This window comes from Campylobacter canis (genome assembly GCF_045504005.1).
Taxonomy (GTDB): domain Bacteria; phylum Campylobacterota; class Campylobacteria; order Campylobacterales; family Campylobacteraceae; genus Campylobacter_A; species Campylobacter_A canis.
This window is the reverse complement of the sequence record NZ_JBJJXH010000003.1, coordinates 57,672-173,014: the sequence shown is the minus strand read 5'-3', so window position 1 is coordinate 173,014 and position 115,343 is coordinate 57,672. Positions and strand designations below refer to the sequence as shown.

General features: G+C 38.6%; 112 protein-coding genes (2 of these 112 cut by a window edge). 36 read left to right on the top strand and 76 right to left on the bottom strand.

All coding sequences use genetic code 11. From position 1 onward, the window contains the following. The 13 genes from ACHJH3_RS04335 to rpmH form a co-directional block, all read right to left on the bottom strand. Positions 1–295, bottom strand: the 5' portion of a protein-coding gene (locus ACHJH3_RS04335; RefSeq protein WP_169973839.1) for a GNAT family N-acetyltransferase. It extends 215 nt beyond the left edge of the window; the window shows 295 of its 510 coding nt (coding positions 1–295); it begins with the start codon at positions 293–295; the stop codon falls past the left edge of the window. Next, positions 282–1,046 (bottom strand): DnaJ domain-containing protein, encoded by a 765-nt coding sequence (locus ACHJH3_RS04330; protein WP_407063733.1) that lies wholly within the window; start codon positions 1,044–1,046, stop codon positions 282–284. The genes ACHJH3_RS04335 and ACHJH3_RS04330 overlap by 14 nt, the downstream gene beginning before the upstream one ends. Positions 1,047–1,054: 8 nt before the next feature. Then, a complete protein-coding gene (locus ACHJH3_RS04325) occupies positions 1,055–2,113 on the bottom strand; it encodes an SDH family Clp fold serine proteinase (RefSeq protein ID WP_407063732.1) in 1,059 nt (352 codons plus the stop codon). Then, positions 2,079–4,274, bottom strand: coding sequence for a phosphoribosylformylglycinamidine synthase subunit PurL (gene purL, locus ACHJH3_RS04320; RefSeq protein ID WP_407063731.1), 2,196 nt, complete (start codon positions 4,272–4,274; stop codon positions 2,079–2,081). Before purL ends, ACHJH3_RS04325 begins: the two co-directional genes overlap by 35 nt. A 406-nt stretch (positions 4,275–4,680) precedes the next feature. Further along, positions 4,681–5,517, bottom strand: coding sequence for a CPBP family intramembrane glutamic endopeptidase (locus tag ACHJH3_RS04315; protein ID WP_407063730.1), 837 nt, complete (start codon positions 5,515–5,517; stop codon positions 4,681–4,683). 9 nt (positions 5,518–5,526) lie between these two features. Next, the gene (locus tag ACHJH3_RS04310) at positions 5,527–6,249 is read right to left on the bottom strand and encodes a hypothetical protein (RefSeq protein ID WP_407063729.1); all 723 of its coding nucleotides are present in this window, start codon (positions 6,247–6,249) and stop codon (positions 5,527–5,529) included. Between the two features lie 20 nt (positions 6,250–6,269). Beyond that, on the bottom strand, positions 6,270–7,019 hold the full coding sequence (locus tag ACHJH3_RS04305; protein ID WP_407063728.1) for a hypothetical protein: 750 nt from the start codon (positions 7,017–7,019) through the stop codon (positions 6,270–6,272). 19 nt (positions 7,020–7,038) lie between these two features. After that, positions 7,039–8,364 (bottom strand): tRNA uridine-5-carboxymethylaminomethyl(34) synthesis GTPase MnmE, encoded by a 1,326-nt coding sequence (gene mnmE / locus ACHJH3_RS04300; protein ID WP_407063727.1) that lies wholly within the window; start codon positions 8,362–8,364, stop codon positions 7,039–7,041. Next, a complete protein-coding gene (locus ACHJH3_RS04295; RefSeq protein WP_407063726.1) occupies positions 8,357–9,529 on the bottom strand; it encodes a Jag N-terminal domain-containing protein in 1,173 nt (390 codons plus the stop codon). The genes mnmE and ACHJH3_RS04295 overlap by 8 nt, the downstream gene beginning before the upstream one ends. Next, positions 9,529–11,094, bottom strand: a complete 1,566-nt coding sequence (yidC, locus tag ACHJH3_RS04290) for a membrane protein insertase YidC (RefSeq protein WP_407063725.1) — start codon at positions 11,092–11,094, stop codon at positions 9,529–9,531. Before yidC ends, ACHJH3_RS04295 begins: the two co-directional genes overlap by 1 nt. Next, a complete protein-coding gene (yidD, locus tag ACHJH3_RS04285; RefSeq protein WP_407063724.1) occupies positions 11,094–11,435 on the bottom strand; it encodes a membrane protein insertion efficiency factor YidD in 342 nt (113 codons plus the stop codon). Before yidD ends, yidC begins: the two co-directional genes overlap by 1 nt. Beyond that, positions 11,432–11,767 (bottom strand): ribonuclease P protein component, encoded by a 336-nt coding sequence (gene rnpA / locus ACHJH3_RS04280; protein WP_407063812.1) that lies wholly within the window; start codon positions 11,765–11,767, stop codon positions 11,432–11,434. The genes yidD and rnpA overlap by 4 nt, the downstream gene beginning before the upstream one ends. After that, entirely contained in the window at positions 11,755–11,889 is a 135-nt protein-coding gene (rpmH, locus tag ACHJH3_RS04275) for a 50S ribosomal protein L34 (RefSeq protein WP_002940373.1), read from the bottom strand. Before rpmH ends, rnpA begins: the two co-directional genes overlap by 13 nt. Positions 11,890–12,030: 141 nt before the next feature. On the opposite strand from rpmH, the gene ACHJH3_RS04270 reads away from it, so the two are divergent. Genes ACHJH3_RS04270 through ACHJH3_RS04260 form a run of 3 tightly spaced genes read left to right on the top strand, consistent with a single transcriptional unit; the run spans position 12,031 to position 14,426 of the window. Next, the gene (locus ACHJH3_RS04270; protein WP_407063723.1) at positions 12,031–12,519 is read left to right on the top strand and encodes a GNAT family N-acetyltransferase; all 489 of its coding nucleotides are present in this window, start codon (positions 12,031–12,033) and stop codon (positions 12,517–12,519) included. A gap of 39 nt (positions 12,520–12,558) precedes the next feature. Continuing rightward, a complete protein-coding gene (locus ACHJH3_RS04265) occupies positions 12,559–13,221 on the top strand; it encodes a uracil-DNA glycosylase (RefSeq protein WP_407063722.1) in 663 nt (220 codons plus the stop codon). Then, positions 13,218–14,426 (top strand): hypothetical protein, encoded by a 1,209-nt coding sequence (locus ACHJH3_RS04260; RefSeq protein WP_407063721.1) that lies wholly within the window; start codon positions 13,218–13,220, stop codon positions 14,424–14,426. Before ACHJH3_RS04265 ends, ACHJH3_RS04260 begins: the two co-directional genes overlap by 4 nt. Here the strand turns inward: ACHJH3_RS04260 and ACHJH3_RS04255 are convergent. The 8 genes from ACHJH3_RS04255 to ACHJH3_RS04220 are packed head-to-tail and all read right to left on the bottom strand — an operon-like array spanning position 14,401 to position 22,051. Further along, a complete protein-coding gene (locus ACHJH3_RS04255) occupies positions 14,401–14,802 on the bottom strand; it encodes a YbgC/FadM family acyl-CoA thioesterase (RefSeq protein ID WP_407063720.1) in 402 nt (133 codons plus the stop codon). The genes ACHJH3_RS04260 and ACHJH3_RS04255 overlap by 26 nt on opposite strands. Continuing rightward, entirely contained in the window at positions 14,799–15,341 is a 543-nt protein-coding gene (locus ACHJH3_RS04250; protein ID WP_407063719.1) for a threonine/serine exporter family protein, read from the bottom strand. Before ACHJH3_RS04250 ends, ACHJH3_RS04255 begins: the two co-directional genes overlap by 4 nt. Further along, positions 15,334–16,116: a threonine/serine exporter family protein gene (locus ACHJH3_RS04245; protein ID WP_407063718.1), complete on the bottom strand. Its 783-nt coding sequence runs from the start codon at positions 16,114–16,116 to the stop codon at positions 15,334–15,336. The genes ACHJH3_RS04250 and ACHJH3_RS04245 overlap by 8 nt, the downstream gene beginning before the upstream one ends. A 9-nt stretch (positions 16,117–16,125) precedes the next feature. Then, positions 16,126–16,596 (bottom strand): DUF4149 domain-containing protein, encoded by a 471-nt coding sequence (locus tag ACHJH3_RS04240; RefSeq protein WP_407063717.1) that lies wholly within the window; start codon positions 16,594–16,596, stop codon positions 16,126–16,128. A gap of 9 nt (positions 16,597–16,605) precedes the next feature. Continuing rightward, positions 16,606–17,427 (bottom strand): peptide chain release factor N(5)-glutamine methyltransferase, encoded by an 822-nt coding sequence (gene prmC / locus ACHJH3_RS04235; protein ID WP_407063716.1) that lies wholly within the window; start codon positions 17,425–17,427, stop codon positions 16,606–16,608. After that, positions 17,414–18,619 carry a M48 family metallopeptidase gene (locus ACHJH3_RS04230; protein WP_407063715.1) on the bottom strand — a complete coding sequence of 402 codons (1,206 nt, stop codon included), beginning with the start codon at positions 18,617–18,619 and terminating at the stop codon, positions 17,414–17,416. The genes prmC and ACHJH3_RS04230 overlap by 14 nt, the downstream gene beginning before the upstream one ends. Before the next feature lie 55 nt (positions 18,620–18,674). Continuing rightward, positions 18,675–20,048, bottom strand: a complete 1,374-nt coding sequence (locus tag ACHJH3_RS04225; RefSeq protein ID WP_407063714.1) for a sodium-dependent transporter — start codon at positions 20,046–20,048, stop codon at positions 18,675–18,677. A gap of 53 nt (positions 20,049–20,101) precedes the next feature. Continuing rightward, complete coding sequence (locus ACHJH3_RS04220; RefSeq protein ID WP_407063713.1) at positions 20,102–22,051, bottom strand: BCCT family transporter; 1,950 nt, start codon at positions 22,049–22,051, stop codon at positions 20,102–20,104. Between the two features lie 383 nt (positions 22,052–22,434). Here ACHJH3_RS04220 and ACHJH3_RS04215 point away from each other — a divergent pair, with 383 nt between their 5' ends. The 5 genes from ACHJH3_RS04215 (at position 22,435) to ACHJH3_RS04195 (ending at position 27,468) form a co-directional block, all read left to right on the top strand. Then, entirely contained in the window at positions 22,435–23,865 is a 1,431-nt protein-coding gene (locus ACHJH3_RS04215; protein WP_407063712.1) for a catalase, read from the top strand. 3 nt (positions 23,866–23,868) lie between these two features. Next, on the top strand, positions 23,869–24,360 hold the full coding sequence (locus ACHJH3_RS04210; protein WP_169973802.1) for an ankyrin repeat domain-containing protein: 492 nt from the start codon (positions 23,869–23,871) through the stop codon (positions 24,358–24,360). A gap of 233 nt (positions 24,361–24,593) precedes the next feature. Further along, complete coding sequence (locus ACHJH3_RS04205) at positions 24,594–26,255, top strand: carbon starvation CstA family protein (protein ID WP_407063711.1); 1,662 nt, start codon at positions 24,594–24,596, stop codon at positions 26,253–26,255. Next, positions 26,252–26,509, top strand: a complete 258-nt coding sequence (locus ACHJH3_RS04200) for a cory-CC-star protein (RefSeq protein WP_172199079.1) — start codon at positions 26,252–26,254, stop codon at positions 26,507–26,509. The genes ACHJH3_RS04205 and ACHJH3_RS04200 overlap by 4 nt, the downstream gene beginning before the upstream one ends. Continuing rightward, entirely contained in the window at positions 26,509–27,468 is a 960-nt protein-coding gene (locus tag ACHJH3_RS04195) for an ArsA family ATPase (RefSeq protein WP_407063710.1), read from the top strand. The genes ACHJH3_RS04200 and ACHJH3_RS04195 overlap by 1 nt, the downstream gene beginning before the upstream one ends. Positions 27,469–27,532: 64 nt before the next feature. On the opposite strand, the gene ACHJH3_RS04190 is transcribed toward ACHJH3_RS04195, so the two are convergent. Both ACHJH3_RS04190 and ACHJH3_RS04185 read right to left on the bottom strand, forming a co-directional pair. Next, positions 27,533–28,747, bottom strand: a complete 1,215-nt coding sequence (locus ACHJH3_RS04190) for a rhodanese-like domain-containing protein (protein WP_407063709.1) — start codon at positions 28,745–28,747, stop codon at positions 27,533–27,535. 50 nt (positions 28,748–28,797) lie between these two features. Continuing rightward, positions 28,798–30,267 (bottom strand): NAD(P)/FAD-dependent oxidoreductase, encoded by a 1,470-nt coding sequence (locus ACHJH3_RS04185; RefSeq protein WP_407063708.1) that lies wholly within the window; start codon positions 30,265–30,267, stop codon positions 28,798–28,800. Positions 30,268–30,446: 179 nt separating this feature from the next. Between ACHJH3_RS04185 and ACHJH3_RS04180 the strand changes: the two genes are divergently transcribed. The 3 genes from ACHJH3_RS04180 (at position 30,447) to ACHJH3_RS04170 (ending at position 32,008) form a co-directional block, all read left to right on the top strand. Beyond that, entirely contained in the window at positions 30,447–30,785 is a 339-nt protein-coding gene (locus ACHJH3_RS04180) for a hypothetical protein (RefSeq protein WP_407063707.1), read from the top strand. Positions 30,786–31,184: 399 nt separating this feature from the next. Further along, positions 31,185–31,529 (top strand): hypothetical protein, encoded by a 345-nt coding sequence (locus tag ACHJH3_RS04175; protein ID WP_407063706.1) that lies wholly within the window; start codon positions 31,185–31,187, stop codon positions 31,527–31,529. After that, positions 31,526–32,008: a hypothetical protein gene (locus ACHJH3_RS04170; RefSeq protein ID WP_407063705.1), complete on the top strand. Its 483-nt coding sequence runs from the start codon at positions 31,526–31,528 to the stop codon at positions 32,006–32,008. The genes ACHJH3_RS04175 and ACHJH3_RS04170 overlap by 4 nt, the downstream gene beginning before the upstream one ends. A gap of 12 nt (positions 32,009–32,020) precedes the next feature. Here ACHJH3_RS04170 and abc-f read toward each other — a convergent pair whose 3' ends face one another. Beyond that, the gene (gene abc-f / locus ACHJH3_RS04165; RefSeq protein ID WP_407063704.1) at positions 32,021–33,958 is read right to left on the bottom strand and encodes a ribosomal protection-like ABC-F family protein; all 1,938 of its coding nucleotides are present in this window, start codon (positions 33,956–33,958) and stop codon (positions 32,021–32,023) included. 8 nt (positions 33,959–33,966) lie between these two features. Next, positions 33,967–35,280 (bottom strand): sodium-dependent transporter, encoded by a 1,314-nt coding sequence (locus ACHJH3_RS04160; protein ID WP_407063703.1) that lies wholly within the window; start codon positions 35,278–35,280, stop codon positions 33,967–33,969. A gap of 318 nt (positions 35,281–35,598) precedes the next feature. On the opposite strand from ACHJH3_RS04160, the gene ACHJH3_RS04155 reads away from it, so the two are divergent. The 4 genes from ACHJH3_RS04155 to ACHJH3_RS04140 all read left to right on the top strand — a co-directional run bounded on the left by ACHJH3_RS04155 (position 35,599) and on the right by ACHJH3_RS04140 (position 39,602). Then, a complete protein-coding gene (locus ACHJH3_RS04155; RefSeq protein ID WP_407063702.1) occupies positions 35,599–36,918 on the top strand; it encodes an MATE family efflux transporter in 1,320 nt (439 codons plus the stop codon). Positions 36,919–37,034: 116 nt separating this feature from the next. Continuing rightward, entirely contained in the window at positions 37,035–38,372 is a 1,338-nt protein-coding gene (gene pgtP / locus ACHJH3_RS04150) for a phosphoglycerate transporter protein PgtP (RefSeq protein ID WP_407063701.1), read from the top strand. Between the two features lie 18 nt (positions 38,373–38,390). After that, positions 38,391–39,038: a M48 family metallopeptidase gene (locus ACHJH3_RS04145; RefSeq protein ID WP_407063700.1), complete on the top strand. Its 648-nt coding sequence runs from the start codon at positions 38,391–38,393 to the stop codon at positions 39,036–39,038. A gap of 63 nt (positions 39,039–39,101) precedes the next feature. Then, entirely contained in the window at positions 39,102–39,602 is a 501-nt protein-coding gene (locus ACHJH3_RS04140) for a tetratricopeptide repeat protein (RefSeq protein WP_407063699.1), read from the top strand. A 45-nt stretch (positions 39,603–39,647) separates the two neighbouring features. Here the strand turns inward: ACHJH3_RS04140 and murI are convergent, their stop codons facing one another. From murI to ACHJH3_RS04095, 9 genes are all read right to left on the bottom strand, one after another. Continuing rightward, complete coding sequence (gene murI / locus ACHJH3_RS04135; RefSeq protein ID WP_407063698.1) at positions 39,648–40,430, bottom strand: glutamate racemase; 783 nt, start codon at positions 40,428–40,430, stop codon at positions 39,648–39,650. Further along, on the bottom strand, positions 40,427–41,332 hold the full coding sequence (locus tag ACHJH3_RS04130; RefSeq protein ID WP_407063697.1) for a DMT family transporter: 906 nt from the start codon (positions 41,330–41,332) through the stop codon (positions 40,427–40,429). The genes murI and ACHJH3_RS04130 overlap by 4 nt, the downstream gene beginning before the upstream one ends. Before the next feature lie 3 nt (positions 41,333–41,335). Continuing rightward, positions 41,336–43,411, bottom strand: coding sequence for a TRAP transporter permease (locus ACHJH3_RS04125; protein ID WP_407063696.1), 2,076 nt, complete (start codon positions 43,409–43,411; stop codon positions 41,336–41,338). Positions 43,412–43,437: 26 nt separating this feature from the next. Further along, positions 43,438–44,376 carry a TAXI family TRAP transporter solute-binding subunit gene (locus ACHJH3_RS04120; RefSeq protein WP_173030915.1) on the bottom strand — a complete coding sequence of 313 codons (939 nt, stop codon included), beginning with the start codon at positions 44,374–44,376 and terminating at the stop codon, positions 43,438–43,440. A 245-nt stretch (positions 44,377–44,621) separates the two neighbouring features. Next, positions 44,622–45,407 (bottom strand): EFR1 family ferrodoxin, encoded by a 786-nt coding sequence (locus ACHJH3_RS04115; protein ID WP_407063695.1) that lies wholly within the window; start codon positions 45,405–45,407, stop codon positions 44,622–44,624. Positions 45,408–45,499: 92 nt separating this feature from the next. Beyond that, a complete protein-coding gene (locus ACHJH3_RS04110; RefSeq protein ID WP_407063694.1) occupies positions 45,500–46,372 on the bottom strand; it encodes a carbon-nitrogen hydrolase in 873 nt (290 codons plus the stop codon). A gap of 73 nt (positions 46,373–46,445) precedes the next feature. After that, positions 46,446–47,306 carry a cation diffusion facilitator family transporter gene (locus ACHJH3_RS04105; protein WP_407063693.1) on the bottom strand — a complete coding sequence of 287 codons (861 nt, stop codon included), beginning with the start codon at positions 47,304–47,306 and terminating at the stop codon, positions 46,446–46,448. A gap of 94 nt (positions 47,307–47,400) precedes the next feature. Beyond that, complete coding sequence (locus ACHJH3_RS04100; protein WP_407063692.1) at positions 47,401–48,387, bottom strand: agmatine deiminase family protein; 987 nt, start codon at positions 48,385–48,387, stop codon at positions 47,401–47,403. Then, a complete protein-coding gene (locus ACHJH3_RS04095) occupies positions 48,384–48,638 on the bottom strand; it encodes a CBU_0592 family membrane protein (RefSeq protein ID WP_407063691.1) in 255 nt (84 codons plus the stop codon). The genes ACHJH3_RS04100 and ACHJH3_RS04095 overlap by 4 nt, the downstream gene beginning before the upstream one ends. 151 nt (positions 48,639–48,789) lie before the next feature. On the opposite strand from ACHJH3_RS04095, the gene ACHJH3_RS04090 reads away from it, so the two are divergent. The 5 genes from ACHJH3_RS04090 (at position 48,790) to ACHJH3_RS04070 (ending at position 52,811) form a co-directional block, all read left to right on the top strand. Then, complete coding sequence (locus tag ACHJH3_RS04090) at positions 48,790–49,779, top strand: c-type cytochrome (protein WP_407063690.1); 990 nt, start codon at positions 48,790–48,792, stop codon at positions 49,777–49,779. A 96-nt stretch (positions 49,780–49,875) separates the two neighbouring features. Next, positions 49,876–50,529 (top strand): amino acid ABC transporter permease, encoded by a 654-nt coding sequence (locus ACHJH3_RS04085; RefSeq protein WP_407063689.1) that lies wholly within the window; start codon positions 49,876–49,878, stop codon positions 50,527–50,529. 25 nt (positions 50,530–50,554) lie between these two features. After that, the gene (locus ACHJH3_RS04080) at positions 50,555–51,184 is read left to right on the top strand and encodes an amino acid ABC transporter permease (protein WP_211436675.1); all 630 of its coding nucleotides are present in this window, start codon (positions 50,555–50,557) and stop codon (positions 51,182–51,184) included. An 8-nt stretch (positions 51,185–51,192) separates the two neighbouring features. Then, positions 51,193–51,930 carry an amino acid ABC transporter ATP-binding protein gene (locus ACHJH3_RS04075; RefSeq protein WP_407063688.1) on the top strand — a complete coding sequence of 246 codons (738 nt, stop codon included), beginning with the start codon at positions 51,193–51,195 and terminating at the stop codon, positions 51,928–51,930. A 47-nt stretch (positions 51,931–51,977) separates the two neighbouring features. Further along, a complete protein-coding gene (locus tag ACHJH3_RS04070; RefSeq protein WP_407063687.1) occupies positions 51,978–52,811 on the top strand; it encodes a cysteine ABC transporter substrate-binding protein in 834 nt (277 codons plus the stop codon). A 266-nt stretch (positions 52,812–53,077) separates the two neighbouring features. On the opposite strand, the gene groL is transcribed toward ACHJH3_RS04070, so the two are convergent. Continuing rightward, positions 53,078–54,715 (bottom strand): chaperonin GroEL, encoded by a 1,638-nt coding sequence (gene groL / locus ACHJH3_RS04065; protein ID WP_407063686.1) that lies wholly within the window; start codon positions 54,713–54,715, stop codon positions 53,078–53,080. 37 nt (positions 54,716–54,752) lie between these two features. Continuing rightward, on the bottom strand, positions 54,753–55,013 hold the full coding sequence (groES, locus tag ACHJH3_RS04060; RefSeq protein WP_407063685.1) for a co-chaperone GroES: 261 nt from the start codon (positions 55,011–55,013) through the stop codon (positions 54,753–54,755). A gap of 168 nt (positions 55,014–55,181) precedes the next feature. On the opposite strand from groES, the gene ACHJH3_RS04055 reads away from it, so the two are divergent. Continuing rightward, positions 55,182–57,806, top strand: a complete 2,625-nt coding sequence (locus tag ACHJH3_RS04055) for a hypothetical protein (protein WP_407063684.1) — start codon at positions 55,182–55,184, stop codon at positions 57,804–57,806. Between the two features lie 473 nt (positions 57,807–58,279). Here the strand turns inward: ACHJH3_RS04055 and ACHJH3_RS04050 are convergent, their stop codons facing one another. From ACHJH3_RS04050 to ACHJH3_RS04020, 7 genes are all read right to left on the bottom strand, one after another. Beyond that, the gene (locus ACHJH3_RS04050) at positions 58,280–58,798 is read right to left on the bottom strand and encodes a tetratricopeptide repeat protein (RefSeq protein WP_407063683.1); all 519 of its coding nucleotides are present in this window, start codon (positions 58,796–58,798) and stop codon (positions 58,280–58,282) included. Positions 58,799–58,923: 125 nt separating this feature from the next. Next, positions 58,924–59,571 carry a tetratricopeptide repeat protein gene (locus tag ACHJH3_RS04045; protein ID WP_407063682.1) on the bottom strand — a complete coding sequence of 216 codons (648 nt, stop codon included), beginning with the start codon at positions 59,569–59,571 and terminating at the stop codon, positions 58,924–58,926. A 14-nt stretch (positions 59,572–59,585) separates the two neighbouring features. Further along, a complete protein-coding gene (locus ACHJH3_RS04040) occupies positions 59,586–60,206 on the bottom strand; it encodes a tetratricopeptide repeat protein (RefSeq protein WP_407063681.1) in 621 nt (206 codons plus the stop codon). Next, positions 60,203–60,844, bottom strand: a complete 642-nt coding sequence (locus tag ACHJH3_RS04035; RefSeq protein ID WP_407063680.1) for a tetratricopeptide repeat protein — start codon at positions 60,842–60,844, stop codon at positions 60,203–60,205. Before ACHJH3_RS04035 ends, ACHJH3_RS04040 begins: the two co-directional genes overlap by 4 nt. A 141-nt stretch (positions 60,845–60,985) precedes the next feature. Then, complete coding sequence (locus ACHJH3_RS04030) at positions 60,986–61,573, bottom strand: NUDIX domain-containing protein (RefSeq protein WP_407063679.1); 588 nt, start codon at positions 61,571–61,573, stop codon at positions 60,986–60,988. Then, the gene (mgtE, locus tag ACHJH3_RS04025; RefSeq protein ID WP_169943138.1) at positions 61,558–62,931 is read right to left on the bottom strand and encodes a magnesium transporter; all 1,374 of its coding nucleotides are present in this window, start codon (positions 62,929–62,931) and stop codon (positions 61,558–61,560) included. Before mgtE ends, ACHJH3_RS04030 begins: the two co-directional genes overlap by 16 nt. Next, entirely contained in the window at positions 62,918–64,114 is a 1,197-nt protein-coding gene (locus tag ACHJH3_RS04020) for a peptidoglycan DD-metalloendopeptidase family protein (RefSeq protein ID WP_407063678.1), read from the bottom strand. Before ACHJH3_RS04020 ends, mgtE begins: the two co-directional genes overlap by 14 nt. Before the next feature lie 114 nt (positions 64,115–64,228). Between ACHJH3_RS04020 and ACHJH3_RS04015 the strand changes: the two genes are divergently transcribed. Further along, the gene (locus tag ACHJH3_RS04015) at positions 64,229–64,948 is read left to right on the top strand and encodes a plasminogen-binding N-terminal domain-containing protein (protein ID WP_407063677.1); all 720 of its coding nucleotides are present in this window, start codon (positions 64,229–64,231) and stop codon (positions 64,946–64,948) included. After that, positions 64,948–66,330, top strand: coding sequence for an FAD-linked oxidase C-terminal domain-containing protein (locus ACHJH3_RS04010; protein ID WP_407063676.1), 1,383 nt, complete (start codon positions 64,948–64,950; stop codon positions 66,328–66,330). The genes ACHJH3_RS04015 and ACHJH3_RS04010 overlap by 1 nt, the downstream gene beginning before the upstream one ends. Positions 66,331–66,346: 16 nt before the next feature. On the opposite strand, the gene ACHJH3_RS04005 is transcribed toward ACHJH3_RS04010, so the two are convergent. Genes ACHJH3_RS04005 through ACHJH3_RS03995 form a run of 3 tightly spaced genes read right to left on the bottom strand, consistent with a single transcriptional unit; the run spans position 66,347 to position 67,668 of the window. Continuing rightward, positions 66,347–66,727 (bottom strand): hypothetical protein, encoded by a 381-nt coding sequence (locus ACHJH3_RS04005; protein ID WP_407063675.1) that lies wholly within the window; start codon positions 66,725–66,727, stop codon positions 66,347–66,349. Further along, complete coding sequence (locus tag ACHJH3_RS04000; protein WP_407063674.1) at positions 66,724–67,263, bottom strand: hypothetical protein; 540 nt, start codon at positions 67,261–67,263, stop codon at positions 66,724–66,726. Before ACHJH3_RS04000 ends, ACHJH3_RS04005 begins: the two co-directional genes overlap by 4 nt. 15 nt (positions 67,264–67,278) lie before the next feature. Continuing rightward, positions 67,279–67,668: a hypothetical protein gene (locus ACHJH3_RS03995; protein ID WP_407063673.1), complete on the bottom strand. Its 390-nt coding sequence runs from the start codon at positions 67,666–67,668 to the stop codon at positions 67,279–67,281. Between the two features lie 119 nt (positions 67,669–67,787). Between ACHJH3_RS03995 and ACHJH3_RS03990 the strand changes: the two genes are divergently transcribed. Both ACHJH3_RS03990 and ACHJH3_RS03985 read left to right on the top strand, forming a co-directional pair. Further along, a complete protein-coding gene (locus ACHJH3_RS03990; protein WP_407063672.1) occupies positions 67,788–67,988 on the top strand; it encodes a hypothetical protein in 201 nt (66 codons plus the stop codon). Positions 67,989–68,047: 59 nt separating this feature from the next. Beyond that, complete coding sequence (locus ACHJH3_RS03985) at positions 68,048–68,875, top strand: YihY family inner membrane protein (protein WP_407063671.1); 828 nt, start codon at positions 68,048–68,050, stop codon at positions 68,873–68,875. Positions 68,876–68,890: 15 nt separating this feature from the next. On the opposite strand, the gene ACHJH3_RS03980 is transcribed toward ACHJH3_RS03985, so the two are convergent. From ACHJH3_RS03980 to ACHJH3_RS03940, 9 genes are all read right to left on the bottom strand, one after another. Continuing rightward, positions 68,891–70,171, bottom strand: a complete 1,281-nt coding sequence (locus tag ACHJH3_RS03980; protein WP_407063670.1) for a ComEC/Rec2 family competence protein — start codon at positions 70,169–70,171, stop codon at positions 68,891–68,893. Positions 70,172–70,256: 85 nt separating this feature from the next. Next, complete coding sequence (locus ACHJH3_RS03975; RefSeq protein WP_407063811.1) at positions 70,257–71,636, bottom strand: replicative DNA helicase; 1,380 nt, start codon at positions 71,634–71,636, stop codon at positions 70,257–70,259. A 168-nt stretch (positions 71,637–71,804) separates the two neighbouring features. Further along, entirely contained in the window at positions 71,805–72,863 is a 1,059-nt protein-coding gene (gene ispG, locus ACHJH3_RS03970) for a flavodoxin-dependent (E)-4-hydroxy-3-methylbut-2-enyl-diphosphate synthase (protein ID WP_169943132.1), read from the bottom strand. Positions 72,864–72,977: 114 nt separating this feature from the next. Next, on the bottom strand, positions 72,978–74,831 hold the full coding sequence (locus ACHJH3_RS03965; protein WP_407063669.1) for a primosomal protein N': 1,854 nt from the start codon (positions 74,829–74,831) through the stop codon (positions 72,978–72,980). A gap of 1 nt (position 74,832) precedes the next feature. Then, positions 74,833–75,243, bottom strand: coding sequence for a prepilin-type N-terminal cleavage/methylation domain-containing protein (locus ACHJH3_RS03960; protein WP_407063668.1), 411 nt, complete (start codon positions 75,241–75,243; stop codon positions 74,833–74,835). A gap of 57 nt (positions 75,244–75,300) precedes the next feature. Next, the gene (locus ACHJH3_RS03955; RefSeq protein ID WP_407063667.1) at positions 75,301–75,804 is read right to left on the bottom strand and encodes a type IV pilin protein; all 504 of its coding nucleotides are present in this window, start codon (positions 75,802–75,804) and stop codon (positions 75,301–75,303) included. A gap of 194 nt (positions 75,805–75,998) precedes the next feature. Then, complete coding sequence (locus ACHJH3_RS03950; RefSeq protein ID WP_407063666.1) at positions 75,999–76,526, bottom strand: type II secretion system protein; 528 nt, start codon at positions 76,524–76,526, stop codon at positions 75,999–76,001. 122 nt (positions 76,527–76,648) lie between these two features. Next, positions 76,649–76,891, bottom strand: coding sequence for a hypothetical protein (locus ACHJH3_RS03945; protein ID WP_407063665.1), 243 nt, complete (start codon positions 76,889–76,891; stop codon positions 76,649–76,651). Next, entirely contained in the window at positions 76,891–77,124 is a 234-nt protein-coding gene (locus tag ACHJH3_RS03940; protein WP_407063664.1) for a hypothetical protein, read from the bottom strand. Before ACHJH3_RS03940 ends, ACHJH3_RS03945 begins: the two co-directional genes overlap by 1 nt. 67 nt (positions 77,125–77,191) lie before the next feature. Between ACHJH3_RS03940 and uvrB the strand changes: the two genes are divergently transcribed. Continuing rightward, on the top strand, positions 77,192–79,168 hold the full coding sequence (gene uvrB, locus ACHJH3_RS03935; protein WP_407063663.1) for an excinuclease ABC subunit UvrB: 1,977 nt from the start codon (positions 77,192–77,194) through the stop codon (positions 79,166–79,168). Positions 79,169–79,301: 133 nt separating this feature from the next. Here the strand turns inward: uvrB and ACHJH3_RS03930 are convergent, their stop codons facing one another. The 5 genes from ACHJH3_RS03930 to rpmB all read right to left on the bottom strand — a co-directional run bounded on the left by ACHJH3_RS03930 (position 79,302) and on the right by rpmB (position 84,452). Then, positions 79,302–81,398: an RNA degradosome polyphosphate kinase gene (locus tag ACHJH3_RS03930; RefSeq protein ID WP_407063662.1), complete on the bottom strand. Its 2,097-nt coding sequence runs from the start codon at positions 81,396–81,398 to the stop codon at positions 79,302–79,304. Positions 81,399–81,647: 249 nt separating this feature from the next. Then, positions 81,648–81,875 (bottom strand): YdcH family protein, encoded by a 228-nt coding sequence (locus tag ACHJH3_RS03925; RefSeq protein WP_169942080.1) that lies wholly within the window; start codon positions 81,873–81,875, stop codon positions 81,648–81,650. Positions 81,876–81,931: 56 nt separating this feature from the next. After that, on the bottom strand, positions 81,932–83,113 hold the full coding sequence (gene argJ, locus ACHJH3_RS03920; protein ID WP_407063661.1) for a bifunctional glutamate N-acetyltransferase/amino-acid acetyltransferase ArgJ: 1,182 nt from the start codon (positions 83,111–83,113) through the stop codon (positions 81,932–81,934). Then, positions 83,106–84,236, bottom strand: coding sequence for a potassium channel family protein (locus tag ACHJH3_RS03915; protein ID WP_407063810.1), 1,131 nt, complete (start codon positions 84,234–84,236; stop codon positions 83,106–83,108). The genes argJ and ACHJH3_RS03915 overlap by 8 nt, the downstream gene beginning before the upstream one ends. 21 nt (positions 84,237–84,257) lie before the next feature. After that, positions 84,258–84,452, bottom strand: coding sequence for a 50S ribosomal protein L28 (rpmB, locus tag ACHJH3_RS03910; RefSeq protein WP_169942076.1), 195 nt, complete (start codon positions 84,450–84,452; stop codon positions 84,258–84,260). Between the two features lie 186 nt (positions 84,453–84,638). Between rpmB and ACHJH3_RS03905 the strand changes: the two genes are divergently transcribed. The 4 genes from ACHJH3_RS03905 to ACHJH3_RS03890 are packed head-to-tail and all read left to right on the top strand — an operon-like array spanning position 84,639 to position 88,238. Beyond that, positions 84,639–85,424: an HDOD domain-containing protein gene (locus ACHJH3_RS03905; RefSeq protein WP_169942073.1), complete on the top strand. Its 786-nt coding sequence runs from the start codon at positions 84,639–84,641 to the stop codon at positions 85,422–85,424. Beyond that, a complete protein-coding gene (locus ACHJH3_RS03900) occupies positions 85,414–86,778 on the top strand; it encodes an STAS domain-containing protein (RefSeq protein ID WP_407063660.1) in 1,365 nt (454 codons plus the stop codon). The genes ACHJH3_RS03905 and ACHJH3_RS03900 overlap by 11 nt, the downstream gene beginning before the upstream one ends. 12 nt (positions 86,779–86,790) lie before the next feature. After that, complete coding sequence (gene rpe, locus ACHJH3_RS03895) at positions 86,791–87,438, top strand: ribulose-phosphate 3-epimerase (RefSeq protein ID WP_169942069.1); 648 nt, start codon at positions 86,791–86,793, stop codon at positions 87,436–87,438. Beyond that, positions 87,435–88,238, top strand: a complete 804-nt coding sequence (locus ACHJH3_RS03890) for a 3'-5' exonuclease (RefSeq protein WP_407063659.1) — start codon at positions 87,435–87,437, stop codon at positions 88,236–88,238. The genes rpe and ACHJH3_RS03890 overlap by 4 nt, the downstream gene beginning before the upstream one ends. A gap of 70 nt (positions 88,239–88,308) precedes the next feature. On the opposite strand, the gene epsC is transcribed toward ACHJH3_RS03890, so the two are convergent. The 14 genes from epsC to yajC are packed head-to-tail and all read right to left on the bottom strand — an operon-like array spanning position 88,309 to position 103,870. Further along, complete coding sequence (epsC, locus tag ACHJH3_RS03885; protein ID WP_407063809.1) at positions 88,309–88,848, bottom strand: serine O-acetyltransferase EpsC; 540 nt, start codon at positions 88,846–88,848, stop codon at positions 88,309–88,311. 9 nt (positions 88,849–88,857) lie between these two features. Continuing rightward, positions 88,858–89,769, bottom strand: coding sequence for a cysteine synthase A (gene cysK / locus ACHJH3_RS03880; protein ID WP_407063658.1), 912 nt, complete (start codon positions 89,767–89,769; stop codon positions 88,858–88,860). 24 nt (positions 89,770–89,793) lie between these two features. Next, positions 89,794–90,462 carry a 3-methyladenine DNA glycosylase gene (locus ACHJH3_RS03875; RefSeq protein WP_407063657.1) on the bottom strand — a complete coding sequence of 223 codons (669 nt, stop codon included), beginning with the start codon at positions 90,460–90,462 and terminating at the stop codon, positions 89,794–89,796. An 8-nt stretch (positions 90,463–90,470) separates the two neighbouring features. After that, on the bottom strand, positions 90,471–91,277 hold the full coding sequence (locus ACHJH3_RS03870; protein ID WP_407063656.1) for a TIGR00282 family metallophosphoesterase: 807 nt from the start codon (positions 91,275–91,277) through the stop codon (positions 90,471–90,473). After that, positions 91,274–92,038 carry an ATP-binding protein gene (locus ACHJH3_RS03865; protein WP_407063655.1) on the bottom strand — a complete coding sequence of 255 codons (765 nt, stop codon included), beginning with the start codon at positions 92,036–92,038 and terminating at the stop codon, positions 91,274–91,276. The genes ACHJH3_RS03870 and ACHJH3_RS03865 overlap by 4 nt, the downstream gene beginning before the upstream one ends. Next, positions 92,035–94,983, bottom strand: coding sequence for a transcription-repair coupling factor (gene mfd, locus ACHJH3_RS03860; RefSeq protein WP_407063654.1), 2,949 nt, complete (start codon positions 94,981–94,983; stop codon positions 92,035–92,037). The genes ACHJH3_RS03865 and mfd overlap by 4 nt, the downstream gene beginning before the upstream one ends. Continuing rightward, positions 94,973–96,151 (bottom strand): bifunctional folylpolyglutamate synthase/dihydrofolate synthase, encoded by a 1,179-nt coding sequence (locus ACHJH3_RS03855; RefSeq protein ID WP_407063653.1) that lies wholly within the window; start codon positions 96,149–96,151, stop codon positions 94,973–94,975. Before ACHJH3_RS03855 ends, mfd begins: the two co-directional genes overlap by 11 nt. Continuing rightward, a complete protein-coding gene (locus ACHJH3_RS03850) occupies positions 96,141–97,697 on the bottom strand; it encodes a diguanylate cyclase (RefSeq protein ID WP_407063652.1) in 1,557 nt (518 codons plus the stop codon). Before ACHJH3_RS03850 ends, ACHJH3_RS03855 begins: the two co-directional genes overlap by 11 nt. After that, entirely contained in the window at positions 97,681–98,217 is a 537-nt protein-coding gene (locus tag ACHJH3_RS03845; RefSeq protein WP_407063651.1) for a penicillin-binding protein, read from the bottom strand. The genes ACHJH3_RS03850 and ACHJH3_RS03845 overlap by 17 nt, the downstream gene beginning before the upstream one ends. Positions 98,218–98,219: 2 nt before the next feature. Beyond that, positions 98,220–100,685: a leucine--tRNA ligase gene (leuS, locus tag ACHJH3_RS03840; RefSeq protein WP_407063650.1), complete on the bottom strand. Its 2,466-nt coding sequence runs from the start codon at positions 100,683–100,685 to the stop codon at positions 98,220–98,222. A gap of 8 nt (positions 100,686–100,693) precedes the next feature. Beyond that, positions 100,694–101,032, bottom strand: a complete 339-nt coding sequence (locus tag ACHJH3_RS03835; protein ID WP_173030845.1) for a DUF6394 family protein — start codon at positions 101,030–101,032, stop codon at positions 100,694–100,696. Between the two features lie 9 nt (positions 101,033–101,041). Next, positions 101,042–102,013, bottom strand: coding sequence for a protein translocase subunit SecF (secF, locus tag ACHJH3_RS03830; protein WP_407063649.1), 972 nt, complete (start codon positions 102,011–102,013; stop codon positions 101,042–101,044). Between the two features lie 2 nt (positions 102,014–102,015). Further along, positions 102,016–103,596 (bottom strand): protein translocase subunit SecD, encoded by a 1,581-nt coding sequence (gene secD, locus ACHJH3_RS03825; protein WP_407063648.1) that lies wholly within the window; start codon positions 103,594–103,596, stop codon positions 102,016–102,018. After that, on the bottom strand, positions 103,589–103,870 hold the full coding sequence (yajC, locus tag ACHJH3_RS03820) for a preprotein translocase subunit YajC (protein ID WP_169942038.1): 282 nt from the start codon (positions 103,868–103,870) through the stop codon (positions 103,589–103,591). Before yajC ends, secD begins: the two co-directional genes overlap by 8 nt. Between yajC and ACHJH3_RS03815 the strand changes: the two genes are divergently transcribed. Further along, on the top strand, positions 103,843–105,153 hold the full coding sequence (locus tag ACHJH3_RS03815) for an apolipoprotein N-acyltransferase (RefSeq protein WP_407063647.1): 1,311 nt from the start codon (positions 103,843–103,845) through the stop codon (positions 105,151–105,153). The two genes, yajC and ACHJH3_RS03815, sit on opposite strands and share 28 nt — an antisense overlap. A 127-nt stretch (positions 105,154–105,280) precedes the next feature. On the opposite strand, the gene metK is transcribed toward ACHJH3_RS03815, so the two are convergent. Next, positions 105,281–106,489 (bottom strand): methionine adenosyltransferase, encoded by a 1,209-nt coding sequence (gene metK, locus ACHJH3_RS03810; RefSeq protein WP_407063646.1) that lies wholly within the window; start codon positions 106,487–106,489, stop codon positions 105,281–105,283. A gap of 144 nt (positions 106,490–106,633) precedes the next feature. On the opposite strand from metK, the gene sstT reads away from it, so the two are divergent. The 4 genes from sstT (at position 106,634) to ACHJH3_RS03790 (ending at position 113,376) form a co-directional block, all read left to right on the top strand. Next, positions 106,634–107,890 carry a serine/threonine transporter SstT gene (sstT, locus tag ACHJH3_RS03805; RefSeq protein ID WP_407063645.1) on the top strand — a complete coding sequence of 419 codons (1,257 nt, stop codon included), beginning with the start codon at positions 106,634–106,636 and terminating at the stop codon, positions 107,888–107,890. Positions 107,891–108,003: 113 nt separating this feature from the next. Beyond that, the gene (locus ACHJH3_RS03800) at positions 108,004–109,722 is read left to right on the top strand and encodes a M3 family oligoendopeptidase (protein ID WP_407063644.1); all 1,719 of its coding nucleotides are present in this window, start codon (positions 108,004–108,006) and stop codon (positions 109,720–109,722) included. After that, the gene (locus ACHJH3_RS03795; RefSeq protein WP_407063643.1) at positions 109,716–110,159 is read left to right on the top strand and encodes a hypothetical protein; all 444 of its coding nucleotides are present in this window, start codon (positions 109,716–109,718) and stop codon (positions 110,157–110,159) included. Before ACHJH3_RS03800 ends, ACHJH3_RS03795 begins: the two co-directional genes overlap by 7 nt. Positions 110,160–110,325: 166 nt before the next feature. After that, positions 110,326–113,376 carry a TonB-dependent hemoglobin/transferrin/lactoferrin family receptor gene (locus ACHJH3_RS03790; protein ID WP_407063642.1) on the top strand — a complete coding sequence of 1,017 codons (3,051 nt, stop codon included), beginning with the start codon at positions 110,326–110,328 and terminating at the stop codon, positions 113,374–113,376. Between the two features lie 48 nt (positions 113,377–113,424). Here the strand turns inward: ACHJH3_RS03790 and ACHJH3_RS03785 are convergent, their stop codons facing one another. Then, the gene (locus ACHJH3_RS03785; RefSeq protein WP_407063641.1) at positions 113,425–114,297 is read right to left on the bottom strand and encodes a LysR family transcriptional regulator; all 873 of its coding nucleotides are present in this window, start codon (positions 114,295–114,297) and stop codon (positions 113,425–113,427) included. Between the two features lie 182 nt (positions 114,298–114,479). Between ACHJH3_RS03785 and ACHJH3_RS03780 the strand changes: the two genes are divergently transcribed. Next, on the top strand, positions 114,480–115,343 hold the start of the coding sequence (locus ACHJH3_RS03780) for an ATP-dependent helicase (protein WP_407063640.1). 1,215 nt of this gene lie beyond the right edge of the window; 864 of the gene's 2,079 nt are visible here — the first part of the coding sequence; its start codon is at positions 114,480–114,482; its stop codon lies beyond the right edge, outside the window.

The window sequence follows — 115,343 nt, the reverse complement described above, 5'->3', positions numbered from 1 at the left end:
TTAAAAGCTCTCTTCCAATGCCTTGGTTTTGAAATTTTTCATCAACTATAAGCCACCTAAGCAGAGCTGCGTTTTCACTCTCATCAACGGCTATACAACCGACCAAAGCGCCATCTTTTACGCAAGTAAATAGCTCTCGTTTTCCGCTTTTAAGACTAGCTACAAATTCGGCTATATCTTTAGCTATCTTCGTTTCAAAAGCCTTGCCAAGATCAAATCTTTTTGCGTAATATTTCGCATTAAGCGAGATTATATCGCCCACACAGCCGCTTGTGTAGCCTTTAGTTATTTGCACTGCTAGCCTTTATCTCCTCGTAAGCTTCATTAATCTCTTGAAGCTTTCTGGTTGAGCGCTCGATGATCTCCTCGCTCTCGCCCCTGCCCATCAAGATATCCGGATGATACTTTTTCACAAGCTCGCGGTAGCGCTTTTTAACCTCGCTAAACGGTGCATTTTGTGGCAAATTTAATACCGCATATGGATTTTTCTTCTCACTTTGAGAATTTGTGCCGTAACTTCTTTGCTCGGATTTTCTCTGACTGTAAAATCCGTCAAATTTGGCAAACAAAGCCTCCAAAACAGATCTATGAACTCTAAATCCTATAGCGATTTGCTCTATTATCTCTCGCTCCGAAGGAGAAAGCTCGCCGTCTATACAAGCCAAATTCAGTAAAAACGAAATCTTAGCTATCGCGGCGTCACTGCTTAGGTTAAATTTAAGATAATACTCGCGAGCTATCTTATATGTGTTGTTTAAATTCTCTTTTTCGGCATTATAAATTTGCTTAAGCTCTTGCCTTTTTCTTACGTCTCCGCCTAGTTTTAAAGCGATATCATCAAGTATCTCGCTTACCAGCTGAGCTTCCAGCTCATTTACTCTGCCGTCGCTTTTGGCAACCTTGGCAAGCAGGCTAACAAGATACTTCGCCTCTTCAAAAACTAACTGCTTTTTAAAGCCCGATAAAATTTGCGGACTCTGCATAAAACCCGAAGATAGGTAGTATATCAAGAGTATTACGGCGATGATTATCAGCAAATTTCCCATCTAAATTCTTACCAAAGGTGATAGATAGTATTTTTTAACTTGCCGTTAACAAGCTCGTTCTTGCGCCATGAGCTCTCATCGTTCATGACGTTCCAGCGGCGCTCATCAGGACGATAAAACCAGTCTTTATCTATCTGATAATATATCTGCTTGCCGTTTGCTTCGATGATGTTTGCGATGTTGTTATCATGATAGCTGTTTTCATCAAAGTCCGTAAACGCCCTTTGCCCCATCTCCGAATAAAGCAAAGTAAGCTCTTGAAGCATCTCATTTAGCTCATCATCCATCTTTTTTACATGAAGCCCGATCTCTTCGGCCTCGCGAAAGAGTATCGGATACTCATGCGCAGGATAATCGCTATTTAGTCGCTCTGAAATTTTTTGAATTTTTTCATCGTCATTGATATGATAACGCAAAATTTCACGACAAATTTTAAGCGAAAGCGAGCTGGCGCGATCCACCGCACCAAATACAAGCGGATGAATGTACTCATACAGCGATTTATACGGGTTTTCGTCTTTATCTTTTTCGTTCGTTTTCCATAGTTTTATCACGCGGCTTAGCTCGTCCATCGACACGCTTACAAGCTCGTTATTTTTATTTGTAGGGCTTAGTTCGTGCTTAAGCGAAGTATCAACGGGAGTTAGATACGCAAGCGGACCCATAACGATCTCATTTGCACCAAGCGCCATCATCGTAGCAGCCGAAGCGCAATTTGCAGGCACAAGAGCGGTTATGTTTTTGCAGTAGTTTCTAAGCGTACTTATGATACGAAGCGAAGCGATACCGCTACCGCCGTCGCTTTTGATAAACAAAAAGGCGTTTTGTATCTTTTTACCTTTTAAAATTTCATACATTGCGCTTGCGTCGTTTCCGCATACGCTACCTGCGTTTGAGTTGTAGTAGGTGATGAGCGAACCGCCGAGCTTCGCCTCGATCGCCTTGATAAGTTGCTGTGTTTCGTTAAATAAAATAGGCGGCTTGGCTACATTTCTTTGATTCATCTTCTGCTCTCTTATCTCCTCTTTTTCCTCAGTCTTCTTGTTTAATAACTCTAGCAAACTCATTAAAGTAAACCTCGCTTATATCTTTTAAATTTTCGCTCACGCCATCTATTTCAAATTTGCTTCCGCCCGTTATGCCTATTTTGCTTACTTTAAGCCCGAATTTGCTTGCTAGTTCGCTAAATTTTGCCTCATTCTTTACTCCCACAACCGCTCGCGAAAAGCTCTCGTCAAATATCCATCTGCTATCGCCAAATTTACACTCACATCTTGCGCCTATCTCGCTCATACAAGCCATTTTAGCTAGCGTCATAGCTACTCCGCCCGTGCCAACTGAGTTTGCAAATTCCAAAATTCCTTCTTTATTTGCCTCTATCACAAGATCCCAAAGCGCTCTTTCTTTTTTATAATCAATCTCTTTTAGCTCGCCGCTAACAGAGTTGTATAAATTTTTCATATAAAGGCTTGCGGCAAATTCGCCTGTCGTTTCGCCTACCAAATATATCGGTGTGCCCTCTTTTACAAAGACGCTCGGTAAATTTTTATGAGCGCACTCATTTACGCCTACGCTTACGATAGCAGGTGTCGGATACACACTTACGCCGTCCGTGTCGTTATAAAGACTCACATTTCCGCTTACAACTGGAGTCATTAGCTCGCGACAAGCCTCTTTTATACCCTCGCAACCCTGCGCGAACTGCCACATAACTTCGGGATTTTCAGGATTTCCGTAGTTTAAGCAGTCGGTTATAGCAAGCGGCATAGCACCACTCATAGCGACCTTTCGTCCGCTTGATGTAACCGCCATAGCAGCACCTATCTTTGGATCTACGTAGTTGTGGCGAGGAGAGCACTCTATGCCCATAGCTATAGCTTTGCCGCTCTGCCTTACTCGAATCACGCTTGCGCCTAAATTTCCTGGCTGCTTGATCGTATTTGTCTGGATATTTGCATCGTATTGATCATAAATCAAAGATTTATTTAAGATATGCGGATCGCGAAGAAGCTTACCAAAAGCAGTTTTGTTATCAACTTTTTCAAATTTATCCAAATTTATATCTTTTATCTCGTCAAGATAAGCAGGCTTTTTCGTAGGGCGATCAAGCACCGGAGCAGCCTGAGCAACAGGATCTATCGGAATTTCGCCTGCAAGTTCGCCATGCCAGTAAAGCTGCATCTTACCGGTATCGGTTACCTCTCCTATGATCTCAGCGTCCAAGTCCCACTTCTTAAATATCTCTACAACCTTTTGCTCGTAGCCTTTTTTGGCACATATTAGCATTCTTTCTTGGCTTTCGCTAAGCATAAGCTCATAAGGCGTCATACCGCTTTCTCTCATCGGAACGCGGTCAAGATACATCTTCATACCGCTTCCGCTTCGCCCGGCCATCTCAAAGCTACTTGAAGTAAGACCTGCCGCGCCCATATCCTGAATGCCTATGATATAATCTTTCTTAAACAGTTCCAGACAAGCCTCAAGAAGAAGCTTTTCTGCAAACGGATCGCCCACCTGAACGGTCGGACGAAGTGATTTATTTTCATCGTTAAAGCTATCGCTTGCCATAACTGCTCCGCCAAGTCCGTCTCTGCCTGTTTTACTGCCTACGTATATGACCGGATTTCCTATGCCTTCAGCCTTGCCGTAGAAAATTTCATCACTCTTGCAAAGCCCCAAAGCAAAGGCATTTACAAGGATGTTTCCGTTAAAGCTCTCATCAAAGGTTACTTCACCACCCACAGTCGGAATGCCCATGCAGTTGCCATAGTGAGAAATTCCCGCTACCGTGCCTTTGACAAGATATCTTTGGTGGCGTGCTATGCTTGAGCTTCCGTTAATCTGACCAAATCTAAGCGAGTTCATGTTCGCCACGACTCTTGCACCCATGGTAAATACATCGCGCAAAATTCCGCCCACGCCAGTGGCTGCACCCTGATAAGGCTCGATAAAGCTTGGATGGTTATGACTCTCCATCTTAAATACGGCAGCAATTCCATCACCCACATCTATAACGCCTGCGTTTTCGCCGGGACCTTGCAAGACCCAAGGAGCTTTGGTCGGAAAACCGCTTAGGTATTTTTTGCTTGACTTGTAGCTGCAATGCTCGCTCCACATAGCAGAAAATATTCCCAACTCAAGTAAATTCGGCTCACGCCCTAAAATTTTAAGAATATTTTCATACTCGCCGTCACTAATTTTATGCGCTTTTATCGTAGCCTTATCCATTTTTTCTCCTATTTATTTTCTGATAACAAACTTAATAAAATGCCGATTTGTTTTCTTAAATCAGCATAAACCGTATCGTAAAATCTCGCCGAACACTAATGCTTCTCATCTTTCATAAACAGCTTTTTGCAAATTTGCTTCATGTAGCGAAATGAATTCGCCCTAAATAAATTCTTAAAAACATCTGTTTATTAAAATCAGATAAAACAAAGCTCAAATTCCGATCAAACACTTTTTAAAATATGTAATTTTATTTTGATATTGTATTAAATTTTAATTTTATTATTCATTATAAACGGCTATAAAATATAAAATTTCAAAATTTACGCCATAAATTTAACTATTTTACTTTAGCAAGCATAAAAACATAATAAACCAAAATGTAACTTTGATGCCGGCATAAATTTTACACTTTATACGCTCTTAAATTTGAGCCGAAAAACATCTCTTTTTCTTTAATCAAGACAAATATCGCTACTATCAGCAATATAGCTGTTTGTAGCACCTTACTATCGGGATGTGTCGCAAAAATCTCATTTGTAAGATTTGCAAAAAGATGAAAGATAACGGCAATGGTTATGTTTCTGCCCGTTTTAATATAAAGCCAATTCATCAAAATCACAAAAACAAACACGCTAGCTATAAAATTTAACCCGTATAAAAGACCGCTATTTGATACGTTGCTATGATAATAGCCTTTTATAAAGGCTAACGGCAAATGCCAAATCGCCCAGTAAAATGCAAATATAATAGATGATACAAACAGATTAAATTTAGAGGTTAAAGCATCTGTTGCGTAACTATGCCACGCCAACTCTTCTATGATTGCGGCAAAGACAAGTATGAACCAAGCGTTAAAAAAGGCGGAATCAAAACTTGGATGAGCCACTATATGAAACTGCTCTAAACTATATCCGAACAAAACAGATATAAGCTGAGCGAGTAAAAGAGCTGCGCAGGTCATAAAAATAGCTAAGATAAGGTAAATTTTACAAACGCTCTTAAGGCTAAATCTATGCTTTAAATCCTTAAATTTAACTCCTTCACGCCAAAAGAGATAAAGCGCTATCAAACAAGGAGATACAAGTCCCAATAGACTTAAAACGCCTTGCAGGAAAGTTAAATTTAAAGAATTTGGCATATTGCTCAAATAAGCTGCACTAAAGAAAAATATCCAAGGCAAAACAAGCGAAGCCGTGAAGAAAAATAGAGGTCTATGGTATCTTGCTTCTTTGGCTTGCATAAATTTAACTTACTCCAAAAACATAGAGTAGCAAAGCACGTTTAATAAAAATCGCCCTTGCTTTAGCATATCTTGATCGATTCCTTCTTTTTTAAATTTGTCCGAGTGAGCATGCTCTTTTATCTTTGTAAGCTCTTTTTTATTTACATGAAATTTAAAATCTAAATTTTTAATCTCAAAGCCCTTATTTCCAACGATCTGAGCATTAATGATAGTGGCAAAGAATTCGCCTTTATCAACGTTTGTATAATAATTCGTAACGCTTTTTGTATTTATAGGTTCCAAACTATATCTAAAAGCTTCGCAAACTGATTTTTCGTTAGTAGAGTAAATCACATTTTCTATCATGCCGCCACCAAACTCATAAAATTTGATATTTTTTGAATTTTGCAAGCTTTTTATCTCATTATCGCTTGATATATTGACATTTTTACCTTTGTCAAGATCTATCACTATGACACTTTTAAGATCACTCACAAAGTAAATATCGCCTAAATTTTTGCTTGAATAAGTATCGCCAAACTGAGTCTTTACAACAGCATTTCCTTGCACTTCACCAAATTTAAGCGCACTAACTACTCTTTTATAAAAACTAATCTCTTGCAAACTCTCATCACTCTCTAAATATCGCATCCATGCTCTATCGTCTGCTGAATCGCTACCTAAAGAGCTTGCACAACCACTCAAAACTATAGCGCTTACAAAAGCCGCTACAAAAGTTTTAAATTTCATAAAGCATTCCTTTGATTGAACTATTTAGCAAATTCTGCGCAAATTATATTTCTTAGTATGCGCTCTTGCTTCATTAAATCCTTATCTATAACGTTTAACTTAAATTTCTCAGACTCTACCGATTTTTTAAATTGAGCAAGATCGGTCTCCGGAACGAAATATTTAAAGCTTAAGCCGTTTGCTATCGGGGTCTTATTTTTTAATATCTTAGAATTCATAACAGTTACAAAGAAATTGCTGTTATCTGGAGTATTGGCATTATAGTAATTAGTAACGCTTTTTGCATTTACGCTCTTACCGCTTATAAAAGCCTCACACACAAGGTTGCCATTTGCGCTATAAACTACGGTTTCTAAAATTCCGCCACCAAACTCATAAAATTTTATATTTTTTGAATTCTTTAAAGATAAAACCTCATTTTTATCGTGCATATTGATATAATAAGCACCCCTATCAAGATCCACTATCGAAAAAGACTTACCGCCGCTTGCATACATGTCGCCTATCTTTACGTTTTGAAGCTTACCCTTATACTGCTTTTTGGTAAGAGCAAAACCGATTTTAGAACCGTCTTTTAACTCTTTTGTGGAGGTTAAATTTTCAGAGTAAAACGCTATCTTTTGCATACTCTCGTCATTTTCAAGATAATTAGTCCATTTAGGTTCGCTATCTTCTTGAAGCTTTGCCATTGATAAGCTAGCATTGCTTTGCGCACAACCAGCCAAAAACAATACCGCCACAGAACTTGCAACAATTTTTAAAATACTCATTTTTATCCTTTAAATAAATTTATTTCCCAAGACAAAAGTTGCTAAACATCTCATCAAGTATCTCGCCTCTTTCAAACGGCTTAGTTATAGAAGAAATTGCAGCTATTGCCGAATTTATCTCATAAGAAAAAAGCTCAAGTTCGCTTTCATTGAGCAAATTTAAAGCCCTTTTTATAGCTTCGCTTGCATTTTTGCAGCACTGAATTTGACGTGTCGAATTGAGCAGTACCTCATTTACATCCTGAGCGTCAAGATATACTTCAAGCTCTTTTACTATCTTTTCGGCGCTATTTTTAGCCGAAATTTCAAGCGGATCAGTTAAATTTGATGCGTCAAATTTAAGCTTTAAGTCGCATTTATTAAGTATATAAAAAATCTTTTTTTGAGAGTCTTTAAGCAAATTTATAATCTCAAAATCCTGTTCGTCAGCCTCGTTTGAAGCATCAAAAACGGCAAGTATAATATCTGCTTCCTCAATCGCTTTTAAAGAGTGGGTTATGCCTATCTGCTCGATCTTGCCTGCGTTTTTACGAATCCCTGCGGTATCTATAATGCGAATTAAATGAGTACCTATACTAAGGCTTTCCTCTATGCGGTCGCGAGTGGTGCCAGCCTCATCGCTTATAATTGCTCGCTCATAATTTAGAAGTGAGTTTAAAATAGAGCTTTTACCCACATTTGGCTTGCCGACGATTGCAACCTTAAAGCCTTCGATAAGCCCTTTACGTGAATCGCTTATAGCTACTATTTTGCTTAATTTTTCGTGATTTAGCATTAGCATATGCTTAATTTCGCTCATTAAATTTTCAGGAAGATCATCGTCCGCATAATCAATGCTAGTTTCAACAAAAGCAAGTGTTTTAACAAGCTCTTTTCTAATCTCGTCTGCAAATTTACCAAGATCGCCCCTCATAGCCCTAGCTATTATTTTAGTGGCACTTTCACTTCTTGCATTAATTAAATTTTGTATGCTTTCAGCTTTGCTTAGATCCATCTTGCCGTTAAGAAAAGCGCGTTTGCTAAATTCTCCCGGCTGTGCAAGTCTGGCTCCTAGTTTTATGAGACGTGAAAGGATTAAATTAGCTACAGCAAATCCGCCGTGAATCTGAAATTCCACAACATCCTCGCCCGTAAAGCTAGCAGGTGCTTTAAAATACAAAAGTATACCTTCGTCTATAAATTCATCATCCGAATAAATTTTAGCTAAAGTTGCAAATCTTGGTTTTAAAGTTTGAATATTTGTGAGTTTAAGGGCTAGACTAAGCGCATTTTCGCCACTTAGTCTAACTATACATATGGAACCTACGCCATGAGCCGTAGCGATGGCTACGATTGTATCATTCATGCTTTTTGGCAAAATCGTTTATAACAATAAATTGTTTTCCGTGATCGCTCTTTACGGCTACATATTTGTTTGGAAATTTCTCGCGCAATTTCTCGAGCGCAATTTTAACTAAAATTCCGTCAAGCGGCTTAGTTTTAGCCTTGCCTGTACTTTGAACTTTCTCAATTACACTTACTAAATACTGCTCGATAGCATCTTCTTGATTTTTTAAAAATTCAGCTATCTCAAGACGAACAAGTAGATTATATTTTGAATTTATCCAGTTATATATCAGATACGAAATAGCTTTATACCTATAACCTTCTTTGCCTATAAGAAGTGCGGCATCCTCTCCGTCAAGCTTAATCAAAACAGTCTCATCGTCAAATTTATCCACTTCAATCTTACTTATATCAAAGCAACTTGCCGCAAATAGCCTATCTAATCCATCTTTTATCTCCGGCAAAACTTTTTGAATATCAGCTCTTGGCTTTTGCTCTTTTTGCTTGCTTTCAATTTTTTGCTCATCATCTTTTATATCTTTATTAAAAGTATCGATTATCGAGGTGTCAAGTATGCTTTTAGACTCCTCTTTTTTTACTTTAGGCTCTTTTATCTCGGTAATTTCATCCGATTGAATTTCCAAATTCAAAGGCTCACTCTCAACTGCCTCGTCGCTTTTAAATGCGTTATGAGATATATCAAAATTTTGATTTAAAGCACTAGCCGTATCACTCTTTTGATCTTTCTCGGTTTTATTTGCACTGCCATTTTCGCCGTTTAAGCTTAGATTTTCTCCGTTTCTTTTTTCTTTTCTTTTTTTATTTCTATCTCGTCTTTTTTTATCGCTTGAGCCGTTTTGTTTATCACTATGATTTTCGGCTTTTTGCGCACTTTTTTCATCCTTATGCTTTTCACTTCCGTTAGAGTTGTTTGAGCCGTTAGAATTTTTACTTTTATGCTCTTCGTGTGCGCTTCGCTCTTTTTTGTCTCTATGTTTTTTAGAGCCATTTTTAGGCTTATCGTTCTCTCTTTCGGCTTCAATTATAGCCGTCTTTTTAAAAAACCCTAAAAATCCCATGCTTGGATTTTGAATAACTTTTATATCAAGTTCGGTTACGGAGCAGTTTAGCTCCTCTGCTGCCTTTCTAAAAGCCTCTTGCAGTGTTTTTGCTTCGATACGCATTATGCTTTTACCTCCGCTTTTTTATGCTTTTCAAATAGTTTATTTACAAAAATTTGCTGAATAACTGAACATACGTTATTTATAAACCAATACAGCGTAAGTCCCGCAGGGAACGTTACAAAGAAAAATGTAAATATTAAAGGCAGGAATTTCATAATTTTTTCCTGCATAGGATCGGTAAAATTCGTAGGCGTAAGCTTTTGCTGTAAAAACATCGTTATACCCATTAGTATCGGCAGAACGAAGTATGGATCCATCACCGCAAGATCCTTTACCCAAAGTATCCAAGGTGCGGCTTTTAGCTCGATTGCGTTTAAAAGCACGCGATAAATGGCGAAAAATATCGGAATTTGCATAAGTATCGGCAGGCATCCGCCCATCGGGTTTGCATTATGCTTGCGATAAAGATCCATCATATGGGCATTTAGTTTTTGCGGATCGCCCTTATATTTAGCTTGCAACTCCTTAACTTTTGGCGCAAGCTCTTTTAGCTTGTTCATAGACAGCATTCCCTTGTATGTTAACGGGAATAAAACTAGCCTTATAACAAGAGTAAGTACTACTATCGCCCAACCCCAGTTGCCGATATAATCGTGTAGCAAACTTAAAAATGCAAACATAGGTTTAGCGATAAAAGTAAACCAGCCATACTCTACAACATCGGTAAGTCTATTATCGATTGATTTTAAAATTTTATGATCTTTTGGTCCTATATATCCGCCGGCTCTAAATTCACCGCTATTTTTTATAAATATTATCGCATTTTCGGCAGTATCTGTTGAAACAAGTACATTTAACGGCTTATCAAAAGAGTAAAGCAAGCTTGTATAGTAGCGATCGCTTGCAGCGGCAATATTTGCGTCGCTAAACACTTCCGTGCCGTCCACATCGCCGTCTTCAAGTATCTTTAGCTTATCATCTGCATATCTTATAAGAGCGCCGTGAACTGTATAGCTATCAACCGCTACGCTTGGTCTAAAGCCCGGTGTTACGAAATACTCACCTCCGGTTACCGCAAGGTCTAAATCATAATTTCCGGACGGATAAAAAGTAAGTTTTTTGGTTACGGTTGCGCCGTTTAAATTTTGCGTTAGAACAAGAGTTTGCTTATCGCTTGTGACATCTATCACGCTTGCGCTACTTATGTAGTCGGTCTTAAAGGCCTGCTCATTTAAATTTGTATCGGTAAATCTAATTTCAAGAGGCAAAAGCGTCTCTGAAGTAAGCTCAATCCTGCTTCCGTCTTCATTTTTATATTTTTCGTCATTTAAATAAAATTTTGAAATTCTACCAAGGCTATCGACATGAGCTTCATAGTGAGCTCCTTTAACCACGGCGATATTTTTTAGCTCATTTGCCACAGGGGCTGGAGCGCCTGCTGAATTTGAACTAGAGGACAGTGTAGCGGCTGAAGCATTTTGCGAAGCACTTTGAGTGGCTACCGTTTTGTTTTGATCTAGCGGCAAATTTTTTGGTATAAAAAAATAATCATAAGCAATAAAAAAGGCAAAAGAGAGAAGAGTCGCCAGTAAAACTCGCTTTTGCACTGAAAGTTTGTCTAACACTATATTTCCTTTAATGAGTCTAAAACTTTTACAACATAAAATTTATTCTCTTTGTATGGTATAAACCAAAAATTTATATTAAAATCCGAATTTTGGCTAAAAATAGAAAAAGAGTTAAATTTCTTACGTATCACAGGGTAATCAATACCACCTTTAAATAGCTGATTGCAACGAAGAATTCGAAGAGTAACTGCAACAAATGCGGAAAAAAAATTATTGTTTTTAAAGTGCCAAGCAGCAAATTCCGAGCATGTTGGATAGTAACGACACGTCTTAGGCGTCATTTTAGAAATATAACGTTGATAAAATTTGATTAAAGACAGCGCCATTTCTCTTATCATTTCACACATCCAAGCTTTTTTAGAGCCCAACTGATGTTTTTTTGGATCTTTTGATATGAAGTATTTTCCAGACCCGCCTTTACAACCACTACATAAACACCGCTTGCAAGCTCATCTTTCATCTGAATAAAAACCGCCCGCAAAAGCCTTTTACAGCGATTACGAACAACTGCCTTGCCCACTTTTTTGCTAGCTACAACGGCTAGCTTCATTTCGGTCGAGGGCTTATAAAAAAGCGTAGCATTTTCACAATACCACCTGCTCGCCTCTTTATAAACTGCCGAAAATTCCTTAGAGTCGCTTAAGGAACTAAATTTGACTAAGCCGCCAATCTTTTTCTACCTTTTGCGCGTCTTGCATTGATAACTTTGCGTCCGTTTTTAGTCTTCATTCTTAAGCGAAAACCATGAGTGCGCTTTTTAGGTGTTTTATGAGGTTGATAAGTCCTTTTCATACCTTTTTCCTTTTTAAAATTTAATGATAAAGTCGTGATTTTAACAACAAATTACTTAAAATCCATTGAATAAAATTTGCAAGCCTTTTAAAAATAATTCAAATTCGGTGCTATAATTTTAAAAATTTTAAAGGTTCATTAATGTCAAATTTTACTATCACAAAAGCAACCAGAGCGGATATAAAGCTAATTTGCACCTTGGTAAAAGAGCTTGCGGAGTATGAGAAACTATCTCATATCGTTAGTTTTAAAGAAGATGAGTTTGCTTCTTGCATTTTTGATAAAAATTACGCTCAAATTTTAGTATGCAAAAGCGAAAATAATATTGTCGGATACGCAATTTATTTTTACACTTTCTCGACATTTTTAGGACGAGGCGGGATATATTTAGAGGATTTATACGTAAAGCAAGACTATCGAGCAAAAGGTATAGGCAGGGCATTTTTAGCTCGTCTTGCTCAAATTTGCAAAGAGGAAAATTTAAGCAGACTTGAGTGGGCTTGTCTGAACTGGAACGAGCCTAGTATTAAATTTTATGAAAATTTAGGCGCGATAAATCTATCCAAAGAGTGGCGCACATACAGGCTAGATGGCGAAAGTTTGGCGAATTTAGCAGATGATAAAAGATAGTTTATTGAGTTTTAACTCATACTTTGATAATATCTTGCAATGATTTACGCCGATAAAAACGAAATTTTAAGACAGCTTTGCTATCTAAGAGCTTTTGGGTATAGATACATAAACCCGTCCTTTGGTTCGCAAATTTATAGCGATGTTTCAACCGATATAACCGAGCTTGAAAACCAGATAAAAAATTGCAACCTCTGCGAGCTTTGCAAGAGCAGAAATCACGCTTTAACGGGTAGTGGCGATCTTAGCTCAAAAGTTATGTTCATAACAGATACTCCAAGCGTAAGCGAAGATATGAGTGGGAGATATCTTGAAGGAAGCGCGGGAGATAAATTTTGCACGCTTGTTAAGCAAAATTTAGGGCTTAGCAAAGATGAGTTTTATGTAACCAGCATGATAAAGTGCAAAACGCCTTCAAATTTAGCTCCTAGCCTAATAAACTACGAGTTGTGTAAGCCATATCTGCTGTCGCAAATAGACATAATATCGCCAAAAGTCATCGTCGCACTTGGCGAAAACGTATTTTTAAATTTAATTAACGAAAGCGAACAAAAACAGAGCTTTGAATCAATCAGAGGCAATCTTTTGAAATTCAAAAGCTCAAATTTGCTTGCCACCTACTCGCCTGCATGGGTGCTTAAAAATCCGAGCAAAGAGCAGGCTTTGATACAAGACTTAAAAAACATTAAAGGGTTATTATGAAAAAATTATTACTGATCTTGCTTGTGCCTACGTTATTTTTTGCAAAGAGTCAAAAGCTCTCGGACATCCCGCCCGCTCATGAAATTTATATAAATTTAGAGCCTTTTAAATGCAATGACACCTGCTTGCTCGAACTTGTAAAAAACGGTCTGCTTCACAGCTTTTTAGCAAGGTATAAAAGAAGCCAGAACATCGAAGTTATCGAAGCTTTTAACTCGATAACAGGAGGAGCTGGCTTTAACGAGCCGATGTTTATCCCAAGCGCTGATGCCGAATTTAAAATAGCAATCATAGTGCCTGAAAACAGTATAAAAAGCTATGCCGGTATCGTTGCAAACTCCGTAATTGCCTATACAATAAGACAAAACGCAAATATAGACGTCAAATTTTACAACATCGGCAACGAATCTCCCGGAGCCATTGACTCAGCCATAGCAAAAGCAAAAAGCGAAAATATAAGCTATCTGATAGCTCCTTTTACCGCCGTGGGAGCTAATTATCTAAATAGCGTTTTAGACTCCTCAATGCTTGCTTACGTGCCTACTTTACATATTTCAAGCGTGGAAAATTTAAGGGCGAATTTGATCTTTGGAGGCATTGATTATAAAGACCAGATAGCAAAACTCCTTGAGTTTTCAAACGGCAAAGTTGCTGCATTTTCTGACGGAAGCGCGCTTGGAAATAGTCTAAATAGATATAGTGACGAGCTTGGCGGAGGGCTTGCTTACGAAAAAGAGTTACAAGGAAACAATATAGATATAAAAGAAATAATGGGTGATGTAAAAAATTTAAACGATACTACGATAATAATAAATGCACCGATAATCAAAGCTTCTATGTTAAGCTCTCAAATAAGATTGCATGATATAAACACGACAAATACTTTAAGCACTCAGATAAACTACTCATCAAGTATATTTAAACTAACACAGCCTGAAGACAGAGCAAATATGTATATCGCAAATTCACTCTCGGATGTCGATATGGCGCTTGATTCTAACAATGAAATTTTAAGCCAAGATATCAACTTTAACTGGGTCGGCTACTCCACAAGCGTAGGCATGGACTACATCTACACCGCCTACTTAAATCAAAACGCACAAAAGCTATTTAGCGAGCGAATAGAAAATTCTCAAGTGATTTACAATACAAAAATTTTAAAAGCAGGCGAATCAAGCTTTATTCAAGCAGACGCGACGAGATAAACTCAAGCATCTGCTTGCTCATCTTCGCCATGCCCTTTTCGTTCATAAAAGCTACCGTCACATCGGCTTCAAAGAGCAGTTCAGGCTCGCACTCGCTCTTTAAATTTCCGACTTTATAAATTTGCTGATTAATAACAATAGAGACTTTTTTAACCTGCACGGCTTTGCTTCTAACCTCAATCATATCACCAAGTGTCGCGGGCTTTTTAAATTTAGCGTGAATTTCACTTACTACGAAGTAGCCATCCTTACTAAAAGGCTCTAAATCGGAGTTAAAAAACGCCTCACTCCTTGCTCTTTCGCAAAATTTGATATAGTTAGCGTGATAGACTATGCCCGCAGCGTCCGTATCTTCGTAGTAAATTCTAAATTTCATATACATTCCTTAAAATTATTTTTCTCTTGCTTTGTGTTTAGATCGCACCTTGCGCCGCGCGTTACCATTAAAGATTGCTCATAAAAGATCAAAAGCGTCACAGAAACGCCCACTCCAAGCGCAAGAGAAACCGCAACGGTGGTTAACGCATTATCAAAAAAGAGCATTAGATAAGTGATCTTTTGAGAAATTTCACTGCTATTAGTAAAAGAAAATAGAGCCAAAATACTCTTGTAAGCGTAAATTCCCGGCACCATCGGCAAAAGCGCTGGAAAAGCTATGATCTCGGCAGGCACTTTTAGTTTGTGAGCAAAAAATATCCCCAAAATTCCAACTAAAAAAGATGCAAAAAGAGTAGCGATCGAGATAGAAAAAATTTCACTCTTTAGCATCATAAACCTACTTGCATGAGCAAGTGCGGCAAGTGCCGCGGAGTAGATCAAAGTGCGTTTCGGAGGAGAGCTTGCATAAGCAAAGCCAAGCCCCGCAATCGCCGCAAAAAACGCATCTGTAAGAGTTAAAAAAATGAGATCAAACATTTAAAAGCTCTATATTTGAAATGGCAATCGTCATATAAACGCCTATTGCGATACAGATGATAAGAAGCCCTGTATTTAGCCCTCTGCTAATGCCAACGAGCGTGTTTTCATTGAGTATGTCAAAGACCGAATTTATAAGCAAAACGCCCGGCATCAAAAACAAAATGCTCGATCCAATCGCCACGTCAGGCGTATTTGAAACTCCAAGATAAACTCCAAGATAAGCGATAAAAGACGAGATAAAAGAGACTATTATGTATTGAATTTTTAAATTTATGCCAAATTTACTAAACAGATGTCTTAGATAAAATCCGATAAAAGTAGCCACAAAAACACTTGCCATCGAGCCTATATCTCCGCCAAAGAGCTTGCAAAAAGCCGAATTTGCAAAACTCATCAAGATAAGCGATATGCCGAAATTTCGCTTAGTGTGGCTTATGATCTCATTAAAAAAGCTTCTTGCTCTTTTAAGCGAAATTTGCTCGTCATAAATTTGCCAGCTAAGAGCGCTCAGCTCGGATATAAGGTTAAAGCTGATAGGCATTGTAGCGCTTGATTTTACGTATGTTCGGCGGATCGAATTATCATTTGGATCCATCACGCTTATAGTAAAGTGCTTTACAAATATAGTAAGGCTCACGTCGTATCCGTAAGCGCGCGCTATCCTGCTTACGCAGCGGTCTATGCGAGCAGTGTAAGTGCCTATGCTTAGCATCTTTGCCGCGTAGTCAATCAAAAAATCAGTCACCTCTTGGATATCGGGCTTTTCTTGCATAAATTTGCCTTAAGCCTCTTTTGCGCGTGGAAATTTGATAAAAAAGAGCAAAAGCTGAGCAACCATCATTACTTTCATCACAAGCTCGCTTGCCTTATGCATCTGAAAAAACTCAGGTGTCGTGGTTCCAGCTTCACCCAAAGCCTGCGCGTTTAGCACGTAAGGAGTAAAATAAAAGACAAAAGATGTAGCCAGAGCAAAATTTATAAGTGCGAGCATAAAAGAGCTGAATTTTAGAGCAAACTTAACATCGCTTCTAAGCGCAAAAAGCTCGTAAACAAGTGCCAAAATCGCAACCACGATTAAAACGTAGTTAAATTTTACAAATATATTTGTCATCAAAAGTCCGCTTTGAAAATGTGTCAAAACGCCCTCTCCTATGATACTCTGCGGATAAAAAAGCGTAGGCGCGATAAAAGCTCCTATTGAAATTTCTATGCCGATTAGAGCCGCTAAAAGCAAAAGATATAAACCTTTCATATTTTTCCTTTAAATTTGATATTTGAATTTGGCGACAAATCCCCTGTCAAAACCCGCCAAATCCTTATAAAATTTAGCCTCAAATCGGTTTATCTCAAGGGCTTTTGCCATACTTTCTTTTTGATCGTAGCCCATCTCGCAAACGAGATTTTTTACATTACGATTTCTTGCTTGCAAGATGATGTTTTTTAAAATTTCATCGCCGTTTTTACCGCCAAATAGCGCCTCATGCGGCTCATTTAGCACGAATTTACTAAGCTTATAGCCGTCTGCTATATAAGGCGGATTTGAAACGACTAGATCAAATTCGCCCCAAGCCTCGTCCATATACGCGCAATGAATAAAATTTATGCGCTTTTCTACACCGAATTTAACGGCATTTTTATGCGCTAACCTTAAAGCTTTTTCATTTATATCGGTTGCCGTTATCAAGGCGTTTGAATTAAGTGCCAAGCATACACTTACAATCCCGCTTCCAACGCCTATCTCGCAAACTTTTGGAGCGTTAAATTCGCGTAAAATTTCAAGCGATTTTTCAACCAAAATTTCAGTCTCGGGACGAGGGATTAAAACTCCATTTTCAACTAAAAATTCAAGCACGTAAAAGCCCGCTTTACCGGTTATATACTCAAGCGGCTCGCAAGAGGCAAACCTATCAATAAGGGCGAAATACTCATCCTTACCTTCAAGCTCTTTGCTTAAATTTAAAAACACCCACTCTATGCTCACGCCAAGATGATACATAAGCAAAATTTTAGCAACTCTTGCGGGATTGTCGCATAAAGATGAAATTTGAGCGCTCGCCTCTTTTAGCGCCTCATCTATTCTCATTTTTTAACTCATTTATACGCTCATAAAGACTAGGATGCGAGTGATAGATAAAAGCATAAGCAGGATGCGCCTTAGGGAAAGCTCTATTTTCGCTAGCCAGCTTCTTAAGCGCACTTATCATGTCATCTTTACTCTTTACGCTTGCACCGAATTTATCCGCGCCAAACTCGTTCTTTCTGCTTACTGCCGAGATAGCCGGGCTAAAAACGAAGCTAAAAATCGGCGAGAAAAGAAGCATAAATACGATTATCGCTCCGCCCTCTTTCTCAAGCCCAAGCGCGTTATATGCAGACGCAGGAATGTTTCCAAACAGAGCAAACATCGCAAGTAGCATCACGGCGCTAAGAGCTATCATCTTAAATAGATCCTTATGCTTAAAGTGTCCTAATTCATGACCCAAAACGGCGATTATCTCATCTAGGCTAAGCTTTTTTATAAGCGTGTCAAAAAGCACCACGCGCTTTGTCGCTCCAAGTCCGCCAAAGTAAGCATTTAGCCTGTTATCTCGCTTGCTTGCGTCCATACTAAATACACCGCTACTCTTAAATCCGCAGCTATCAAGCAATCCTTCTATAGAGCTTTTAAGCTCGCCTTCTTCAAGAGGTTGCATCTTGTTAAAAAGAGGTGCGATTATAGTCGGATAGATCAAATTTATCATTAAAACTATCACAAAGCTAAGAGAAAAAGCCCACAACCACCAAAGCTCGCCCAAAAAATCGATACAAAGCAAGATAAGCCAGACAAAAAGCGAGCCGAAAACAAGAGTTAAGGCAAGAGCTTTTATAGTGTCCATTATAAAAATTTTTGGAGTCGTGTTTGAAAATCCGTGCTTTTTATCCTTGACAAAGGTTTCATATATTCCAAACGGCAACTCAAGAATGGAGGATATAATTATGAAGCTCATCACAAAGATGATATTTTCGCTTACAGAGCCGCCTTTAAGCGTGATATCTGCTAAAAATTTAAGCCCCCAAAACGCCCAAATCATAAATATACCCAAATGATAAACAAGGCTTGCTATCTGAAATTTTTGGTTTGCGATAGCTATTTTAGCCGCACTTTTATACTCTTCCTCGCTAAGCACGACGGCTTTAGCCCTACTCTCTTTAGCTATAAAATTTATCTGCAAAAACGCCAGATAAATTTTAACTAAAGTGTATATAAAAAATATAGTTATTAAAAGATTAAACATCTATTTCCTTATTATAAATTATAAATTTTGCAAAATACTATCAAAATTTAGTAAATCATTTCAAAAAATTGTCGTAAAAACTGCTTGCAAAAACGATCAAAATCACAAACGGAATTATATATTTTACATACAAAAACCATAAGTTGATTATCTTTTTGTGATTTTCGCTTCCTTGTAAAATTTCAGCCTTCGCCTCATCCTTTAAAACCCAGCCGACAAATATCGCACAAAGTAAAGACGTAAGCACGAAAAATATCGTCGCACTTATGGCATCATAAGCATCAAAAATATTTTTACCGAAAATTTTTACTTCGCTTAGCAAATTCGTAGCCATCAAAGAAGGTAAATTTCCAAGCACAAAAATAGCCGCTAGCACTATCAAAATCGCTTTTTTGCGATCTATTTTCATCTTTTCTTGAAGTGTGGTTATAAGCACTTCATAAATAGGAAGCGAAGTAGTAAGAGCCGCTATCATAAGCAATGTAAAAAACGTAACCGCAAAAACGCCTCCAAACGGCATGTGCGAAAATACTATCGGGAGGCTTTTAAACACAAGGCTTGGCCCGCTATCAGGCGTTACTCCGAAGCTAAAAAGCGAAGGAAATATCATAAATCCTGCAAGCACGGCTATAACGGTGTTTAAAATTCCAGTTATCACCGAAATTTTAACCAGCGCTTCGTCCTTTTTAACAAAACTAGAAAGCGTTATCATCACACCAAATCCAAGCGAAAGCGCAAAAAACACCTGCCCAAGAACATCTATAAAAAGCTTCATGCTGATCTTTGAAAAATCAGGCGTGAGATAAAATTTAATCCCTTCCATAGCTCCTTCAAGAGTTATGTTTTTAACCACCATTGTAATCATAAGCAAAAAGAGTATCGGCATGAGATACTTAGCGGCCTTTTCGATCCCTTCAACCGCGCCTTGAGTTAAGATGATGTAATTTACCATAACAAAAACCAAGGTAGCAAAGCCGACTGCAAAAGGATTATTTACGATATTTTGCTCATAAAACGCACTTGTCGTGGCAAAATCAACAACTTTTGCAAGATCAAGCGACCCAAATAAAATTTGCGCTATATAATTTAGCACCCAGCCGCCTATAACCATATAATAAGCCATTATCCCAAAGGCTCCCGCCAAGCTCATATAACCTGCCGCTCGCCAAATTTTGGCTATCTTTTTACCGTTTGCAACACCGCTAAAAGAGTCTATGACATTTACTTTAAGGCGTCTTCCGATAGCGTTTTCAACCAAGATCATCGGAATTCCTATGACGATCATAGCTATACAAAAGGTAAGCACATACGCCCCGCCTCCGTTTTGACCGACCAGATAAGGAAACCGCCAAGTCGCGCCAAAACCGACCGTAGCGCCCGCAATAGCAAGTATATAAGTAAGTCTTGAGCTCCAAGATCCTCTTTTCATAAATCATCCTTCAAAAAAAGGGTGATTATATAAAAATTTACTTAAATTTAAGCCTACACGCCCCTAATCGTATGCAAAAACTGCATGTGTTTGCGGTACTGCTCAACGATGTCGTTTATGATAGTAGCCTCGCTCCAGCCGAGTATATCATAGTCTTGTCCGCCCTCTTTTAAAAACACTTCGGCTCTGTAATACAAATCATCTCCTTCAAGAGCTCTGGTGTAATCAGGGCTTTCCATTCTAACCAGCTTTACTCCGTAGCTAAAGTCCATCTCATCGCCAAGCCCTACGATCAAATTTATAAAATTTCGCTTTTCGTCTTTTAAAATCTTAGCCTTCAGTCCGTTTTGCTCAAATTCGGCCCTAACTTCTTCAAAGACCTTTTCGATAACCTCGCTTATAAATTTGTCCGCGTTTTTCTTATTTGGTAGCGATATGATCGTTTTTAACCTCTCTTGCCAAGTTTTAGACATCTCAGAAACGGGCATGTTGGCTAAATTTCTGCTTTGTTTTTTTATAATATCTACCCTAAGAGCCTGAAAAAGCCCGTAAATAGCTACCAAAAGCGCAATAGTAAAAGGAAGTGCGGAAGCTATCGTCATAGCTTGAAGCGAGGCTAGTCCTCCGCCAAGCATAAGAAAGCAAGATACAACGCCAATCGCCGCTCCCCAGAAAATTTTCTGCCAAAGAGGAGTTTTGTCCTTGCCGTTTGAACAAAGCATATTCATAATCATCGCCGCAGAGTCAGCCGAAGTGATGAAAAATATAGCTATCATAAGCACAGCTATAGTGCCGAGCAGACTTGAAAATTTAAAGCTATCTAAAAACATAAAAAGAGCCGATGCGGTGTTTGAATTTGCAGCTTCGGCAAGTTCAGTAAATCCGCTTTGAACAAGAGTTATCGCGCTGTTTCCAAAGAAAGTCATCCACATAAAGGTAAATCCCGTAGGCACCAAAAGTGCTCCTACGACAAACTCTCTTATCGTTCTGCCCTTTGAAATCCTAGCGATAAAAAGCCCTACAAAAGGCGACCAAGAGAGCCACCATGCCCAGTAAAGAAGCGTCCAACCGCCAAGCCAAGAGCTGTTTGCTTTTTGATACGCGTAGAGGTTAAAGGTATTTGAGATAAGCGTGGATACGTAGTTGCCGCTGTTTTGAACGAGCCTTTGAAGAAGATCGGTGGTATTTCCCAAAAACAATATAAAAAGCATAAATATAATAGCCATGATGATGTTTGAATTTGAAAGAATTTTTATGCCCTTATCCACTCCGCTTGCCGCTGAAACGGTAGCCAGCAGACATAACACTACAAGCAAAGTTATATGCATGCTAGGAGCTCCGAATACGTGAGTAAGCCCGGCATTTACCTGCACGACTCCATATCCAAGAGAGGTAGCCACTCCAAAAAGTGTCGCAACTACTGCAAAAACGTCTATTACATCTCCAATCTTGCCGTAAATTCTCTCGCCTATAAGCGGATAAAACGCCGATCTAAGAGTAAGAGGAAGGTTGTGTCTATACGCAAAAAATGCAAGTATAAGCGCGACAATAGCGTAGGTAGCCCAAGCACCAACACCCCAGTGAAAGAAAGTGATATTCATGGCAAGCTTGGCAGCCTCCATGCTTTTAGGCTCTCCGACGGGTGGGTTAAGATAGTGCATAAGCGGTTCGCTCACGCCAAAAAACACAAGCCCTATACCCATACCCGCGGCAAACAGCATGCCAAACCAAGATAAATTCGCATATTCGGGCTTTGAGTGATCGGCTCCTAGCTTTATATCTCCAAATTTGCTAAATCCCAGCATAATAACACAAAGCACGATAATGGCGATAGCAAGCACATAAAACCAACCAAATTTGATAGTGATGAAATCCTGCATGGATTTAAAAAATTCGCTTGATTTCTCAGGAAAAACAACAGAAAAAATAGCAATCATAAATATGATAAATACGGATGGATAAAATACGGATGTGTTAAATTTCGAGTTTTTTATAAAGGTCATAAATCTCCTTGTTTATTTTAAGCTTGCTTTTAACTTACTTGAATTTTGTAAATAAGTCAAATAAATTATAAATGTAAATCGTATTAAATCCTTAAATTTAGGGAAAGTAACAGCCAAATTTCATTCCGCCAAATTTTGATAAAGAGTTTTATAAAGTCTTTTTAGAAGCGATACAAATTTGAATTTGTATAAATTTCCAAATTTTGCTTTTAGGCTCTGTTTTTATGATATAAATTAAATTTAGCGGCTTTAAATTTCAATCCTTAGATTTGTAAAATTTGAAATTTTTGAAATTCTAATCAATATTTTTTATTATTTAAGAAATATTTTATTTTAAATAAGTATAATTCCGAAATAATAAATTTTATTAAAAGGAAAAAATTATGAGACAACTAACAACCACTTCAGGCAATCCAATCGCCGACAACCAAAACTCGCTAACGGCAGGTGCTCGTGGCGGCGTTATGATGCAAGATTATCAACTAATCGAAAAACTTGCTCACCAAAACAGAGAGAGAATCCCTGAAAGAACTGTTCACGCTAAAGGTAGCGGTGCATACGGCGTACTTGAGATAACTAACGACATATCTAAATATACAAAGGCTAAAGTTCTTCAAAAAGGCGAGAAAACAAAGCTATTTTTACGCTTTTCAACAGTTGCAGGCGAAGCGGGAGCTGCAGATGCGGAGCGCGACGTAAGAGGATTTGCGATCAAATTTTACACAAAAGAAGGTAACTGGGACTTAGTAGGAAACAACACTCCTATATTTTTCTTAAGAGATGCTTACAAATTTCCTGATTTCATCCATACTCAAAAGAGAGATCCTCGCACACACCTACGCTCAAACGAAGCGGCATGGGATTTTTGGAGCTTAAGCCCCGAAACACTTCACCAAGTAACAATCCTAATGAGCGATAGAGGAATTCCTGCGAGCTACAGAACTATGCATGGATTTGGAAGCCATACTTATAGCCTAATCAACAAAGACGGCGAGAGATTTTGGGTAAAATTCCACTTCAAATCACGCCAAGGAATTAAAAATTTAACTAACAAAGAAGCGGCTGATATCGTTGCAAACGACAGAGAGAGCCACCAAAGAGATCTATACGAAAATATAGAAAAAGGCAATTTCCCAAGCTGGGATTTCAAGATCCAAATAATGACTGACGAGCAAGCTAAAAAGCTACCTTTCAGCCCGTTTGACTTAACAAAAACATGGTCTCATAAAGATTTTCCACTTATTGAAGTAGGCGTTATGACTCTGAATGAAAACCCTAAAAACTACTTCAACGAAGTTGAGCAAGCGGCATTTAGCCCGTCAAACATAGTTCCTGGCATCAGCTTTAGCCCTGATAAGATGCTTCAAGCTAGAATTTTCAGCTATCCTGACGCTCAAAGATACAGAATCGGAACTCACTACGCACAGCTTAAAGTTAATCAACCTATAAACGAGATAGGTACTTATACAGTTGGCGGCGCTATGAATAACGGCATGTACGAGATCGAAGACAAGGCTTACTACGAACCAAACAGCTTTGGCGGTGCTAAAGAAAACGCTGATTTCCTAGAGCCTGATATGCAGCTTGAAGGCGTGATGAAAAGATATAACCACAGAGATGAGGATAGCGATTACTACAGCCAACCAAGAGATCTGTTTAACCTAATGAACGACTCTCAAAAATCTCAGCTATTTAACAATATAGCAGAGAGTATGTGCGGAGTAAGCGACTTCATAGTTGAGCGCGCACTTGGACATTTTGAGAAAATTTCACCGGCTTATGCAGCAGGCGTTAAAGCCGCACTTAAGAAATAAGTTATGAGTGATAGAAATTTAGAGATTAGCAAAGAAGAAGAGGCAAGGTATAACGAACTTTGCCTCATGGCGCTTGATTTTGCTAGAAAAGACGAAGCAAGCGAGCTTGAAAAGATGATAAAAGCGGGACTTAGTGTGAATTTAAAATCCGCTAAAGGCGATACACTCTTAATGCTTGCAAGCTATAATAACTCCATAAATACCGTAAAAATGCTAATAGCAAACGGCGCACTAGTAGATGAAAGAAACGACAGAGGGCAAACTCCCCTTGCGGGAGCTGCATTTAAGGGATACTTAGATGTGGTAAAGGCTCTAGTTGAAGCGGGTGCGGACATAAACGCAAACAACGGTATGGGAGCTACGCCTCACACTTTTGCCGTGATGTTTGGTAGAAGCGAAGTGGCAAAATATCTGCTAAGCGTAAATAAAAAACCAAGCCTAATAGCAAAAATAGGCTCAAATTTGCTCTCTATTTTTGGTAAAAAAGCTTCATAACATCCTCCTCTCAAGAGAGCTTCGGCTCTCTTGATTCTTTGCTCAATACGGCTATTTATACAAATTTACACCCTAAAATTCACATTATCTAAACTAAAATTTAATAAATTAGTCTCATTTTGAAACATTAAAACATATAAAAAATATAAATATTATTAAATTTATAATCCAAACAGCAACCTTTAAGCCTTTTTAAATATAATTTTTAAATATGCCAAAATTAAGGATACAAGATGAATTCTTTGGTTTTACTCTTTGTTGGCTTAAGTGCTTTTGCGATAGGATTTTTTATCTATTCAAAATTTATCGCTCAAAAGATCTTAAAGCTTGATCCGAATTTCAAAACCCCTTCGCAAGAATTTGAAGACGGTGTTGATTATGTCCCGACAAATAAATTCGTCCTTTGGGGTCATCACTTTACATCAGTTGCAGGCGCTGCTCCTATAGTAGGTCCTGCGATCGCGGTTATTTGGGGTTGGTTGCCTGCGTTTTTGTGGGTTATCTTGGGCACGATATTTTTTGCGGGCGTGCATGACATGAGCACAATTTGGGCTAGCGTGCGAAACAAAGGCTACTCTATAGGTACCATATCAGGGCAAATTCTAAGCAAACGCGCAAGAAGCCTTATGATGGTGGTTATATTCTTGCTTTTGCTTATGGTAAATGCCGTATTTGCCGTGGTTATAGCAGGAATGATGATAAAAACTCCTTCATCCGTCGTTCCTGTTTGGGGCGCGCTTGTAGTTGCGTTTTTTATCGGACAGGCTATTTATAGATTTAAATTTAACCTTCCTATCGTATCACTCATCGGCGTAATTGCGCTTTATGCTCTGATATTTATCGGACCTAGCGTTCCGCTAGCTCTACCCGATAAGGTTCTTGGGCTTGATGCCAATGCCGCTTGGATAGTTATTTTATTTATCTATGCAGCCATAGCTTCGACTTTGCCTGTTTGGATGCTTCTTCAACCAAGAGACTACATCAACGGGCTTCAGCTATTCATCGGTCTTGGAGCGCTTTATTTCTCATTTTTAGTAGTTTCTCCGGATATCGTAGCTCCTGCGTTTAACTCAAACGTCCCTGCCGGAACTCCGTCACTATTTCCGCTACTTTTTGTAACCATAGCTTGCGGTGCGATATCAGGCTTTCACGGACTGGTTTCAACCGGAACTACGGCAAAACAGGTTAAAAACGAAACGGATGCTAGATTTGTCGGATACTTCGGAGCTATCGGAGAGGGTCTGCTAGCGCTTGCAGCCATACTTGCGGCGACTGCGGGCTTTGCAAGCTTGGCGGAATGGGAAGGCGTATATAGCTCGTTTGGCAAGGGCGGCATAGGAGCATTTATCGACGGTGGCGGAAGAATTTTGAGCCAAGGTATCGGACTAAGCCCTGAAATTTCAGCAACGATGCTAACGGTTATGGCGGCTTTATTTGCAGGAACTACTATGGATACGGGCGTAAGACTTCAAAGATACATCTTTCAAGAGTGGGGTGAAGTCTATAACTTAAATTTCTTAAAAAACGGCAAGGTTGCTACTCTTTTTGCAGTAGGCTCGTGCTTGCTTTTAGCATTTGGCGCAGGCGGTATCGACGGCAAGGGAGGCATGATCATATGGCCGTTATTTGGCACCACAAACCAGCTTATGGCGGGTCTTTCTCTGCTTATAATTACCGTTATGATACTAAGACAAAAAGGTGCTATCAGATACACTCTTATACCGCTTGTTTTCTTACTTTCGGTTACTTTTGTAGGTTTACTGCTTCAGCTTGTGGACTTTTACAACAAGAGCAACTGGCTACTTATAACGCTTGATTGTATCATTTTAGGCGCTACGATCTTAGTCTGCCTAGAAAGCTTTTCTGTACTTAAAAAAGAATTTAAAAGCAAATGAAAGAGCAGATAAAGGCGTTTTTAGAGGGGCTTAGCGAATACTACAACGCCCCTTATAGAAGCGCTCTAACAAAGAGCTATCAAGAAGAAAACGATTTTTTTATGCTGATGGTTTTTGCAGAAAGCCTCGGCATAGAAAATCCGGTTTCGTTTTATACCATAGAAACTTTGCCGTTTTTGCTTGAGGAATTTCACGCATGGCATAAACGTATGGGTATGCAAAGCTCCCCGATTGAGCACTTTGGGTGTTGCTGATGACACCTATTTTATTTATAGGAGGAAAAGGCGGAGTCGGTAAAACAACCATCTCTGCCTCGATAGCTTCCAAGCTAGCTACAAGCGGCAAAAAAACACTCATCATATCAACCGATCCGGCTCACAGTCTAGCCGATGCGCTTGATGTAAAGCTAAGCAACAAGATAAAAAACGTAAGTGCAAATTTAGACGCTCTTGAGCTTGATCCGACCCTTATCACAAACGAACACTTCAAAAACATCGAAGAGACGCTAAAGACTTACTCAAAGCCGGAGATGTTTGCTAAGATAAAGCAGCATTTAGAGCTTTCTAAAGACACTCCGGGAGCTCAGGAAGCCGCACTTCTTGAAAAAGTATGTAAGCTTATTACTGACAGAAAAGATTACGATCATATCGTATTTGATACTGCTCCTACGGGACATACGATCAGGCTTTTATCCATGCCTAGCATTATGTCGGCGTGGAGCGAAGGGCTTATGAGACACCAAAAGGATCGCGAAAAAGTAGCCGACGCCGCTAAAGTCTTTTGGCAAAAGAAAGAAACCTACGAACACAATCCGTTTGCACCAAGCAAAGAGCTAAGATGGCAGCAAGCATTAAAGCGTCTTGATGAGCGTAAAAAACTCTTTAATGAAGCAAATCAAACGCTAAAAGATCCTAGCCTAACTTCGATTTATCTAGTTATGATACCTCAAGCTCTGCCTCTTTTTGAAACACTGCGCGCAAACGAAACTTTAGAGAAATTCGGCATAAAAGTCGGAGGAATTTTTATAAATCAAATCATACCTCAAGCCCAAACCGATAGCTTTTGGCAAGCTCAGATCAAAAAGCAAGATGAAATTTTGGCTAAATTTCATAGCGCCCTACCAAACACAAAGAAATTTTATGTCATGCTGAGCAAAGAGGATTTAAGAAGCGTGGATAAACTTGCGAATTTAAAATTTGAAGATAGGCTTTAAACAAATTTGAAGCTTAAGTTTTAATAATTTCAGCCGTAATAAATTTACGGCTGAATATCAAATTTTACCAGTCGGTAGGATCTAAAGGCTCATTTGGTGTAAATATGCACTCGTTTCCTTTGCACTTAACGGTTGAGTCAAGATAAACACCCTTTAAAAAGCCTCCCTTTTTAGCCTTTGCTTGCGCTTCAAGAGAGCGTCCGCCTGCCGAGCAGTGAAAGATCACATAAGAATCCGGCAACTTAGCCAAAAATTCTTTATCGTCATTTTCTTCTATCGATACATGAATAGAACCTGGTATATGTCCTGCCGCTCTTTCATCGCTTCTTCTTACATCCACTATCTTAACGCCCGCAGGTAGATTTTTATAGTTTTGCAAAAACCACTCAGGATCCACAGAACCCTCATCAAGTCCTTTTTTAACAGGTCCCATAAAAGGCTTGCTAAGCTTTGTAACGGCTCCGCTTGATACTAATTTTTCTTCACCGCCCTTAGTGGTTTTTAATCCTGAATCTTTCCAAGAAGGAAGACCTGCCGAGTAGTTAGATACCTTGGTGTATCCAAGCTCTATTAATTTCTGAGCAACTACGTGTGATTTTTTGCAGTCATAACCTTGACAAAAAGTGATGATATTAGTGTTTTTATCTACGGGAAACCTGCCTTTTAGAGCTTCTATATCGCTATCGTTTATAGATATGGCTCCTGGTATACTCTCCGCAAGAAATTTCGCATAAGGTCTAGCATCTATCAAAAGCGCTGAATTTGTGTCAAAGGCATTTTTAACCACGGCTGTTGTAATTTCTACATAATCTTTTTTAGACCACTCGGGAAAGCCTGCTTGATATAGTTTTACATTTTTATATCCCATCTCTTTAAGCATTGCAGCTACTTTCGTACTTTTTGAGCAGTCCCATCCTTGACAAAATACTATTATCTCTTTATCTTTTGGTGTGCCATCTATCCTTTTTACATGCTCTTTAAATTCAGTATCGTGAATTTGGATACTTGACGGAATCGTGCCTGCATTATAGTGCCTATCAGGTCTTGAGTCTATAAAAAGCGCATCGGTAGCCCCTCTCATACCGCTGCCTAATTTTGAACGAGCATATTTGTAATCAACAACTTCCAAATTATGCTTTTTGATAAGCGCCGAAACGGCGTCGGAAGGCTTAGTAGCTATAGCCTCGGTAGCTACGGCTGAAGTGCCGCTCGTAGTTGCACATCCGGTAAATAACAAAGCCGTAGTAAGCGCAACCGCACCAACAAAACTTAAACGCATATATCTCTCCTTTTTATAAATTTGATATAAATTTTCTTACTTTATACACACTAAATTCTACCCGGCAACATACCGTAATATATCATAGGCTTCATCAGATAGACTTTGAGTATCCACATCAGCCAGCGCTCCTTAGTAGGATCAAGAGGAAATGACGGCGCAGGCTTGCCCGACCAGTCAAATTCGGCAAACATTACAGTGCCTATACTAGTGATAAAAGGACAAACCGTATATCCGTCATATTTGGCGGTAAGCTTATCTTTTTTCTCCATGACGCTGATTAAATTTTCAACTACGACTTGATACTGCTTTCTTGCACTTCCTCCGGTCTTACCAAGAGGTACCGCAGCACAATCCCCAAGTGCAAATACATTTGCATAAGCTATATGCTGAAGCGTTTCTTTATTCACAGGAACCCAACTAGCAGGCGATCCAAGCTGTGATTTACCGACAGCATCAGGCGCTTTTTGTGGCGGAGTGATATGTAAAAAGTCAAATTTCTTAGTAAATCTCTCGCTCTTTTTTATCATCTCATACTCTTCTAAATCCTTATCCCACTCGCCCTTTTCCGTCCATGTTTTTTCCAAGGTAGCGGTTTGATTTACGGTATCTACGGCAACTAGCCTAGTGTTAAATTCCCACTTAAAATCGCGCTTAGTAAATTGCTCCTGTATAGCTTGCGCATACTCGGGCACTCCAAATAGCTTATCACTATTGGTATAAAACAAAATTTCAACCTTATCTCGCACCTTAGCCTTAGTAATAAGATCGTTGGCTATATACATTATCTTTTTTGGAGCTCCTCCGCACTTAACCGCTGTCGGAGAGTCCGTAAAGATAAGCTGGAGTTTTTCATCTCCTTTTATATTTTTCGCCTTTTTTATAATCTCTTCAATTCCTTTATAAGTATCTACCGAACCGTCTGCGAAATAAAGAGAATGAACACCGTTTTTGCCGATTTTTTGACGAACCGAAGAGCTATCTCCAAGCGTAGTTATCTCGCCTTCAAGCCCTTCAATGCCTGCATAATTAAGCGTAACGCCCATCGCAACTACAAGATAGTCATAATCCACCTCGGAGTCGTCATCCAGGATCACTTTGTTATTTTGCGGATCAAAATTTTTAGCGGCTTTTTGTATCCAAGTAACATCATCGGGCATATAATCTTTTGTTTCGTATATGATATCGCTCTTTTCATACACCCCTGCGGCTACTAAAGTCTGTCCCGCTTGATACGATACTGATATAGGGTTTGGCTCTATAACCGTTATATCGGGGTTTTTAAGTCTTTTGGATAATTTTGCAGCGGTGGCGATACCCGATAGTCCGCCTCCTACTATTACGATTTTGCCCGTAGCCGATGAGGCGGCTTCGGCTTTAGTCGGTGCTACGGTACCTGCTATCGCACTTGCCGCTATGGGCGACATGGCAAGAAGTTTAATTGCATCACGACGACTTATCTTACATCCTTCTTTTTCAAGCTCTTTTAACGCTTCGTCAATAATTTTATTTGTGTCCATTTCGCTCCTTTATTGAAGGTTTTATCGAATTTAACTTTGCAAATATCACGTGATAATCGTGCAGCATTGTATCATTATATAAAATATATTTATGTAATTTAGTCACATAACTTTTTTAACATATAAGGTATGATTGCAACCTATATATTTTAAATTTCACAATACGTCAAGGAGTAGAAATGAAGAAATTTACATCGGTCACATTTGCGGTTTTAGCATGTCTTAGTCTGGCGATAAGTAGCGCTTCAGCCGATCACGCGCGCGGGCAAAAGCTATATCTTAAATTTATGAAAGACGCTACGGGCATTAAAGGCGACGCTTTTGCCGCTCAGCACACTATAGCCGAGTGGAAAGCTCTTTGCGAAAACGGCGCAGAAGGACTTATAAAAGAGTATTCACAAAAATATCCGGGCGCGGCAGAGTTTTTACAAGGATCGCAGTTTAAGAAATTTCAGCCTGATATCTGTGATTTTGTGATCCATTACGCAAAAGATAGCGGCAACGTTCCTTCTTGCTGATTTAAATTTAAAGGAGCGAATTTAAGCTCCTTTTACTGCCTATTACTTTAATAATACACACAATAATATCAAATCAATTTATAATATTAAACATCAAAGGAGAATTAAATGAAACTAACAAAATTTACGGCTACTTGCTTATTGGCATTGGGTTTTTTTAAGCTTAAATTTAACTGCTAAAGATACGTATGATTATACGACCGATATGGCAATAGCGAACAGCATCATCAATCCTAGTATTTTGGAAAACGATATTAAGAATTTACAAAAAAATGTGCCACTGAAGACAACGAAGGCTATTGTCTGGCAGCCGAAAGGACAAAGGCTATTTTAAATAAAGGTGATTTTGAGAAATTTTATACAAAGACTGTGCCTGAATATTGCTATAAAAAGAAAGTGATGGGTGCTTGCAAAATTATAGCTATTGAGCTTATAGCTGCTAAATTTTACAAAGAAACAGGAAATTCCAGCGCGGTTGCAGCAGCAAAAGAGATTATAGCCAATAAAGAGGCTACTAATATGCTTAAATTTGGTTGCGAGAAATTAAGCGACAAGGGGCAATGTGAATTTTTGTCTATTATATATGCCGAGTTGGGAGATATGGACAACGCTAAAAAATACGGCGCATTAAAGAAAAAGGCGACCAAAGGTCATCCAAGATTTGATGCGCTAGGTATTAGTGGGTATGATTTTGCTAGCCACTATTATATTTACAACGAAAAGATGTATGGTAGCGGAAGATGAAACTTTCTCTACCCCTGATAATATCGGCTCTTATAGTATCGGCTGCTTTAGCGGCTGATACCTCTTTTAAAGAGAGTGTCTATCTTGAAGCTAAAATGCTAGATGAGAAATTTAACATAGACAAAGATATTATCTTGGCTTACGCAAAGACGGAAACTGATTTTCAGCCGTATGTTATAGCCATTAAGACTAAAACCCCTGATTTTACCCATTGGGTATTGCAGCAAGTTGGCTATAAGGCAAAAAAGAGTAAAAATTTACCCTATGTCAGTGTTTTCCCGGTTGATGTTAAGAGCGCGGAATTTTTATATGATTTTATGATAATGAATAAAAAGGCGTTAGAAATAATTGACTATGACTTTGGACTGATGCAGCTTAATACAAGAACGATTGCGGGTTACGGAATAGACCAAGCAGGAGAAAAGGAGTTATATCTGGACTATAAAAAGAATATGCTTTATGGTGCAGATATAATTTAAAATACTTTAAATTTAACTATCCAAATTTTCAGCGATTTCTAAAACTTCAAAATACTCGTTTTCTAAAATTTCAAGCTCTTTTTTAGCAGCTTCAAGCTCCTCATAAAGCTTAGTTAGTCCTATTTTTTGATAAACATTTGGATCGCCGAGTCCATCATTTAACTTTGAAATTTGAGCCTCTAAAGCAGCGATTTTATCCGGATGATTTTGTAAAATTTGATTTTCTTTATAGCTTAATTTTCTGCTCTTACTCTTTTGTTTTTCGGCCGAATTTTCGCTATCTTTGCTAATCTCAGCTTCAAATTTATCAAGCTCTTTTAACTCATCTTCAAGCTCAAGATAAACGCTATAATCTTGATGAACCACTTCGATTTTAGCACCCTCAAAAGCCCAAAGTTTAGATGAAATTTTATCCACAAAATACCTATCGTGGCTAACAAGCAAGATAGCACCCTCAAAGCTTTGCAGATAATCTTCTAAAATATTAATAGTTGCGATATCAAGGTCGTTTGTCGGCTCATCAAGCACAAGCACATCGTATTCGCCCGCAAAAAGCAAAGCAAGTGCAACGCGGTTTTTCTCCCCTCCGCTTAACACGCCGATTGGCTTATCCAAAAACTCTTTTGGAAAGAGGAAATTTTTAAGATACCCATACACGTGCATATTTCGTCCGCGCACCTGCACCCTATCTCCGCCGTTTGGGCAAAAGACTTCGATCAGGCTCTTTTCATCGCTTAGCACACTTCTTGCCTGATCAAAATACCCTATCCTTACATCGCCACGCTTTATCTCGCCGCCGCTTGGCTTATCAAGTCCCAGCAAAATTTTTAGCAAGGTACTCTTGCCGCTTCCGTTTCGCCCTACTATAGCGATACGCTCTCCTTGCAATACCCGCGCGTCAAATTTTTCAAATAAAATTTTACCGCCGATATTTTTGCTTAAATTTTTAATCTCAAAAAGCATTTTTTTGCGATTTGTCGAGTGGGTTTGGTTGAAATTTTTACTCGCACGCTCAAGCTCAAGTCTTACTCGTCTGATAACACCGGGATTTTTCTTGGCTTCTTCACGCATCTGCATAACGCGCTCTTTGCGACCCTCGTTGCGCTTAAGGCGAGCTTTAACTCCGCGTCTTAGCCACTCCTCTTCGCTTTTAAGCTGTTTTAGCAATGTCTCGTGAGATTTGGCCAAAGAGAGTAAAATTTCCTCTTTTTTAGCCAAGTAGTTAGCATATCCGCCGTCAAAACTTCGAAGCTTGCCCTCCTCTACCTCAACGCTTCTAGTCGCCAAAGCATCGATAAAATATCGATCATGGCTTATAAATACGATGGTTTGCTTTGAGCCTTTAAGCATCTGTTCTAAAAAGCGCACCATATATACGTCAAGGTGGTTTGTCGGCTCATCAAGTAAGAGCACATCTGGCTTTTTAAGGATTAAAGCGCCTAGCGCTACGCGGCGAATTTCACCACCGCTAAGGCTAGAAACCGCCCTATTTTCATACTCTTTTAGCTTAAATTCGATCAAAACCTGCTCTATCTTTCGCTCGATCTGCCAGCCGTCTTTCGCTTCTATAAATTTTATAAGTTCATCTTGCTTTAAATTAAGCTCCTTATCGCTTGGATTGTCGGCAAGCTTTTCAAGCACGGTTGTATACTCGCTTCTAGCGTCAAATATCTCTTTAAGTTCTAAATTTAAAGCCTCCTTGACGCTTATACCTTCATCAAATTTAGGATTTTGCGCGAGCATCTCGACCTTTATGCCGTTTTGCACTACACGCCTTCCCGTGTCAGGCTCATAGCTTCCTGCTACAAGCTTCATAAGAGTGCTCTTGCCGCTTCCGTTTTTGCCTATGACGGCTATGATCTCACGCTCGTTTATGCTGAAATTTATCTGATTTAAAATTTCATTAGCGCCAAATTTCTTACTAACTTCGATAAGATCGACTAACGCCACTTTAACCCTTAAAACGAGTGTTGCATGCTAAGTGCAATTATACAAAGAGTAAGAGCCATCGGCACATAGATATATCTTCCTATGTTATACCAAAGCGCACCTTGAGCTTTAGCTGCACCTGTATTTATCTCGCCCATTATCTCTTCTTTTTTGATAATCCAAAACCAAGATATCGCGCCTATAACCGCACCGATAGGGATAATATAGATAGATACGAAATCCATCCAAGGACCCCATTTGCTAATAGCTTCCATATTTACGCCTATGCCAAAGCAAACCACACACAAGATAATCAGCATAGGCACGCGTTTTATGTTTGGGAATTTGTGCATTATCGATTCGGCGACGGCCTCAAACATGTTTTGTAAAGACGTTATACCGCCAAATATCACAGCCGTAAATAAAATAATCGCAAAAATTTGCCCGCCGGGCATATCTTGTAAAATTTTAGGCAAAGTTACAAAAAGCAGCCCGGGACCGGCAGCCGGATCCATAGAGTAAGCAAATACCGCAGGTATCATTACAAGAGCAGCCGTCATCGCCGCAAGAGTATCAAAAAACGCCGTCTTCTTAGCGGAATCTACAATATCTTCTTTTTTAGATAGATAAGCTCCATAAACTATCATGCCGGATCCCGTGATAGAAAGCGAGAAGAACGCCTGTCCCATAGCAGCTACCCAAACCATAGGCTCGCTTAACTTATCCCAGCCTCCTCTAAAGATAAATTTATATCCTTCAAAAGCCCCGTCAAGCATAGCAACTCTAATGGCGAGTATAAAAAACAGCACGAAAAACAGAGGCATCATTATTTTATTTGTTTTTTCTATGCTCTTTGCACCAAAAAGAAGGGTAAAAAGCGTACCCGCAACCACTATAAAGTGAAAAGGAATGACCGAATAATCACTCAAGGCAAAAGACTCAAACCAGGTATTTGTATCAACGCTCATTAAAGAGCCCGTGATAGCTTGAGTAAGCGCCTTTAGGATATAAGCGATGATGACGGCATAGCCTATGGCTATACACATGGATCCTGCCAGCGGTATCCAGCCTACGATTTTGCCTATCTTATCAAGTCCGCGCGTGCTAAAAGCATACTCGTAAGAGCCAAGAGTGCCTGTTTTAGCTCGCCTACCGATAGCGTATTCGGCCGAAAGTCCCACATATGAAAATATCGCGATAAAAAACAGATATATAAGCAAAAATGCGCCTCCACCGTTTGTCCCTACCTTATAAGGAAATCCCCAGACGTTTGCCATGCCTATAGCAGAGCCTACCGAAGCGATGATAAAGGCCCATCTTGAAGTGAAATTTCTCTTTTCCATTTCGCACCCGTTAAATTTAAATTTGCAAAGATTATACTTAAGTAAGCTAATAAAAATATTATAAAAAGCCTATTTTAGGCATAAATGAGGGATAATGTTTAGCTTTGTTGCATACAAAGTTTAAAATGGCAGTTTAATGAAATTTGCAAATTTCATTTCTTATTAGTTAAATCAAAATTCAAATTTACAAACATCGCTTTGTAGCTTTAAAATTTAAAGGCTTAAATTAACTTAACAACAGGAATTTAAGGATAATTAACGCAGATGATTTGATATAATTAGCCCTTAAATTTAACCCCCTGTACAAAAGAGAAATTTATGAACCTCTCACTTAGAAAGCTTACGATTCCTATATTTTTGGATATGTTTTTACACTTCATAACGCTCATCATAAACACCTACATGGTGACAAAAGTAAGCATTCATCTAGTGGGCGCAATGGGTGCGGGCAATCAAGTCATGGATCTTTTCATGACAATTTTTAGCTTTTTAAGCGTTGGTTGCTCGGTCGTGGTCGCTCAAGCCTTGGGCGCAAAAAACAAAAATTTAGCCATCAGAGTTATACACGCAAGCATCACTTTTAACACTATTTTTGGTATCACTGCGGCGATATTTATCTACTTTTACGGACATGAGGTCTTAGAGCTTTTACAAGTGCCTGAAAATTTGATAGACGAGAGCTTTAACTACCTACACGTTCTTGGCATAGCGCTATTTTTTGACGGAGTCGGGATGGTGCTTGCGGCGGTTATTAGAGTCTATAACTTCGCATTTCAGGTTATGCTTGTCTCCGTTTTAATGAATGTCATTACGCTTCTTGGCAACGCGATAGCTCTTTTTGGCTGGTTTGGGCTTCCAAACTACGGATTATACGGAGTTGGCGTATCAACTCTCGTCGGAAGGCTAGTTGCGCTTATAGTGCTTTTTATCATCCTTTCTCGCACGGCTAAAGTTAGAATTGATATAAAAATGCTAGTTAGCCTTCCGTTTAAAATTTTAAGCAAAATTTTATCGGTCGGGCTTCCAAGCGCGGGAGAAAATTTACTCTGGATGGCGCAATACATGGTCGCTTTTGGCTTTGTAGCAAGCATGGGTGAAGCAAGCCTAAGCGTGCAGACCATATATTTTCAGATCACACTTTTGATCTTGCTTTGCGGAGCTAGTATAAGCGTGGCAAACGAGATCATCGTGGGGCATTTAGTAGGTGCCATGCGGTTTGATGACGCTTATAAAAGGACGTTTTACGCGCTTAAGCTTGGCTTTATAGCCACTACTATCGTGGTTTTAGCCGCATACTTTGGCAAAGAGATCATCATGGATAGGTTAAATTTGACAGCCGAGCTAAAAGAGATCATGCTACCGTTGTTTGCGCTTTCTATCGTGCTTGAGACGGGACGAACATTTAACATCGTCATAGTAAATTCGCTTCGTGCCGCAGGAGACGCTAAATTTCCGCTTATAACGGGGCTTATTTTCATGTGGGGCGTTAGCTTGCCGCTTGGATACTATCTTGGTATAGTTCAAGGTATGGGAATTATTGGAGTTTGGATCGGATTTGTAGCTGACGAGTGGTTAAGAGGCCTTGTAAATACTTGGCGATGGAAGAGTAGAAAATGGCAGTCAAAACGGCTTGTGTGAGGTCAAGTTAAATATATTAATAAAATCTTAAATTTATACAATAAAGCAAATTTTAAAGTTACCTTGTGATAAAATGGCGTGTTTTTATTTAAATTTACTACTTAACAAGGAGAAATATGTTTTCTTTTCTAAAGGCTTCTCCTCCATCAACGCAAAAAGTAGAGCCTTCTCGCGTTGATGCGGAGTATAAAAAACTTCGTTGGCAAATTTTTGCCGGTGTATTTATAGGTTATGCGGCATACTACCTCATCCGCAAAAACTTCTCTCTAGCAATTCCTTATCTTATCGACGAATACGGCTTTAGCAAGGCTGATTTAGGTAAAGTCGGTGTGGCGCTGTCTATGGCTTACGGCTTTAGTAAATTTATCATGGGAAACATCTCGGATAGAAGCAACCCCAAGTATTTTATGGCGATAGGTCTTATCTGCTCGGCAATAGTGAGTCTTATATTTGGCTTAGTTCCGGGAGTGCTTTCATCTATAGGAACTATGATAATTCTTGGCGCACTTAACGGCTGGTTTCAAGGCATGGGTTATCCTCCCGGTGCAAAGAGCATGACAAACTGGTTTTCTACATCGGAGCGCGGAGTATGGTGGAGCTGGTGGAATGTCTCTCACAACTTAGGAGGCGGACTTATAGGACCTCTTGCTATACTTGGACTTTCCATTTTTGGCGTTTGGCAATCGCTATTTTACCTGCCTGCATTAATCGCCATAGTCTTAGCCTTCGTGATGTTTTATCTCATGCGAGATACCCCTGAATCCGTAGGCTTACCGCCTGTTGAAGAGTATAAAGGAGAAAAGCATGTCCAAAAAGTAGAATCAGCCCACACTCTAAGCTCAAAAGATATCTTCTACAAATATATCATCAATAACAAATTTTTGTGGGCTATAACTATTGCTAATATATTTGTATATTTTGTTAGATATGGGATCATAGACTGGGCGCCTACATACCTAAAAGAGGTTAAGCACTTTACAGTAGACAAGCAAAGCTGGGCATATTTCCTCTACGAATACGCGGGAATTTTCGGTATGCTCGCCAGCGGATATCTAAGCGACAAAGTTTTCAAAGGCCACCGCGCACCGCCTATGCTGCTCTTTTTGGTGGGCGTCTTAATCGCTATAGTGGTTTACTGGAAAAACCCTGCCGGCAATCCTTTAGTAGATAACCTCTGTTTGGTTGCAATCGGATTTTTGATATACGGACCTGTTATGATGATAGGACTTCAAGCTGCCGATCTTGTGCCTAGAGTAGCAACGGGCACTGCGACAGGACTAACGGGACTATTTGGATATTTGCTAGGCTCGGCAAGTGCGGGATATGTAATGGGTAAATTAGTAGATGTCTTTGGATGGGACGGTGGATTTTACGCACTAATCGCCTCTTGTGTTTTGGCGTTTATGTTTATCGCCCTAACTTTGTTCCACAAGACATCAAGACAGCTTGACTGATACGCTCTTTAGCACAATATGACAAAAGAGAGAGTAATTGATTTTTTAGATTTTAAAGTATTTTTAAAATTTACAAAAAGAGCAAGAAATATAAGGCTTAAAATAAATAAGCAAGGCAAAATTTCTTGCTCTTTGCCGTTTTATACTACACAAAAAACAGCCATAAATTTCCTAAACGCTCACAAAGATTGGCTTACTAAAACGCATGAAAGAATTTCGGCAAATTTGCCAAAAGATGATGAGTTTAGATTGTTTGGCAAAATTTATAAGATAAAATTTGATGAAAATTTAAACTCCGTTTTGATATCGGATGATCAAATTTTAGCTGCAAATTTAAAGAGACTAGAAGAGTTTAAAAAAAGCGAAGCAAAGCGTGTTTTTACTGGATTTATCGATAAATTTGCCCCTATCATAAACCGCAAAATAAACCGCGTAGTGATACGAAAAATGCAAACACGCTGGGGAAGTTGTAATTATCACAAAGGCTACATTAACTTAAATCTAAACCTCATCGAAAAAGAGCCGGGTCTAATCGAATACGTCATACTTCACGAACTAACCCATCTCATTTACCCGCATCATCAAAAGAGCTTTTATGAGTATATCGGCTCTTTAATGAGCGATTTTAAAGAACGCGAAAAGCGCCTAAACAAAGCTATTATATAATCTGCTATATTAGCATAGTATAATTTTTATTATGATAAAATATCTCAAATTTTAGGAGATCAAATGAAAAAGATATTAATGCTATCTGCTGCGGCTATGGTTGCGATGAGCGGGGATTTTGAAGACGGATTAAAAGCCTATCAAAATGCTGAATTTAAAACAGCATTTGAGAAATTTAGCACCGCTTGCAAAAATAAAAATGCTGATGCGTGTTCAAAACTAGGCACTATGTATCAAGTCGGCAAATTTATAAACAAAGACTCTAAAAAGGCGCTTGAGTTATATATCAAAGGTTGTGAAGCAGGATCGGGCGAGGGCTGCTCGCAAGCAGGTGGGATGTATGAGCTTGGCGAAACGATTAAGGCTGACTCCAAAAAAGCAGAAGAGCTCTTTACTAAAGCTTGCGAACTCGGGCAAGGCTATGCTTGCAGCACGGTTGGCTCTGCATATCTTGAACGCTCAAATTTCAAAAAAGCAAAAGAGTTTTTTGACAAGTCCTGCAATGCGGGCGATAAGCTGGGATGTGAGTGGGCTGGCGATCTTGAAAGATCAAACAAGCTTTAAATTTAGCGCCAAAACGCTTCGGGGATGAAATTTAAATTTGCAAATTCACTCTATCAAAAGCATCTTTTCAAGGCGAGCTAGGCATCTATCTATCTTATCTAGCTCAGCACTTTCTTTTACCGCTCTACCTGAATAAAAATACTCCACATCTGCAGGGGTGTTTTCAAGCAAATTTAGCCTTTCAAGCTCAAATTTAAGCTTATTTACAGTGCCTTCGTTGCCGTCAAGCAGCCTTATATGGCTTGGTAAAATTTCACGCAAGCTATCTTTAAAATAATTAAAATGCGTGCAGCCAAGCACCAATGACGAGTAAAGCGACAGATCAAATTCTAAAAGCTCGCTTTGTAAATACTCCTTCACTCTAGGCGAGTTAAACTCCTCATTTTCGGCAAATTCAACCAGCTTTGCAAGCGCAACGAGATCTATAAGATGATCGCTATCAACGCGAGCTATCAGCTCTTTTAGCTTATTTCCTTTAACGGTAACTGGCGTGGCAATGACGAGAGTTCTTGCTTTTTTGCATGTATCAACGGCCTTTTTTACGGCGGGCTCCATGCCGATGATAGGCAAGTTAAAATTCGATCGAAGCTCTTTTATAGCGACACTTGTAGCCGTATTGCAAGCGATAACGATAGCCTTTGCGCCCTGCTCTTGCATAAATTTTACCGCTTTGGTCGTAAATTTTAAAATTTCCTCGTTTGATTTTAGACCGTAAGGGACGTTATCTCTATCGGCATAGTATAAAAATTGCTCGTTTGGCAATTTCTTTAAAGCCTCATTTAGCACGCTAAGTCCGCCAAGCCCTGAGTCAAAAATAGCTATTTTCACTCTTGTTTCCTGTTTAAATTTGATAAGTTAAGACCTAAAACGCCTAAGATTATCAAAATTGTCCCTATAAAATGATAAATTTCAAATTTTTCATCTAGTAAAACGACTCCCGCGATGATGGTTATCAAAGTCGAAAGGTTGCTAAAGATGCCGACTTTAAAAGCTTCAAGATGTTTTAATGCGTAGCCAAATAAAAACGATGTACATACGGAGCTAAAGATGGCTAAAAATGCTATCGCAAAGCTAAATTTAAGCTCTAAAAACGGTGCAAAATAAAGCTTCAGATCACGTTCGCTTGAAATAAAATCGATCAAATTTAAACCGTTAAAAAAGACAAATCCGATAAAAACCATTATAACAACGAGCTTTGATATCTCAAATTTGGCTAAAATTTTCCTTGTGAAAACATTATAAAGCGAGATGGCAACTACTGAAAGAAGGATCAAAAAGTTGCCTAAAAAGCTTGAATTTGCACTTAAATTTCCTGACATTACAAGTATATAAACTACGCCAAAAACAGATATCAAGATAAAGAGCTTTTGCAGTAAATTTGTTCGCTCTTTGATAAAAATTTGCGCAAAAATCATAGTCATGATAGGTGTGCAGGCATGCAAAACTCCCGCCACAAGAGAGCTTGTATAAACTAGCCCAAAAGCCTGAAACGCAAAAAACGAGCTTGGGTATAAAGCCGCGATAAACGCCACTTGCTTTAAATCCTGCAAGCTAAATTTAGCGCTGATAACGCCAAATTTAAGCAAGATCAAAACAGCAAGAAAAGCTAAGCTAAATCTATGCGCAAGACTTTCAAATACGCTTGCGCTCTCAAGCGAAATTTTTACAAAAGCAAACGAAAACCCAACGATGAAAGTAGCGCCAATTAACGAAACATAGGCTTTAAACATAGCCTATATCGCAAGCGCTCTTTTCCCGCTTTTGTTCTTTATCCACTGATAAGCAAAAAGTGCAAAATAAATCCCCGCGCCAATAGCGTAAGAGATATATTCGTTTGCGATAAACGGGATATATTTAGCGCACATATTTGGCACCAATGTTAGCGGCACAACCAGCATAAGCAAGGCTCGCTCCCAAATTTGAACGCGAGTAACAAAATAACCTTGAAGTGCGGACGCAAAAGCAAACATGCCTATAAGTGCGGTTGAAAATATGAGAAGTATCTCTGCCGGATTTGTTATCCAAACTATGCCCTTGGCGTCGCTTGGAGAAGCAGGATTTACGCTCTCAATAAGAAGCAATTTGTTATTAAATACAAACGAAAACGGCAAAATAGTCGTTCTTAGATCATAAAAAAATCCCTGAACACCGACAGTTACCGGATTTGCTTTGGCAATTCCTGCAGCAGCGTAAGCGGCGATTCCAACAGGCGGGGTATCGTCTGCTAAAATTCCAAAGTAAAACACAAACAGATGCACCGCAATCGCAGGTATCAAAAAGCCGTTTTTATAAGCTAAAAATAAAATTACGGGAGCCACGAGCGAGCTTACCACGATATAATTAGCCGTAGTCGGAAGTCCCATGCCAAGAATTAGCGACATGATCGCCGTTAAAAACAGTATAAGCACGATGTTGTTTCCGGCTAGCGTCTCGACTACTTCAGACAGCACCTGACCGACACCCGTAAGCGAGATAGAGCCTACGATGATACCGGCTAAACCCGTTGCTATCGCGATTGTAGTCATGTTTCTAGCTGCGCCGACCATCGCCCAGAAGATATCGGCAAAGCCGATAATAAAGTCGTTTTTACTAACTTTTTCTTTAAATGCCAATTTTCTAATAGGCTCTTGAAATATTATTATCAAAAATAATACGTTAATAGCGTTAAAAGCGGCGGAAATAGGTGATTCTTTTGCTATCAAAAGAGTATAAAGCAAAACCAGAATCGGAATCAGATAGTGAATTCCGCTTACAAAAATTTTAAATCTTGAGAAATTCTTATCGTGCTGCATGCCTTTAAGCCCAAGCTTACAAGCCTCCAAATGCACAATAAAAAACAGAGACATATAGCAAACAAATGCTGGAATTACAGCAGCTATCATTACATTTGTATAGCTCATGCCCAAAAATTCGGCTATGATAAAGGCTGCTGCACCCATAATAGGCGGCATAAGCTGACCGTTTACACCCGCAGCAACTTCGATGGCACCTGCTTTAGTGCTGCTTAAACCGGCTTTTTTCATAAGAGGTATAGTAAATGTTCCAACCGTTACTACGTTTGCCGTTGAGCTTCCTGAAACCATTCCCGTTAGCCCGCTAGCGATAACCGAGGCCTTAGCAGGACCTCCTCTAAATCTGCCAAGCATCGCAAAGGCCAAATTTATAAAATACTGCCCCGCTCCGGCTCGCTCAAGCAACGAACCAAACAATACAAACAGATAGATAAAGCTAACGCTAACCCCAAGAGGCACACCAAATACACCCTCGGTAGTTAGATACATATGTCCTGCAAGCTTATTTAGGCTCGCACCTTGATGAGCTATGATATCGGGCATATATTGACCAAAGTAATCATACGCTAAAAATATAGCCGCGATAATGCCTAAAGCAGGACCTATCACGCGTCTGCCCGCTTCAAACAGTATCAAAACGGCGATGCACGACACCGCAATATCAACTTTAGTATAATCGCCCGGTCTTTGAGCCAAAGAGTAAAATTCTATAAAAGGATAAAGAGCCGCAAAAACACCCACGACGCAAAGGACGATATCATAAATCGGCATGCTCGTATGAGCCTTTTTATGAAATTTAAGCGGATAGAGCAAAAACACAAGCCCTATCGCAAATGCAAAGTGAACGGATCGCGACATAGTCGTATTCATCGGAAAGTAGGCTATGTAAAGCTGGAAAACCGACCACGCAAAGCAGATTATACTTGTTAGATAAAGATAAAAATTCGAGTTTATCTCTCTTGTCTTAACCTCTACAAATTCCTCTTTCTCTTGCGCCGCTACATTTCCAACTTCCATACACCTACCTTTAAATTTGATTTATATTATTTTATTATTCCGTGTTTTTTAAACTCAGCCTCAGCCGCAGGGTGAAGCGGTGCTGAAAGTCCTTCGACTAAAGACTCTTTCGTTACCGCACCAAGCGCAGGGTGAAGTGTTTTATACTCGTCAAAGTTATCTAGTATTGCCTTAACGACAGCCGCTACAGCCTTATCGCTCATATCTTTATTTGTTACCAAAACAGCCTTAACGCCTATACTTTCTACGTCTTTATCAACGCCTTCGTAAGTGCCTTTTGGTATCACGCCTTTTGCAAAATAAGGAAACTCTTTAAGCATCTTATCGATATTTTCGCCGCTAATATTTACAATATCAATAGGCATTGAATTTGCGGCGTCAGTGATGTTTGCCGTAGGGTGACCTACCATGTAAAAATATCCGTCAATTTTCTTATCCTTAAGTGCGTGCGGACACTCTTGAGCCGTTAAAACTCCGTGATGCTTTAGCTTCTTAGCGTCAAAGCCGTAGGCGTTAAACACGGTAAGAGCCGTCATTTCATTACCGCTACCCGGATTTCCTACGTTTATATTTTTGCCCTCAAGGTCATTTATTGAAGCTATTCCGCTTGCTTTTGATACGACAAACGCCAAAAGCTCAGGATAGATTGATACTACAGCACGTAAATTTTTATCGCCCATATCTTTAAATTTGCCAACACCGTTGTATTTATCATAGACTACGTCGCTTTGCACGAAACCGAAATTCAGCTCTTTTTTAAGCACGTTATTTACGTTATATATAGAGCCTCCGGTTGATTGCACGGAGCATTTTATCTGAGGATCTTTATTTGCAAGACGGCAAATCGCGCCTCCGACAGGATAATAAGTGCCTGTCATTCCACCCGTGCCGATAGATATAAACTCTTTTGCGCCAAGTGTCGAAGCAAAAAGAAGCCCTGCTAAAACTAAAGATGTCTTTTTCATAGCCAATCCTTTATCATAAATTTTGGATTTTTTATCGTATCACAAAAAAATAGTTTTTTATGAAAAATCCATTTAATTTTTTACGGCTTATTTAAAATTTTTGCTAATTTTACACATTTTAACTTTAAAAAATAATTTCTTAAGTTTTATTTAATATAAATTTCTAAAGCATTTGCAAAAAGAAGTGTTAAATTTAAGAGATCGCAAAAGCTGAATTTTAGGCTACTTATTGCAAATTCGCAGGACTAAAATCTAGCAGGAATTGACTTTTCTAAATTTTTTGCTTTACCGAGTATTGTTATGGCTTTTTGATTACATATATTTACGCATCTATAACAAAGTGTGCAGTTATCATCAAATTTAGCCTTTCTAGCAACCAAGCTTATATTTGCCATCGGGCAAGGCTTCACGCAACTGCCACAACCCGTGCAACGAGCTTCATCAAGAGTGGGCTTACTCTTACTAAATGGTGTCTTGTCATAAATTTTCATCCAAAGTCGCTGCCCTAAAAATCCCGCTATTTGATGAAACAAGCTTAGTCCGTGCTTAGGATACTTACCCGCCATAAACAGCTCCGCAAGGTGTTTTATTTTAATAGAAGCTTGGCTGATTATGCGTTCGTTTTTCTCGTGCGAATAGCTAAAAATACCTACATCAAGGATAAATCCGGGCATTTTTATATGCGCCCCGCCCGTTATATTTGCACCGAATTTCTTTAAAATTCTAGCCGCACATCCGGTCCCATCACCGCTAAAAGCCTCCATCGTAGAGATTATAAATACATTTTTGCCATTAAAATTTGCGCTGTTTTTGTAAAGAAACTCACGCACAATCCTTGGCAGGTCGCTAAAATAAATAGGATACGCAAGAATGACATCTTGATGTTTGCTTAAATGTTTAGCGCAAGCAACATCTTCAATCGAAACCGTTAAAACATCCTCATGAAGGTAGCTTATGAATTGATTAATGCAGTATTTGGTATTGCCCGCAGAGCTAAAATAAATCGCTATCGTAAATTTTCTCGCAAACAAATTTAATCAAATTTAACTCAATATATCTGAGTAAATTTGATTAAATCTAAATTTTATAGCAAATTTTGCAGTAATAAAATATCTTAAAATTTTTAGTCAATAAATCTCTTTGTCAAATTCGCATAAGCATCGATCCTTCGATCTCTTAAAAAAGGCCAAATTCGACGCACTTCTTCGCTTCTTTTCATATCGATTTCTACTATCTCGCATAGTTCGCTTGTGCTATCGGCGCGGAAAATTTCCTCTCCTTGAGGTCCAAATACAAAGCTATTGCCCCAAAATTTTATGCCGTCCATAGCTCCGCTTGTATCTTTTTCAAATCCTACGCGATTTACCGCCACCACAGGTAAACCGTTTGCTACCGCATGACCGCGCTGAACGGCTACCCACGCCTCAAGCTGGCGAGATTTTTCAGCCTCGGTATCAGACTCAAACCATCCTATCGCCGTAGGGTATATTAAAATTTGCGCTCCACGCAAAGCCATAAGTCTAGCCGCCTCAGGATACCACTGATCCCAGCAAACCAAAACGCCAAGCTTGCCAAGACTCGTTTGTATCGGCTCAAATCCAATGTCTCCGGGCGTAAAATAAAATTTCTCGTAAAATCCGGGATCGTCAGGTATGTGCATTTTGCGGTATTTGCCCGCAACTTTGCCGTCTTTTTCATATACGTAAGCGGTGTTATGATAAAGCCCGTCTGCGCGCTTTTCAAATAGCGAAGTAACCAAAACTACGCCGTTTAACTTAGCAACCTCACCCCAAAACCTCACATCGTCTTGCCAATCGTTTGCCAAATCAAAAAATTCCGTATCCTCACTTTGACAAAAATATTGCGTTTGATGAAGCTCTTGGCACACCACAAGATCAGCGCCCTGGCTTGAAGCATGTTTAATTAGATCTAAAGTCTTTTGGTTTGTCGCCTCTTTAGTTCCGTGAAATTTCTGCTGAATTAAAGCTACTTTCATAATTTTACCTTAAATTTAAATTTTAAAAATTATACATCAAAGAGGATAAACGCCTCATAAATCGCTCTTTATACTACCTATCGTCATACGGATCAAGATGAGTGATGATATGCCACTCAAACTGCGGAAATTTAGTCCTAATCTGCTCTTCTATCTCGTTTGATATGTCGTGAGCTCTGATTAGTAAAATTTCTTTATCAAACACAAGATGAACGCTGATATAACAATCATTTGCGCTCTTTCTGCTAGTAAGTCCGTGAAAACTTGAAATTTCCTTTTTTAAAGAGAGTATCTCCTCTATCTGCTTTATGATTTCAGGCTCAAGCGCCCTGTCCATAAGGACCAAAACGCTGTCTTTTAACAAATTTATAGCAGAATGAACTATATAAAAGCTAATTAAAACGCCAAAAATCGCGTCTATTATCGTAAATCCAGTAAATTTGATAATCACAAGAGCGGCAACTACGGCTAAATTCGTGAAAAAATCGCTCTTATAGTGAAGCGCGTCTGCCTTTATGATTAAATTTTGAGTTTTTTGAGCTACTTTGTTTAAAAACGCTACCAAAATTCCCGTAACGCCTAAAGAAAAAACCATAACGTAAAGACCGGTATTGACATCTATGCTAACCTCTTCGGCGGTAAATTTAATAGCGCTTTCATAAAATATAAAAACACCGATTGCGATGATTAAAGCCCCTTCAAAAAGCGCCGCCAAGGCTTCAAGCTTGGTGTAGCCGAAGTTAAATTTATCGTTTGCCGGAGCGTTTGACTTCTTAAGTGCAAAGAAATTTAGTACCGATATAAGACAATCAAGCATAGAATCAATAGCGGAGCTAAGCACGGATATGGAGCCGCTATAAATGCCTGAGATAAGTTTAATGATAGCCAGCAAAAATGCCGTAGCCCCGGCGGTAATAACCGCTAAACGCTGCAATTTTTTTTCCGTTTTTAAGCTATTTAATGTAGAGTCTTGCCGCTCATTTTTAGATTTTATTTGCTCTGCTGGCATCTTATCATCTCATCTATTATCAAGATAATTTATCTCGCGAGCCTTCGTATCTGTTTTGGCTTGAGCAGTGAAGCGAGCCGTTTTGACGAACAAAAACGAGCGAATTTACGCCTATTATTTTGTGATTTGGAAGCGCTTTTGCAAGGCGTTCAAGCACGATTTTATCGTTTCTATCATCATAGGTAGGCACAATCAAAGCGCCGTTTACAAAGATAAAATTTGCATAAGTACACCCTAGCCTTTTACCTTCGTAAAATTTAGGGCTAGGAAGCGGAAGTGGCAAGAGGTTAAAGCCCGTTTTTTCAAGCTCTTGCTTCATTTTTTCAAGCTCCTCATAGTGCTCGTCGTTTTTATCATCCGTGCAAGCATAGGCAATCGTATCAGGTGAGATAAATCTAGCCAAAGTATCTATGTGAGAGTCGGTATCATCGCCCTTTATGAAGCCGTGCTTAAGCCAGATAACACGATTTAAGCCAAAAAGCTCTTTTAGCCTCTCTTCAATCTGATCTTTACTAAATTTGGAATTTCTATTATCGTTTAACAGGCAAGTTTCAGTCGTTAGCAAAGTGCCTTGTCCGTTAAATTCTACACTTCCGCCCTCTAGGATGAAATCAATCTCTTGCAAATTTGTCCTAAAACGCTTAATAAGCTCTAAATTTACGGCATTATCCTTTGAGCTTTCAAATTTCCCGCCCCATGCGTTGAATTTAAAATCATAGCTTAAAATTTTATCTCCGTTTTCAACGTCAATCATCCCGTAATCGCGTATCCACGTATCATCGGTATCAATCTTAACAAACTCCACATTATCAAATTTGGCAAATCGTAAGTTAAAAATTTCTTCATCGGGACATATCAAAACGCACTTTTGAAAAGGAGTTATCGCCGCCACAAGCTCTTCGTAGCTATCTAAAATTTCGTTCAAATACGGCTGCCAGTCGCTGTTTTCGTGCGGTAACGATAAAAACAGAAGCTCTTGCTTTTCCCACTCTGCATAAGCTCTCAAATTTCACTCCTTGATCTGTTTTTGTAAATTTTAAAAATTCCATAAAGCGTTATGAATATCCAAAAAACCTCTATCAAAAAAGAGCCTAGATTAAAATGCACAAGAAGCGAGATGATAAGCAGTATCGCTCCTACTAAATTTATAAGCTGATAGCTTAAGTCATTGCTTGTAAGTCTTCCTATCTGAAGAAGTAAATATCCAAGAACGATACAAATCATGCCTAGAAATCCGATAAATTGAAAAATATCCATCGACACTCTTAATACGAAAATTTTAAAGCTAATTGTAACATATTAAAAAAATTCTAGTTTTAAAAATTAAAGAATATCTACATTAAATTGCTGTAATATTTTCTAATATATTCTAAATAGAATTTAAATAACTTAACCATAAGGAGATTTTATGAAAAACAGTGTTTTGCTGATGGCTGTGCCGCTTTTGATAAGCAGCTCTTTTGCGTTTGACGCAGCCAAAGATAAGGCTAAAAGCGCTTATCCGTTTGAAGTAAAAGTTCAGGAATTCAAGCTTCCTGCGGGAATTGATGAAAACGGCATAATAGACGAAGTCAAGCTTGGCGACTCTCCTTATGCAAAAACAGTTATATTCGGCTCAAAGCTACTAAACGAGACCTCGCGCTATCTTGGCCCTCAGGCAAAAGACGAGAAAAAGCGCTTTGCGGGCAACAACCTATCCTGTTCAAGCTGCCACTCAAAGGGCGGAGTTGAGCCTGGACACTCTCCTTTCGTAGGAATTACGGCTAGATTTCCTCAATACAACTCAAGAGCCGATCAGGTGGTAACCCTGCAAGATCGCATAAACGGCTGCTTTCAGCGCTCGATGTCGGGCAAACCGATACCTGCGAATTCAAAAGAGATGCGCGCGATGGTAACTTATATGCACTGGCTATCAAGCGGATATGAAGTGGGCTCAAAGGTCAAGGGTCAAGGGCTCGTTAAGGCCGAATACATAGATAGGGCTGCCGATCCTAAAAAAGGTAAAGAAATTTATGCAGCCAAATGCGCCTCATGCCACGGTGAAAACGGAGAAGGCATGATAAATCCAGACTTTGCAAACGGCGGAGATTATTATATATTTCCCGCACTTTGGGGAGATGACAGCTACAACACGGGAGCTGGCATGTACCGCTTAATAAAAGGCGCTCAATATGTAAAATCAACCATGCCTCAAGGCGACGCGACTCTAAGCTGGGAAGAAGCGTATGACGTAACGGCTTATATGAACTCTCATCCTAGACCTATCAAACAAGGTCGCGAAAAAGACTTCCCCGATCTTGACGTAAAGCCTATGGATATGGATGTAGGACCTTACAACGACGGATTTGACGAGAACGCTCACAGATTTGGACCATACAAACCTATGCTTAAAAAATAAATTTTTCTTTCGGTAGTCGTATTAATACTAATTTTGTCTTTAAATTTAGTATTAATACGCTAAAATCTCGCAAATTTTAAACAATAGGTCAAATTTATGGATTTTGAGTTTATAAAAGAATTTTATCCGATGTTTATAAAGGCCGGAATTTTGACGCTAAATCTAGCCTTTTGGGGGATAGTCTTTTCTATCCTTGTCGGTATATTTTGTATGATGATTAAATTTTATAAGATCAATCCTTTAGTGCCTATAGTTAATGGCTATATCGAACTTTCGCGCAACACTCCGCTTCTTATACAGCTGTTTTTCTTGTATTACGGTTTGCCAAAGCTGGGCATAAATATAAGCTCGTTTTCATGCGCTGTTATAGGGCTTACCTTTCTTGGGGGAAGCTACATGGCGGAGAGTTTTAGGCTCGGGTTTGAGTCGGTAAAAAAATCTCAACTTGAAGCGGGATTAAGCATAGGATTAAACGATCATCAGCTTCTTGGATATGTAGTATTGCCACAAGCTTTTAGCGTCGCCCTACCGTCAATAAGCGCAAATATAATATTTTTACTTAAAGAAACTTCAATAGTCAGCATAGTAGCTCTTGCGGATCTAGTCTATGTCGCAAAGGATCTCATCGGGCTTTATTATAAAACCGATGAGGCGCTTTTTATGCTTGTTATCAGCTATCTTGTTATTATCTTGCCTATATCGCTTGCGCTGACATGGCTTGAAAGAAGGATGAGAGTTGCAAGGAGCTAGTATTTTATTTGACGCGCAAAATTTAATGCGACTTGGCGAAGGGCTTATCGTAAGCTTGCAAATTTCTATCATATCTATCGTCATATCGATCATCGGCGGGCTTATCATGGGCATAGTGATGAGTTCAAAAAACAAATTTATATATATGATTTGCAAAATTTGCCTTGAGATTATTCGCATTATGCCGACTATAGTTTGGCTCTTTATATTTTACTTTGGTGTAAGCAGAGCCTTGGGAATTCACATAAGCGCATTTACGGCGTCGCTTTTGGTATTTAGCGTTTGGGGAGTGTTTGAGATGATGGATATAGTGCGTGGAGCTATCACTTCCATACCAAGACATCAATTTGAAAGCGCGGCGTCGCTAGGTCTTAGCAAGACTCAAATTTACATAAACGTAATCGTTCCGCTTGCCATGCGTCGTTTGGTTCCGGGGGCTGTAAATTTGCTAAGCAGGATGATTAAAACAACCTCTATAGTGGTGCTAATAGGTGTCGTAGAGGTAGTTAAAGTCGGACAGCAAATCATCGAAAATCATGTCTTTACAAACAATATGGCGCCGTTTTGGATATACGGATTTATATTTTTTCTATATTTTATTATATGCTATCCTATTTCAAAGCTCTCAAAGAGACTTGAAGAGAGATGGGGTTAGGGAATTTAATGGACAAACAGATATTGCAACTCAAAAATTTAAACAAATTTTATGGCTCTACGCAAGCGCTTAAAGATATAAATTTAAACGTAAAAAGCGGCGAAGTAGTGGTTCTACTGGGTCCTTCAGGATGTGGTAAAAGCACGACTTTGCGTTGCATAAATGGACTTGAGCAGATACACGGCGGCGAGATAGTCATACACGGAGAGTCGATAGATAAAGACTTTAAAGACTGGACGCGCATAAGACAATATGTAGGCATGGTGTTTCAAAGCTATGAGCTATTTGATCACATGAACGTCATAGACAATATCTTACTTGGTCCCGTAAAAGCTCAAAAACGTGATAAAAAAGAAGTAGAAAAAGAAGCCGATATGTGGCTAAAAAAGGTCGGATTAAGCGATAAAAAATACGCCTATCCAAAGGAGCTAAGCGGCGGCCAAAAGCAGCGTATCGCCATAGTAAGAGCGCTTTGTATGAAGCCTGATCTTATGCTGTTTGACGAAGTAACGGCTGCGCTTGATCCTGAAATCGTGCGAGAAGTGCTTGATGTGATCATAAATTTAGCAAAAGAAGGCATGACCATGCTAATAGTAACTCACGAAATGGGTTTTGCAAGAGCGGTTGCAGATAAAATAATATTTATGGATGAAGGAAAAATCGTAGAAGAGAGCGATCCTGAAGAGTTTTTTACAAATCCAAAGACTCAAAGAGCAAAAAAATTCCTAAATTTGTTTTCGTTTTAAAATTTTTGGTATAAATACAAACTTATTTTATAATACAAGGAGAAAGAATGAGAAAACTTCTGTTTTCATTTTTGGCATTAATCGCTACCGTCTTTCTAACGGGTTGTGGTAATGATAATTCTAGCGCAAACGCGATAGATAAGATAAAGGAGCGCGGATACGTTCGTATAGGGGTATTTAGCGATAAACCGCCTTTTGGTTTTATAGACAAGGACGGCAAAAACCAAGGCTATGATATTTACTTTGCAAAGCGCATAGCAAAAGATCTCTTAGGAGATGAGAGCAAGGTAAAATTTGAACTCGTAGAGGCTGCAAGCAGAGTTGAATTTTTAACCTCAGACAAGGTTGATATAATCCTAGCCAATTTCACCAAAACAGAAGAAAGGGCTAAAGTGGTTGATTTTGCGCTTCCTTATATGAAAGTTTCACTTGGTGTAGTTAGTTCCGATGGCGAGATAATCAAAGACATAAGCGAGCTTAAGGGAAAGAAACTGATCGTAAACAAAGGCACTACGGCAGATGCTTATTTTACTAAAAATCATCCTGAGATAGAGCTTTTAAAATTTGATCAAAATACCGAAACTTTTGGAGCATTGCTTGACAAAAGAGGTGCCGCACTATCGCATGATAACACTTTGCTTTTTGCATGGGTTAAAGAAAATCCCGGCTTTACGGTAGGCATACAATCAATCGGCAATATAGACTCAATAGCGCCTGCAGTTAAAAAAGGAAATGAAGCCTTGCTTAAGTGGATAAACAACGAAATCATGAGTCTTGAAAAAGAGCAATTCTTCCACAAAGCATACGATGAAACACTCAAGCCCGTATATGGCGACAGCGTAGATGCTGAATCGGTAGTCGTCGAGGGCGGTAAAATTTAATTTATATTATTTACGAGTCGGCTTAAACCGACTCTCTATACCTAACTAATTCGCTTTTAGGCTCTTTTTTTAGAGTTGAGATTACAAGATAAAACAAGTCCGCTTAGTTTTTACATAATTCTTTTAATACTGACACTATATTAAAGTGGTAAATTTTTATAACTAAATTTAAAATAAGGACAAAAGATAAAGTATATTAATTATTTTAATATAATAAAAATCACCTCTTTAAGAAAAAGAGGTGATAAAAAAGTTCATAGAAGAAATTACATCATTCCGCCCATGCCACCCATTCCGCCCATATCAGGCATTGCCGGCATTGAAGGTTTGTCCTCTTTTAGCTCGCTTATAGTAGCCTCTGTTGTAAGAAGAAGACTTGAAACGCTAACCGCGTTTTGAAGTGCCACACGCTCAACTTTAACAGGGTCTATGATGCCTGCTTCAAACATATTTACATACTCACCCGTAGCCGCGTTAAATCCGAAATTTGCATCTTTGCTTGTGCTGACCGCATTTGCAACAACACCTGCATCAAAGCCTGCATTTTCAGCTATTTGGCGAAGCGGTGCAGTTAAAGCGCGTCTTACGATAGCAGCACCTATCGCCTCATCACCGCTTAGATCAAGCTTCACTCTAGAGCTTGCTTGTATAAACGCAGCGCCACCGCCGATTACGATACCCTCTTCAACAGCGGCTTTTGTAGCGCTTAGTGCGTCATCTACGCGGTCTTTTTTCTCTTTCATCTCGGTTTCTGTTGCCGCACCTACTTTTATAACAGCCACACCGCCGCTTAGTTTGGCTAAACGCTCTTGAAGTTTTTCTTTATCATAATCACTTGTAGTCTCTGCGATTTGAGCCTTGATTTGAGCTATTCTTGCATCTATAGAAGTCTTTTCGCCAGCTCCGTTTACGATAGTCGTGTTATCTTTATCGATAACTACGGTTGAGGCTTGTCCAAGATCGCTTAAATTTGCTCCTTCAAGCGTTCTGCCAAGCTCTTCGCTTATCACTTCACCGCCTGTTAAGATAGCGATATCTTCAAGCATCGCCTTTCTTCTATCTCCAAATCCCGGCGCTTTAACGGCAGAGATATTTAGCACGCCTCTAAGTTTATTTACAACCAAAGTCGCAAGAGCTTCTCCCTCGATATCTTCAGCTATGATTAAAAGCGGTTTGCCGGTCTTTTGAATTTGCTCTAAAATAGGTAAAAGGTCTTTTAAATTTGTAATCTTCTTATCAAATAACAATATATAAGGATTGCTTAGCTCTACTTGCATTTTTTCAGCGTTTGTAATGAAGTATGGGCTTAGATATCCACGGTCAAACTGCATACCCTCAACCACATTTAGCTCATCATGGATTGATTTTGCTTCCTCAACGGTTATAACGCCGTCTTTGCCTACTTTTTCCATCGCGTCAGCTATCAATTCACCTATCGTAGCGTCTGAATTTGCCGATATTGTAGCGACTTGAGCTATCTCTTTTTTATCCGTTACTTTTCTAGCCATAGCTTTTAGCTCGGCTATGATAGCAGCCGCTTCTTTATCCATTCCGCGTTTTACTTCGATTGGATTTGCACCTGCAGTGATGTTTCTAAGACCCTCTTTAAATATAGCGTTAGCCAAAACTGTCGCGGTTGTAGTTCCGTCACCTGCTTCGTCAGCCGTTTTGCTTGCTACTTCTCTTACAAGCCCTGCACCCATATTTTCAAGTGCGTCTTTTAACTCAACCTCTTTAGCTACGCTAACGCCGTCTTTTGTGATGGCAGGAGCGCCGAAACTCTTTTGGATAAGTACGTTTCTACCGCGTGGTCCCATAGTTACTTTTACGGCATCGTTAAGCTTTCTAACACCTTCATATAGTCTATTTCTAGCTTCATCTGAAAAAAATATCTCTTTTGCCATTTTCTTTTCCTTAAGTATTAATTTTTAAAATCAAAATTTATTTAATAACGCCCAAAACGTCATCTAAATTTAACACAAGATAAGTTTTACCTTCAAGCGTTATCTCCGTTCCGGCATATTTGCCAAACACCACATCATCGCCCGCTTTTACGTTTTCTACTTCGCTTGATACCGCTAAAACTTTACCGCTTAAAGGTTTTTCTTTTGCATTATCGGGTATAATAATACCTGTTGCTGTTGTCTTAACGTCTTCAAGGCGTTCAACTAAGATACGCTTGCCTAATGGTTGAAAATTCATAATTCATCCTTTGGTATAATATTATTTTTTAGCACTCTTGTTTTTTGAGTGATGAAATTATATGATAGTTTTTTAAATTTGTCAATGATTTCAGCTAAATTTATAATAAACTCTTAGTTAGTTAAACTCAACTTATATGAATTTATAAATTAAATTTAAAGGATAGTCATGAAAAAATTTTTAGTATTTTTGCTCGGGCTAATAGTCATTTTGATCATCGGCGCCTATACTGTTTTATTCACCAACTTTGGAAACAGTATAGTAAAGCCTTATGTTGAAAATATTATTAAAGAAAAAAGCGGATATAACGTAAAATTTGAGAAATTTCAAATTCGCCCGACCACAATTGATATAGTAGCTAAAGCAAATGACGAAATAACGCTAAACACAAACGGAACGCTTTCTGTGTTTAGCCAAAGTATCGATCTAAAATACGATGTAGAAGTTGCAAATTTACGCTCGCTTGGAGTCGAGCTTAAAGAAAAAATGCTCTTTGCCGGACTCGTAAAAGGTGTATTTAAAGACTTTAACGCTAACGGCGTAGGCAACCTGCTTGGATCAAACGTTAAATTTAACGCAGATATCAAGGAATTTAAGCCGCTTGCTCTTAATCTAGACGCTAAAAATTTAGAGGTGGATAAAGCTCTTGCACTAGCGAGTAAGCCGATTTACGCTAACGGCAAGATCGATATAACCGCAGATATAAAAGATAACGGTGGAAAGCCTGACGGCATGGCAAACATAGATATCGTAAATATAATAACCAATAACTCCCTAATCGCAAAAGATTTTAACCTCACTCTGCCTGCGAATTTTAACCTAAAAGGCACAATTAAAGCAGATGTTAAAGACTGGATAGTAAATGCAAAAAGCGCTTTTGTAACGCCGATTGCCGTTGCGGGGAGTGAAAAATCGATATACGATATAAATTCTCAAACTCTAAGCAGTGATTTTAGGCTTGTAGTGGATGATTTAACCAAACTTGAGCCGATCATAAAGCAAAAGATCGCAGGCGCACTAAACGTAAAAGGCAACACTATCGTTGCACAAAATCAGCTTAAGAATTTGGATGCTGACATAAACGGGTTTGGCGGCACGGTAAAGGCTGTTTTAAACAACGACAAGCTTACGGCCAAAATCGACTCGCTCAAGTTTGACGAATTAATAAAAATAGCCGCTCTGCCTGCGTTTGCAAGCGGAGTTATAAATGGAGAAGCGATGCTAAATGATATAAAAAACACCAAAAATATCGCAGGCTCCGTTAAACTAACGACTCAAAACGGCAAACTTAACGCAGGCGAGTTTAAAAAACTCACAAATTTAAATATAGCAAATGGCGTAACATTTACTTTAAACGCCGATGCGGACGTGAAAAACGGAGAGGCGAAATTTGATGCGGCGCTGCTTTCAAATTTAATGAATTTAAAAAATCTAAAAGGCAGCTACAATATAGATAAAAAAGCGCTTGATAGCAAATTTACGCTAAATGTCGATGATCTTGGCAAGCTTGAGAGTCTAGTCGGTCAAAAACTAGCGGGTAAAGTCGATATAAACGGCGATGTAAGCTTGCTTAACAATCAGCTAAAAGGTCTAAATGTGGACGGAAATGCGCTTGGCGGAAATATAAAGGCGAATTTAAAAGATGAGAAGTTGGTTGCCAGCTTAAATTCTCTTTTACTTAAAGACGTTTTTATCCTCATAGGCTCAAAACCGCTTGCAAATGCGACTTTAAATGCCGATATCAACCTAAACGGACTTGACGCTAAAAACCTAAACGGAACTATAAAAGCAAACGTTAAAGACGGAGTAGTATATGAAGCCGAAGCTAGCAAAGTGCTTGAAAAAAAGCTTCCCTCAGGGCTTAAATTTAATGCAAATAGCGATATAGCTTTACAAAAAAGTGTAGCAAATTTTGATGTGTTAGCAAATTTAATATCAAGCAACAATACAAATTTAATAGCCGTCAAAAACACAAAAGGAAGCTTTGATATCAACCAAAATATCCTAAAAAGCGTTTTTGAGCTTGAAATTCCGGAACTTAAAAACATAAGCTTTTTAACAGATAGAGTGCTACACGGAAATATAAATTTAAAAGGCGACATGCAAAAACAGGGCGAAAATTTAACTGCAAATGTTACATCAAAGCTGTTTAACGGGGATTTTAAAGCTAATTTAAATAATGATAAGCTAGTTGCAAACCTAAACAAATTTACAACCAAGGGCTTAACGGATCTGTTGGGGCTTGATCACATTTATGACGGAGTTGGCGACATGAATGCAAACTACGATCTTAAAACCCAGAGTGGCAAATTTGACGTGATTATAGACGAAGGAAGGCTTGCTAAGACAAAATTTACGGAAAATTTCATGACGTTTACCGGCAGAGACATAACAAGTGAAATTTATAAAAACAGCAAAGTTTATGGAACGATCGATAAGCAAATGATAAATTTTAACGCCGAAATGAATGCCACAAGAAGCAATATAAATGTAGAAAACGGCAAATTTAACACGGCTACAAAAGCTATAAACATACCGGTAAAAATGAATTATGAAAAAACGGATATCGCCATTGATATCACGGGCACAAGCGACAATCCAAAATATAACATAGGTTCAGAATACATCAAAAACAAAGCGTTAAAAGAGCTTGATAGATTTTTAGACAAAAAGCTTGGCGGTAAAAACCAAAGAGAAGGCTCTGAAGCTGATGGCACCGAAGGCTCAGGCGGTCAAGATACAAAAGATCAAGGCAAAGATATCGTAAAAGATCTGATAAAAGGTCTATTTTAGATTCAAGGCGGGTTTGGCTACTTGCATGCCAAACCCGAACTACATAAGCCGCTAAATTTGAGCGATCAAATTTAGCTATACTACTTAGTTTACTCCTCAAAGCATTAAATTTAATGCAGATATCTTAATTATGTAGGTATAGAGATTTGACCCAGATACAAACAAATCGCTGTAAAAATTTTCTTTAACTACGAAAAGTACTTGTAGATGCTAATTTGGATAAGTTTTGTTACGGCATTAATATATTGGAATTTAAAATTCCAAGAAAAACCAAAGCTATCTAGCCAAGCTTGATAAAATATAAAATTAAGTATTTTTGATTGTTTTATGAAGTTTAATTACTAAATTTACTTTTAAATTTAATCTTTGCGGTCATTTTATAAAGTTTAATAGCTTAAGTAGCTCAAATTTTAAAATTAATTGCGACAAGAAGTCATTGCAAAGCGCAAATTCCTCTTGTCAAATAAAATTACTTATTTTAAAGCATTAGCAGAGTTACAGGCTTGTTCATTACCGTATCTGCAGCCTTTTTCAAATAGCTCAATTGCTTTTTTATTATCCTTTGTAACCTCTTTGCCTTCGCTATATATAAATCCAGCTTTAACGCAAGATACGTCATCGCCGTGAGCACAACCCTTTTCATAAGCCTCTATGGCAAGCTTCATATCTTTTTGAACGGCACTGTTGCCCTTTTCATAAATTCTACCTACGGCGCCACAACCAAAGCCCAGCTTGTTCTCGCAGCTTTTTTTGTAAATTTCAAGAGCCTTTTTTTCGTCTTTAAAGACACCTTTACCTTGCTCATAGAAATTTGCTAGGTTAAAGCAGTTGTACATATGTCCTTTTTCGCACGAAATTTGGAAAATTTCAACCGATTTTTTATACTCACCATCCAGTATCGGATCAGGCGAAATAAGCTCCATAGGATTACCCGACCCCATAGAAAACGCAAAAGAACAAACCGTCACCAGACAAAAAATAGTTTTTTTCATCCTTTTCCCCTTAAATTTGAATTTTAATCTTATTTTTTAACAATACGAATCTCATTGTAACAAACAAAGACTAAATTTAAGGATAAATTATGAAATTTAGCGCTTAAAATATTCATTACAAAAGCTTATTTTTTATCTACGGTTTTAGATAATTTTCTAAATTTAGAGCAAGCGTCACTTGCGCCGTAATCGCACGCCAAACCGTAAAATTCCATCGCTTCTTTAGCGTTTTTCTCAACACCTTCGCCCACTTCATACATATCGGCTAAATTGTAACATCCATCGCTATTTTTACCGTCGCAAGCCATTTTGTAGTATTTAGCCGCAGTTTTGAAGTCTGACTCCACTCCAAGTCCGCTATCATAAAGAGTGCCGACCTTTAAGCATGCATCGCTTACCTCAGCTTTGCAAGCCTTACTATAAAATTCCATAGCTTTTGTGTAATCTTGCTTCATGTCATTTAAACCATCATAATACATATCTCCAACCATCTTACAACCGTCCATATCGCCCATGTCGCAAGATTTTTTGTATAGATCGCTTGATTTGTAAGCAGTCGAGTTATCGTCTAAAACCCCGCCTCTTTCAAGCTGAAGCGCAAATATATAGCAAGCCGCCGCGTTCTTTTCATCTTCACAAGAGCGTTTATATAGCTCCATAGAAGCCGTAGAATCATAACTATCCTTGACATATCTTTTTGTCGCCTGCTCAAAAAAATTTGCACCAAATACGCCGCTTATTAAAGCGGTAACTAAAATCAATTTTTTAACCATCTCTTCTCCTTGTTTTAATTTTTACTTAAGCGTCTAAACTGGACGCACCCCTCATCATACCCAAGATCGCAAGCCTTTCCGTAAAATTCGGCTGCTTTTTTCATATCTCTTTTTATCTCTTCATTTCCATCTTTATAAACAATAGCGATAGTTAAACAGCCTTGCAGATTGTCCATATTGCAAGCCTTCTCGTAAAGCTCGGCAGCCTTTTTATAATCCTCCTTAAGCCCGCCTATGCCGCCATTATAATGATATGCAAGCATCATACAAGCTGAACTTATCTGGGCATTGCAAGATCTATCATAAAGCTCTCTAGCCTTAGCGTAATCAACCTCAAAACCGCCAAAGCCTTCGTTATACATGTCGCCAACCGTCTTGCAAGCGTCCATATCACCCATGTCGCAAGCCTTTTTGTATAACTCATCGGCTCCGTTTTGATCACCCATGCCACCTAAAATAATGCCCGCGATATTACAAGCGGCGGCTACTTTATCATCATGGCATGATTTTTCATAAAGGTTTAAAGAGACTGCATAGTTGCTATTGTGAAAAAGAAATTTCTTAACCGCCTTTTCAAAGTTACTTTGAGCATATACCAAAACCCCAAGCGACAATAAAACGATAAATTTTCTCATCTTCTATTACCTCCTATGATTTTGCTTATGCGATCAGAATCCTCGCAAGCTTCGTATATACCCCCGTCGCATGCTTGCATGAAAAACACCAATGACCTTTTTAAATCTTTTTTAATACCCGATTTTGAGCCTTCATACATCTGTGCAAGCATATAGCAACCGTAAGGAGAGTCGTTTTGGCAAGCAAATTCATAAAGCCTAACGGCATTTTTGAAGTCTTTATCAAGCTTATAAAAATGCCCGAGTTCAAAGCAAGCGTCGCCAAGTCCCGCTTCACAAACCTTTTCGTATATCTCGCGAGCTTTTTTATGATCTGTTGCGACACCACCTCTTCCTTCGTTATATATATCGCCTATAGCTTTGCAAGCATCCATATCGCCCATGTCGCAGGCTTTTTGATATAGTTTAAAAATTTGTCCGGTATCTTCTTGAGGCATATAGCCTTCTTCTTGCTTTTTTGCAACTATATAGCAAGCCGCGGCAACTTGATCTTCTTCGCACGCTTTTTTACAAAGCTTCAAAGCCGCCTCTTGATCTCTTTCGTCATGAAACATAAATTTCAAGGCCGCTTTTTCGAAGTTGCTTTGAGCAAATGCGGATAAAGTAAAAAAGATAAACAGTATAAATTTTATAGACACGCCATCTCCGATTGATATGTTTAGTTTTGATTTGTATATTTTATTTAATTAATATCAATACAAAGTATCACAAATAAAGATTTTTATCATATGGATTTTTGATTTATAAATATGAAATTTATCGCTTATAAACAGCTTTGCTTATTTTGAAAATTTATCAAAAAACCACATAAAAGCAAAGAGAAGTCCCGGCGCTTTTACTTTTTTCTCATCACGCATAAACTCTCTTGCATGAGAAATTTTTATATACACGCTTTCTATCTTTTCGCCGTCTATTCCACCGCCCTTTGAAACTCTCATACTCTCGTTTATTTTGGCAAAAAACATAGTTTGCTTATTGCCTCCAAAACCAAGCGCACCATGAGTAACTGCTATCTTTTCAACGTGATCCAGTCTAAACCCAACCTCTTCGATAGCCTCTTCCTTGATCGTCTCTTCTTCGCTTAAGCCCTTATCCATAAGTCCTGCACAAAGCTCGTAAGTATAGCCCATATCTTCATACTTTTCACCCTCTTTTTGCAAGTTATACCAAACGGCCGGGCGAAACTGCTTAACCAGCAAAAAGGCGTCTTGTTCTTCATGATACAAAAGCACGGACACGCTACTATGCACATGAACGCAGTCCCAATATCTTTTAACTCCGTCCATCTTGTATCCAAGCCTATAAGGTCTAATAAATTTAGACTCCTTAAGTCCTAAAATTTCTATATCTTCTATAATAGTATCCATTTAGCAAGCCCCAAGAAACTAAAAAATCCCACTACATCCGTAACCGTCGTAAGAAGCACGCTTGAGCCTACGGCCGGATCGATATTAAATTTCTTTAAAGTTAAAGGTATGAAAGTCCCAAAAAACCCTGCAAAAAACAAATTTATAAGCATTGAAGCTCCTATTACAACGCCAAGCATAGGGCGAGAAAACCAGACAGAAGCGATAATACCCATCATCACGGCAAATATAAATCCGTTTAAAAGCGCTATAGAAAGCTCTCGCTTTAATACATCTTTGGCATCTTTAAATTCGATATCTCCAAGAGTTAGCTTTCTAACCGTTACCGTTAGCGCTTGAGTGCCTGTGTTGCCGCCCATGGAAGCTACTATCGGCATCAAAACGGCAAGTGCCACATAGCTTGCGATCGTCTCGTCAAACAGCCCTATGATACTTGAAGAGACTATAGCCGTAAATAAATTTATAAAAAGCCAAATTCCGCGCGATTTGGTCGCCTTAATGAGGCTATCTTCCTCTTCTTCGTCCGCATCACCAACGTTTGCAAGGTTATAAATTTGCTCCGTAGCGCTCTCTTGGATAAAGTCGTGTATATCGTCCGTTGTGATACGACCAAGTAAAACGCCTTTGCTATCAACAACCGCTATGGAGTTCATATCGTAGTCCTGAACTCTCTCTACGACATCCTCTATAGGCTCATTATCAACCGCCACATGAGGCTTATATTTATCTTCCTCGCTTCTTGCAATGATATCTTTAAGCGTGGAGTTAAAGTTAAATAAAATCAGATCCTCAAGCGGTATAGCATAACGCAAAATTTGTTCTTCATCTACGATAAAAAGCTGAGATACGTTTTCAAGTTCGCCGTTCTCTTTTTGAACTCTTAGTCTATCGACCGCAGATTGAAGCTTTTCTTGTAAATTTGCGCTAAAAAGCTCGGTTTGCATATAAGCGCCGGCTTCATTTTCATCATAACTTCTAATACGTAAAATTTCTTCTTGATCATCCCTATCAAGCCCGTCAAAAAGCTCCTTCGCCTTTTGCTCATCGATATCTTCGATATATTCTAAAAGCTCGGCGGCATCGTCGCTTTCTAGCTCCTCGATAGCTTCGATAATCTTTTCGCTAGGCAAGGTTTCAATCACATCTTTAAGCATGTGATCGGGAAGCTCGATAGCTACATCGCCTAAAATTTCAGGCTCAAGCTTTTCTATATATTCTGCAAATAGCTCTTCATCGTGCTTTTTAACGGTTCTTAGATGTTGAGCCAGATCGGCTGCGCTAAGCTCCTCATCGATAGTGTCGTTTAGGTGAGAGTCTATAAGCTCTTTGGCTTCAAGCAGTTGATCATTTTCGTTCATCTATATCCTTAAACTCGATAAAGTTATCAAAGACTTCCTCTTTTTCGCTCTGAATATCTTCTACGATATATTTTTTCATCTTTGCATCGTTTTCATCGACAACTTTTTTAAATTTACCGCTCTCTTTTGAGCCGGAGCTCGTTATAATAGCCTTTTTTGACTTAAGCATTTTTTCGGGATTTATGGCTTGTTGGTTTTTATAAAGACCAAAGTGAAGGTGCGCTCCCGTGCTAAGCCCCGTATTTCCGACATAAGCTATAACCTGTCCCTGTTTTACTTTAGCGCCTGATTTCATGCCTTTAGCAAAGCCGTTTACATGAGCGTAAAGCGTCTCGTATCCGCCGCCGTGATTTATGACTATGGTTTTACCGTATCCGTTTTTTCTGCCTACGAATTTCACCTTGCCGTCGCCTGCCGATTTGATAGGAGTCCCCTTTGGCGCACCGTAATCAACTCCCAAGTGAGCCTTATATCTTTTAAGCACGGGATGATACCTCTTAAGAGTAAAAGGCGATGTTATCTTAGCGTTTCCAAGGGGTCTTATTAGGAAAAATTTATCGTTTTTTTTACCGCTTTTATTATAAAATTTATTTTCAAATTTATAAACAGAATATAGTTTTTTACTAGCCTCAATCATAGCTGCATGAATTTCAGGAACACCAAAAACTCTTCCCAAGCGACGCTTTTGAGTATAGACTATAATTATCTTATCGCCTTTTTTAAGCTTTCTAAAATCAATTTCACCTTTCATAGCCAAAGTAAAAGCATTTGCAAGTCCTATGCTTCCTGTATGACTAACGATATCTTTATAAGGAGAATTTTCGAGTTTAATGCTTAAAATTTTATCCTCTAATTGATAGGATATAGGCGCTAGATGAACTTTAAATTTATTATACTCATCTCTTTCTATATGTATCTGAAGCTCTTCATTTACAGGTATTAAAATTTGGCTTATCTCGTTATCGTCATCTCTTAATATATGATACCTAGCGCCCGCTTCAATCTCTCCGACAGCCTCTTTATCTTCTCTGTCAAGGTTATAATAAAGCGAAAGAGGGATTGAATTAGCTTCTAAAAACGTTAAAAAAGTAGAGCCGTTTGGCCAAGAAAGCTCTTCTACGCTAAGTTTAGCGGCGCAAAGTTGAAGACTTAAAAATATACCGACAAAAAAAATTCTAACCATACGCTCCCCTGAATAAATAATAGGGATAATTTTACTTTATGCTTGCTTATATTTTGCAAAACTAAGCTGTTTTAAGTTATAATCGTTTGAAATTTTTAAAATTTAGGAGCGAATTTGAGACGGATTTTGTTTATCTTAACTGCAATTTTTACATTTGTTTTCTCGGCGGAATTTAACATAAAAGAGTATCAAACTCCGATAATTGAAGCAAAAGACGGATTTGGAACTATCATCGACAGTCCTGATATAGTAGTAGGTTCAAGCGGTATAGTCGTGCATAAATTTGACGCTCGCAAAAGCTCTATCATAGCTCGCGTTAGCGTAACCGAAAAAGGCGGCGGATTTGCAAAAATTCGCTTTGAAGTATTTGACAGCCTAACTCAAAAAGCGCTTCCGATCCCCGGAATTCTTCCAGCAAGCGGAGATACGGTCATACTAAACCACCTTTACAACCGCTCTTTAATCATAGTTCCAAACAAAGAAATTTACAACGAAGTCATAAGCGCTTTTAAGGATATGGAGTTTATTCACCCAGATATCGTGGGCTCATACTTAAGTTACGAATATAAACCAAACCCGAGCCGAGACGACTTCCGCAAGATGTGCTCGCAAAGCGCTGCGGGGCTTATATTTATCGCGATGAATAACGAAAGTCTGTTTGCGGACTGCCAAAGCTTTGAAGTGCTTAAAAAATTTCAAAGCGGAAGCGTGGCGTATTATCAGCTACCTTTTTATACGAGAGTTAAAGATATAGACACGGTATTTTGGAAACTTGGGTCAAGCAAGATAAGCGACTTTGATCGCCATTATAAATCACTTTTGAAAGAGAAGTAATGGAAAAAAGACATATTGATTTTTTCACTAAACTACTAAATCAAGACAATGCATATTTTGACAAAGCGCACTTGCTAGCTTACAGCTATGATGCGACGAGAAAGCGCCATTTGCCTGATGGAGTGCTATTTCCAAGAGATGAAAGCGATGTAAGCGAAATTTTAAAATACTGCAACGAGCATAAAATCCCAGTTATCCCAAGAGGTGCCGGAAGCGGCTTTACGGGAGGATCTTTGGCGATAGACGGCGGTATCGTGCTTGGATTTGAAAAGCATATGAATAAAATTCTTGAGATCGATATGCAAAACATGGTCGCAGTAGTTCAACCGGGTGTTATAAATATGGACTTGCAGCGTGCAGCCGAAGAGGTAGGGCTGTTTTATCCGCCAGATCCTGCGAGCCAAGACTACTCAACCATAGGCGGCAACGTAAGCGAAAATGCAGGCGGCATGAGAGCCGCAAAATACGGCATAACCAAAGACTACGTAATGGCGCTTCGTGCCGTGCTTCCAAACGGAGAGGTCATAAGAGCGGGCAAACGCACGATAAAAGATGTCGCGGGATATAATACGGCGGGAATTTTGATAGCTAGCGAAGGAACTCTTGCGGTGATAACCGAAATCACATTAAAACTAATCGCAAAACCGAAATTTCAAAAAACAGCGATGGGTGTATTTGATAGTGTAAATTCGGCCATGAACGCCGTCTATAAAACTATGGCGGCGGGCGTAACTCCAGTGGCGATGGAATTTTTGGACAATTTAAGCATAAGAGCGGTTGAAGAGAAATTTCAAAAAGGCTTGCCTGTAAATGCGGGCGCTATCTTGATAACTGACGTTGATGGCGATATACAAACGGGACTTGATCAGGATTTAGCGACTATAGAAAGAGTGTTTAAAGAAAACGGCGCAAGGGAATTTAAGGTCGCACGCGATGATGCCCAGAGAAAAGATATCTGGTTTGCGCGTAGAAACTGCTCGCAAAGCATTACGATTTACGGAAATTTAAAGCTAAACGAAGATATCACCGTGCCACGCTCAAAGCTTCCCGAATTGCTTGATAAAATTTCGGAGGTTTCTAAAAAATACGGCGTTAAAGTTCCGTGTTTTGGTCATACGGGTGATGGAAACGTCCATACGAACGTAATGGTTGTGGATAAAACCGATCCCGTTCAGGTAGAAAACGGTCACAAGGCGATAGAAGAAATTTTTAAAATCACGGTTGATCTTGGCGGCACGCTTAGTGGCGAACACGGCATAGGCATAAGCAAGGCAGAATTTATGCCGCTTGCTTTTAGTGAAGCTGAAATGCAGCTATTTAGAGCGATAAAAAAGGCGTTTGATCCAAACAATATCCTAAATCCAAATAAGATGGGGCTATAAAAGCCCCCGTAAAAATTTATAAATTTAGATAATAAAACTGCACGGGAGCTTTAAATTTAGGATCAATATCTTTAGGATCAAGAGATTCTTTATATTTCACTGCTATTTTAATCTTAACGGCATATACTATTTCACTATCATAATACTTATAAAATTGACCCTTACTCAAGCATGAATTTTCTCCTGTAGCCTCCCAGATACTATCTCTATCCGAGCTTAAAATTTGCCCCACTTCAAGCTCTCCTATTATTTTAGCAATAGGCTTTGGTGCATATACATAAATTTTTTGAAATCCTTTTGAAAATTTACGCTTTCTATGAATAACGCTCTTTTGCCCCGATACAAGCATATCACAAGACGGTCTGTGAATAGACATCACTATCGCAGAAACTTTCATCTATTCTCTACCTCTACGAAGCTCTCGCCTCTACCGTTATCATACATATCATATACAACAACTTCTTGTGAGCTAGGATTTTCATTTATACTTTTTATTAGTTCATCTTTTCTAAACTTCAAACCCTGTTCTATCTCTTGAAAAAATTTATCTTTTATCTCTGAATTATTTTTTGCATTTAATATCATGCCGCTAGTCTGAATAAGCTTTTCCATGACAAGAACAACCTTTGCCATAACTTCAAATTCTTTTTCGTTTTTTGGATTATCTATTATATAAGTGGCCTTGCAAGTTGAGCGTTTAGTTTTATCGTCGATATTTAAAATTTCTCTTTTTTGAATTTTTATAGCAGAGAGCGAATCGTCTAGAATTCTATCTAGTCTTGGATCAAATTTATTATACATAGCATCATATGATTGAATTCTTATCGCGGTTAAACTTGCATCATCGCTATCACAGTTATAGCTACTATCATTACCGCATCCTACCAAGAGCAACATCGCAGTTATAGGTGTTAAAATTTTTACTTTTTGCATTAAGTTTTTCTCCTTTTAAATTTCTTTTTTACTACTTACTATATAAGAATTGCTAAATCCACAGTTCTTGCATTGAGTATAGACTCTAAATTTGCTTATCTGAAAGACGGCATTAACAGTTTTTTTATTGCCATTTTTAAGCTTTATTTCTTTGTTTCCTTGGACAATATCTTCGTTTAAAAGCTTTTTGTCTATTATTTTGATACTAAATTTTTTATTACACTCTTTGCATTTTGAAAACCAAGCCATAATACAAAAGGCAACAAACCACCCAGAAATACTCCACATAAACCGATCATAGTTAGCATACTCGTCTCCCAAAACAAACCAAACAATAACTCCTAGTATTAAAGCTAAAAAGGTAGCTTTAAGTTCGCTCATAGCACGAAAATCAACTTCACTCATTCTCTTTCCTATTAAATTTTAAAATAAGCATATTCTAAGACATTATTTCTAAATTTACTATAAATTTACGAATTTATGTCGCAATTTACTATTAAATTTATAAAAGCTAAACTTTTACTATGAAATACAGCCAACAAGACAAAGCGAGAATTTTAAAAATCACGACCAGAACTCTACAAAGATGGAAAACGACAAAGCCCGAGCTTTACGCCATCATAGAAGCAAGCTTTAAAATGCGTGAATTTATCGATATAGAAGAAGAAAATATATCCGAAATTAAAAGCATTATAAGAAGCTCAATCCCATCTCAAAAACCGTAACAATATCTAAAATTTCAACTTAAAAATAGTAAAATAAGCCTTACGATAAAAGGATTGTTATGATAAAAAAACTCAACAAAGAAGAGCTAAAAGCATATATCAAAATCGCACTTAGTATCAAAGACAAACAGCTCTTTCACTACGCCTCAAGCCTTAGCTTTCACACTATGCTTTCGATTATCCCGGTGCTTCTCATCTCATTTTCCATTTTTACGCAGATGCCAAGCTTTAAGGTGTATTACACCAAGATAAAAGAGTTTATTTTTTCGTCTCTTTTGCCTTCAAATCAAGATGTGATAAGCGAATATATAGAGACATTTTTGCAAAACAGCTCAAGTCTGGGTATGCTAGGACTTGGCGCTATTATCTTTACTTCGGTAATGTTTTTCGTAGATTATGAATACGTTATAAACAAAATCATGAAAACCGAGGGCAGAAGCTTTTGGCACTCTTTAAGTGCGTATTGGACGCTTATCACCCTTGCTCCACTTGGACTTGGGCTTAGTTTTTATCTGTCAAATTTGCTTCAAGATTTCTTAAATGCGACATACTACACAAAGTGGATAAACTTCTTAAGTATATTTCCGTATCTTATCATTTGGGCGATATTTTGTATAACGTATCTCATCTCCGTAAGTCGTCCTATAGCGGTTAAAAACGCCTTGTTTAGCTCGTTTGTAGCTTCCTTGATATGGTATTTTGGCAAAAGCCTATTTGTATTTTACGCGGTAAATAACAAAACCTATCTTAGTATTTACGGCTCTTTTTCAGTCGTGCTGTTCTTTTTCGTATGGGTTTATGTTTCGTGGATTATATTTTTATACGGAGTGAAATTATGCAGCTTTTTAGAGCAAAAAGATAGAGCGAAAAAGACCATCGACAAATAACAAATTTTGCAAATTTCAAAGCAAGACTAAAAAACAAAACAAATTTAATACTACGATAAAAATAGCTAAATTTCGGCTTTTAATGCTGATTAACGCGCAGATGTTATATGCTAAAAATATCCAAAAATTAATATTTAAATTTACGCTTGGCAAACGCAAAGACAAAAACCAAACTAAAAATTCATCAAATACTCCGCCTAAATTTAGCACGTGCAGCAAGGCGGCAACAGGATAAAAAACAGTAAAAATTATACTTACAGGAAGCACGCTAAACTGCTGAAAGCTAATAAGCGGAAAAAAATAAAGTACAGGAATAATCATCGCAAAAAATACCCACAAATTCAAAAACAAGACGTGAATTAAATTTGAAAATTTATCCTTAAAATGGTGCAAGTAAAGATAGATGAAAAACACTCCCGCGCAAGAGAAGTAAAACCCCACGCTAAAAGCTAAACTTGGCATAAAACTAACCGCCAAAGCAACGATAACGGCGAGGATTTCAAAACTTATTACGCGTATATTGCGACTAAACAGATAAAAGACAAATAGACTCATCAAAAACGCTCGCAAAAACGACGGCACAAAATCAATAAGCCACAGATAACTAAACAAAATAGCAAAAATCACCGCGCTTAAATCAAATTTTTCACTTCGATACGGAAAATATCTAGCCTGAAAATATCTATAAAAAGGACGCAAGCAAAAATACATCACGCCAAAAATCAGACCCAAATGATAGCCTGAGATCGCCACGAGATGAGCGATTCCAAAGTGATTTACATCATCTCTAAGCTCTTTTGAAATCGGCGTTGCGAGAAAAAGTGCCGCATAAAGCTCTTTGGCTTTTGTTTCATCATGCTGACCTGCGATAAATTCATAAAATTTATCCTTTAAATTTTCTTGCAAACTGTTTTGTAGATTTTTGCTTTCTCTAAGCTCAAGCAAACCGAAGTTGGGCATATAAAAATTCTCGCTTAAAAACTCTATGAATTTTACGTTTTTTTGAGTGGGACGAACCAAAATTCGAGCATTTATCTCAGGCTCAAACTCCGCTTTTGAGGTGGTGTAGAAGCTAAATTTATCCGTCTTTAGCTTAAGAATTCGGTAATTTTTGCCCTTATCGTTTTGTTTAGTATAGCTTTGAAGCACTTTTGCGTTTAGTGCAAGATATCTGTTTTGTTTAAACTGATAAAAATCATAAAATTTAAGGCTTAAATTTATAGATAGTATGATTATGCAAAATAGACAAAACAGCCCTATTTCGGCTCTATTTTCAAAAATTTGGTTTTGCTGCACGGGATTTAAAGCTTTAAAATTTGAAAATTAAAAGCTTTAAGCAAATATAAATTTTCAAATTTGAAAAGCATGTCAAAAATTTACCTTAGCCCGTAAATTCGGTAATTTGAGGCGCGAAACTCTTATCAACAAAGCGCGTAAATTCCTTTTGAAAGATGACTTCAACCGTCCCGACAGGTCCGTTTCTGTTTTTGCCTATGATGATCTCGGCGTCCTCTTCGATCTTATTTGGGATAAATTTGCGCACATACTCCTTGCCTTCGGCTTTGGCGCGCTTTTCACGCTCTTTTTCCTCTTGCTCAAGATAAACCTCATCGCGATAAACAAAAAGTATCATATCCGCATCTTGTTCTATCGCTCCCGATTCTCTTAAATCACTTAGCATAGGACGTTTATTTGCCCGTGCTTCTAGGCTACGATTAAGCTGAGATAAGGCAATTATCGGCATATCAAGTTCACGCGCAAGAAGCTTTAGTCCGCGTGAAATTTCAGCTATCTGCAAGTGGCGATCGGCATAGTTTGAAGTAGCCATCATAAGTCCGATATAATCAATCACGCAGAGTGAAATTTCAGGATGGCTTGATTTTAGCTTACGCATTTGAGTGCGAATTTGATGGATATTTACATATCCGCTATCGTATACAAAGAGCTTTTTGTTTGCCATATCGTCGCATGCATCGCTCATCCTGCTCCACTCGTCATCATCCATCTTGGCAGTCATGATGTTTTGAAGCGGGATTGAGGTTTTGGCAGAAAGCATTCTTAGCATGATCTGCTCGGCAGGCATCTCAAGCGAGAAAAACACGACTCCGTTTCCTCGCCCAAGCACGTGGTTCATCAAATTTAGACAAATCGTCGTCTTGCCCATACCCGGGCGTGCGGCAATGATGATAAGATCGCCGTTTTTAAAGCCCTTCGTCATCTCGTTTAACTGCCTAAAGCCCGTGTCGATACCTACGATATCTTTATCCTCAAGCAATTTTTGCTTCTCAAGATGAGCCAAAACATCAACTATAATCTCTTTGCTATCTTTTATCACGCCTGCGGCAGAGCCTTCAACAAGCGAATAAAAACTCTGGCTAAGCTCATCGACCATATCCCGACTTGGCTTATCTTCGCTTACTTTGTTTGGTATCTGATGAGCTATCTTTACAAGAGAGCGTTTTATCGACTTTTCACGAAGTTCGGTTGCGTATTTTTTGATGTCAAGGATTGAATTCGTGCCGATAATGTTGGCTAAAATTTCCTCGTCAAATTTGTTTGCGAGCTTAGTCTTTAAAAAGCTAGTTTCGATAGGCAAATCGGCATTCATGCACTCAACCATCGCGGTATAAACGTCGCAGTGCCCCTTAAGGTAAAAATCCCCCGCCGAAATAATGTCAAAAATTTCAGCCAAATTTTCACTACTATAGATAATCGAGCTTAGTATCGCACGCTCCATATCAAGGTCATAAAGGTTGTGCATATCGATATTTTGGGCTTTTGCCACGTTTTTCTCCAATCATTTATATTTTAAATTTCAGCCATACAAAAGAGCTAAATTCTTTAAATCTCTCGCAAATTTGCTTGAAATTCTATCGCCAACCAAAAACCGACGACAAATTTATCTCGTCCAAATCACAAGCAGGCTAAATCAACTACGAGACTTTATCTCCTCGTCAAGTTCCAAAAGAAATCTATCCACAAGCTCATGCTCTTTCAGCCTTGCAACGACTTCGCCTCGGCGCATTATAAGCCCGCTTTCTTTGCCAAAAGCTATGGCCACATCAGCACCCTTAGCCTCGCCTATCGCATTTACCACACAGCCCATAACAGAGACGTTAAGCGGCTCTTTGATATGCTTTGTCTTTTCCTCGACTATCTTAATCGCCGCCATTAGATCGCTTTGAAGCCTCCCACAGGTAGGGCAAGAGATGATATTTAATCCCTCTTTTTGCCTTCCACTATCTTTTAAAATCGCTTTTGCGACTTTTATCTCTTCTTCAAGCTCACCCGTGATACTTACTCTCATCGTATCGCCGATACCTTCGAGCAAAAGCCCGCCAAGAGCTATGGCTGACTTTATTGTGGCATGAAAAGTCGTGCCGGCCTCCGTAACGCCTAAGTGAAACGGATAATCAACCTTTGGACGAAGAGCGCGGTAAGCTGCCATCGTGCGCTCAACATCGCTTGATTTAAGCGAAATTTTAATGTCTGTGAAATCAAAATCCTCAAGCAAATTTATATTATACATCGCGCTTGCGACCATCGCTTCAACGGTTCGTCCGAATTTGTTCTCAAACTGCTCTTCAAGCGAGCCTGAATTTACGCCTATTCTGATAGGTAAATTTCGCTGCTTGCACGCTTCAACGACAGCTTTTATCCGCTCTTTTGAGCCGATATTGCCCGGATTTATCCGCACCGCATCGACAAATTCGCTCACTATGAGCGCATATCGGTAGTTAAAATGAATGTCGGCAACCACGGGAAGCGGGCTTTGTTCCACTATCTGCTTCAAAGCGCTCGCATCCTCTTTGTCAAGCACGGCGCAGCGGACTATATCACATCCCGCAAAATATAGCCTATTTATCTGCTCTAGCGTGCCTTTTATATCTTTTGTCTTTGAAAAAGTCATCGACTGCACCGATATAGGAGCGTCGCCACCGATTAAAACATCGCGAATTTTTATCTGTCTGGTTGGATATCTTTGCAAATTTAGCCTTTAAATTTTTGAGTAATTATAAAAAATTTTCTCTTTTAACCCGCTTTTGTATGTGAAAATAAATTATAAAACTCAAAGGAAGTAAAAATATGAAAATATATAAACTCAAGAGAAGTTAAGCGGATCCATATCGACATCAAAGCCGAATTTTAAGCAAATTTTACCCGCTTTTATAAGTGGAATATGCGAGCTAGAGCGAAGCAAAATTTCAAAGCGATATTTTTGCGAGAGAATTTCTATCGCGCATTTTCCGTATCCTACTATCTGCAAATTTGGCTCTTTGGTTTGAAAATTTTTAAGCTCATTTACACACTCATCTAAAATTTCTTTAGCGATTTTTTCATTTTTATTCGCGATGACAGCTCTTAAAAGCCTAACAAATGGCGGATAAAGCTCTTTGCGTGCGCTCATCTCATCTTGTAAAAAACTATCATAATCCTGCACAAATTTCTCAAAAAACTCTCTTTGCAAGCTTTGTATCACAACTCTGCCCGCTCCGCTCCTGCCAGCCCTGCCCGCAACCTGCATAGCAAGCGCAAGCACCCGCTCACGCGCACGAAAATCGGGAAAATTTAAAAGCTCATCAACGCCCATCACAACCGCTAGATCAACATTGTGATAGTCATGTCCTTTGCTAAGCATTTGAGTACCCGCAAGCACGTCTATCTCGCCTGCCTTAAAGGCTTTGAGACTGTTTTCTAGCTTTTTTTGCGTGGTTATCTCGTCTCTATCAAATTTGGCTATGCGAGCGCTTGGAAGTGCGTTTTTAAGAAGATTTATTAGCTCATCGGTGCCAAGCTTTTTTGCCTCTATCATCTGGCTACCACATTTGTCACAGGTATTTGGCACAGGCGTAATGAAGCCGCAATACTGACACTTAAGCGCGTTTCGCTTCTTATAAAAACTCATTCCGACACTACAAAACGGACATTTTATAGTGCTAAAACAATCTTTGCAAACCAAATAGCGAAAATTCGCCCTTGTAGGTAGAAGAACGACAGCTTGTTTGCCATTTTCAAGGCTAAATTTAAGCTCGTTTAGGATAGTCTCGCTAAGAGCAGTTTGGCTCTCATCATAGATAAAGCTTTTATCGCTTTTAAAAAATGTGCCTTTGAGTCTAAAATTTGGCTGTTTATAAAAGCTAGTTAGGCTCGGAGTGGCTGAGCCAAGAAGCACTTTTATATCAAATTTGCTCGCTAAAAACAGAGCTAAGTCTCTTGCATTATAATGCGGATTTTGAGCTGATTTATAGCTATCATCGTGCTCTTCGTCTACGATTATAAGCGACAAGTCAGTAAAAGGTAAAAATAGAGCCGAACGTGCGCCTGCGATAAGTTTTATCTCGCCACTCATAAATTTAGCTAAAGTTTCTTTACGATTTTTAGGAGTGATTTTAGAGTGCCAAAGAGCGAATTTATCGCCAAAATACCCACTTAATCTTTTTTGCATTTGCGGAGTGAGTGAAATTTCAGGCATAAGAAACAAAACTTGCTTGCCATTGTTTAAATGCTCTCGGATTAGCGATATATAAATTTCACTCTTTCCACTTCCAGTATCGCCAAAAAGAAGGCTAGTTTTGTGTTCTTTGGCAAATTTTAAAGCACTCTTTTGATCTTTGCTTAAATTTGGCTCTTTATCAAATTTAATCTTCCAATCCATCTCTTGCTCACTCTCATCAAGCGGAATAAATAAATTTGAAGCAACCGATAAATTTGAGATGTAGTAATGCGAGATAAAATTTAAAAGTTCTATTTGGATTTGAGTTAATTTGCTTGGTAAGATTTCTAAAATTTCAGATGTTTTAAAACTTGGCTTTTGGGCTCCTCTTAAAACATAGCCAAGAGTTATTTTGTTTTTTAAATTAAGCCTTACTTGAGTGTAAGGCTTGATGATTTCGCTACTATGATAAGTAAGCGGTTCTAAATTTAGACCGCTTAATAGCACCTCATAAAATTTCATCCTATCTTGTTAGTTGAATACAAAGATAGTCGGCAGGCGAACAATTAAACGAGCCTTCATCTTTATTGTAAGTAAAAGTAGTCTTATGATTTTTTAAAGTAAATACATATTGATTAGTAACAGAACTGCTCCATCCCGCAGAAGCGCTTGGAGCAATACCGCTCTTTAAAACGTTATCAAAAAGAGTTGTAGTATCGGCACCTTCAAGATCAGGATATGAAAATTCGCCTCTTAATGTATTGGTATTATGAGCATTTATTATAGAACTTCTTATAGATGCTATATCGGCTCTAGTTTTTGTTATAGTAGCGTCATCTCTAGTTGCAAAAAGTTTTGGAGCTGCAATACCAGCCAAAATTCCTAAAACAACTATAACGAAAACAACTTCAACAAGTGTAAACGCACGTTTCATATACAAATCCTTAGGCACTTGATGCCCACATTATACTATAAAAATACTTCCAAACAACTACTTGATAATATTTGGACCTATTATATCCACTTCACCGGTACCGCTAACATCGGTAGTTTGAGTTGCCGTATTGCGATATACAAATTTATTTCCAAGTAGGTTTTTAACCATTTGATTTTCTATAATCTTTTGACAAACTTGATTTATATCGTTTTCTACTTCAAGCTTTACAAAAGGCGGTTTACCGTTTTTTTTACTATCATCTAGGGTAACTTTTATGCACTTTTCTCCACCCGCTAGAATACTATCCGAGAAACTATTTCCACCGTTAGCAAATTTCATATTTGTCATAGCGTTTGTCATAACATTAATGTTATCAAATTGATTTTGAGATATATAATAACTTTTCATCTCTCTTAGCATAAGACTCAAGTGATTATGCACTCTAACTATCTCAGCGTCATATCTGGTTGAAACAAGTCTAGGTATGGCTATACTAGCCAATATGCCTATTATAACCACTATAAATGATAATTCTATCATTGTGAATGCGCGTCTCATAAATCTCCCAAATTTTAAATAGTAACTACATCTTGCAATTTAAAATTTAGAAATTAAATATAAAGCATATTTGCATCTATTAATAAGCCTGCAAGATAAAATATAAAGATGGTTTTAAAGCCCGATCTAGGAATAATAAAAACCGAGCTTTAAAACTTTTAAAATTCTTAAAATTAAGAAATAAAAGACTGCAATTATCTAACTACAGATAGTCCTGTTATTTGAAGACCTGTCGTAGCTGCGTCATTAACCCATTCTTTCTTACTATCGTCATACTTTTTAGGAATAAAAGTAGCTGTAATAATCTTTTGGACTTCAGGGTCATTGATTACTTTTTTACAAATAGCCTCAGCAGCATCAGTACCTGCGGTTAGAACAAAATGAGCTGGAATTCTTTTAGCATCTGCAGCTACAGGATCACTCTTCTCTGCCTTTAGTGAAAAGGCTAGACATTTCTTACCTGCGGCAGTTAGTGTTCCTGTAGCAGCGGCAGTATCTGTAGGAACGGCTGTAGAAGCTCCCTCTATATAAACATTAGACATCTGAGAAAGCGTGCCAAAATTTCCTTGCGAAGTGTAGTATCCGCCTATATCGCTTATTAATGTACTTAGATTAGTAGCTATCTTTGCAATTTCCGCATCATCTCTTGTGGCAGATAGTCTTGGGATAGCAACAGCAGCCAAAATACCTAGTATAACGATCACGAAGATCAACTCAATCATTGTAAAACCTTTTCTCATAAGAGACTCCTTGTATAAATTCTACATACACTTATGTAGTTAATGTGAATTATATACCCAAGAAGCTTAAATGACTGTTAAGAATAGTATATTTTTATAATTTTTTAAGAAGAAATTTGACTTTTGTTTATCTCATCGCTTAGTTTTTGCGCTAAGCTTTGCAGATCGCGCTCTTGCCGGTAGTTTTCGTAGCTTTTTTGCACAAAAGCGCTTAACAGCTCTTTCACATCAAGATATTTCTTCCCACCCAAAAAGACCTCCCAGTCGCGCTCAAAGCTCTTAGCGAAGTCATCTTCAAGGCTGATAGTATAGTCTCTTGATGCGATTGTGACTGTTATCTTTTTCATTATTTTCCTAAGACTGCCTCGATCTTGCGCACGATGTCGTCTGATTCGATATTTTTGCTCTTAACTTCTTCTTCTAATCTTAAAATTTGATTTGATTTCGCTTCATTTTGAGCTTTTAGGCTGATTAGCTCGTTGCGAAGCTGATCGTTTTCTTCGCAGACTTCATTGTATCTGGCAAGCAGGTCATTAACCTTATCGGTTAGGGTGTTTAGCACCTTGTCGTTTTCAAACATATCGTCCCTTTATTTGGTATAATCTCGGTAATTGTAGCAAAAATAAGCTCTTTTTTAAAGGCGTTTAATGACAAATTTTGAAATTTCATCCAAATTTAGCCCAAGTCCTGATCAAGCCAAAGCCATCAAAAACATAGTAAAATCGATAAATTCAGGATCAAACTACCAGACTTTGCTTGGAGTAACGGGCTCAGGCAAGACTTTTACGATGGCAAACGTGATAAAAGAGCTAAATATGCCGACTCTCGTGATGACTCACAACAAATCTCTAGCAGCGCAGCTTTATAGCGAATTTAAGGGCTTTTTCCCACGCAATCACGTGGAATACTTCATCAGCTACTATGACTACTATCAGCCTGAAGCCTATATCCCGCGCCAAGACTTGTTTATAGAAAAAGATAGCTCCGTAAACGAGGAGCTTGAGCGCATGAGACTGTCGGCTACTGCGAGCCTGCTAAGCTTTGATGATGTGATATGCGTAGCTTCGGTGTCTGCAAACTACGGCTTAGGAAATCCAAGCGAGTATCAAGGCATGGTGCTGTATCTAAAAACAGGCGACACGCTAAATCAGCGCAAACTGCTTAGCAAGCTTGTGGATATGGGCTATAAGCGAAACGACGCTTACTTCGACCGTGGCGACTTTCGCGTAAACGGCGATGTGGTCGATGTCTATCCTGCGTATTATCACGACGAGGCGCTTAGAATAGAGTTTTTCGGCGATGAGATCGATGAGATGTATCACTTTGACGTGCTGGAAAATAAAAAAACCAAAAACGTGACGAAATTTACGCTTTATGCCACAAGCCAGTTCGTAGTGGGTGAAGATAGGCTAAAAATAGCTATAAAGCAGATAGAAGCCGAGCTTGATGAAAGGCTTAAGGAATTTAACGCCGAGAGCAAGCTGGTAGAGGCTCAAAGGCTAAAGCAGAGGGTTGAGTTTGACCTTGAGATGCTAAGCTCGACAGGTATGTGCAAAGGGGTTGAGAACTATGCGCGACATCTTACGGGGCAAAAGCCGGGCGAGACGCCTTATACGCTGTTTGATTATTTTGAAGTTAGCGGTAAAGACTATCTCGTGATAATCGATGAAAGCCACGTAAGCTTGCCGCAGTTTCGCGGAATGTATGCAGGCGACAGAAGCCGCAAGGAAACGCTTGTAGAGTATGGTTTTCGCCTGCCTAGCGCACTTGATAACCGTCCTTTGAAATTTGATGAGTTTATCTCCAAAAGAGCGAAATTTCTCTTTGTATCGGCAACTCCAAACGAGCTTGAGCTGGATCTTAGCAAAGGGCGTATTTATGAGCAAATTTTACGTCCTACAGGCTTGCTTGATCCGCAAATCGAGATAAAAGATAGCGACAATCAGGTTGAAATTTTGTTTGATGAGGCAAAGCGAGTAATAGAACGTGATGAGCGCGTTTTGGTAACGGTGCTAACTAAAAAAATGGCAGAGGAGCTAAGCCGCTACTACACCGAGCTTGGTATCAAGGTGAAATACATGCACTCGGATATCGACGCAATAGAGCGAAACGAGATTATAAGAGGGCTTAGAAGCGGGGATTTTGACATGCTAATAGGCATAAATTTGCTTCGCGAGGGACTTGACCTGCCTGAAGTTAGTCTGATAGCGATAATGGATGCCGATAAAGAGGGCTTTTTGCGCTCTACTACAAGCTTAATCCAAACCATGGGACGAGCGGCTAGAAATGTAAACGGGCGAGTGCTGATGTTTGCAAAAAAGATCACGCGCTCTATGCAAGAAGCGATGGATACGACCTTAGCGCGCAGGAAGCTGCAAGATGAGTACAACAAAAAGCATGGCATCACTCCGCGCTCTGCAAGTAGAAATATCGAAGAGAGTTTAAAAGTCGAAGATGACGGTGAAATTTATCGTCAAGGCGAAAATCTAGAAAAGATGCCTGCAGCCGAGCGAGCTAAAATAGTAAAAGAGCTTAGAAAACAGATGCTTGAAGCCGCAAGCAAGCTTGAGTTTGAAAAGGCGGCTGCTTTGCGTGATGAGATAGCAAAGCTTCGTAAAATTTGATCTAGGCTATCAAATTTAACATATTTGTTATATATAGCTTATTTTTGATGTAGATAAAATTTTAGATTCTTGGATGTAAGATTATATTGATTTGAAGGCAAAGCCAAATTTAGCTCTGCCTTAAATTTAGATTCTAGCTTTCCTTAAAAAGCTTTGAGGCTATCTGCTCTCGCTTAACCTTATCGGTATCTTTTTTTGTAGTTTTGTAAATTTTACTTACATACTCTTCAAAAATTTCTTGCGAATTTATGCTTGATTCGCCCTCTTTTGGAGTTATTTTGCGGTATTCGCCGCTATTTTCAAGCACAAATGCAAGCTCATTATCGCTTAGCTGAAGTTTTAAAAATTCTAAAAGCCTATCTTGCAAATTCGGATCAAAAATCGGCGTCATAAGCTCAAGTCTGCGCTCCAAATTTCTTGGCATCCAGTCCGCACTTGAGATGTAAATTTGCGGGCTTGCATGCTTGAAGTATAAAATTCTCGCGTGTTCTAGGTATTTGCCGATGATAGAGCGCACTCGTATGTTTTCGCTTACGCCTTTTATACCGGGGCGTATGCAGCAAATCCCGCGCACGATAAGATCGATACTAACTCCTGCAGCACTTGCTTCGCTTAGCGCGTTTATGATATCGCTATCTACTAAAGCGTTCATTTTAGCTATGATTTGCCCATCTTTGCCGTGCTTAGTTTCGGTCTTAATCATCTGCAAAATTCGCTCTTTTATCTGCATCGGCGACATCGAAAGCGTGCTTAATCTGCGATGCTTGGAAAAGCCCGAAAGTATATGAAAAAATGTAGTCGAATCGCTTGCAAAAGGGCTTTTGCTCGTAAAATAACTAACATCTGTATAAATTTTAGCAGAGCCGCCGTTATAATTACCCGTGCCAAAGTGCATATAAAATTTAAGCTTATCACCCACTTGACGGATAACCTGACTAACCTTAGCATGCACCTTAAAGCCCGCTATGCCGTATATCACGTGCGCACCTGCGTCTTCAAGCGCCTTAGCCCAATGAAGGTTGTTTTCCTCATCAAAGCGCGCCTTAAGCTCAACCATGACCGTTACCTGCTTGCCATCGCTTGCAGCATCTATCAGAGACTGAATGATAGGCGAATTTTTATCGGCCCTATAAAGCGTCATGCGTATAGATATTACTTTAGGATCCTTGCTTGCCTCTTTGATGAACTGCACTACAGGATCAAAGCTCTCGTAAGGGTGGATCGCGACCACGTCTTCCTTATCAATCACATCAAAAATAGAAGAGTGCTCGCTAAAAGGAAGTAGAGTCCTAGGCGTATATGGAGGAAGCGCAAGATGAGAAAATTCTTTATTTCCTACTATCTGCCACAGCGAATTTAAGGTAAGCGGAACCGTGTATTCGTAAATATCCTTGTAAAAAATCTTCATGTGAGTATTTAAAAACTCGACTATATCCGCATCGGCGTCCTTTTGTATCTGCATACGTACAAAAGCGCCCTTTCGTCTTAGCTTAAGGCCTTGCTCAAGTATGAGCATAAAGTCATCGGCCTCTTCTTCTTCGATTATGATATCGGCATTTCGCGTAACTCTAAAGGCAGCGGAGCTAATTAATTTATACCCGGGGAAAATTTCTTCCGCGTGACGCTGAACGATAGTCTCAATAGGCACATAGACATTATCGCTTGCCTGATAAAAGCGAGGTAAAACGCGAGAAATGCGTATCATGCCGTATTTTAAAATTTCAGGATGCTCCATGTCGGCAAGCTTAACGGCAAGCGAGAAACTAAGGTTGTTTAGATGCGGGAACGGATGAGTCGTATCTACGGCGATCGGAACTATCACGGGAAGGATGTTTGAAAAGAAATAATCATCACATTTTTTCTTAAGATCGGGCGAAATTTCATCATAATTTTTGATAAACAAATTATGCTTTCCAAGCTCGATTAAAGTATCTTTGTAGTGCTTTTCTACGACGGCTAGCTCTTCTTTTATATATTTTCTTATATCTCTTAACTGATCAAGCGGACTCATGCCGTCACTACCGCTAGAAACAACTCCTGCGGCAAAAAGCTGCTTAAGTCCCGCTATGCGTATCATATAAAATTCATCCAAATTTGTCATATAAATAGCGATAAATTTGAGCTTTTCAAGCGGGGGCAAATTTTTATCGCACTGCGCCAAAACGCGCGAGTTAAATCTAAGCCAGCTAAGCTCACGATTTATAAAAACACTTCTTTTTTCTGTCATCATATTCCCTTTTTTACGGCAATTTAAGTGGATTTTATCAAATTTCATTTTAGAAAGCTCTTATTATTTGATAATTTTTCTTTATGTGTGTATAATACGCTTTATTTAAGTTGTTATAAAGGATTTGCGGTGGCGGAGTATGTTACAGCTGTGGGAATTTTGGTTGTTTGTTTGGTGATTTTTTATATTCTTAAGAAAATTTCAGTGGATTAAAACCCGCTTCAAGTTTTCAAAGCGGGCTAATTTTAGAGCTTAGAGTCCTTTTTCTTTTTTATACTCTAAAATGATCGCATACGCTTCATCTTTTAGTTTTAGCTTCTCTTTTTTCATCGTTTCAAGACGGAGTTGATCTGCATACTCCCTACCTTCTTCAACGTCTTTTATTTTTTGATCCAGTTCGTTATGTTTATCAAAGATAGACGCAAATCTAGCGTTTGAAACTTTTAATTCTGTTATGATATCCCTATATTCGTGTAGCATTTTTTCTCCTTGAGGATTGTTTATGGAATTTTAGCAACTCAACCCTAAATAATGGGTTAAGAACGGTAATCTGCGTTTATGCTTACGTATTTATGTCCCAAATCGCATCCGTAAGCGCTAAATTTAGCCTCTCCCGCGTTTAGGTTGCACTTTATCTTATAGCTTGGTTTTTTCATAACCTCATGAGCGGCGGCTTCTCTTTTGGCATCCAGCTCTTTATGAAATTTATCATACACAAGCACATCATCATAATAAATTTCAAGCTCTTCTTCGTCGCATTCAACACCGCTTGCACCGATAGTTGAAGCTATCCTGCCCCAGTTTGGATCCTCTCCGAATAAAGCAGTTTTTACAAGAAGCGAATTTGAAAGAGCTTTGGCTGCCTTTTTGGCTTCATTTAAATTTAATGCTCCAACAATCTCAAATTCCACTACTTTAGTAGCTCCCTCGCCGTCTCGTACAAGCATCAAGGCAAGCTCTTTAGTTATTAAATTCAACGCTCTCCTAAAAGCCTCTTTATCATAAATTTTAGACTCTTTGGAGCTTAAAAGCATGACAGTATCGTTTGTAGAAGTGTCGCCATCTACGCTTACGCAATTAAAACTGGCTTCGCAAGCCTCCTTTAAAAGCTCGTTCATATCGCATTTTGGGATATCGGCATCGGTTAAGATAAAGCAAAGCATAGTTGCAAGCGCAGGATTTATCATACCCGCCCCTTTGCAAATCGCAGCTATCTTAAATTCTCCGTCTTTTGTCTTAACGCTTAAAGCAAGCTCTTTTTTAAAGCTATCTGTCGTCATTATCGCGCTTGCAACGCCGTTTGAATCTCGTAAATCAAAGTCAAATTTATCAAACGCCGCACAAATTTTTTCTTTATTTAACCTATATCCTATGACGCCCGTTGAGCTCATTACAGGATTTATCAAATTTATATTTTTGCCCAAATTTGCAAAAATTTCATCGATATCATTTATACCCGCTTCGCCTGTCATAGCATTTGCATTTTTGGAATTGAGCAAGATAAAATTTGTCTTGAAATTTTGCTCTTTTTTTAAAAAATGCCTTATAGGTGCAGCCTTAAATTTATTACTAGTAAAGACGGCTGCAACATCTACAGGCTCATCTGCGCGGACAAACCCTAGGTCGTTACCTTCTTTTTTAAAGCCCGCATTTACTCCGCCGAAGTAAAATCCACCGATATTTTCAAACCCTTTTTCAAGCCATTTGATCTCACACATATTTAAATTCCTCAGGCTTATGTTTGTTTTTTACTACCTTTTTTGTAAGACGAATTGCCTCTGCAGTACCTATAACAAGCAGTTTGGTACCTGTTCCTATGAGAGTATCGCCTCTTGGCATCGGGATAAATTTATTATTTACATCTCTAATGCCCACCACATCGGCGTTTGTGATATTTCTTAAATTTGTCTCTTTAAGACGCTTAAATCTTATCCAAGAGTAATCAGGTACGCTAATCTCTTCGATATCGATAGGCGAATCCTTCTTATACAAAAACTGCTCAAGCAAATTTTCCATATCGGGGCGCACACTCATGGCACTAAGGCGCTGTGCGACGAGCTTTGAAGGCGAAACGACGCTATTTGCACCAAGCTTTTTAAGGCGCTCGGTATCATCGTCGTTGTCGGAATTTGTCATTATAAAATACGGTCTTTTTCGTCCGATCTCTTTTTCATAAAGCCTTACGGTTGCGATAAGGGCGATATTATCGGCTATATTTGAGCTAAGAGTGATAAGGCCTTTGGCGCTTGATAAGTGAGTTTTTAAAAGCGCTACTTTGGTATGTGGCTGAGAGACGATATAGTAAGGATAGCGGTATTTTTCTGCGATCTCAGGCAGATCTTCGCGCGGGTCTATAACGACAAAAGGTATATGATTTTCCCTAAACTGCGCACTTAACTCAATGGTATATAAATTATGATAGCAGATGACAAAGTGATTTTTGAGCCTTGCAATCTTATAAAGCATTTGCCTCTCCTTGATAACTGAAACTAACGCACCTTTTTTTAAAACTTCCACCAAAAGACCGATGGAAAAAGTAAAGACACAAAATCCAAGCAAGATAAAAGTGATAGTAAAAAGACGTCCGGCAGGGGAAATCGGAGCGACTTCCGTAAATCCTACCGTAGTAAAGGTCATTCCCGCCTGATAAATAGCGTCTATCAGGCTGAAATTATCTATAAAAACATACCCCGCCGAGCCTATCATCATCATCAAAACAACTAAGATAAGAGGAAGACGAAATGGGCGAAGCTGTTCGTATAGTTCCGTGTTTAGGTTTATTTCCGGTTTTGCGAAGCTAGACCAGTTGAGGAATTTTTTAATCTTTCTTAACAAAGATATATTCCTCCTTTACTTAAAATTTTAAGAGCGTGACTGTTTTCTCATTGTTCTAAGCGTAGAAGCGGCTACTTTGATCTTTCTTGTCGTGCCGTCTTCAAGCATAACTCTTATAGTTCTAAGATTTGGTAAAAACCTTCTTTTGGTTCTGTTTTTGGCATGGCTTACGTTGTTTCCAACCATAGGACCTTTGCCTGTAATTGCGCATATTCTTGACATAATTTTTCCTTCGAAACAAAAATTTCTGCTGATTTTATCCAAAACAAACCAAATATTAACTTAAATAAATTCTTAAGTCTTGCCTAAAAAGCAACTATAAACTTTTGAATTTTAATCTTTTTTTATGAATACAAAGGCTAAAATATCCAATTATTAATAAAATTTCAATAGAAGCGAAATGCGATAATGATAAATCAAGCGGACATAGATAGGATAATATCTCAAATTCCGGCAATTCCTGCTATATTAAAAACCTGCCAAAGCGCTCTTGCAAGCGGAGATTTAGCCAAGGCCGCAGCAGTTGCAAGCAACGACTTAGCGCTGGTAGGATATATGCGCTCTATCATAAACAAACCTATCTTTGGCTTTAAAAAAGAGATAAAGGACATATCTCAAATTTTCGCAACGCTTGGAGTGGATGAGACTATAAATGTGCTTTATTCTTATTACGTTTTGTTAACAACCCCTAAAAAATGGCAAATTTTTGATATGGATACACATAAATTTGCAAATTTACAGGCTAATTTTATGTTTAATTGGGGGCAAATTTTAAAAGAAATTTCAGTAAACGATAAAGAAATTTTAAAATCCATCACTCTAATTCCCGCAAGCATCTGTCTATGCGAAAAAATTTTTGAAACGAATTTGGATGATTTAAGGCTGATAAACAAGACAAGCGGAGTTAGTTATAACGAAATTTTAAGAAGGCAAAGCGGGCTTGATATATTTGAGCTATGCTGTCTGGTAGGTCAAAAGTGGCAGTTAAGCTCCACTATCATAGACATATTTTCAAGACTCGGCAAAAAAGATAGACAAGATAAGATAACAACCTATATAAATTTGCTGATCTCTTATGAACTCTCAAAGTCGGAATTTAGAAACACAGGCTTTGGAGAGCTCTTTGAGTTTGATTTAGAGCCTAGCGAAGACGAAATTGAAATTTTCATGAGAGCCGTATCTTATGAAGCCTAAATTTAAAGAGAGTGTGGTTGTCTTTTCTCCGCACGGATTTCTTGACGGAGACGGCTCAAAATATGAAATCGAAGCTATCGACAAGGAGCTAATCCTTTCTAGAAAATTTGAGTGCATTCTAATCTCTTTAAAAAAAGTCGTTTATTTTAACAAAAGAGGGCTAAGCTCTATCGTAGAGTCCGTCTATGAACTTGCAAAAAAAATCGACGCAAATATCGCATTTTGCGACTATAACGAAACGAAATTTAAAGCGATAAAAAGCATGTCGGCAAACAACTTGAATTTTTCGCTCTTTGAAACTCAAGAGATAGCGATGCTGTTTTTCACAAGCCCGAAAAAAAACTCTAAAAATAAAAAAATTCTGCTATTTCACGACAATCAAGAGCAAAAAAACCAGATCGCACTAAGGCTCGTTGAGCGAGGATATAATATCCATGTAGCAAAAGAGATAAAAGAATTTAGAAGGCTTTATGACGAGTATGATATAAAAATTTCGCTAATTCATATCAATTTAAACGAACGAAATTTAACGATAAAAGTGCGAGAAAATGTCATCATTTACAAGCTAACAGGCTATATAGACTCAAATTTCGCCGAAAATTTCGATATGAAAGCTCACACCAACTCGCTTAAAGTCGGTTTTAAATTTTTTGTATTTGATGCGGCCAAGGCAAGATCGATCAATATCCACGGAGTTAGCTTCCTTGCCAAGCTTTCAACCGCAAGCGCGGAATACGGCGCTACAATCGCTATTTGCGGACTTAGCGACGCAAATACTTCAGAAACTTTAAAAAACGATTTAGAGGATTCGGGAATTTTACTATATAATGGCGTTGAAGATTTTTTTAGCGATGAAAGCACTATAGAAGGCGGTGCGGGTATGCTTGAAGCAAAGCCTAGAAACATCACAAAAAGCCTTGTAGAGCTGCTTCCGCTCGTGCTAAAAACGACTATGGATACGATCTCGCTAATTGCAAAAGCAAGTGTAAGCAGAGGCGATGTGAGCATAAAACAATTTTGCTTTAATAAAGATGTGCTCACAGGCTGCATTGCATTTTACGGCGATGTGGATGCTAAAATTTTGCTATGCCTTGATAAAAAGACGGCAACAAAATCCTGCAGCGTCTTACTGCAAGACGATGACGAAACATCGCTAAACGATGCTTACGGGAATTTGATGGTAATAATCGCAAATAAGCTTTTAGCGTGGTTTGAGTCAAAGCGTCTTAAGGTAGAGCTTACGATGCCTAATGTATTTGATGATTATATGAGTTACGGCGACACCGTAAGCAAGGGCGCGTTCGTCGAGCTTAAAGTCGACGGCACCGACGGTGCGCTATTTTTAAGTAGATAATAAAGGAATTATATGTACGTTGCTCCGAGTATTTTATCGGCTGATTTTGGAAATTTAAGAGCGGAGATAGAGGCCATCTGCGAAGCGGGTTGCGATCTTGTGCACGTTGATGTGATGGATGGGCATTTTGTGCCGAATTTAACCATCGGACCGCTTGTGGTAAGTGCAGTTGCAAAGGCTTCCACAAAGCCTCTTGATATACACTTGATGGTGCAAAACAACACATTTTTTGCCGATCTTTTCTTGCCACTTAAGCCTAAATTTTTAAGCTTTCATATAGAGGAAGAAAAGCACCCGCTAAGGCTCATAGATCATATCAGAAAAAACGGCGTAAGCCCTGCTATCACGCTAAATCCGCACACGCCTATTGAAACTCTTGAATACATCATAAACGAGATTGATATGGTTCTTTTAATGAGCGTAAATCCGGGCTTTGGCGGACAGAAATTTATCCCTTCAGTGCTTGAAAAAGCCCGAAAACTACGCGAAATGATAGAGCGCAAAAACGCAAAATGCCTCATAGAAGTAGATGGCGGAGTAACGGGACTAAACGTAGCCGAACTTGATGAAGCCGGCGTTGATATCGTCGTTGCGGGCAATTATATATTTTCATCAAACTCTTACGCGGAGGCGATAAGAGCGCTAAAGCTTGAGTTTTGAACCAAAAGCTAGAAAATCTCATAAATTTACTCTGCAAACAAAATTTAAGCTATTATGAATTTATCTCAAAAGCAAACGAGATAGAAGAATTAAGCTCGATATTTGACGTAAGAGACCTTGCTATGTGGCAAATTTTAGGGCTTGACATTAAGCGAAACGGCTCAAACGAGATAGAGTTAAACACAAGAAAAAGAAATATAGACGATCAAACTTTTTGCGTCGTAGATATAGAAACGAGCGGCGGCATAAACAGCGGACAGATCATAGAAATCGGCGCGATCAAGATAAAAGACGGAATTGAGCTTGATAGATTTGAAACTCTCGTGTATGCAAGCAGTGTACCTGAAAATATCTCCGCGCTTACGGGCATACGAGCAGAAGATCTCAAAGGCGCTCCAAGCCTTGCAAGCGTGCTTGAAAAATTTAGACTTTTTTTAGCTGAGTGCGTTTTTGTAGCGCACAACGTGAAATTTGACTATGGATTTATCAGCGCCAGCTTTGAGAAATTCGGACTTGGCACCATGCTAAATCGCAAAATTTGCACCATAGATCTAGCTCGTAGGACGATCCCTTCTCTTAAATACGGACTTGGCGCGCTAAAAGAGGTTTTAGGCATACAAAACACTCATCATAGAGCGATGAACGACGCTATCGCCGCAGCTGAAATTTTTAAAGCCGCAATTAAAAATACTCCAAGTGTAGTAAGGTATACGGAAGATCTTATAGAGTTTAGCAAAACCGCAAATACGGTCAAAAGACCCACAATTAGCGCTCAAACCGTGATAAATTTTGAAGAGTGATTTTTAAGCTCTACTCGCTTGGAATTAATCTAAATTATATAAAAAACTTAAATTTTATAGTTTGCGGGCTTTAGCTCTCGATTTTCTCGCCGTTTATCCTAACTACTCTAGCGGGTATACCGACAACCGTTGCATTATCGGGCACATCTTTAAGCACGACGGAATTTGCTCCGATTTTTGAATTTTCGCCTATAGTGATAGCTCCAAGTACCTTTGCGCCTGCTGCTATGACAACACCGTTTTTAATAGTCGGATGACGCTTGCCTACTTCTTTACCTGTTCCGCCAAGAGTTACTTGATGATACATCGTAACATCATCTCCGATCTCGGCTGTTTCTCCGATAACTACCCCCATGCCGTGATCGATAAAGAGCCTTGAGCCGATCTTTGCGCCCGGATGTATCTCAATGCCCGTTATAAATCTTGAAATTTGAGAGATAAATCGAGCAATAAAAAAGAATTTGTTCACGTATAAAAAATGCGAAAATCTATGAAAAACCACCGCATGAATACCCGGAGTATTTATAAGCACCGCCCAAAAGCAGCATCCGTTTGCGGCGGGATCTTTCTCGCCGACAGTGGCAACCAGCTCTTTTATCTCTTCAATTATCTTCAAATTTTAAGCCTCGTAAAGTGGCGTGCTTAAGTATCTCTCGCCATTATCGGGAGCTATAAACAGCACTTTTTTGCCATCGCCTAGCCTTTTTGCCGTGCGGATAGCTACCGCAAGAGCGGCGCCTCCGGAGATCCCAAGTAAAATTCCCTCGCTTTTTGCCAAGGACCTAGCCGCCTCAAAAGCCTCTTCATTACTAACTAGCTCTATTGTATCGATTAAAGAGGTATCAAGTGTATCAGGGATAAATCCCGCTCCTATGCCTTGAATTTTATGCGCGCCTGTGGGATTTCCGGAAATCACGGCGGAATCCTTTGGCTCAACTGCGATTATTTGTGTGTTGTAGCCATTTTCTTTAAGCACTTTAGCAACACCGCTTAGCGTCCCGCCCGTACCGACACCGGCTACAAAAGCGTCAAGATACTTAAAATCACTCATTATCTCAACTGCGGTAGTCTTTACGTGAGCTTGCGGATTATAAGCGTTTTCAAACTGGCTTAGCATCACATACCCTGGCTGTTTTGCAAGCTCATTTGCCTTTTCAATAGCGCCTTTCATGCCTTTTGCACCCTCGGTTAGCACAAGTTTAGCTCCATAAGCGGCTAAAATTTTGCGCCTTTCGATACTCATCGTCTCAGGCATAGTTAGCACCACTTCATATCCAAGCGCGCTTGCCGTCATGGCTATGCCGATGCCCGTGTTTCCGCTTGTGGGCTCTACTATGATATCACCCTTTTTTAAAGTGCCATCTTTTTGCATCTCAAGAATCATATTTGCAGCGATTCTATCCTTAACCGAGCCGCCCGGGTTAAAAAACTCAAGCTTAGCGTAAATTTCTGCCATGCCTGCTTGCTTTAAGCTATTTAATTTTACTACAGGCGTCTTTCCTATCGTTTGAATTATATTCTCATATATCATTTTATTCCTTGTTAAATTTTCCAGTTATTTTAACACATCAAGCAAAGCAACTCCTGCTTCGTCAATCTTCTTTCCTTTGAAGTGAGCTTTGCCAAATTCCACTATCTTGCCGTGATAGCGCGCAAAAATTTGATTTAGACTAAGCTCTTTTCCGTAAGCTTTGTAAACCGCGCTTGTATCGATATATTCAAACCACTCGCGCGCCTCTTCGTAGCTTTCAAATTCATATCCGAAATGAGCCAAAATCCTAATCGCGTAGCTATCCACGCACATCACTTCGCGCTCGCAAGCATAGCAAAGTATCGCGTCACAAGTCTCGGCACCTATGCCTCTAATGCCAAGAAGCCACTCTCTGCTCACGTTTTGCTTAAAGCTCTCAAAGCTGCCAAATTCCTCATACATCACTTTGCAAAGCGCACTTAATCTCTTTGCTTTAGTGTTATAAAAGCCGCTTGGTTTAATCATGATCGCAATACTTGCGGTGTCTAAATTCGCTAAACGTTCAAGAGTTAAATTTCCGCTATTTTTTAGATTATCAAGCGCTTTTTGAGCGTTTTTCCATGCAGTATTTTGCACCAAAATTGCTCCGACAATCACTTCAAAGCTACGCGAATTTGGCCACCAAAGCTCATCTTGTAAATCCGCTTTAATTCCCGCGTTTAAAAGCGTTATTAATAGTTCTTCGCTTCTCAAATTTCAACCTATCTATCAAATTTAAGTGCATTTTGCACTTGCATATCTTCTATGTCATCTATGACTCTAACTTTAAAAGCGTCTACACACCTGCTCTCTTCGCACTCAAAAACTATCATCTGAAAGATCCGCCTGCACCTTTCATTTACCTTAAAAGAGTGCTTAAAGCCCGTTAAAAATGTCTTAATAGGCGCTTCTTTGTCCATACCGATAACTCCGTCAAAGGCTCCGCTTAAACCCACATCGCTTGCATAAGCGGTATGATTTAAAATTTGCAAATCATCAGTGCCAACGTGAGTATGCGTGCCAAATATCGCGCTAACTTGCCCATTTAGATAGCCAAATATAGCGTTTTTCTCACTCGTGGCTTCCGCGTGAAAATCAATGAGTATGTTTTGGCTCTTGCACTCTTTTAGAGCGTTTTGCACCTCTAAAAAGGCGTTATTTGTGTGAGGCATAGCGTAATGTCCCATTAAATTTATGACGCTTAAGCTTTTCTCGCCTCTTTTTAAATTTATCACACCTTTACCGGCAGTGCCTGCGAAGTGATTATACGGACGAACGATCGGTAAGCTATCCATAAGCGAGGCGATCTCCTTTTTATCAAAGCTATGGTTACCTCCCGTTATCGCGTCTATCCCGCACTCAAGGAGTTCGGCTGCGTTTTGAGCGCTTAGTCCAAAGCCACCGCTTGCATTTTCGCAGTTTGCGATGACAAAATCAAGCTCAAATTTATCCCGCATCTTTTTAACGTTTTCAGCCACGATCTTACGACCCGCTCGCCCGACGATATCGCCTATAAATCCCGCTCTCACAAAAGCTTCTCTTTATAAGATAGATAAAACTGCTTTGCGGTTCGCCCCGATCTACTAGCCCTAAGCGCGGAGTAGTTTTTGGCAAGCTCGTGAAGCATCTGCCTGTCGCCCGTGTAGTCTTTAAAATAAAAATCCACGATCTTAAGATACTCGGCAAAGCTTCCTTGATAGAAACTTATCCAAAGACCGAAGCGATCAGATAGCGAAATTTTCTCATCCACGCTTTCTGCATAGTGGATCTCGTCGCTAGTTACGCTTGTGCCTTCGTTGTCGCTTTTTAGCTCGCTGATTAAATGACGGCGATTTGAAGTGGCGTAGATGAGCACGTTTTTAGGGGCTTTTTCTATCGAGCCTTCTAAAATCGGCTTTAAAAATTTATAGTTAGTATCTCCCGCTTCAAAGCTTAGATCATCGCAGTAAATAATAAATTTATAATTGCTTCTGCGAACCTCATCGATGATATCAACGATAAATTCAAGTTCATCGCTTCTAAGCTCTATGAGTCTTAAGCCCTCGTTATGAAATTTAGTAAAAACAGCCTTTACCAAGCTGCTCTTGCCACATCCTCTTGCTCCCCATAAGATAGCGTTATTAGCCTCTTTGCCGTCAATGAAATTTTGAGTGTTGGCGATTAGTTGTTCTTTTTGTCTTTCCATGCCGACAAGGTTATCAATCTCAACAAAATCAATCTCATGCACAGCCCTTAAAGCCCCTATCCTACGCCTAAAAACAGCAGCGTGACTCAAGCTCCAATCAATCATCTTGACGCCTTTCTTAGATGGATTAAAATTTCATCTATTATATCGTCATCATCTTTGCTTTTTGATTTTAAAACCGTTTTCTCGTCGTTTAAATTTGTAAGAACGATGTTTTGACCGCTGTTTGAGATAAGCTTAAAGCCAGCTTTTGCGGCTAAAATTTTAATTATTATGAGCGATAAAAACTGCTTGGTATAAATGTCAATCTTTCCGAATCTATCCTCAAGCTCACCCTCTATGGCATGCACTTCGCTTACCTCTTCACACTTGCTAAGACGGCGGTAAAGCTCGAGACGAAGCCTGTCTTCACGGATAAAATCTTGATTTAAAAATGCGTTTATACTGAGCTTGAGATCAACTTTTTTACTCTTGAAATTCTCTTTGTTTAAAAGCTTATTTATCTCGTCTTCAAGCATTTTAATATAAAGCGAATACCCGATAGCCTCGATATGCCCGCTTTGAGCCTCTCCGATTAAATTTCCTCCGCCTCTAATCTCTAAATCATGATAAGCAAGCACAGAGCCCGAGCCTAAAAACGAATTGCTCTCAAGTGCGACAAGCCGCTTTAAGGCCTCTGGCGTAAGCTCGCTTCTATCCTCAACCAAGAAATAACAATACGCCTGCTTGTCGCTTCTACCCACGCGGCCTCTTAGCTGATGAAGATCCGCCATACCGAATTTATTCGCATTTTCTATGATTATCGTATTTACGTTTGGCAGGTGAATTCCGCTTTCAACAATGCTCGTGCAAAGCAAGATGTCGTATTCGCCCGCTTTAAATTTCATCATCTCATCTTCTGTGGTATTTGCATCTATCTTTGAATGAAGTATAAGGATGCGCAAATTTGGCAAAATTTTCTTAATCTGCCTTTTTGCCTGATCCATAGTGGCGATGTGATTGTGGATATAAAAAATTTGCCCGCCTCTTCTTAACTCACGCAAAATCGCCTCTTTAATCACCTTTTCGTCCCACTCCCTTACGCTTGTTCTCACGTTTAAACGAGAGCTTGGCGGAGTTTGAAGCACGCTATAGCTTTTTACGTTGCTAAGCGCCATATTTAGGCTTCTTGGGATAGGTGTCGCGCTCATTGAAAGGATATGCGAGTTGCTTGAAATTTCTTTTAATTTCTCTTTTTGCTTAACGCCGAATTTATGCTCTTCATCGATGACAATAAGCCCTAAATTTAAAGCCTTAAGTCCCAAAAGCGAATGAGTTCCCACGCAAACGCAAGCTAGACCCTCCTCAAGCGCTCTTTTGACGGCTGATTTTTCTTTTGCCGAACTAAATCTATCAAGTCTAAAAACCGGAATTTCAAATTTGTCAAACCTATCTTTTAAGCTCTTAAAATGCTGAGCCGAAAGCAACGTCGTAGGCACAAAAAATAGCGCCTGAAATCCTGATTTAACACATTTAAATATCGCATTCATCGCGATTTCAGTCTTGCCAAAGCCAACATCTCCGCTTAAAAGCCTATCCATAACCTTACCGCTTGCAAGATCTTTTGAAATTTCGCTTGCAGCCTTTTCTTGATCAATCGTATAATCAAAGCCAGCATTTTGTAAGAAATTTAAGTATTCGGCATCATCTTTTTGTATAATTTCGGCGCGAATCAGCTCTCTTTTAGCGGCAAGTTCGATGATCTTGGAGGCGATTATGAATAGCTTTTGGCGAACCTTTTCTTTTATCTTGGCAAAGCTAGCCTTACCAAGCCTATCAAGTGCCGCTATACAGCCGCTTTGAGCTATATAGCGATCGATTAAATTTATGTTTTCGACAGGCAAAAGAAGCTTGTCGTCGTTTTGATAAACGATAACTACGAATTCGCGCATGCTTCCTAGCACGGTTATCTTTTCAAGTCCAGCAAATCGACCTATACCATACTCTTCATGCACGACGTAGTCATTTATCTTTAGCTCGTCTATCACTAAACTTGCACGCTTAACGCGGCGCTTCTTTTCAAATTTATTGAGCGAAACGATGATTTCGTTACCGGAAGTTAAATTTACGACAATGTCGCTTTTAATAAATTCTATATTTTTATATTCGCTTAAATTTAACGAGTTAAAAAGCCCGTCGTTTCGGGCTATGACCTTGATATTTTTATTGGCGTTAAGTTCAAAAAAGTCCTTATTAGGCGTTACGGATAGGTCTTTGTAAATTTTTGCTTCAGGAATCACGGGTAAATCATAAAGCGCGCTCGTATCCCTATCAAATTCCTCGAATTTAAACTCTTTTGCAAGGACGGTCTTAAACTCCTTGCTATAGTCTATAAAACCATCAATCGCCCAAAAACCAAGCGAATTAAGGTCATTTATCAGAGCCTCGCTTTTTAGCTGTTGCGCTTTTTGGCTTGCTTTTTCAAATTCATCCTTGCTAAGCGCTGCGATAAATGGTGAAATTTCAACGCTTTCAAGTTCGGTTTTGTTTGAAATTTGAGTGCTGGTTGAGTAGTTTCTGATACTTTCTATCTCATCGTCAAAAAGCAAAATTCTATGAGGTTCATCGCTTCCTATGCAAAATATATCAATGATATCTCCGCGCAAGCAAAACTCGCCCTCGCTCTCAACAATATCCACAGGCTCGTAACCAAAGCGCATAAGCTCGTCGGTTAGATCGTTTAAGTTTAACTTATCGCCAAATTTCAGAGTAATTTTTTGTAGATGTTTTTTGCCGGGAAGTTTGTTTAAGATAGTTGAAATAGGAGCTATAAGAAGCTTTTTGCCCTCAAATTCGTAAAATTTAGAAAGCTTAGCCGAAAGCTCGTAAAGCTCTGCACTAAAAGAGCGTAGATCATCGCCAAAATGCGCTCTAAAATCAGGCAAGCTAAACGGACAAACGCCTGCAAATTTAACCGTATTTTCGATAAGCAAAGCCTCTTTATCATCTTCACAAACGATAATCTGGGCTTCATTTGGTTTTAAAAGATACTCATATATCCTAGCTTGCATCAAACTGCCTTAAAAAGGCTTCAACTAAGAAAAATGAGCCAAAAGCCAAGTATTTCTCTTTGCTTTTTTGCGACTCCGTAAATTTTAACCCCTTAAATTCATCATAAGCAACGCCCATATCATCAAGCACTAGCTTTATCTGATTTGTCGCAAGCTCTCTTTCGGGGCTTTCGTATTCGTAGATTAAGACATCTTTTATGATAGGCTTTAACGCCTTTAAAACCGCTTTAAAATCCTTATCGGCAAATGAGTTATAGATCAGAGTTAGCTTCTTGCCTCGAAATTTTTTAGCTATAGCAAACGCCGCAAGTTCGTTGTGTCCTACGTCAACCCAGACATTTGAAGCTATCCTTTCGCATCTTCCGTGCAAATTTAACTCATCTAAATCAGATATCTCAAATTTACCCAAAAGCGCCTTACTGGCAGCTCCTGCTAATGTCAAATTCGAAGCTAAAAACTCAGGCAGGCTAAATTTCAAGGCATATTCAGCTATGGCTTCTTTGTCGGCTTCATTTAAAATTTCACTTGCAAATTTTACCGAAGCGCTCTTTTTTTGTGCGATTTGATTTAGTATCTTAACGCTTTTTTTATCCATACTGTCGCTTAAAAGAGCTTTGGCATCATGCTCTAAGGCGTTAAATTTAGTAGTTGATATCTCTTCGATATTATTTCCAAGAACGCCGACATGATCAAGTCCGATAGGAGTGAAGATGTTAAATAGCTTCTCATAGACGTTTGTCGCATCAAGTTCGCCTCCCATCCCGGCTTCGCAGATAAAAAAATCACATTCATGAAATAGCACCGCCGCAAGTAAGGTGGCGTATTCAAAATAGCTGGTTTTTATCTTAAATTCATCGCTTAGCATAGCTTGCAAACGCTTATGCGCAGCCTCTAAAATATCTTCAGAAACAACATCTCCGTTTAGCCAAAATCTTTCGCGAAAATCAAATATATGAGGGCTTGTGTAATGCCCCACGCTCTTACCTTGAAGATGCAGAATTTGAGCTAAAAACCTTCCTGTTGAGCCCTTACCGTTTGTGCCTATTATATGTATTATCTTAAAGGGATTTAGACTATCTTTTATACTTTCCCATGCACGCGGCATGCGAGTATAGTCGATCTCTTTATAAAAAAGCGGCTTTTCGTTTAAAAATTTATCAAGCTTCATTGGATTTTGGCATTACCATATTTCTGCCTGATTGTTTTGCTGCGTAAAGCATTTTATCTGCCGTTTCAAGAGTGGAAGCTAGATCGTTATTTTCGCTTCTTACCGCAACTCCGCAACTTATAGTTACGTTAATGCGTTCATCTTTATACATAAATTTAGAGCTTTGAATTATTTTGCGAATTTTATTTGCGAATTTCACGCTGTTTGCAGGCGTAGTTTGAGGAAGTATCACCACAAATTCCTCTCCGCCGTATCTACCTACTATATCTATTTGGCGGGAGTATTTTCTAAGCATCTTGCCTACACTTGCTATAATAACATCTCCCGCCTCATGCCCGTAAGTATCGTTAATCCTCTTAAAATGATCGATATCAAAAAAGCATATTGAATAATCCGTGCCAAATCTTTTATAAACCTCTTCATTGCGATCAAGCTCTTCCATAAGAGCTCTTCTAGTCGCTGTTTTGGTTAAGAAATCCTCTTTACTCTCGGCTTTTACATTCTCAAGTTCACCCTCAAGTCGATTTACCCTATCTTGAAGCTCTTTGATGGTTTTTTGATTGGAGCTCATCTGATTACCAAGCTCTCTAGTCTCGCTATCAAGCATATCGGCTATGCTCATAAGTTTATTTCTAATACCCTCAAAACTATCTTGCTTTAAATTTATCTCGCTTAAGTCTCTTTTGATGCTTTGCATCTTGGTTGAACTTATGGTGGAGCTACCCATGAGATTTGTAACGCGTATATTGATACTCTCAAGCACTTCGTTTAGTGCCGAAACCTTGCTTGAAATTTCCGCCTTATCAAGCTCTATACGCTTTTTAACAAGTTTTTGTATCTCGGTTTTTACACTCTCTTGCTCAATGGATTTCGGATCGCTTTTTAAATTTAGCTCAAAGGCGCTAATTTCACTATCCATCTGATCTGATATCGAAGGAGTTAGCATTAAAGCTATAAGAGGTATCATTTTTTGGCAGATATAAGCGCTATCGTGCGATCTCATAAGCGAGTTATCAAGATCTATGATAAGGCTTTGTATATCGTCATAATTTTTAACTCCATAGCTATTGAGACGATTAAAAAACGAGTCGTCATAATTCGTCAAAAACTCAAACCATTTGTCTTTAACTTTTTCTACCGTAGACACATCAAGCTTGCGATTAAGCGCCTCTATGCTCATGTCAGATAACTTCCTAGCTTCTTTGTTGTGAAGCGCGGCAGTGGCTTGGAGAATTCTTTTACTCATCAAAGATAGAGCATTAACAAGCTTTAACGAGTCGTTTGAGCCTGCTGCGTTTAGCCTAGCGCTAAGAAACGCAAAAAGCTCGTCTAAATTTTTAACTTTTTTGCTTTTAAGTTGCTCTTGCAAGTCTGAATTTAGCCTTGAGATATACTTCTCAAGTTTCTGGCAATCAGGCACTACTACACCGTTTTTCTTGGCTATCTCGCAAAATGTTTCGGCATAGTTATCAGGAGTTAGGATTAAATTTCTCTCCTTCATAACCCCTATGGTATCTCTAATTATTTGATTAATCTTTGTTGACATCTTTAAATCCCTTAACGGCAAGAGTAGCTATATACTCATTAAATGCCTCTTGAGAAGCGCTTCTAATTGCATCATATTTTTCCGTTTCGCTAATAATAGTATCTGCATATCTAACATTTTTAATCTTTCTTGATATAGTAAAATCATATTCTCCGGTAGTTACTATTTTATGCCTGGTTTTATTTTTCATCTTTGTATCAAATTCTAAACTTAAGATAGCTTTATAAAGAGAGGCATAACCCTCTTCGTCATAAACCATAGGTTGAAAACTCATAGATTTTATCCGTACCATTATAGTTGTGCCCGCATTTTTATCGTCGCTTAAATTTCTATTTAACCTTGATACGATGCCCTCTTTTACGCTGTCTTTTATCCAGACGCTATTTTTGGGCTCGGATTTATCGATGAGTACATCTACATACACACTCTCATCCATTATCTCGTTAGCTATCTTTGAAACAGGCTTATATCCGCACCCGATTAAAAAAACAGCGATAAAAATTGCGGCTACAAATCTCATATCTAACCTTTTACCACCAAATTTACAAGCTTTCCTTGCACATAAATTTCTTTTACAAGCTCTTTTCCTTCAAGCCATTTAGATACGGCTTCTTTAGCCGATTTTAAAATTTCAGCTTCGCTAGCATCGCTTGGCACTTCAACCTCGCCTCTTCTTTTGCCATTTACCGTAATGGCTAAATTTAGGCTATCTTTTTCAAACACCTCTTCTTTTATCTCAATAGTGCCAAAATTTGCTCTGTTAAATAAATTTTCGCTTAACTCGTTTGCGATATGAGGCACGATCGGCTCAAGCAAATTTAGTATGATAAAAAACGCTTCAGTAGTTACATCTTCGTTGCTTTGCGCATTTACCGCGTTTAAAGCCTCCATGCACGCAGCTATGAGGGTATTAAAAGTAAAGCTTTGAGTATATACCTCTTGAGATTTCTTAAGCGCCTCATAGACTTTTGCGCGAGCGTATTTTTCTTCTTTATTAAGCTCAGAGTGATTAATGTCAGGAATTTTAGAGCACTTCTTAACGCTTCCTGCTTTATCATAAAGCCTATTTAAAAATCTAAACGCACCTTCAACCGCGCTATCGTTCCATTCAAGCTCTTTTTGAGGAGGTGCGGCAAATAGTATAAACAGCCTTGCAGTATCGGCTCCGTAGTTTTTAATTATATCGTCAGGATCTACGACATTGCCCTTACTTTTGCTCATCTTTTTGCCGTCTTTTAACACCATTCCTTGAGTAAGCAGCCTCTCAAAAGGCTCATCATCGCGCAAATACCCAAGATCCCTAAGCGCCTTTTGAAAAAATCTCGCATATAAAAGATGTAGTATCGCATGCTCTATCCCGCCGATATACTGATCGACGTTCATCCAGTAATTTACGCTCTTTTCATCAAAGGCTTTTTCATTCCAAGTCTTATGATCGCTTGCATATCTGGCGAAATACCAGCTACTCTCAAAAAACGTATCCATAGTATCGGTTTCACGAATCGCATCACTGCCGCATTTTGGACACTTAGCATGCTTCCATTTTGGATGTTTATCAAGAGGATTGCCTTCGCCCGTTATCTCAACATCATCAGGTAAAGTTACGGGTAAATTTTTAATATCTTCGCAAACTACCCCGCACTTATCGCAATGAATCATAGGAATAGGCGCACCCCAATATCTTTGGCGAGAAATTCCCCAGTCGCGAATTTTAAAATTCACAACTCTTTTTCCGATTTTTTCGCTCTCAAATTTTTCTATAATCTTAAGCTTTGCTTCTTCATTATTTAGTCCATTTATAAGTGGCGAATTTATACAAATTCCGCTTTCGGTAAATGCTTTTGAGCTGTCTGCTTCGCTATCAATAGGCTTAATTACCCATTTAATAGGCAAGCTAAATTTACTAGCGAATTCAAAATCTCTCTCATCATGCGCAGGAACAGCCATAACAGCTCCGCTTCCATAGTCAGCCAAAACAAAATTCGCAACCCAAACAGGCACTTTATCGCCCGTTAAAGGATGAATTACGTAAATTCCTAAAAAGACACCGTCTTTTTCGCTTGCTTGGCGCTCTCTTGGGCTTTGATTTAGCATCGATTTTATTTTCTCATTTGCTTCATAGCTTAAATTTCCGCTCTCAAGTAGCTTTTTAACTATTTTGTGTTCAGGAGCAAGTGCAGTATAGCTAACTCCGTAAATAGTATCAGGACGAGTAGTAAAAACTTCAAATCCTTGAATTTCTCCGCCTAAAAGCTCTTTTGAAGCCTCATCAAGGCTAAATTTAAACTCTAGACCAAAGCTCTTTCCGATCCAGTTTTCCTGCATAGTGATTACTTGATTTGGCCACTTGTCTTTTAATTTTTCAAGATCGGCCAAAAGCTCCTCGGCATAATCGGTTATCTTTAGATAATACCCCGGCAACTCACGCTGGATCACGCTATTTCCGCATCTCCAGCAGCAGCCATCCTCAACCTGCTCGTTTGCAAGAACGGTTTGATCGTGCTCGCACCAATTCACCACGGCATTCTTGCGGTAAACAAGTCCCTTTTCATACATTTTGATGAAAAATTCCTGCTCGTATTTGGTGTAAAGCGGATCAGACGATGCAAATTCACGGTTTTTAGAAAATGAAAATCCAAGAGAGTGAAGCTCTTTTCTCATATAATCAATATTTTCATAAGTCCAAATTTTAGGATGAATTTTATGCTGTATAGCCGCATTTTCAGCAGGCATACCAAAGCTATCAAATCCTATCGGATGAAGCACGTTATAGCCTTGCTTTCTATAATATCTTGCCAGTACGTCGCCTATTGAGTAGTTTCTTACGTGCCCCATGTGGATACGTCCGCTTGGGTATGGAAACATGCTTAATATATATTTTTTAGGCAAGCTATAATCATCTTTTGGCTCAAATTCTTCATCTTTTAACCAAATTTCTTGCCATTTTTTCTCAATTTTTAAGGCGTCATACTTCAAATTTTCAGCCATTTTATCTCCTAAAATTCTTCTTGAGTCTTGCCTGCTTCAACCAGAACAAGCGAAAGTGAAAAAAAGTTTGCGATGGCAGCACCGATTGCAAGCGAATAAACAACGGTCATATTTCCTGTTGTTTGAAGCACTACAAACGCAGGTATAAGGTGCAAATCAGCCACAAGCGAACTAGCGAACAGTTCGGCTGATAAGACATTTTTTACACCGATTTTAAGCAGTGTAGAGACTAAATTTACGCTTGCCGCTACAAATAGCGCTATCTCGTTTTTGTCATACAAAAAGCCCGCCGTAGTCGTTAGACTCATCAGCGCGAAAAATATATAAACAACTTTTCCCCAGTTCATAAATCCTCCTTACACAACGCCTTTTTCAAACATAGCCCTATGTCGCTCTCGCTCTTTTCTTACTTTCATCTTTTCAGCCTCTTTGGCCCTATAGTTATCTACGCTAAACTTAAACCAAAGAAGTATCGGAGAAGCGATATAAATAGAGCTGATAGTACCTGCTAAAATTCCCACTATAAGCGCTAAGGCAAAGCCGTTTATCATGTCGCCGCCATAAAGGAATAATATAACAACGACAACCAAAGTCGTTCCTGAGGTTAATATAGTCCTTGAAAGAGTTGCAGAAACCGATTCGTTGATGATAACGTCAAGATCCGAGTTCTTACTGGTTTTAATACCCTCTCTAATGCGGTCAAATATGATAATAGTATCATTTAGCGAATATCCGACTACCGTAAGAATAGCCGCAAGAGTGTCTAAATTCACATCTATGCCAAAAAGACTAATAGCTCCAAGAGTAATTACAACGTCATGAATTTCAGAAGCGATCGCCGCCATCGCAAATCTCCACTCAAACCTAAACGCTATATAGAGTAAAATTCCCACAAGAGATATGCCGATAGCCATCATTCCTTTTTGTCTAAGCTCGCTTCCTACTTTTGGTCCTACGACATCTACACGGCGAATTTCAAATTTGCCCGTATCTTTAATAAGCTCACTTACACTAGCGCCCACGTCGCTTCCGATACTTGAATTTGAAGACGAAAATCTAATAACAACTTCGCTATCAGAGCCAAATTCGGTAACCGAAGCGTTTTTAAACGTCTCATCGGTAGCAAGTGCCGCCCTAATCTTATCAAGAGGCGCTTTGTCTTCATATTTTACTTGTATAAGCGTTCCGCCAGAAAAATCGATACCGTAGTTTAGCCCCTTGGTAACAAGCAAAAAAATCGAACCGAAAAACAAGATAGCGGAAAACGCAAGAGCAATATAACGCTTGCCCATAAAATCATAAACATGTGCTTTTGAAAAAATTTGCATTATTATCCTCTCTTGTAACCAAACCAAATTTGCGTATTGCCGCTTTTTTCTATCCTGTTCATAAGCGCGTCAAACATTCCGCGAGTACCGAGTATGGCGGTAAGCATGGAAGCTAGGATACCTATACTCATAGTTACGGCAAACCCCTTAACGGGACCCGTGCCGTATGCGTAAAGAACTGCAGATGTTATTAGGGTGGTTAAATTTGCGTCTATTATCGCACTCATGGCATTTTCATAGCCCTTTTTGACGCTTGCCGCTATACCGTGCCCATCTCGTAAAAATTCCCTTATACGCTCGTTTATAATTACGTTTGCGTCAACCGCCATACCTATGGTTAAAACCACGCCCGCCATGCCAGGCAGGGTTAAAGTGGCACCAAACATAGCCATAACAGCAACAAGTATCAAGATATTTGCGATCAGAGCAAAATTTGCCAAAATTCCCGCAAATCCGTAATAAACTATCATAAATAGCACTACAAGCACTCCTGCGCTTGCAAGAGCCGTCATACTTTGGTTTATACTATCAGCGCCCAAACTTGGCCCGATACTTCTTTTTTCAAGCATCTTTACGGGAGCTAAAAGCGCACCGCTTCTAAGAGCGATAGCCACGTCATGAGCTTCTTCTACGCTAAATCCGCCGCTTATCTGTCCGTTTCCTCCGCCTATGCGCTCATTTATAACAGGTGCGGAATAAACCTTGCCGTCAAGCACTATAGCAAGACGCTTGCCGACATTTGCACCCGTAAAATCACCAAAAATTCTAGCACCTTCGGCATTTAGCGTAAAGCTGATCACGGGAGCGTTCGTGCGCTGATCAAAAGCCACTCTGGCGTCAGTTAGCATAGAACCGTCAAGAACGGGGATATTTTTTACTGCGTATTTTTGTTGCTCATTTTTAACGTCAGGATAAACGATACTACCGTAGCTTTCGGCCTCTGCGGCGCTTAGAGTATTTGCCTGTGGTTGTCTTTTCTCATCAAGAGCCATCAGTTGCAAATGCGCCGCTTTTGCGATTAACTCTCTAGCGCGCTGCTCGTCGGCTTGTGTTTTTACGCCCGGAAGCTCTACAAGTATCTTTTCTTCGCCTTGTCTTGCCACGGTAGGTTCTGCCAAACCAAACTGATCAAGCCTATTTCTTATGGTTTCAACAGCTTGATTTATGGCATACTCTATTGTTTCAGCCTTTTCGCTATCACTTAGCCTTATGGTGTATTTGAGGGCTTCTTTGGTTACATCAAGCCCTTTTATCTCCTTAAGCATGTCATCTATCTTGCGCTGATCATCGCTATCTAAAAGCTCAAAATTTACATAATCTTGACGAATTTTGAAGTTATCTATCAGGATATCTTCTTTGCCTGCATAGTAGTTAATGCTTGAAGCGATTGATTTTACTTTAGAGTGTATCGCCTCCTCGGTCTCTACGCCAAGTAGCATATGAAGTCCGCCCTGAAGATCAAGCCCGAGGCTAATCTTAGCTCCGCCCATATCCTTAAAAAACGAAGGTGCGGAAAAGCCTATACCTAAAACCAAAGCGATGATAAATATAACGAGCCTATATGTTACCTTTGCGCTACGCATTGACTTTGGTCTCGATTTTTCTAGCGACAAACTCGCGTCCTATGCGCACTATTACATCGTCATTAAGTTTAACTTTGATAAAATCGTCTTCAGGTTTTATGACTTCACAATAAAGTCCGCCCGCAGTGATGATCTTATCGCCCTTTTCTAGGGCTGCAAGCATCTTTTGATGCTCTTTTTGCTGTTTTTGCTGCGGTCTGATAACCAAAAAGTAAAAAATCGCGAAAAGCACGATCAGAGGTAGTAATGAAGCTAAAAAATTGCCTTCTTGCATTGTATTCCTTAGTAAAAAATTTTTTAATCAAATATTTTAGCACTAAAATTATAAGAAAAGCCTTTTTTAGTGCATTTTTGATATCAAATTTTATATTTCTTTCGCTTTTTGATTCTGAAGTGCTAAATTTCATCTCGCCGTTTCTTGCCATTTTAGGCTTTTACCTACTTTTTAAATTCAATCGCTATGAGTTTTTTACGACAGGATTTTTCGTAGGAATTTTGTGGTTTTATTGGATCAGTTTTAGCCTTATTTATTACGACTTTGGCTATCTAATCCCGATTGAAATTTTATTTATTGGTATCGTGTATGGAGTTATGTTTTTTATCGCAGGAATTCCTAATCAAATTTGGCTTAAAGCGGTCTTACTTATTTTAATTTCAAATTTGCATCCTTTTAATTTCAACTGGCTAAATTTTGAGGTGATATTTGTTGTTGGAATTTTTAAGCCGAATTTATACGGGCTTGTTTTTGTATTTAGTGCGATTTTATCGCTGTTTTACATAAAAACCAAGCTTAAATTTTTAGCTTTCATCACGCTTTTACTTTTTGCTGTTCAGTATGATGATGCTAAAGCTAAAATTTTACCTTTTGAAGTAGCTCTTACAGCCACAAATGTCCCTCAAGCTTTAAAATGGGAAAAATCACTTAAAAACGAGTTTATAAATGAAAATTTAAAGATGATAGATGAGGCGATAAATGAGGGCAAAAGAGCTATAATTATGCCTGAGAGTGTATTTCCGACATTTATGACGCAGGAGCGAAATTTAACTGCCGAGCTTAAAGAGAAATCTCAAAAAATCGCTATCATCGCAGGCGCTCTTGCTTACGAAAATTCTCAAAGCTATAACTCGACTTTTTTCTTTGATAAAGGCGAAATGAAACGCTTTGATAAGCTTGTGCTAGTACCCTTCGGCGAAGAAATTCCACTTCCAAATTTTATGAAAAATTTGATAAATAAGCTCTTTTTTGGTGGCGGCAAGGACTTTAAAACCGCAAATTCGGTTAGCGATTATGAGATAGACGGAGTTAAAATTCGCAATGCGATTTGCTATGAAGCTACGCGAGACGAACTGTTTAAGGGTGAGTTTGACGTAATGATAGCCATCACAAACAACGGCTGGTTCGTGCCTTCAACAGAGCCAAATTTACAGCGCCTTTTGCTTAAATACTACTCAACCAAATATAATAAAACTATTTATCACAGCGTAAACGGCTCAAAAAGCGAGGTTATAACACCAAAAGAGAGTTTGATAAAGAAAATTTTGAATAGCAAATTTTAAGAAGTAAGATTTAAATTTTATATTCAAGACAGAATCAGAGTAGTTTAAAAGAAATTTTCTTGCCTACAAAGAGTCATACAGAGCAGTATGTTACTGAAGCAGGCTAAGAAAATTTATTCCAAGTCCGTTATTTATGAGGAATTAAAGCCTTAAACGTATCTATCGCGTCAAGTTTCTCCCAAGGATATTTAGCATTTCCGACTTGTCCTTTTGCGGCTACCTTTGCGTATAAAAACGTATCTTTGCCGGGTTTATCAAGTCCGAATTTATCCTTTATCCAGCGTGGAGTCAAAGAGAAATTTTCGCTTACAAAAGCAGATAATTTATCGTCATTTACGCCTTCTATATGCGTTCCCATAGTATCTACACTAACGGAAGTGGGCTTAGCAACTCCGATAGCGTAGCTTAGTTGCACTATGCACTTTTTAGCAAGTCCTGCAGCAACAATATTTTTAGCTATCCATCTAGCAGCATACAGTCCGCTACGATCAACTTTCGTATAGTCTTTTGAGCTTTGAGCACCGCCTCCTATCGGAGCGTATCCGCCAAAGCTATCTACGATAAGCTTTCTGCCTGTCAAGCCGCTATCGTGAAGCGAGCTGTGATTTACGTATCTGCCCGTAGGATTTATATAAATAAGTGTCTTTTCTTTTTTGTAAAGTTCTTTTGGTAAATTTGAGCCGTCTATAAGTTCTTGTACAAGAGCTCTAAGCTCTTCTATCTTCATTGTCTCTACGCAAGGAGCCGAAACCACTATGGTATGTATGCTTTCGGGCTTACAATTTTCAAAGTTATCCTTGGTGCCGTAATCAATAGTAACCTGAGTTTTGATATCAACTCCAAGCTTGTCGGGATTTGCTTTGGCAAATTTATACACTTTATCGCAAAGCATTCTTGCGTAAGTAATAGCCGCTGGCATATATTCGCTCGCTTCGCAACTTGCAAAACCAAACATTATGCCCTGATCGCCTGCCCCTATCTCGCCGCTAGCTTGATCTACGCCTTGATTGATATCGCTACTTTGCTGATTAATGCAAACTTTAACTTCGATATCATCAGGGTGCAAACACTGCTCTTTAGTGAAATTTGACTTGCCGTCATACCCTATTTTAGCTAGCGCATGTTTGACTATGGCTTCATAATCCTTAAAACTTAATTTTACTTTCGAATTTATCTCTCCGCCGATTATTACATTTTTGCCCGCTACAAAAACCTCGCTTGCGACTCTTCCGTTTGGATCTTGAGTCAAGATGGTATCCACGATGCTATCTGCTATGATATCTGCGCATTTATCAGGATGCCCCGGGCTTACGACTTCAGATGTAAATAGATACATATTTTTCCTTAAAATGGGTATTTTTAAAACTTTGAAATTGTAACATTTCAAAATAAAATCCATATTAATCGCTTAGAATTTGTTTAAAATTTCAGGTTTGTTTGCTATACTAGGCTTTTTCAAATTTAAATTTAAGGTAAACACATGAGTGCAGTTTGCAATATGGCAAGAAAATTTGCCGACGGAAACCTAATCGTTCAAATTCTAATCGGAATTCTTCTGGGCGCCGTTATAGGCTTTTGGGGTAATGCCCAAGTTGTTTCGGGCGGTGAATCTGCCGAACTTGCTAATAAAATCGTAAATTCCATCTCGATACTTGGAAGTTTATTTGTCGGTGCTTTAAAGGCAGTTGCACCTATCTTGATCTTCGTTCTTGTTGCAACTTCGATAATAACCAAAGACTTTGGCAACGCAAAAGGCATGCAAAAAGTCGTTGTTTTATATCTTATTAGTACATTTTTAGCAGCTTGCGTTGCTGTTGCGACTAGTTTTCTTTTTCCTGTCGAACTTGTGCTAAAAGGGATTGAGAGTGCTGCCATGAGCGCACCTCAAAACGTAGTTGATGTCTTAAAAGATCTTATGTTTAAGATAGTTCAAAACCCTCTTCAAGCTATAGCTACGGGTAACTATATAGGCATCATCGCTTGGGCTGTGGGCGGTGGTATAGCTATGAGAGGATGCTCGGCTGAAACTAAAAAAGTATTTTCAGACGTAAGCGAGGGGGTTACTAAGATAGTAAGATTTGTTATTCGTTTAGCACCTTTTGGTATCTTTGGACTTGTTGCCATCAGTATACACGAAACAGGGTTTGAGGCTCTTAAAGGCTACTTCAAGCTAATAGCCGTGCTTGTAGGAGCCATGCTTGTAGTTGCATTTATCGTTAATCCGATTATAGCTTTTGTGGTAACTAAGAAAAATCCTTTCCCTCTTATCATGACTTGCATCAAAGAAAGTGCCGTAACGGCGTTTTTCACAAGAAGTTCGGCTGCAAACATCCCTGTAAATATCGCGCTTTGCAAAAAACTTGGTCTTAAAGAGGAGCTTTACTCTATCTCTATCCCGCTTGGAGCTACTATAAATATGGCCGGAGCTGCCGTTACTATCAGTATCCTTGCGCTTGCTGCAGTTAATTCGATACCTGAGATAACGGTAACATTCGGAGACGCCTTGCTTCTTAGCTTTATCTCGGCTATCGGAGCTTGCGGAGCTTCTGGTGTTGCGGGCGGATCGCTTCTTCTTGTGCCTCTTGCTTGCGCACTTTTTGGAATTTCAAACGATATCGCGATGCAAGTAGTTGCGATAGGATTTATCATCGGAGTTATACAAGACTCGGTTGAAACTGCGGTAAATAGCTCTTCTGACGTTGTATTTACGGCTATCGCTTCACAAACTACAGAATAAATCTTTAATAAATTTAGCGTCTTTTTGGCGCTAAATTTCCTCTTTGAACTATAACTTTTATAAATTTAAGACAAATTTTGTGTAAAATACTCTAAAAATTTTAAGGAAAATATATGACGAGTTGGGATCTAAAACCTCTTTTTAAGGATGAAAAAGAGCTTGAAAAATCAGCATTAAACTTAAAAAAAGAGTGTGAAAAATTTGAAAAAACTTATTCGGATAAATTTGCAAATTTAAATACAAATGAATTTTTAAAAGCGTTTAGCGAATATGAAAAACTGCTTGCTAAAATTTCAAAAGTTATGACTTATGCCTTTTTAGTATTTGCTAAAGACACTTCAAAAGGAGCGTTTTACGCTAAATTTGAAGAGATTGCTACAAAGGCTCAAGAAAATTTGCTCTTTTTTGAGATCAAATTTAACGAATTTGAAGATGAAAAACAACAAGAGATTATAAAAGCTTCAAAAACTCATGGATACTATTTAAGCAATCTCGCCAAGTCAAAGGCTCATCAGCTGAGCTTAAAAGAAGAGCAGGTCTTGCTTCGCACTGCAAATACGGGAAGAGACGGCTTTGCAAGACTATTTGACGAAACAATGAGTAATCTTAAATTTAAATTCAAAAATGAGCTTTTAAGCGAAGAGCAAATTTTAAGCAAGCTTCACGATAAAGATAGAAGCGTGCGAAAGCTTGCGGCAAAATCATTAAGCGATACGCTAGCTAAAAATCAGCATTTGCTTGGATACATATATAATATGATAAAAACAAGCCTAAAAACAAGCTGCGAGCTACGCAAATACAAAAGCGCCGAAGAGCCAAGACACGAAAGCAACCAGATCACAAAGCAAAGCGTAGATGCGCTCATAAAAACAGCTGAGAAAAATTTTAATTTAGTTAGTAAATTTTATGAAAAGAAGCGTAAAATTTTAGGCTATAAAAAGCTTTATGATTACGATAGATACGCACCTCTTGAAGGAGACGGCGAGTATAAATTCGACAAATGCAAACAGATAGTTTTAAAAGCGTTTAACGACTTTAGTCCCGAATTTGCAAAGATCGCCAAAAGAGCGTTTGAAGAAGGCTGGTGCGATGTCTATCCTACGCCAAACAAGCGCGGAGGAGCATTTAGCCACTCAGGCTCAAGCGACGCTCATCCTTATGTGCTGCTAAATCACACGGACGGCAGAAGAGATCTTTTTACCTTGGCTCACGAGCTGGGTCATGCTATACATCAGCATTTATCTTACAAGGTAGGCTACTTAAATTCGGATACGCCGCTTACTACGGCCGAGACCGCATCGGTATTTTGCGAGATGCTTGTGTTTGACTACATCAAGAAAGATTTAAGCGATAAAGACAAAATTTCACTTCTGGCAGGAAAGATAGAAGATATATTTGCCACGCTTTATCGCCAGATAAATTTTACTACTTTCGAGCGCAGAGTTCATGCGTATGAAGGTGAAATTTCACTTGAGGAGCTAAACAAAATTTGGCTTGAAGAGAGCAAAAAGATGTTTGGCAAAAGCGTTACCTTAAATGATTATTATAAAATTTGGTGGAGCTATATACCGCACTTCATACACTCGCCGTTTTATTGTTATGCCTACTCTTATGCGCAGCTTTTAGTTCTTGCGATATTTGGACTTTACAAAAGCGGAAAATGCAAAAATTTCGTGGAAATTTATACTGAATTTTTAAGTCTTGGCGGAAGTATGAGCCCAAAAGATATGGTTGCAAAATTTGGCTTTGATATAGAGAGCGAGAAATTTTGGGATATCGGCATAAAAGAGGTTAAGAAGCTTGTTGATGAATTTGAGGAGTTAAAATGCTAGAGGATATCTTAGACGACGAGAAATTCGGACTACTTATGAAAATGCACGTTTATGAGTGCATTGATTATCTTTTGCAAAACGATCAGCCGTTTTCCGTGATGGCAAATTTGGACTTGGTTAAATTTAATCCCGAACTACCCACAGAGATAAGCTCGGTGTTTAGGCCTCCGGTGATAGTTTTTACACTTGACGGATATACGTTTCAAAGCGCAAGACTTAGTGGGGATGAGCTTAGCTTTGAAGCGGGTTTTGGGGCGGATAATTTCGCCTCTTTCGTTAGTTTTCCGCTTGGTGCGATAGTTCAAATTTTGGTTGAAAACAGCCCGATTTTAATAAATTTTGCAATTCATAAAGAAAAAGAAAACAAAAACAAAACGGAAAAATCCATGTCAATGTTCATGTCAAATCCAAAAAATAGAGAGCTTTTTAAGAAATAAAGCTTTTCTATTTGCTTTTATACTAACACAAAATAAAATTTCATATTTTATCCGACATAAATAATATATTTAATATGTGTTTAAACTAATATTTATTATCATTGTCTGCTTTATAATAACGAATATTGTAATTACAAATTTTATCAACTTCAAAAAGGCTTAATATATGGGAAAACTTAAATTTTCATTAGTCGCTCTAGCCATCTTGGGAATGGGCTTAAATTTACAAGGGGAGGACAAAAATGTAGATCAAGTGGAGTTAGGAGGGGTAACTATAACAGATAGTCCTGAAGACGATCCTTTACAAAAGAAAGTCGGAGAGATCAAAAAAAGTAGTAAAACATTAACCAAAGAGCAGGTTTCAGATACAAGGGATTTGGTTAGATATGAAACCAGTGTAAGCGCGGTTGAGAAAGGTCGTTTTGGAGCCAGTGGATATTCCATCAGAGGAGTTGATGAAAACCGCGTCGCGATAACGGTGGACGGTCTGCGTCAAGCTGAAACGATAAGCTCACAAGGATTTAAAGAGTTATTTGAAGGATATGGCAACTTTAATAACACAAGAAACGGAGTTGAGATAGAAAATTTAAAACAAGCTACTATATCAAAAGGCGCGGATTCTGTTAAAGTCGGCAGTGGCTCTCTTGGCGGATCTGTTATGTTTGAAACAAAAGACGCGAGGGATTTTTTAATAGAAAAAGATTGGTTTTATGGTTTTAAAGGTGGATATTCAACAGAAAACAACCAATTTATGCAATCTCATACTTTAGCAGCCAGGCTTAAAATGTTTGACATACTTTTTATAAAGACTAAACGAAATGGAAAAGAGTTTGAAAACTATGGATACAAAGGATATGACGGACTAAGACTTGGAAAAGAAAGAGAGAAATCAGACCCTTATAAAATTTCAAAAAATAGCACTCTCCTTAAGTTATCTTTTAATCCGAACGAAACAAATCGTATCTCCCTAATGTACGATAATTCAAAAACATCGTCAATAGGAGAAGATTTATCATACAATTTAATTGCAGAATATGAAAAAGATGATAAAAAAGCGATAAGACACACAAACGATAAAACAAGTAGAAAAAATGTCTCCTTTGGCTATGAAAATTTTGACGAAACTCCTATTTGGGATACTTTTAAAATAAATTTTTCAAATCAAAAAATACAAACAAGAGCAAGAAATGATGATTACTGTGTAGGCGATAAATGTACGGACATATCAAATCCTAGCGGAATACACTTTAATAAAGAAGGACATTTGGTAGACAAAAATGGAGTCAAAGTAGCAAAAAAGCAAAAAAATTCTGACTCACAACCTGACTTAGTGGATGCCCACGGAAATATTTTAGCAACAGGTAAGCAGTTTAAAGAATATAGAGGAAACGAGGTATATATAAACTGCAAATTTTACGATTGTTCAAAAGGGTTGTCCGTCTTAAAAAGAAGTTATAGCAACCCTGTGATTGAGCATGTCGAACTTATTCCATATACAGAAAACAAAAACTATGCTCAGATAAAAAATCCATCTAGTTATTATGTAGCACTTCCAAATCAGCCGGGGCATCTAACAAATCTTTGGAAAGAGAGGGATTTAAATACAGATACTAAACAACTTGATTTTGAGGCAAGCAAATCTTTTGAAACCAAATCCATAGAGCATACATTGACTTACGGAGGACTTTACTCTCACTCTCAAAAAAACATGGTTAATAAAACAGGTACAAACTACAAGAATCATCAGTGGTGGAATAAGATGTTTGCTGGTTTATCCATAAAAGGTCCGACTCCCGTATTTGACGAATGTACCATGGCATCCGGAGGAGATAAGTGTCCTATAACAATGCCTGAAGAATCTTTTTTAATTCCCGTCAAGACAAAAAATGGATCTTTTTACATAGGAGATGAAATTCAAGTTAATAACTATGTCAGTTTTGATTTTACATACAGATTTGACAAGATAAAACATAGACCAAACTACATCCCTGGTTCAACTCCAAAAATTCCAAACGATATGGTAAAAGGAATATTTGTGCCTCTAAAAACCTTACCGCCGGCAGTATCAGAGTATGATAGACCTACAAAAAACTGGAGATACGGATCTACAAACTATGCTACAGGAGAATTTACATTTGATCCAGGTAAAGAGGAGCAGTTTAATAAAGACTTAGCAGAATTTGAGAAAAAATTTAAAGTCTACAAGGATGCAAAGCATTACAACGATGTAATAAATCCTCAAGAAAACATCGCTCATATAGCTCGACCAAAAGAGTTTCGAGAACACACATACTCTTTGGCTGCGACAATAGATCCTCTTGATTATTTCAGAATGCAGTTCAAATATGCAAAAGGCTTTAGGGCTCCCACGTCAGATGAAATTTACTTTACTTTTAAACATCCTGATTTTACGGTGCTCCCAAATTTAGGATTAGAACAAGAAATCGCCAAGACAAAAGAGGTAGCATTTACTCTGCACAATAGTCCAAGTTTTGTAAGATTAAATTTGTTTGAAAGCAGATATAAAAATTTCTTAGACCTTGAATTTATAGGCAGAGCAAATTTTGATAATGCGGGGAATTTAGCCATAAAAGAGGAAAATGGAAAGATCAAAATTTTACCGGGCGGTCGAGGGAAGCAATTTTCTATATGGCAAAATGTAAATAAATCACAAGCTCTCGTTAGAGGATTTGAAATAGAATCAAAACTATTCTTGGATCAAATTTATAAACCGTTACACGGATTTAGTGCAGGTATAAAATACTCTTACCAAAAAGGAAGAGTTCAAGACGATGAAGGCAAAATGGTGCCAATGAATGCTATACAGCCTCACACTGCAATATATACACTCGGCTATATTTCACCAAATGAAAAATTTGGAGCAGATTTATATATCTCAAGAGTGTCAGCTAAAAAGAAAACGGAAACATACAACATGTTTTGGAAGGAAGAAGGGAAAAAAGACAGTTATCTGAAGTGGAGAAGTAACGGATATACCACAATAGACATGATAGCTTTTTATAGTCCAATCAAAAACTTAACTTTGAGATTCGGTGCCCACAATATCACTAATGAAAAATATCTGACTTGGGAAAGTGCAAGATCCATAAGACCTTTCGGAACAAGCAATTTAATAAATCAAGATACAGGAAAAGGAATAAATAGATTTTACGCACCTGGAAGAAACTTCAAATTTACATTTGAATTTACGTTTTAGTTAGTAAGTAGAAGTATAGTAGGTTTTAAACCTACTATACTTTATTAATCAAAACTCAAAGCCGTTTTTAATCTTTATAAAGTTATTCAAGACATCTTCATTTTCCTTAAGAGCAGCAGCATAAACCGTTCTTACAAGCTTTATCTTATTCATTTTAATTTCAAACAACTTTCCGCTTTTAATATGCTCTTCAACCAAAAATCTTGGCACAAACGTTACATAATCATCTGCAAAGTTGTTTAGTATCGCTCGTTGAACCATTATTGAGCCGTCAAGCAAATAAGCGCTTTTCAAATCGGCATAATTAATACCGTATTTGCTAAAAAAGTCGTTTAAATAAGACTTGGTTCTATCTTTAATAAATTTAAATTTATAAAGCTCCTCAAGCTTGACGCTATCTACGAGTTTTTTGTTTGAGACCAAGATAATTTCGTAGTCAAAGAGCTTTTTAGTAATCAAATTCTCATCAAGCGACTGCTCCAAGATGATACAGATATCGCTTCTTCTGTCTTTTAAATGTGCGATCAGTTCGTTTTGTTCTTTTATCCTTATATCAAGCTCGGCGTCAATCACTTCTAAAATTTTATCAAGCATAAGCGGCATAAAAGTCTCGCCTATGAGCTGTGTAGTTGAGATAACAAGAGGCGCTTTATCGTTTTTTATATGAGAAATTTCATCCTTAAACCTAAACATTGCGTTTTCAAAGCGAAGACAGAGTTTGTAAAATTTTTCACCCTCTCTGGTTAAGATTATGCCGTTTTTCTTACGCATTATAAGAGTTACTTTTAAGATTTCCTCAAGCTTTTTGATCTGTAAAGTAACTGCCGGTTGAGAGATACCAAGGGATTTTGAAGCTTTTGAAAAGCTTCTTTCTTTGACTATCTCCATAAAAGTGTAAATTTTACTAAAATCGTTAATCATACTCTTGTTCTCTTTTCTTTTTTTAAGATAACATAATATTATTAAGAAAAATTATAATATCACGCATCGAATAATTATAGTAATAAATACTAAAATTACACTGAAATAGATATTAAAAACGCTGATTTTTAAGGTTGTTGTGTTACAATCTAAATACACTAAATATATTTCTTGGAAATTTAATGGAAAAATTTTTAAAATCTTTAAATGACAAACAAAGAGAAGCGGCAACTCATTTAGACGGCGCTATGCTTATACTTGCAGGCGCAGGAAGCGGCAAAACAAAAACGATAACCACTCGCCTTGCATATCTTATAAGCGAAGTAGGTATAGATCCTGCAAATACCCTTACGCTTACTTTTACAAACAAAGCCGCAAACGAAATGCGAACAAGAGCCATAAATATGCTTGGCGAAAATAGTAAAAATTTAACTCCCCTGCTTTGCACCTTTCATAAATTCGGGCTTTTGTTCTTAAAATTTTATATAGATAATCTTAATCGCAAAAATAGCTTCGTAATAATTGATACCGATGATAAAAAAAGAATTTTAAAAAGCTTTGAAAGCCAAATTCCAACCCCTGCCCTATCAAGCGAAATTTCAAATTTTAAAAACTCTCTTTTAAGTGTTGAGGATGTATTTGCAAATTTAAGCCTTTATAGTGACACGTCCAAAAACAAAGACGGATACTATCTTAAGATCGCAAATTCATACAAACAATACGAAGAGTATCTAAGCTCAAACAATCTTGTTGATTTTGACGATTTACTCTGCCTAACCTATAAAATTTTAGATCAAAACGAAGGCTTGGCTGACGAAATTTCCAAAAGATACCGCTATATAATGGTAGATGAGTACCAAGACACAAACGATTTGCAGTATAAGCTACTTCGCAAGCTATGTAAAACTCACGAAAATATCTGCGTAGTAGGCGATGATGATCAAAGCATCTATGGTTGGCGAGGCGCAAAGATAGAAAATATCTTAAATTTCAAAGATCAATTTAAAAACACGAAAATAGTAAGGCTAGAGCACAACTACCGCTCC

Coding starts and splice junctions, on each gene's coding strand:
- ACHJH3_RS04330 (WP_407063733.1), bottom strand. CDS start 1,046: ATGGGAAATTTGCTGATAATCATCGCCGTAATACTCTTGATATACTAC.
- ACHJH3_RS04325 (WP_407063732.1), bottom strand. CDS start 2,113: ATGAGTTTGCTAGAGTTATTAAACAAGAAGACTGAGGAAAAAGAGGAG.
- purL (WP_407063731.1), bottom strand. CDS start 4,274: ATGGATAAGGCTACGATAAAAGCGCATAAAATTAGTGACGGCGAGTAT.
- ACHJH3_RS04315 (WP_407063730.1), bottom strand. CDS start 5,517: ATGCAAGCCAAAGAAGCAAGATACCATAGACCTCTATTTTTCTTCACG.
- ACHJH3_RS04310 (WP_407063729.1), bottom strand. CDS start 6,249: ATGAAATTTAAAACTTTTGTAGCGGCTTTTGTAAGCGCTATAGTTTTG.
- ACHJH3_RS04305 (WP_407063728.1), bottom strand. CDS start 7,019: ATGAGTATTTTAAAAATTGTTGCAAGTTCTGTGGCGGTATTGTTTTTG.
- mnmE (WP_407063727.1), bottom strand. CDS start 8,364: ATGAATGATACAATCGTAGCCATCGCTACGGCTCATGGCGTAGGTTCC.
- ACHJH3_RS04295 (WP_407063726.1), bottom strand. CDS start 9,529: ATGCGTATCGAAGCAAAAACACTGCAAGAGGCTTTTAGAAAGGCAGCA.
- yidD (WP_407063724.1), bottom strand. CDS start 11,435: ATGATAAGAGAAATGGCGCTGTCTTTAATCAAATTTTATCAACGTTAT.
- rpmH (WP_002940373.1), bottom strand. CDS start 11,889: ATGAAAAGGACTTATCAACCTCATAAAACACCTAAAAAGCGCACTCAT.
- ACHJH3_RS04270 (WP_407063723.1), top strand. CDS start 12,031: ATGTCAAATTTTACTATCACAAAAGCAACCAGAGCGGATATAAAGCTA.
- ACHJH3_RS04265 (WP_407063722.1), top strand. CDS start 12,559: ATGATTTACGCCGATAAAAACGAAATTTTAAGACAGCTTTGCTATCTA.
- ACHJH3_RS04260 (WP_407063721.1), top strand. CDS start 13,218: ATGAAAAAATTATTACTGATCTTGCTTGTGCCTACGTTATTTTTTGCA.
- ACHJH3_RS04255 (WP_407063720.1), bottom strand. CDS start 14,802: ATGAAATTTAGAATTTACTACGAAGATACGGACGCTGCGGGCATAGTC.
- ACHJH3_RS04250 (WP_407063719.1), bottom strand. CDS start 15,341: ATGTTTGATCTCATTTTTTTAACTCTTACAGATGCGTTTTTTGCGGCG.
- ACHJH3_RS04245 (WP_407063718.1), bottom strand. CDS start 16,116: ATGCAAGAAAAGCCCGATATCCAAGAGGTGACTGATTTTTTGATTGAC.
- ACHJH3_RS04240 (WP_407063717.1), bottom strand. CDS start 16,596: ATGAAAGGTTTATATCTTTTGCTTTTAGCGGCTCTAATCGGCATAGAA.
- prmC (WP_407063716.1), bottom strand. CDS start 17,427: ATGAGAATAGATGAGGCGCTAAAAGAGGCGAGCGCTCAAATTTCATCT.
- ACHJH3_RS04230 (WP_407063715.1), bottom strand. CDS start 18,619: ATGTTTAATCTTTTAATAACTATATTTTTTATATACACTTTAGTTAAA.
- ACHJH3_RS04225 (WP_407063714.1), bottom strand. CDS start 20,048: ATGAAAAGAGGATCTTGGAGCTCAAGACTTACTTATATACTTGCTATT.
- ACHJH3_RS04220 (WP_407063713.1), bottom strand. CDS start 22,051: ATGACCTTTATAAAAAACTCGAAATTTAACACATCCGTATTTTATCCA.
- ACHJH3_RS04215 (WP_407063712.1), top strand. CDS start 22,435: ATGAGACAACTAACAACCACTTCAGGCAATCCAATCGCCGACAACCAA.
- ACHJH3_RS04210 (WP_169973802.1), top strand. CDS start 23,869: ATGAGTGATAGAAATTTAGAGATTAGCAAAGAAGAAGAGGCAAGGTAT.
- ACHJH3_RS04205 (WP_407063711.1), top strand. CDS start 24,594: ATGAATTCTTTGGTTTTACTCTTTGTTGGCTTAAGTGCTTTTGCGATA.
- ACHJH3_RS04200 (WP_172199079.1), top strand. CDS start 26,252: ATGAAAGAGCAGATAAAGGCGTTTTTAGAGGGGCTTAGCGAATACTAC.
- ACHJH3_RS04195 (WP_407063710.1), top strand. CDS start 26,509: ATGACACCTATTTTATTTATAGGAGGAAAAGGCGGAGTCGGTAAAACA.
- ACHJH3_RS04190 (WP_407063709.1), bottom strand. CDS start 28,747: ATGCGTTTAAGTTTTGTTGGTGCGGTTGCGCTTACTACGGCTTTGTTA.
- ACHJH3_RS04185 (WP_407063708.1), bottom strand. CDS start 30,267: ATGGACACAAATAAAATTATTGACGAAGCGTTAAAAGAGCTTGAAAAA.
- ACHJH3_RS04180 (WP_407063707.1), top strand. CDS start 30,447: ATGAAGAAATTTACATCGGTCACATTTGCGGTTTTAGCATGTCTTAGT.
- ACHJH3_RS04175 (WP_407063706.1), top strand. CDS start 31,185: ATGGGTGCTTGCAAAATTATAGCTATTGAGCTTATAGCTGCTAAATTT.
- ACHJH3_RS04170 (WP_407063705.1), top strand. CDS start 31,526: ATGAAACTTTCTCTACCCCTGATAATATCGGCTCTTATAGTATCGGCT.
- ACHJH3_RS04160 (WP_407063703.1), bottom strand. CDS start 35,280: ATGGAAAAGAGAAATTTCACTTCAAGATGGGCCTTTATCATCGCTTCG.
- ACHJH3_RS04155 (WP_407063702.1), top strand. CDS start 35,599: ATGAACCTCTCACTTAGAAAGCTTACGATTCCTATATTTTTGGATATG.
- pgtP (WP_407063701.1), top strand. CDS start 37,035: ATGTTTTCTTTTCTAAAGGCTTCTCCTCCATCAACGCAAAAAGTAGAG.
- ACHJH3_RS04145 (WP_407063700.1), top strand. CDS start 38,391: ATGACAAAAGAGAGAGTAATTGATTTTTTAGATTTTAAAGTATTTTTA.
- ACHJH3_RS04140 (WP_407063699.1), top strand. CDS start 39,102: ATGAAAAAGATATTAATGCTATCTGCTGCGGCTATGGTTGCGATGAGC.
- ACHJH3_RS04130 (WP_407063697.1), bottom strand. CDS start 41,332: ATGTTTAAAGCCTATGTTTCGTTAATTGGCGCTACTTTCATCGTTGGG.
- ACHJH3_RS04125 (WP_407063696.1), bottom strand. CDS start 43,411: ATGGAAGTTGGAAATGTAGCGGCGCAAGAGAAAGAGGAATTTGTAGAG.
- ACHJH3_RS04120 (WP_173030915.1), bottom strand. CDS start 44,376: ATGAAAAAGACATCTTTAGTTTTAGCAGGGCTTCTTTTTGCTTCGACA.
- ACHJH3_RS04110 (WP_407063694.1), bottom strand. CDS start 46,372: ATGAAAGTAGCTTTAATTCAGCAGAAATTTCACGGAACTAAAGAGGCG.
- ACHJH3_RS04095 (WP_407063691.1), bottom strand. CDS start 48,638: ATGGATATTTTTCAATTTATCGGATTTCTAGGCATGATTTGTATCGTT.
- ACHJH3_RS04090 (WP_407063690.1), top strand. CDS start 48,790: ATGAAAAACAGTGTTTTGCTGATGGCTGTGCCGCTTTTGATAAGCAGC.
- ACHJH3_RS04085 (WP_407063689.1), top strand. CDS start 49,876: ATGGATTTTGAGTTTATAAAAGAATTTTATCCGATGTTTATAAAGGCC.
- ACHJH3_RS04080 (WP_211436675.1), top strand. CDS start 50,555: ATGCGACTTGGCGAAGGGCTTATCGTAAGCTTGCAAATTTCTATCATA.
- ACHJH3_RS04075 (WP_407063688.1), top strand. CDS start 51,193: ATGGACAAACAGATATTGCAACTCAAAAATTTAAACAAATTTTATGGC.
- ACHJH3_RS04070 (WP_407063687.1), top strand. CDS start 51,978: ATGAGAAAACTTCTGTTTTCATTTTTGGCATTAATCGCTACCGTCTTT.
- groL (WP_407063686.1), bottom strand. CDS start 54,715: ATGGCAAAAGAGATATTTTTTTCAGATGAAGCTAGAAATAGACTATAT.
- groES (WP_407063685.1), bottom strand. CDS start 55,013: ATGAATTTTCAACCATTAGGCAAGCGTATCTTAGTTGAACGCCTTGAA.
- ACHJH3_RS04055 (WP_407063684.1), top strand. CDS start 55,182: ATGAAAAAATTTTTAGTATTTTTGCTCGGGCTAATAGTCATTTTGATC.
- ACHJH3_RS04050 (WP_407063683.1), bottom strand. CDS start 58,798: ATGAAAAAAACTATTTTTTGTCTGGTGACGGTTTGTTCTTTTGCGTTT.
- ACHJH3_RS04045 (WP_407063682.1), bottom strand. CDS start 59,571: ATGGTTAAAAAATTGATTTTAGTTACCGCTTTAATAAGCGGCGTATTT.
- ACHJH3_RS04040 (WP_407063681.1), bottom strand. CDS start 60,206: ATGAGAAAATTTATCGTTTTATTGTCGCTTGGGGTTTTGGTATATGCT.
- ACHJH3_RS04030 (WP_407063679.1), bottom strand. CDS start 61,573: ATGGATACTATTATAGAAGATATAGAAATTTTAGGACTTAAGGAGTCT.
- mgtE (WP_169943138.1), bottom strand. CDS start 62,931: ATGAACGAAAATGATCAACTGCTTGAAGCCAAAGAGCTTATAGACTCT.
- ACHJH3_RS04020 (WP_407063678.1), bottom strand. CDS start 64,114: ATGGTTAGAATTTTTTTTGTCGGTATATTTTTAAGTCTTCAACTTTGC.
- ACHJH3_RS04010 (WP_407063676.1), top strand. CDS start 64,948: ATGGAAAAAAGACATATTGATTTTTTCACTAAACTACTAAATCAAGAC.
- ACHJH3_RS04005 (WP_407063675.1), bottom strand. CDS start 66,727: ATGAAAGTTTCTGCGATAGTGATGTCTATTCACAGACCGTCTTGTGAT.
- ACHJH3_RS04000 (WP_407063674.1), bottom strand. CDS start 67,263: ATGCAAAAAGTAAAAATTTTAACACCTATAACTGCGATGTTGCTCTTG.
- ACHJH3_RS03995 (WP_407063673.1), bottom strand. CDS start 67,668: ATGAGTGAAGTTGATTTTCGTGCTATGAGCGAACTTAAAGCTACCTTT.
- ACHJH3_RS03990 (WP_407063672.1), top strand. CDS start 67,788: ATGAAATACAGCCAACAAGACAAAGCGAGAATTTTAAAAATCACGACC.
- ACHJH3_RS03985 (WP_407063671.1), top strand. CDS start 68,048: ATGATAAAAAAACTCAACAAAGAAGAGCTAAAAGCATATATCAAAATC.
- ACHJH3_RS03975 (WP_407063811.1), bottom strand. CDS start 71,636: ATGCACAACCTTTATGACCTTGATATGGAGCGTGCGATACTAAGCTCG.
- ACHJH3_RS03965 (WP_407063669.1), bottom strand. CDS start 74,831: ATGAAATTTTATGAGGTGCTATTAAGCGGTCTAAATTTAGAACCGCTT.
- ACHJH3_RS03960 (WP_407063668.1), bottom strand. CDS start 75,243: ATGAAACGTGCGTTTACACTTGTTGAAGTTGTTTTCGTTATAGTTGTT.
- ACHJH3_RS03955 (WP_407063667.1), bottom strand. CDS start 75,804: ATGAGACGCGCATTCACAATGATAGAATTATCATTTATAGTGGTTATA.
- ACHJH3_RS03950 (WP_407063666.1), bottom strand. CDS start 76,526: ATGATTGAGTTGATCTTCGTGATCGTTATACTAGGTATTTTGGCTGCT.
- ACHJH3_RS03945 (WP_407063665.1), bottom strand. CDS start 76,891: ATGAAAAAGATAACAGTCACAATCGCATCAAGAGACTATACTATCAGC.
- ACHJH3_RS03940 (WP_407063664.1), bottom strand. CDS start 77,124: ATGTTTGAAAACGACAAGGTGCTAAACACCCTAACCGATAAGGTTAAT.
- uvrB (WP_407063663.1), top strand. CDS start 77,192: ATGACAAATTTTGAAATTTCATCCAAATTTAGCCCAAGTCCTGATCAA.
- ACHJH3_RS03930 (WP_407063662.1), bottom strand. CDS start 81,398: ATGATGACAGAAAAAAGAAGTGTTTTTATAAATCGTGAGCTTAGCTGG.
- ACHJH3_RS03925 (WP_169942080.1), bottom strand. CDS start 81,875: ATGCTACACGAATATAGGGATATCATAACAGAATTAAAAGTTTCAAAC.
- argJ (WP_407063661.1), bottom strand. CDS start 83,113: ATGTGTGAGATCAAATGGCTTGAAAAAGGGTTTGAAAATATCGGTGGA.
- rpmB (WP_169942076.1), bottom strand. CDS start 84,452: ATGTCAAGAATATGCGCAATTACAGGCAAAGGTCCTATGGTTGGAAAC.
- ACHJH3_RS03905 (WP_169942073.1), top strand. CDS start 84,639: ATGATAAATCAAGCGGACATAGATAGGATAATATCTCAAATTCCGGCA.
- ACHJH3_RS03900 (WP_407063660.1), top strand. CDS start 85,414: ATGAAGCCTAAATTTAAAGAGAGTGTGGTTGTCTTTTCTCCGCACGGA.
- rpe (WP_169942069.1), top strand. CDS start 86,791: ATGTACGTTGCTCCGAGTATTTTATCGGCTGATTTTGGAAATTTAAGA.
- cysK (WP_407063658.1), bottom strand. CDS start 89,769: ATGATATATGAGAATATAATTCAAACGATAGGAAAGACGCCTGTAGTA.
- ACHJH3_RS03865 (WP_407063655.1), bottom strand. CDS start 92,038: ATGATTGATTGGAGCTTGAGTCACGCTGCTGTTTTTAGGCGTAGGATA.
- mfd (WP_407063654.1), bottom strand. CDS start 94,983: ATGCAAGCTAGGATATATGAGTATCTTTTAAAACCAAATGAAGCCCAG.
- ACHJH3_RS03855 (WP_407063653.1), bottom strand. CDS start 96,151: ATGAAGCTTGATAAATTTTTAAACGAAAAGCCGCTTTTTTATAAAGAG.
- ACHJH3_RS03850 (WP_407063652.1), bottom strand. CDS start 97,697: ATGTCAACAAAGATTAATCAAATAATTAGAGATACCATAGGGGTTATG.
- ACHJH3_RS03845 (WP_407063651.1), bottom strand. CDS start 98,217: ATGAGATTTGTAGCCGCAATTTTTATCGCTGTTTTTTTAATCGGGTGC.
- leuS (WP_407063650.1), bottom strand. CDS start 100,685: ATGGCTGAAAATTTGAAGTATGACGCCTTAAAAATTGAGAAAAAATGG.
- ACHJH3_RS03835 (WP_173030845.1), bottom strand. CDS start 101,032: ATGAACTGGGGAAAAGTTGTTTATATATTTTTCGCGCTGATGAGTCTA.
- secF (WP_407063649.1), bottom strand. CDS start 102,013: ATGCAAATTTTTTCAAAAGCACATGTTTATGATTTTATGGGCAAGCGT.
- secD (WP_407063648.1), bottom strand. CDS start 103,596: ATGCGTAGCGCAAAGGTAACATATAGGCTCGTTATATTTATCATCGCT.
- ACHJH3_RS03815 (WP_407063647.1), top strand. CDS start 103,843: ATGAAGCTAAAAAATTGCCTTCTTGCATTGTATTCCTTAGTAAAAAAT.
- yajC (WP_169942038.1), bottom strand. CDS start 103,870: ATGCAAGAAGGCAATTTTTTAGCTTCATTACTACCTCTGATCGTGCTT.
- metK (WP_407063646.1), bottom strand. CDS start 106,489: ATGTATCTATTTACATCTGAAGTCGTAAGCCCGGGGCATCCTGATAAA.
- sstT (WP_407063645.1), top strand. CDS start 106,634: ATGAGTGCAGTTTGCAATATGGCAAGAAAATTTGCCGACGGAAACCTA.
- ACHJH3_RS03800 (WP_407063644.1), top strand. CDS start 108,004: ATGACGAGTTGGGATCTAAAACCTCTTTTTAAGGATGAAAAAGAGCTT.
- ACHJH3_RS03795 (WP_407063643.1), top strand. CDS start 109,716: ATGCTAGAGGATATCTTAGACGACGAGAAATTCGGACTACTTATGAAA.
- ACHJH3_RS03790 (WP_407063642.1), top strand. CDS start 110,326: ATGGGAAAACTTAAATTTTCATTAGTCGCTCTAGCCATCTTGGGAATG.
- ACHJH3_RS03785 (WP_407063641.1), bottom strand. CDS start 114,297: ATGATTAACGATTTTAGTAAAATTTACACTTTTATGGAGATAGTCAAA.